Below are 115,343 nucleotides of genomic sequence, written 5' to 3'. Positions count from 1 at the left end.
TTATATGTGATTCAAGGACTTGCTGTTTACTATATCGCCATGACGTATAAAAATCTACTTCATCAACTGTTTTCTTATACGATTTATATACTGAGTGCCACGTATATCTTAGTTACACCAATCGAACAAGTGCTGTCTCTTCCGACATTAAATTGGGTTGTTGTGTTAGCTTCTATTCTAGTATTTGTATGGATCAGTATTCAAAAAACAGAAAAAGATGAGCACGATACGTTCAAAATTGGAGGAAGTATTGTTTTTTCTATTCTTTCTTTAATTTTTGCAACGGAAGTGACGAACGCTGGCACCAATGATCTTTCCGCTAATACGCAAACGCTTATTATGACGGCTGTTTGGCTATGTTTGGCCATTGCTGCATTCGTAATAGGGTCACTTCGAACCTTTAAAACAGCCACGTATATCGGTGTCGGCCTGTTATTTTTAACACTTTTCAAACTTGTTTTATATGATTTACCTTTTATTCCAATGGCTATACGTGCCTTACTATTTATCGTCTTAGGAGCCATCGGTTTAATTATTTCGCGCCTATTTTATAAAAAGAAGTAGCTAGAAGCTGAAGAGAAATTCTTCAGCTTTCTTTATTATAATATGATTATGTAAACTTATCCTTGAAGTCGTACAAAAGGTATACAATCATGTATAATGGAACAAGTGAATTGGAGGTATACATAAAATGAAATCACTTGTATTAGCAGAAAAGCCAAGTGTAGCACGTGATCTTGCGCGCGTACTTGGCAGCACACAAACAAAAAAAGGGTATATTGAAGGGCCAAAGTATGTCGTAACATGGGCACTTGGTCATTTAGTTGAATTACAAACACCAGAGGATTATGATAACCAATATAAAACATGGCGATTAGAAGATCTGCCAATCATGCCTGAGAAAATGAAATTGAAAGTAATTCGTAAAGTGAGCTCTCAGTTTCGCACAGTATCCGATCTAGCAAAAAGAAAGGATATTGGAGAGTTAATTATTGCGACTGATGCAGGGCGTGAAGGAGAGCTTGTAGCACGTTGGATTATGGAAAAGGTACGCTGGAACAAGCCGTTTAAACGCCTTTGGATTTCGTCTCAAACGGATAAAGCAATTCGTGACGGGTTTAAACAGTTAAAACCAGGAAAAGAATTTAATCGCTTATATGATTCAGCGGTTTGCCGTTCAGAAGCCGATTGGCTTATCGGTTTAAACGTAACGAGAGCGTTAACGACTAAATACGAAGAACCGTTATCGGCAGGGCGGGTACAAACACCGACGCTTGCCATGATAATTGAGCGTGAACAAGTAATTAACACATTTAAGCCTAGTGAATATTGGACGCTTACAGCTCAGTTTTCATCTTTTGAAGCAGCTTGGCAAAAAGGCAATGAAAAGCGCATTTTTGATGAAAAACGCGCAAAAGAGCTGCACTCAAAATTATCAGGTGAGGCAGTTGTAAACACAATTAAGCGCAAAATGCATAAAGAAGCGCAGCCGCTTCCTTATGACTTAAATGAACTGCAGCGAGATGCTAATAAACGCTTTAATTTCTCTGCTAAGAAGACATTAAATGTACTTCAAAAGTTATATGAACAGCATAAATTAGTCACGTATCCACGTACAGATTCTCGTTATTTAACAACAGATATGGTTTCCACTATGAAGGAGCGCTTGGAAAGTATCTCTGCTGTATATAAAGAAGAAGTTCGCCCAATTTTAAGAAATGCACAGTTGCCAAAACGAGTGGTGAATAACGAGAAAGTAAGTGATCACCATGCTATTATCGTAACGGATCAGCCTGTGTTTTTACAGGACTTATCAGCTGATGAAAGAAAGCTGTATGACTTAATTGCAAAGCGATTTATTTCGTTATTTTATCCTGCATATGAGTATGAAGTGGTCAAAGCCGAGCTTGAAGTCAATGGGGAACAGTTAGTAGCAAGCGGAAAGCAAGTCGTAAATGCAGGCTTTAAAAAAGTTTCTGGTGGAGAATCAGAAGCAACGGTGAAGCTACCTGATATGAAAGAAGGCAGCAAGCTGAGCATTCAAGATGTAACGATGAAAAGTGCATTTACAGAGCCGCCGCAGCGCTATACAGAAGCAGATCTTCTTGGACAAATGGAAAAACATAATTTAGGCACGCCGGCAACACGTGCAGATATTATTGAAAAGCTTCTGCAAAACGAATCCATTGATCGCCAAAACAATCGTCTGCATGCAACCAAAAAAGGAAAGCAGCTAATTGACCTAGTAGCGGATGAGTTAAAGTCGCCTGAACTCACGGCTAAGTGGGAACGTGAGTTAGAAGCAATTGCTAAAGGAAAAGGAAATGCAAAAGAGTTTTTAACAAATATTCGTGAGCAAACGAAAAAGCTGGTTAAACAAGTAAAAACAAGTAATCAAACGTACAAACCCCATAATTTAACGGGCTCTAAATGCCCAGAATGCGGTTCGTTTTTAAAAGAAAAGAAAACAAAGCAAGGCAGAGTGCTCGTTTGTTCAAGCCTTGAGTGCAGCTATAGACGCGCAAAAGACCCTAAACTATCGAACCGCCGCTGTCCGCAGTGTCATAAACGAATGGAAATTCATTCAGGAAAAGCCGGGACGTACTTCCAATGCCGTTCATGTCAAGTAGTGGAAAAAGCTGAGGACAAAAAGAAAAAGATTTCAAAACGAGAAGAACGAAAGCTTCTTAACAAATATAACGATGACGGAGCATTTGGTTCAAGCTTGGGGGATGCTTTAAAACAAGCTCTTCAAGATAAAAAAGATAAGTAACGATGAAAAGTGCGATACCATGGTATCGCACTTTTTTAGTATAATATGGATTAAGTGATGAGTAAGCAAGGTGGCGTGGAACAATGAAAAGAAAAAACAAGGGAATGGATCGTTTAATTGCGTTCTTTATAGCAGGAGTGATGGTACTAATCATTTTAGCTATCTTAATGGGAAGCTACTTTTTTGGTTTTATAGGCTTCCTTAGAGTGATGGGAGTGGAATATGACTCTTACTGGGCCATATGTTTATTTCTATTTTTTATTTTTGTGTTTGGTTCTATCACAGAGCTTTTTTCAAAGGCACTTATTTTTTTAATGAAGAATGCTATTATGAACAGAGTACTATTTATAACATCTGTAGCTTTTGTGGATATATTTTTTACTTTTCTATCAGTTTATATAGCAGACTTGCTTGTGAGCGGAATCCGTGTATCTATTTTAGCGGTGACTCTTTTATCCGTCTTATTTTTTTGGATGGAGAGTGCATTGGATAGTGAGTTTCTACGTAAAAAAACAAGCTGATGAAGTTTTTCATCAGCAGGGCATCAACAAAAAAAAGCATCATATCAAGCTTCAACGCTATTTAAAGAACCCTGTAACATATTCTTTTAAAAAAGTATGTGATTTTTTTCACATATCTCTTGAAAAAGGACAAACATGTTTGTATAATAAGAATTGTAAAAGATATGTGAAACATTTCACAATATATGTGAATAACTTCACAATATCATATTTTCTATAATCCTAAGGGGGATATCATCTATGAAAATTGCAGTAGTAGGGTGTACACATGCAGGAACAGCAGCAGTAAAAAATATGGCAGAACTTTATCCAGAAGCTAAAATTACAGTTTATGAGCGAAATGATAATGTTTCATTTTTGTCTTGTGGAATTGCGCTCTATGTAGGCGGGGTCGTAAAAGATGCAAATGGTTTATTTTACTCTTCACCGTCTGAATTGCAAGAGATGGGTGTAAATATGAAAATGAAACATGAAGTTACGAATATTGATACAGAAGACAAAAAAATAGCAGTGCGAAATTTAGAAACCAACGAAGAATTTGAAGATACATTTGATAAATTAGTGATGACAACTGGATCATGGCCGATTATTCCAAACCTTGAAGGCATCGATTTAAATAATGTTGTGCTTTGTAAAAATTATCAGCATGCTAATCACATTATTGAAAAAGCAAAACAAGCAAAAAAAATCGCCGTAATTGGTGCTGGTTATATCGGTGCAGAATTAGTAGAAGCATTTGAAGTATATGGAAAAGAAGTCACATTTATTGATAGTGCTGATCGTATTTTAAATAAATATCTTGATCCAGAGTTTACAAGCTTGATGGAAACGGAATTTAAAAAACGCGGAGTTACATTAGCATTAAACCAAGCGGTTACTAAATTTGTAGGCAGCGATGGATCGGTTGAAAAAGTAGTGACAACTGAAGGTGAATACGAAGCGGATCTTGTGATTTTGTGTGTTGGCTTCCGTCCAAACACAGACTTAGTAAAAGGGCAGATAGAAATGCTTCCAAACGGGGCAATTGTGGTCGATGAATATATGCAAACAAGCAAAAAAGATATATTTGCTGCCGGAGATAGCTGTGCCATTTACTACAATCCGATTAAGAAACATGCCTATATTCCGCTTGCTACAAATGCGGTTAGAATGGGAACATTAGTTGCTCAAAACCTTGTTAAACCGACGATTAAGTATATGGGAACACAAGGAACATCAGGCTTGCATATTTATGATTACAATGTTGCATCTACCGGCATAACTGAAACAGCGGCTTCTCTTTTTGATATGAATGTGAAAAGTATCACAATATCAGAAAATAACCGACCTGAATTCATGCCAACGTACGAAAATATTACGTTAAAAGTAGTATATGAAGAAGAAACAAGACGAATTGTAGGGGCACAGGTTATTTCTAAAATTGATGCTACTCAAGCAATCAATACATTGTCCGTATGCGTACAGCAGGAAATGACGATCGATGAGCTTGGCTTTATGGACTTTTTCTTTCAACCCCACTTTAATAAGCCTTGGCATTTCTTAAACCAAGCAGGGCTTCAAGCGCTTCAAGCATAAGAAAGCAGGTGACTACCTGCTTTTTTTATGTGGATTTTATTATCTTTTTTATTTTAGCAGGTTTAAAGCGGATCCATCCTATGATAAGAAGAATAAAAGGATATAAAGCTCCCATCAAAAAACTATAGGGAATCCACGTTTCGGCTAACCATGTTTTTTGATAGGTAATGGTTGGGTACACAATAATGGAAAAAGTCGTAACAATTAATCCCATCGGTAACGTTAGAAATCGAGTTTCATTGATGTTAAAAATATGACAAAGTCCAGCGATGGAAGCATGAAAATAAAGAGAAACTTTAAAGAAAAGAGTAAGAAACCATATAATGGCAATAATTACCTCGATTCCTTGCAAAAAATTTCCCACCTCAATTCGCTTAGCCATTTCATATACGGGAAACATGGTAGTTGAAGAATGATAAGAACCAATAACGATTATACAAGAAAAAATAACAATTACCATAATAAATCCACCTAGCAGGCTGCCGCTCATTAAAGCTTTAGCTCCTTTTTCAGGTTTTCTTAAATGAAGGGGGAAAATCATCATCAAAGGAGCAAAAGTAAAATAAGTAATGCTAAGAAAGATAAGAACCGAATGAGTCAGCGGCTTTAAGTGAATGTCCATTAAAGGCATAAGATTTTCAAGTTTCATTTGAGGAGTTAGTGAAAAAATAAAAATCCCGAGAAGGCCAACAAACCACGGGAAAAAGATTTCACAGCAGCGTGCAATTGTTTCTAGCCCGAGTCTTGCCCCGAAAACAACCACAAGCATAAAAATAATGTGAATAGCAAGCAGCGGCGTTTCCATCATAATATGGGTATTTAAAAAACTTCCGACGTAGTATACAATGCGGCTGCACGTTATGACAGTAGATAGGACAAATAAACAAGATACACCTTTTCCTAGATATTTTCCAAATACTACATCATTGATTTCTACCAGATTTTTATCTTTAAATAAAAGTCCGAGAGCTATATATACTTTCACTAATACAAATCCGCATGCTACTCCAAGGATAGCCGGAATCCAAGCGGTTTGCTTAGAATCAACAGTCATAGCCGCTGGAGCAATAACAATTGTGCTTCCAATTGTATAAAGCATGACGAGCATGCGAAATTGAATCGTTGAAATTTTAACTACAGGTTTCACGGTATTCACTTCCTCGTCTTACGTATTAAGATAATAAATGAAGTAAAAATATGCTGATTGGTCTAAAGATAGCAGCTGATAAATCAGAAGGATTTGGAACATACAAACCCAGTGCTTTACAGATGCTTACGGACGTTCCAATTACAAGAACTGTGTAGAATAGCCATAATTCTTTCTTCGCTTTTTTTTGCCGTAAGTTAGGTACTTCAAACCAAATGACGAGCGTGCAAACAATAAGTAACCCGAATACCCCTAGCATAGACTAGCTCCTATACATGAATAATTAATGTTATATTTTCCAGAAAAATAACTACTTATACTGAAGGTGCATTCTCTATTAAAGGTTTTTGATTTTTTAGTCGCTGTTAGAAGAATGCTGCTTTTTGTTTTGAATAAATCCTGCAATTAAAAGGAAAAGCGGATATAAGATGCCTACAAGTAAGCTGTAGGGAATCCACGTTTTTGTATCCCAATCTTTTTGATAAGAAACGCTTGGATACACAATAAGGGAAAGTGTAATCATGATGAGTGCGACTGGAAAAGAAAATAGCTTGTAGTCCTTTATATGAAATACATTGGCAAACCCCAAAAGAGTAGCGTAAAAGTAAATGCAAAGCTTAAAAAAGAGAGTAATAAACCACAAAATAGCAATGACTACTTCAATTCCTTGAAGAAAGTTTCCTACATCAATTCTTCTTCCTAATTCATAGCTTGGAAACATGGTGATTTGGGAGTAATAAGGACCAAGCACTAAAATTCCGAGTAAGATTAACGTAACCATCACTAGTCCACCGGCTATATTCCCTATATAAAAAGATTGAGTGGACTTTTTTGTGTCTGGTGTATGGGAAGGGAAAATCATAAGCAGAATCGTATAAGTCAAAGAACTCATGCTTAAAAACGTTAAAACAGCCCGAATAAAAGCTTTTGGATGTATTTCGAACACAGGCTGAATATGCTCTATTTTAATTTGCGGAATCATAGACAAAATCAGAAGTCCGAACAATCCGACAAACCAAGGGAATAAAATCTCGGCACTTCGTGCAATAACTTCTATTCCTAGGCGTACTCCTACGATAACCACACTCATAAACGCAATGTGGATGGCTGTAAGCGGCGTGTAGGGAAGAATTTGTGTAGTGAGAAAATTCCCTACATAGTAAAGAACTTGACTGCTGATAAACAAATTGGATAATACAAAAACAGCAGAAACAATCTTTCCAAACAGTTTACCTAAAATTTTTTCGTTCATTTCCATCAGCGTAAGCGTTGGAAACATTTTTCCTAGTGAGGTAAAAAGCAAAACTAAGCCAATTCCTGATGCTACACCGAAAAGTGCTGCAATCCAGGCGTCTTGATGAGCATCAGCCGTAATAGCAGCAGGCACAACAATAATTGTGCTTCCGATGCTATATAAAGTTACTAGCTTGCGAAATTGCGCAGCCGAAATATTGATTTCATTAAGCAAAATGAGCACATCCTTTTGCCATATACACGAATTAAGTGATCCAACGGAATAATAAGTGACTTAAAGGCTGAAACATTGCTTCTACCCAATCAGAAGGGTTCGGTAGAGGCAGCCGAAAGATTTTTGCAAGAGCGATCATGATACTGATTGTCATGAATACAATAAAAATTTTCCGTTCTTTTTTATGAGAGTGTTGAGGTAATCTTTTTATTTCCATCCATATAATCCCTGCACAAATGATCAAAAAGGAAAGAAACAAGTGCATGCAGTCAACCCCAATATATTTTGACGTTCAAATAGGCTATTCGTATGATGTCCGCTAAAGAAAGTGATTATACATTTATGTAAAATATAGAAAGTATTTCAAGGGATAAAAGATATCATTGGACGCTCTTAAATAATAAAGGAATTTGTTATGCGGAATATTTACGCAGCTTCAACCTATCGAAACGTCGTATGAATAAGTGGAAAAATGCCACACTATAGAGTGAACAAATGGAAAGGAGCACTATGATGAAAAAATTCCCATATAACAAAGATAAACAACAATCATTTCAAGCAGCACAGCAGGGGCATAAAGAAGCAGTAGATGCATATGAACAGGCAAATGAAGCTAAAAATGATGCATCGTATGGACATGAAGCGAAGCAAGCGATAGGTGAAGTGAACGAAGCCTCTCAGCAAATCGAAAATGCGCTTGAAAATGCTTCTGAAACACAGCGTCAGCGTTTAACTGAGTTTCAGCAAGACATAAAAGATATGGAAAACGACCTTAATCAATAAAAGAGTAGCTGTTTTACTTAGACTTACAGCAGGTTCACAATAGAGTATAAATTGCAAAAGCAGAAGATAATGAACTTCTGCTTTTTTTTATTGGCAGAGTGAATGTAGGTTTCGTGTATATAATGGCTTTTAGCAGTTGTTTGGAGGGCAAGGCGAAGGCTCCTATAGGGAAAACAGAATAGGTGAGACCCTGCAGGAGCGGAAGCGAAGGCTTGCACGGAAATCAACAGTAGTGTAACAAATAATCCATCGTTCCATTCTTATTTTAAAAGGTATAGAAGTTAAAAAAGTAAGAATCCTAATAAAAACAGAACGATAAGAATGGAAAGGGATTGTGACAGGAAACATGCTAATAAATATACTAATAATGATTGTCGTATTGTACTTCATATATGTATTCGTAACTGCAGTGGTACTGTTTTATGTCCCTTTGCACAAGGGAAAAGACTTAAAAGTAATGAATACTGAGAATTTTTACGGAAAGAAAGAATCCACAGACCGTGTTATGCTTTTGGAAAACGGTTATTTTTCAGGGCTTGTTCGGATGCAGATGATTCAAGAAGCGAGGCATACAATCGATATTGCGTACTTTTCCATCGGCAAAGGTCGTTCGTCGGATTTACTTATGGGTGCTTTATTCGAAGCTGCGGACCGAGGTATACGTATTCGAGTGCTGTTAGACGGGATCTCTCATGGGCTAAAAGGCAAGAGAAAAAATGTTCTTTATGCTCTAGCTTTCCACAATAATATTGAATTAAAGTACTATGAGCCCTTTACTATTCTTAAACCTTGGACATGGCATAACCGTCTTCACGATAAAATAATAGTAGTCGATGGCCAATTAGGTATTAGTGGAGGACGAAATATCGGAGATAAATACTTGGCCAGTCAACCGGATAAAAATTTTGTCTATGACCGTGATGTGCTGATTTATAATACAAAGCAAGAAAGTAATAGTGTCATTCTCTCAATGGAGAAGTATGTAGAGAAATTATGGAACCACCCGTATACGCGCAAAGCTTTTCCAAAGCTCAAGAAAACTAAACAATTTCGTGGCCTTTCAGGAAAGAAATTGTTAATAGATCAATACGAAGAGGCCAAAAAAGCAAACGAACCCTTTGTCCATCCTTATATTGTATGGAGAGAATCAACGATGCCTACAAGAAAGGTTTCTTTTATTGCAAATCCTATTCAAAGAATGAATAAAAGCCCTTTTATATGGAAAACGTTTATTAAGCTTTCTGAGCAAGCTGAAAAATCCATTGTCGTTCAAAGTCCTTATATTGTACCAACAAAAGAGATGGAACAGTATATAGATAAGTCAGTAAAATCTAAAGTGCAAAGAATTATTTTAACGAATTCTATTACGTCCACTCCGAATGCTATGGCTTTTTCTGCATACTTAGGAGTGAAAAACCGCGTCATAAAAGCGGCTTCAAAGCTTTATGAATATCAACAGCCTTATTCCATTCACGGGAAATCCGTTGTTTACGACCAGCGTTTGAGCGCAGTTGGTTCTTTTAACTTAGATTCACGTTCTGTATTTTTAAATACTGAATCTATGGTTATGATAGATAGTGAAGAATTTGCAGCCGAGCTAACAGGGGCTATTGAAACTAAAATTTCTCACAGTACGCTTGTGGGAAATGAGGGGGAACCTGTGGGTTTTAATACGGATTCTCAAAAAAACGTGCCTCCTGTAAAATCTGCACTCCTCCATATTCTTTCAGTCTTCACGCGATTTTGGAGACATTTTGTATAGTTCTGCACTTTTCCTGAAAAAGTGCTTTTGCAGAAAGCTTATAAAAATAAATGGTAGAGGATAAAAGGTGCTGCAACTGGTGGTGGGAAGTGTGAAAAGCTGTGATATGCCTCACAGTTTTTTTGAAGTCGCCAGTACTAGTCATGATTCATAAAAAGACCTATTGACGAAATTCCATATATGTTTTATTATAATATAGCGTCGTCAATAAACGAGGTTCTTTTGAAGAAATCATTTCTAGGGGCATAGTTTAAAGGTAGAACTACGGTCTCCAAAACCGTCAGTGTGGGTTCGATTCCTACTGCCCCTGCCATTTTGGAGTTATTTTTCAATTCACACGCGGGTGTGGCGGAATTGGCAGACGCGCTAGACTTAGGATCTAGTGTCTTATGACGTGGGGGTTCAAGTCCCTTCACCCGCATCTTTACTTTTATATATTGCGCGGAAGTAGTTCAGTGGTAGAACACCACCTTGCCAAGGTGGGGGTCGCGAGTTCGAACCTCGTCTTCCGCTTCTTTTCAAAAGCAGTTTGCATGTGCAAACTGCTTTTTTTGTTGTAGAAATAAAGATTTTTACTATGCTGTTTTTAATTAGAAATAGTTTATTCAATCAGTGCTGCTTATACGTATTGCTTTCATGAATATACACATATTATTGGGGTTACATTAAAAGCTAATGAACGATACGTGAAGACGTCTAATATGGTTTTTAAGATAGGGGAGAGTCCTATGGAATCTAGTTGGTTTTCAATTATACCGTTTTTAATTGTTATTCCAATAGCTATTTTCACCAAACAAGTGCTGCCAGGGTTGTTTTTAGGCTTATTAGTAGGCGCTTATTTGATTGATCATTCGATTGTCGGAGGTGTTGAAAAGTTACTTCACTACGTTGTACAAGCTCTTAGAAATAAAAGTAATATAGAAATCGTTGTCTTTTTATACGCGTTTTCAGGGCTTATCGGAATGATTAAGATGGCTGGAGGAGTTAAAGGTTTTGTGGAAACAGCTGCAGAAAGAATTGATACAAGAAAAAAAGCTCTTATTTTAACCTATGTTTCAACCATTGGAACATTCAGTGCTCCCACCTTTCGTTTTGTGACGATCGCGCCCATTATGAGAGCGCTGCTGAAAAAAGTGAAAATGACGACAGCAGAGCTAGGGTTTGTTATTGAAACAACTGCTACTCCTGTTATCGTCTTAATTCCCGTGGCAACGGCATTTGTGGGATATATGGTCTCAATCATTCAAATGGCAATTGATCATCAAGGCATAAAACAAGACGCTTATTCTTTGTTTATTCAAAGCATTCCTTATAATTTCTTTTCGATTGTGATTATTTTAGTAGGGATTTATTTCAGCTTTTTTCATCATTCAACGTCTACGGCTCCTATGAAGCTCGAGGAAGAAGACGAAAAAGATTGGCATGATTGTCATCCTTGCGTATCGAAGGATTTGCCTTCTAAGCCTTGGAATTTGTTAGTACCTTTACTTGTTGTGATTTCACTTACCTTACTTTTAACATGGTGGAGTGGACATCGTAAGAGTCACACCTTTTTTGAAGCATTTATTAAAGCAGACGTGTTAGAAGCGATGGTAGTAGCTTTAATTATGACTACGTTAATTACCCTCATTTTTTTCTTGTTTCAGCGCTTTACATTACAGAATTTGCTTAATGGTTTTATCACAGGAGGCAATGACTTGATGTCCGTTATTTTGTTGTTATCGGTAGTATGGGGATTATCCGCTGTGACAGAAGACTTAGGTTTTTCAAATTTCGTGACGGCACATTCTAAGTGGATTCCTCAAATGTTTGTCACTCCGTTCATGTTTATCTTTGGAGCCGCTATTTCTTACTTTATCGGATCTGCTTGGGGAACGTGGGGGATTTTAATGCCGCTTGGCGTATCGCTTGCAAGTTCTGCAGATCTTTCTTTGCCGTTAATTATCGGTGCGGTGTTTGCGAGCGGTTCCTTTGGAGCGTTTTCTTCACCTTTAAGCGATGATACGAATACCATCGCCAAAATATTAGATTTATCTGTTATTGAATATGCCAAATATAAATTAAAGCCAGCTTTAATTGCAGCGGGAATAACAGTTGCTTTCTATCTTGTTGTATCTTTCTTATTTTGAATGAGAAAAATAGCCGTCTAGTATCAATTTTTCATTTTTTTAATTTAAAGTATGCATACAGTCCTAATGACAGGCACACTAGGATGATACAAGTAAGCGGAAATAAGATGGTATTAACAAAATGATCATAAAACCATATATACACGCACATCACCTCAATAATTTTAACGCCATTTTTTTATTTAGTAGAGATACACTATCTGTGCTGCTTCTTCCTATTCTTCAAAAAGGCGATAATCAGAAGCAGTAGGGGTACGATAGAAAATAGCGGCATATGCAAAAGAAATCTCGCTACGTGTAGTCCTTCATAAAGGTGTTCTTGAAAATTACTAGCGATTGTAATCGACAAAAATAACACAATGATGCCTAAAGGATACGCTAGACGTGAAGGAGATTTAATTTTAAATAAAGTAGCTGTACCTATTATAGAAGCATAAAACAAGATGCTAACTTTGAAATAAATCCCAATCACCATAGCGAACATAAAAAATACATCTAGACGCTCTAAAAAATCAGCTACTTGGATCGTTTGGACAGTACTAAGAAGAGGGAACTGTGATCTTGTCGTCAGATCAACTCCAAGCACGCTAATGTTAATGATCATCGTAATAATTAGATTAATTCCGCTTAATCCCGTTGCGCATAGCATGGTGACACTCGCTTTTTTGGGATTGCTCAAATAAGGAAGAAGCATGGTAAATACAATAGCCTCTGTGAAAGGAAAATACAGCGTTTCGGTTAAAGCAATTTTTGCAACAGGGAGCACTCCTTCTTTTAATACCGGCTGTAAGTTCTTAAAATCAATTAATCCTGAGCTAATAATTAAAATGAAGCCTGCAACAGCCAGAAAATACATAAAAATAAACAGAAGCTCTCCTGACCTCGCTATCGCTTCAATTCCTTTTCGTGTTATATAGATAATGACCAGCATTAATAAAGCATTAGCAATAAATAAAGGCGTATCGGGATAAGCAAAAGTAAGAAGCATTTCTCCGAAATCTCTTAGAACTCGTGATGCATCGTATAAAAAATAAACAATATATACGAATGCAAGAAGCGTTCCCAGTACCTTACCTAAAATTTTCTGCATATACTCTGTAGGCAGGAGGTCCGGATAGTAGGAATAGAGCTTATGATAGACTAAGAAGAAAAAAAAGCTGAACAGCATTCCAATTAAAATAGCTAGCCATGCATCTTGCTTCGCTCTCATTGCAAGAGGAACTAATAAAGCGCTCCCCAGTTCGAATAATACCATGAGAATGAATAATTGAGTGGCGCTGATTTTTGCTTTTTCCATATAGCCAGAACCTCCTTACCTCATTGTTGTTTTTCTTTTACGCTAGAGAGAAACGATTTATTGCGCAGACCCGTTCGGCGAATGTAAGCTTCTACTGTAACGTCTACATCTAATTTTGGAAAATAAACGTCATCCCATTCTGATTTGAATTTTTCCCACTGATTGGGGCGCGTGCGTTCCAGTGCTTCTCCAAACCCAAAGATGTCAACTTTGTCTGTCTGAGCTTGTTTAATAGCTGTTTGTAATTCTTTTTTTATTTCTTTACCTGCAGCTTTTTCCATTTTTTTGATTACGGCAGGTTGACGTGTATCAACAGGGACCTCCACTTCTCCAAGATCGCCTTCTACGCGAGTGTGAACGGACACGTAAGGTTTTCCTTTTTTCATTTTTACAGATACATCCGTTTTTTGACGAACTGTTTGATAGGCAAGCGCTTCTTTTTTTCCTTTCCAATCTATATTAATATCCGTTCCTTGTATTTTATCAAGAATCCAAACGCTGCCTCTGGCTGGACTATTGTACAACCAGTCGATTAACTTTCCATTTTTAAAAACAGCAATGCCAGAAGCACGAAGGGTAGCTTCTGGTGCGCTTTGCTGGAGGTTATCTAATTTTTCTGCTTGTTGAGGATTTCCAACTAAACGAAAACCCGAGACTAGTGCTTCTCCTCCGGGAGATTCGAGAGACCTCATCACTTCTTGAAAGGAAACCTTTAGATTTTCTCCCCATTTTCTTTGAGTGAACTCCAGCGTTTTCATAATTTTGTTTGCTGGAATTTTATCGACAGGCGTTAGTGCTTTTACCAAATCAGCAGCACTTGACTGGTTTGCGATGACTAGGGAAGTCGTAATTCGAAATTCAGGATCGCGATCAATAGAATCAATAAGAATGTTAATTCCTTCTTCACGCGCTAGTTTTTCTCCGATCACGACTAAGTTGGTATGGGCATAATAAAGTCTTCGGGAAATTCTAGCTGAAGCGCGTCTGCTTGCTTCAACTAAATTATCGCCAGAAGCAGAATAGATCGTAACAGGCGGACTTTGGGTACCGCCGCCCCCTTGTAAGCCAGCTACGTTTCCCGGGTTAATAATTTGAAAGGTAAGCTCATACCGTCCGTTTTTCGTTTTATCAATGCCCATTGCCGATACAAATGCAAGGTCTGTTAATTCTTTTTTACTCCAGCAGCTCGTAAGCAATACCATCATTATGGTCATTACCAGTAAAAATAAACTTTTACGTTTCATTTTGATCACCTTTTTCAAGTTCCTGGTTAATCATACCTCTTGAAGAAGGAGGCTCAGGCTTTTGATGTTTGCTTTGACGAACTTTGTTATCACTAATTAATTTAGGTCTTCTTCTCATCGTCCACCAAGGTAACCGCAGCAATGTATCTTCATTGCTTGCAGGAATAAAGGGTGCTAATGGGGTCATGTAAGGAACACCAAATGAACGTAAGCTGCATAGGTGTCCAACCCCCATTAAAAGAATAAGGATAATGCCATAGAAACCGAATGTAGCCGCTCCTAGTATAAATAAAAAACGAATTAAACGCGCTGAAATAGCCATATCGAAAGATGGTGTGGCAAAGCTAGCAATGGCTGTAATCGATACAATAATAACCATAGCTGGTGAGACAATCCCTGCTTGAACTGCTGCTTGCCCAATAACAAGAGCTCCAACGATCGATACAGCTGAGCCGATAGCTTTTGGTAAACGAATACCTGCTTCACGCAAAATTTCAAAGGTGACTTCCATAAAAAAAGCTTCCACGAACGCGGGAAATGGAACGGATTCTCGCTGTGCTGCAAGAGCTACAATAAGCGTTGTAGGTACCATCTCTTGATGAAATGTTGTAACCGCTACATACGTAGCAGGCGCGATAAGTGAAATCATAAACATAAACACCCGCAAAAGACGAATGGACGTGGCAATATCAAAGCGTGCGTAGTAATCTTCAGCCGATTGGAAAAATTGAATGAACAACGCTGGAGCAATAAGGACAAAAGGAGTTCCGTCCACAAAAATAGCAATTCTTCCTTCCAAAAGGTTACCCGCCACCACATCGGGTCTTTCTGTGTTGTAAATAGTGGGAAAAGGAGTGACCGTTTGATCTTCAATCAGCTGCTCAACATAACCTGATTCCAAAATACTATCAATATCAATGTTTTTTAATCGCTTTCGAATTTCTTTCACAACTTTATCGTTTGCGATGCCATGAATATACATAAGAGTGACATCCGTTTTAGTTACTCGGCCAATCTTCATCGACTCTAGCCATAAGTCGGGTGTTTTAATAATTCGGCGCACCATGGCTAAGTTTGTGCCAATAGACTCAGTAAAGGCACCTTTTGGTCCCCGCACTACCATTTGGGTAGTAGATTCTGAAATGGCACGCTTTTCACCGCCTTGTGTACTCACGCTGAGTACGCGGTTTATGCCGTCGACAATAAGAAGGCTATCGCCTGACATCAAAGAAGAAAGTAAATCATTCCAGTTGTCTGCAAACGATACGTTGCCGATTGTGACGATGTCTTCGGAGATTAACTCTAATGCATTTTGATCGTTTAGGTCATTTTTTTGATTATCTTTCATCAGAGACTGCAGTAAGTAATCTTGAATAGCCTGATTATCTACAATCCCTTCTATATAGACGATAGCAGCAGCCAAGCTGTTATTGACACCTAGTTTAAAATGACGAATCACAATATCTGAGCTGTTTCCAGTTTTCTTTTTAATTAAGGTAAGGTTCTCCGACAGCAGATTCTTAAGAGAAGAAGCTGTTTGTTCGCTGTTTGTTTGATCTGCCTGAGGTTCAAGCTTATTTTTAAGTTTTTGATTTTTAAAAAACGAAGGCATAAATGAAAGCACCCTTACTATAGTTTTTATTAATTTGACCAAAAACCGTATAATTATGTAATTTTTAACAAAATATCTTTTGCATGACGGTAAATGAAAATGACGACCCTATGAGGTAAGTAACCATTAGGTAAGGAGTGAAAGGAATGAAAATTATTGGAGTTAGCCTGCTGCTATTTGGATCTGTGATTGCTCTTTCTGTAGGAATTGATCTTTTTCAAGGAGCGAACGTACTGCAGGCACTATACAATGCTTTAAGCCCGTTTCGTGTAATGGAAGTGGCCGAATTATTTGTCCTTTTTTCTCTTTTGTTTTTCTTTTTTGCAGAGTCGCTTTACCTTGTTTTAAAGAAGCGTCAACAAAAGCACTAGTAACTTGGTGCAAAGAGGTTTTTATCTCTTCGCTATCGAAACAAGCGTATAGAAAGATAGCTTTGAGATAGGGGAGAACCACATGAACATTGAGACTAGCAGACTACTAATACGCAAATTTAAATATGAAGATTGGCAAGATGTCTACACATATACTTCTGATGCTAATGTCATGAAATACATACCAGAAGGTGTTTTTAGTAAGGATGATGCGAAGAAATTTGTAAATGAAAATATGAAAGAAAACGTTAAAAATTTTCCAGTTTTATTAAAAAACGAAAAAATCCTAATTGGTCATATCGTCTTTTTCAACTATTTTGAGGACCATACTTATGAAATTGGCTGGGTATTTAATTCCCTCTATCATCAGAAAGGATATGCGTCAGAAGCGGCAAAAGCAATCGTGGACTATGGCTTTAATACAATGAAACTGCATCGGGTTATTGCTACTTGTCAACCTGAGAATATTTCTTCTTATCGTGTTATGGAGAAGATCGGGATGAGAAGAGAAGGGTATTTCAAAAAATGTATTCCAACTGAAAAAGGATGGTGGGATGAATATTATTACGCGATTTTAAAGGAAGAGTGGAAATGAGCTTTACTCTTAAGGAATTACATTTTACGAGTTGTAAAGATGAAAACAAGCCCAATTTTTAAAAAATGAGCAGGACAGCAAACCAAAACGTCTAGGCAGACATACAATAACCTATCCATGAGAAACACCCCATGTTTGAACCTTCTTTGTTTTAGCAACAGAAAATTACGTTGAAAGGGAGTGCTTGTATGTCTAATGCTGGATGTGGATTTGGTTCTGGTTTCGCTTTATTAGTTGTATTATTTATTCTATTAGTAATTATCGGATGTAGTTGTTATAGCGGTGGTTACGGTGGCGGCTACGGCTGCTAATTAGATCACTGAATAGCCTAAAGAAATTTCTTTAGGCTTTTTTGTGTTTTAAACGTCCGTTAGCTTTTAAGAGAATTACTTACCCATTAGCGGCTATGATGAACGGTTGAACAATTAAAAACCCTATTACGATCGATATCTGCTATACTTTTAATAAAGATAATAACGCTTACATTTATGAAGAAGCAAACAAAAAAGAGAGGGCATAAGGTGAACTTTCCTATTTCGAAAAGTATTACAACTAAATATCTTCTTTTATTTACGGTTATTTTAATTGTACCGGGCATCATCATTTATTACATCATTACGGGTTATGCAAGCAAAATTATTAAAGAAGATGTAAAGGTTCAAAACATTGCAAGTAAAGATATTATAGCTAAAAGGCTGAATTCAGAAATTGAGCATGTGGCTTCGCAGCTGCAGCTTATTGCAGGAGAGGGGCTAGAGTCAGATCTTAACATAAATAGAATGTATAACCGAGCTAAACAAGCAAATTCACAAAGTTCAGTTATTCATTCCATTTACTATATCAATGAACAAAAACGCGTAAAGTTTGAAACGCCTTTTGCTTCAAGTCAAAACAATTTAATTTATCATCACCCTAATTTTACCCAGGTGTATTGGACACATACGTACGCTTTATCGGATCTTATTCAAAATTATCGTCATCAAAAAGTAGTAACCATTTCTGTACCCGTTCTTACTAAGGATAAAGAATTTAAAGGAATTATTGTTGCAGAACTAAGCCGGGATTATTTATCAGAGGTGTTAAAAAGCGTCAGCCTGTCACGAGGACACTTCGGTTTTTTAGCAGATCGCAAAGGAAATGTCATCGCATCTACAAGCGATAAGCAGCTTAACAAGAAGTTTTCAGTAGACAAAATACCAAACGTTTCTGGCTATACTCAAATAAATCATAATGGACAAGAGAGTTTAGCAGCTTATCAAACGAACCAAGAAGGCTGGAACTTGGTTTATGGTGTACCGACTAACGTAGCCTTTTCTCCTTTACATAAATTATCTCTTTTACTGCGCGTTAGTTTTATTAGTATATTGCTGCTTGCTTTATTTTTTATATGGTTAGGCATCAAAAATATTTTACAGCCAATCGTAAAGCTTACAAGCTATGCAAAAACGTACCGGAATTCTCAAACGTTCGTGCCATTAAATAAAGAAGCGCCGGCAAGGGATGATGAGCTGAGTATATTGACACGTACAATTATTGAAATGGGAAATAGCAATTATGAAAAACAAAAAATGCTTGAGCAAAGTGAGAGATACCTTCACGATGTATTAGAAGGAATTCCTTATGGAATTATTACAATTGACCCGAGGAGTAAAATTACATACGTGAATCAGCAGTTTGAAAGAATGGTTGCTTTTCAGCGTCAGGACATGATTGGTGTTAACTTAGAAGATTTACCAATAAAATCGGAAAGCGTAGATTTTATTTTGCTTCACACATTGGCATCGGGAAAAGACATGGAAGAGGTAGAAAGCTATATTCTCGATTCAGACGGCAGAAAAAGAATTGTTAAAGTTACGACCTCTACTTTTTATACCGACACAAGTGAAGTGATGGGGATTATCGCGGTCATGCAAGATATTACCGAAATAAAGCAGTTACAGCTAAGACTGCAGCAAAGTGATAAGCTGGCGTCTATTGGGCAAATTACGGCAGGAATTGCCCACGAAATAAAGAATCCTCTAGCCATTTTATCAGGATCAGCTGAACTTTTGCTAGATGAAGCGGAAGAAAGCGCCTGCTCAGAAGAAGTAAAAGAGCTTGCTGCGGATGTATTCATCGTTGTAAACCGTCTCAAAGAGATTACAAATAATTTTCTTAATTTTGCAAACATGAGTCAAAAGGAAAAGAAGGAAGTGTCACTTGTACAAGTGTTAGAAGAAGTGTTTCATTTACTGCGTTTAAAGTGTAATGAAGCAAACATTAGCATTGTAAAAGACTTTGAAGAAAAATGTTTGATTGCAGGGGTCTATGATCAATTGATTCAAGTGTTTTTAAATATTGTCTTAAACGCAATGGAAGCAATGGATGAGGGCGGGTATATTATCGCTTCCATTCAAACGATGAATATGAACGAAGAATATGTGGTTGTTCGTATAGAAGATACGGGTTCAGGCATTAACAAGCAGGACTTAGAGTGGCTGTTTAATCCCTTTTACTCAACGAAAGAAACAGGTTCAGGACTAGGGTTAACGATTGCAAGAGATATTGTAAAAGAACATGGAGGAGAATTATTTATTGAAAGTATAGAAGGCAAAGGGACAACCATTACATGTCGTTTTCCCAAACAGAAAAATACAAAAGGAGGCTAAAAAACATGGAGAATAAGTGCAGTGTGTTAATGATTGATGATGAACAGAACCTTTGTAAGCTGGTAGCCAAAAAGCTTCAGAAATCTGGTTTTCATACGCACGCGGCATATACTGGAGGAAAAGGAATCGAAATGGCTAAAACGCTGGATATCGATGTGGTGATACTAGATTATATGCTTCCGGATATGACGGGGATCGATGTGTTAAAGAAGTTAAAAGAGGTAACGCAATCAAAAGTAATCATGCTTACTGCATACGGAAATGTTGAGAGCGCTGTGCAATCTATGAAAATAGGGGCTGCTGATTATTTGAATAAGCCTGTTGAACTTGAAGAACTAAAGAATATTATTGCTTCGCTATGTACGGACAAGCAACCGGATGCCGTGATGGAAAAAGGTAAAGACAAAGACTTTATTTCAAAAAGCTCAGAAATGAACAAGTTAGTGGAAATGGTAGAGTACGTAAAAGATACAGACGCTAGCATTTTAATTCTAGGTGAAAGCGGAGTAGGTAAAACCGCGATGGCTAAATGGATACATGAGCAGAGTCATAGAAAAAACAATCCTTTTGTGGCTATCAACTGCGCAGCCATACCAGAAGCCCTTCTTGAAAGTGAACTGTTTGGCTATAGAAAAGGAGCGTTTACAGGGGCTGCTTCTTCTCAAAAAGGAAAGTTTTCTGCTGCGGACGGCGGTACAATCTTTTTAGATGAAATTGGAGAAATTTCGTTAAGCATGCAGGCAAAGCTATTGCATGTAATCGAAGAAAAAAAAGTAATGCAGCTCGGAAGCAACGAGTATGAATCCTTGGACGTCCGAATTATTTCAGCTACAAATAAACCGCTTCAACAGTTAGTAGAACAAAAGAAATTTCGGGAAGATTTATACTATCGATTAAATTTAATGGAGATCACCATTCCTCCTCTAAGGCACCGAAAAGAAGATATTGAGCCGCTCATTCATCACCACATTATAAAGTTAAATACAAAATACAATAAGACGCTTGCTGTTTCAAACGCGGCACTTCAACAGCTAATTTCTTATGAGTGGCCGGGAAATATTCGTGAGCTGTTAAATGCGATTGAAAGAGTTCATATTTTAAAACGGTATGGGACAATTGAGCTCTCTGATTTAACATATCTTTTTAATAAGCAAGAGTCTCATTCATATAGGAATCAGCAGGTGAAAGCAAAACAAACAAACTTATCACATGCATTAGGTGAAGTAGAGGAAGAAATGATTAAAAACGCTCTTGAAGAAATGAAAGGCAATCAAACGAAAGCAGCTCAAAAACTAGGAATTGCTCGCCATACGTTAATTTATAAAATGAAAAAAATGGGTCTTAAATTTTAGAAAAAGGATATGAAAGAAATGACCTATCGTAAAATATTCAGCTTACTAGTACTGTGTTTTACAGTACTGGGAGCATGTCAGCAGCACAGTACTACCCCTCTTAGGGAAGAAAAGAAGTCTCTCGATTCTGTTAGTATTACAGTTGGGTCGAAATCTATGACAGAGCAATATCTACTAATGAAAATGACCGCGCTTCTATTAAAAGAACAAGGAGCTACTGTACACGAAAGGCGCTTTTTAGACAGCGATTCTATTCGAAAAGCAAGCTTGGCGGGCTATATTGATATGTACTGGGAATATACGAGTACGGCAAGGATTGTGCATCAAAACCAAGAGCCGGTTTATAATGAAAAAAAGTTGTATCAGCTGGTGAAAGAAACGGATGCGAAAAACCACTTAACGTGGCTGAACACTAGCCATTTTAACAGCAGCTGGGGGGTTTTAGTTAACCGTTCTTTTGCAAAGGAGCATCATTTAAACTCTGTTTCTGACTTGATTTCCTACATAAAAAAGCAAAATAAAGAAGTAAAGATAGCTACAAACAATGAATTTCTAAAAAGAAAAGACGGCTTGATGCAATTAGCTAATAACTATGAGTTAAAGTCCGTTTCAACTGAAATCATTGGAATCGATTCAGAAATTATTCCTTTGGCGGTGAAAGAAGGCAGAGTAGACGTAGGGATTGGAATGATATCTGATAGTCGAATTCAAGCATACGGCCTTGTGTTACTAAAGGAAGATCAATCTCTTTTTCCGCCTTATTATGCGGCTCCTGTAGTAAAACAATCATTAGCAAGCCGTTATCCGTCTGTTGTTTCCACTTTAAATGAACTATCAAGTAAACTAACGAATAAAAAGATGGTAGAGCTGAATTACCAAGTTGATATTTTACACAAAGACGTATCAGATGTTGCCTATAAATTTTTACTGGAAAATCACTTGATTACTCGTTGATAGATATAATAAAAAAAGAGGCTGGGACAAAAGTAGTTGAGCCCAAGTAAAAAACGAACCATTCATCAACCTGTTTGATGAGTGGTTCGTTTTTTTTGTGATGGTGCATATAGTTTTATTTGTTTCGTTGCTTCTAGCAGTTGATTTGGAGGGCAAGGCGAAGACTCCTGCGGGAAAAGCGGAACAGGTGAGACCCCGCAGGAGCGAAAGCGACGAGGAGGCTCAGCGGCCGCCCGCGGAAAGCGAAGTCTTGCACGGAAATCAATTGCGGTGTCATAAGCAGTCCAGCTCATGTATCTCATTTGTTCGTCTTTCAATTGGATTTATTTCGTTATGTCTCAACCTCTTTTTTATTGTAGAGTGTAGAAAATTTCTACAGTTAATTGTGTGAATTTTCTACAATTTATTTTTTGTTTTCTATTAAGTATTGATTACATCAATCATTTAAACTTGGCACGCATCTTGCAATAGATATAAGTGAAAGTAAAAATGCTGAAATGTAAGGAGATTAGTATTCAATGAAAATTACGGGAATAGAGATCAAACATTATTTACTGCCTTTAAATCCGCCTTTTAAAGCAGCTTGGGACCCCGAGCCCCGCAAGAAGTTTGCTTCTACCGTTGTCTATGTACATACGGATGAAGGAATAACGGGAGTGGGATCAGGAGATTTAATGATGGGGCTTGAGGGACATGAACATTTGTTTATCGGTCAAGATCCTTTTGCCATTGAACGACATGCACAAGTGATACAAAATATAGATTTTCACTATGGAAGATGCTGGCCGCTTGATTTAGCTCTATGGGATTTGATGGGAAAAGCAACAAAACAGCCCGTCTATAAACTGCTTGGAGCCCGATCTAACAAGCTTCTCGCTTATGCTTCAACGGGAGAAATCGTGACTCCTGAAGAACGTGCGGAACGTGCGGTTCGATTTGTAGAGCAAGGGTTCAAAGCAATGAAAATTCGTTTTCATCACAAAGATGTAAAAGACGATATTCAAGTAGTGGAAGCGGTCAGAAAAGCAGTTGGCGACAAGCTAGAAATTATGGTTGACGCAAATCAAGGATGGAAAATGCCTTGGGACGTTGAACGGACGTGGGATTTAAAAATGGCCTATCAAGTAGCGAAAGAACTCGAAGAGCTGAAAGTTTTTTGGCTTGAAGAACCACTGCCTTCTCATCAGTTTGAACTGATGGCAAAACTTCGGGATTCAGTAGGTATTCGAATCGCAGGGGGAGAGATGAACCGTCATATGCATGACTTTAGAGAGTTGAACAAAGTAAATGCATTAGACGTTTATCAGCCGGATGTAGCATTGTCAGGAGGAATTACGCAAACGAAAAAAGTTGCGGATCTTGTTCAAGGAAGCGGCGCTTGGTTCAGCCCGCATACATGGACAAACGGCATTGGTTTACTGGCAAATTTACATCTAGCAGCGGCGGTCAGCCACTGTCCGTATTTAGAATTTCCTTATGATCCTCCGGCATGGTCTAACGAACGGAGAGATTATATTCAGCAAAAACCACTTATGATCGACAAAGATGGTTACTTAGTAGCTCCAGAACAGCCGGGTTTAGGTATCGATTTGGATGAAGAAGCTTTAAAGCAGTACGAAATTAATCATTTCTACGTGGGTGAAAAAAATACAGTTTCTATTTAACTGATATAAAGGGTGAACACAAAATGAAGAAATATAGTGCTTATATAAACGGAGAATTTGTTCAAAGCAGCAATCAAATGAATGTTACGTACCCAGGAACGGGTGAAGTCGTAGCCCAAGTCTCTTCCTGCAGTATAGAAGAAACAGAGCACGCTGTTTATTGCGCTAAACAAGCTTTTAAAGAGTGGAAGCTTCGTCCTTCATATGACCGGTCTGAACAAATTAAAAAATTTTTAACAAACATGAAAACAGAAGAACATATTGAACGCATTGGAACAGCTATTACACAGGAAATGGGAAAACCTTTAAATGCAGCGAAATCAGAGGTGTTTTACGGAGCGGAGCTTGGCGAATACCAAACTCAGTGGGCAAGACGCATTGAAGGTCACGTAGTAGACAGCGATAACGTAAAAGAAAAGATTATTTCTTATAAAGAGCCTCTTGGCGTAGTCGCGGTGATTGTACCTTGGAATTTTCCAATTTATGTTTTGATGAGAAAAATCGTGCCGGCGCTTGTCGCAGGTAATACGGTTGTAGTCAAGCCAAGCGTAAAATCTTCTTTATCTGCTTTAGCATTAGCGGAGTGCATTCATCAATCCGGCTTTCCAAAAGGTGTTATTAATATCGTAACAGGTATGGATGACATTGTAGGAGAAACGTTAACTTCATCTCCTGATGTGAACATGGTGACATTTACCGGAAGTACTAAAGTAGGCAAAGGCATTATGGAAAAATGCTCTCGTCATATGATCCGGACATCGCTTGAATTAGGCGGAAAAGCTCCTGCTATTGTAATGGAAGATGCCGATATTGATTTAGCGGTTGAAGCAATTAAGGGAGGCAGGTTAGCTAACTCCGGTCAAGTCTGCAATAATACTGAGCGTGTATACGTTCATAAAAGTGTAAAAGAAGCGTTTACTACTAAACTATTGAAAGCGTTTCAAAATGTAGAAGTGAAAGATGGTTTGGCTAATCCAGATGCAGAAATGAGCTGTCTGATTAACAAATCTGAAGCAAATCGCGTTCATCAAATGGTACTTGAGGCCGCAGAAGAAGGAGCCGCTATATTATGCGGAGGCTATTTGCTAGAGGAATTAGGTGACAGCTTTTATCCGCCAACGCTGTTAGATCAGTGCACGCAACAAATGAACATCGTGCAAAAAGAAGTGTTTGGACCCGTTCTTCCAATTATCTCGTTTGAATCTCTTGAAGAAGCAATTGATCTAGCGAACGATTCTGAATACGGCTTAACCGCTAATGTATATACATCCAGCTATCGCTACGTAATGGAGCTGACTACGCAGCTAGAATGCGGTGAAGTATACGTGAACCGCCAGCAGGGCGAGGCGTATCAAGGCTATCACTCCGGCTGGAAGCAGTCGGGAATCGGCGGAGACGATGGCAAGCATGGATTTGAAGAGTTTTTACAGGTAAAAACAGTTTATATGAAATTTTAATTTTAAAAAGCAGGTGAACACAGGTGGAGAAAACGCGTGTGGAAGAAGATAGTGTAGGAAAAGTTGAGCTCCCAGCAGAGGTTTTGTATGGCATTCAGACGGCCCGGACAATTGAAAATTTATCATTTTCTAATAAAAGATTGCATGAATATCCGGACTACGTGTATGCACTGTTAACCGTAAAAAAAGCAGCTGCCTTAACAAATGTAGAAGCTAGCGTAATTCCAAAAGACATTGGAGAATCCATATCAAATGCATGTGACCAATTGCAAAGCACTGCTTATCAACATCATTTTTTGATTGATGTGCTGCACGGCGGAGGCGGTATTGGGACGAATATGAATGTGAACGAAGTAATAGCAGGCTGGATAAACCAGCAGTGGCCACATCATCTTCCCGTTCATCCGATTGAACATGTAAATGCATCTCAATCAACTTCTGATGTTTGTCATACCGCTATTCGAATTGCGATTATTAAAAGCTATCATTTTTTAGAAAAAGAAATGGAGCATCTCCATTCTATTCTTCAAAAAAAGATTGAAGAGTTCCAGCCTGTGATGACAATCGCAAGGACTTGCTTGCAAGATGCGATGAGTATTTCGCTTAGTAATATATTCAGCGGATATGAAGCGGTTTTTTCACGGCGTACGCACTATTTAAAAAGAGCTGCAGAAGAACTGCACGCTGTTAATCTTGGAGGTACGGTTATTGGCTCTGGGACGGGAGCATCAGAAATATACCGAAGTAAAGTCGTTCAGCAGCTGTCTCGTCTATCTGGTATGGGGCTTTACCACCGCGCTAATTTATTTGATGCAGCACAAAATATTGATGATTTAGCTAATGTTTCGAACGAATTAAAACAGCTGGCTACATCTTTTATAAAATTTGCTAAAGATTTAAGACTGCTGTCTTCCGGACCAGAAGCTGGCTTTGGAGAAATTCAATTGCCGTCTGTTCAAGCAGGTTCCTCATTTTTTCCGGGCAAAGTCAACCCGGTTGTACCAGAAACGTTGATTCAATGCTGTTTTCAAGTGTTAGGGTGTGACAGAACCGTTCAAGCTGCCCTTGAACATGGAGAATTGAATTTAAATGTATTTGAAGGAGCTGCTGGAATTAATATTTTAGACAGCATTCAGTTTTTAACAAAAGCTGTAAGGAATTTTGCGACTTTTTGTGTGCAAGATTTATCAGCTAATTCAGAGCGCTGTCAGCAGCTTTCTCAATCGTTTATTCCATTGATTGTAGAAATGAAAGAAAAGCATGGCTACAGCCGCGTTGCAGATCGTTTAAAAAAGACAGGATATGAAGGACTCAAAAAATGGAGGGAACGTGAATATGACAAAACTAAATGAAAAAACCTTATTTAAAGGAATGGAACAACCTGCATTGGTATGGGCAAAAGAGTGGCTGAAAGAGCCTAAAAAACTATACATCAACGGCAAGTGGCAAGAGAGTTCAAGCGGCGAATTAATAGATTCTATTAACCCTGCAAACGGAGAAATTAATGGTCAAATTCAAAGTGCAGCAAAACAAGATATCGATGAAGCAGTAGCCTCAGCTAGACACGCGTTTGACCACGGTCCTTGGCCAAGCGTTACAAGAAAAGAACGCGCGCGAATCTTAAGAGAAATAAGCAGCTTAATTAAAAAACATCAGGCAGAGCTCGCCACATTAGAGTCTCTTGATAACGGCAAGCTTTATACAGAATCATACCATGATGATGTGCAAGAAGCGTCCGATTTATTTGAGTATTACGCTGGCTGGACGGATAAATATTACGGTGAAAATAATCCGGTGGAAGGAGATTTTGTGAGTTATACAACCCGCGATCCGATCGGTGTATGCGGTCAAATTGTACCATTTAACTTTCCAATCGATATGGCCGCATGGAAACTAGCGCCGGCTCTAGCAATGGGGAACACCGTTATTTTAAAGCCGTCTAGCACCACATCTTTTTCTGCGATTCGCTTGGTAGAAATCATCGATGAAGCAAACATCTTACCGCCAGGTGTTTTAAATTTAATTCTAGGAAAAGGATCGATTGGTTCTCATATCAGCCGTCATATGGGAGTTGATAAAGTATCTTTTACTGGAAGCACAGGAGTAGGCAAACAATTGGTTCACGATTCTGCTGACTCTAATTTAAAGCCTGTCACGCTTGAGCTTGGAGGGAAATCACCTAATATTATCTTTAGCGATGCACCGGATTTGAATGAAGCGATTGAACGTTCTTTTTACGGCTTGTTTACACATAAAGGAGAAAAATGCTCAGCGCCTACGCGCTTGTTAGTACAGCGTGACATTTATAAGCAAGTAGTTGATAAGCTAGCAGATTATGCAAATAGCTACAAGTGCGGCAACCCTTTTGATCCTGATTCAAATCAAGGAGCTCAAGTCTCTGAATCTCATATGCAGTCAATCTTGCACTATATCGAGAGTGGCATACGTGAAGGAGCTACGCTAGCAGCGGGCGGCGAGCGCGATATGAGCGGAGATAATAAGCACGGGTATTTTATCCGTCCTACTATTTTTGCAGATGTTGATAATAAGATGACTATTGCACAAGAAGAAATTTTTGGCCCTGTCCTGTGTGTGATTCCATTTGATACAGAAGATGAAGCGGTGCAAATTGCGAATGATACGATTTATGGTTTAGCAGCTGGACTCTGGACAAAAGATGTATCAAGAGCCAATCGTGTAGCAAAAAAGCTAGAAGCAGGCATGGTTTTTATCAATAAATACGGCTGCTATGATTTTGCTAGCCCGTTTGGAGGATGGAAACAAAGCGGATGGGGGAAAGAATATGCGATTCATTCTCTTCAATCTTACACAAAAGTAAAAGCAATATGGATGGCTTATTAAATTAAAAAGCTGGAGGAAAGTATGATGAAGATGAAAGCAGCGGTCATGACGGGCGTTAATGCGCCTCTTGAAATTTTAGCGGTGGATTTAGCAGCACCAAAAGCCAATGAAGTACTTGTGAAAATAGAAGCAACGGGCGTGTGTCATAGTGATTTAAATGCTTTGGAAGATCCTTCTACACCAACGCCTACTATTTTAGGACACGAAGGTGCAGGTATTGTAACGGCAGTCGGTTTGAATGTAAAAACGGTAAAAGTAGGAGATAAAGTAGCGCTTAGCTGGGTTCCTTACTGCGGCACGTGTGAGTTTTGTGTGACGGGGGCCGTACATCTGTGTGATTCAGCTTTTGGTCCGATGTTTAACGGAACGCTGTTAGACGGTACCTCTCGATTAAGCAAAGATGGAGAGCTGGTTTTTCACAACTCGCTGCTTTCCACTTTTGCTGAATATGCGGTGGTGCCGGAAATGTCTTGTATTAAGCTTCCTGATGAGATGCCGATGGCTCAAGCCTCTTTAATTGGATGCGGTGTAGCGACGGGGTACGGAGCAGCTGTAAACGCAGCCAAAGTTACGCCGGGTTCTACCGTAGCCGTCTTTGGCATCGGAGGAGTAGGCATTAACGCCATTCAAGGGGCTCGGATTGCAGGAGCGAGCAAAATTATTGCATGCGATGTAAAACCAGCTAATTTGGAACTTGCTAAAACATTCGGAGCTACTCATACGATAAATGTAGCTTCAGAAGAAGCAAGTGAAGCTTTAAAAGCTTTAACAGGAGGCCACGGCGTCCATTTCGCGATTGACTGCTCGGGTCATACAAAAGCTACTGAATCTGCTTGGAATGGAACGAGAAAAGGAGGCACGGTAGTTGTAGTAGGAGCCTTTAACCCATCCATGTCTATCAGTTTACCAGGCGGAGGGTTTCATCGTGTCGGCAAAATATTGAAAGGAAGCTTTTACGGAGACACGCAGCCGTTTCGTGATTTCCCTAAAATTGCTCAGCTTTATTTAGACGGAAAATTTATGTTAGACGAACTGATTCTTGGGCGCATGCAGCTTGACGATATTAACGAAGCTTTTCAATCATTTCACGATTGTAATTGTGTAAACGTAGGCCGGTCAGTAATCGAATTTCCATCAATTGCATCTCAAGATTCGTTAGAAAACGGAGATGAATTTGACATCGTTTCATAATGTAAATGAGCTAAGAAAGGGGAAAAACAATGAATTCAGTATTTGAATTTACAACAAAAACAAGCATAGCGTATGGAGTAGACCGAGCTTTGCAAATTGGAAAAGATGTTGAAGCAGTGAGCGGGGAAAAAAGAGCCGTGTTAGTGACGGATCCAGGGGTAATAAAAGTTGGTTTAGCAGACATTGTATTGAAAGCGCTTCAAAATAATGGTGTAGAAACGTTCGTTTTTCATGATGTGAAAAGTGATCCTACGGCCGCTTCAATAGATGCTGCTGCACAGCTTATTCGTGAACAACAGATAAAGTGCGTCATTGGTCTTGGAGGCGGTTCAGCTATGGACGTGGCTAAAATGGCTGCGCTAGTTGCAGGTGATCAGTATGAAACGATGCATTATGCTCTCATGGCGAACCCTTTTGCGAAAAAGAAAGTGAAAACGATTATGCTTCCCACTACTTCCGGTACAGGAGCAGAAGTCACGAGCACGGTTGTCTTCTCTACACATAATCAAGTCAAGGTGTGGGCGTGGGATCAAGATATGGCACCGGAACTAGCGATACTAGAACCGCGATTTACTACAAAACTGCCGGATTTCTTGACAGCTGCCACTACGTTAGATGCGCTTGTACATGCAATTGAAGCATGCACAGGCAAGCGTACGAACCCTTTTATTCAAGCGCTGAGCCTTCAAGCGATTTCATTAGTGAGTCAAAATTTAGAAACAGCTCTGCAACAACCTGAAAACTTAGAGGCAAGAGGAAACCTCGCGATAGCGGCAACGCTTGCAGGAATGGCAATCGAACAAGGAGGAACGGGGCTTGCACACTGCATAGGACACGCCTTGGGAACAGTCGGGAAAATCCATCACGGCCGTGCGGTTTCAATTGCCTTGCACGCTGTGTACGACTGGAATACTGAAGGTGCAGTGGAACTGTATGCAGACGTAGCAAGAGCTTTGGGAGTAAAAGAAACATTTTCAACGAAGGAAGAGCTTGCTTATGCAGGGGCAGAAGAATTTAAGCGTCTAGTGGCTGTAAGTGGATTAAACCTTGCGATTGGAGAGGGGCATGAACCGGCTTTGAACATCTCTGACTTTGTGGACGTGATGCTTTCAGTTGAAAATGAACCGATGAGAGTAAATAATGCACGTTTTGCCAGTGAAGATGATTTACAGCAGTTTGCACATGCAATTATGAGCGTAGGAGCGTCGAAAGTTTGATAGAAGCACATACCGTTTCCAAGAAGCGGTATGTACCATCTCATTAATTAGGCAGGAGGAAGCGTAATGAAAAAGATCAGACATGCTGTATTTTGGCCTCCATTTTTATTGTTAATTGGAGCTGCATTACTAAGTTTTACAAACCGTGAAACATTTACTACAGTTACAACTAATGCAAATAATTGGGTTATTTCCAATCTAGGCTGGCTGTTTAGCATTAGCGGGCTGCTGATGGTAATTGCATGCATTGGTGTTTATTTTTCACCGCTTGGCAATGTTAAAATAGGAGGACCTGATGCAAAACCCATTCTTAAATTTGGCAACTGGTTTGCGATTACCTTATGTACAACAATAGCTGCAGGCGTTACGTTTTGGGGGATTGTGGAACCGATTTACCATGTATCTGCACCTCCTGAATCGTTAGGAATTAAACCGAATTCTCCAGAAGCAGCCATTTTCTCTATGTCTTCTATGTATCTTCACTGGACCATTTCGCCATATGCAATTTATTGCGTACCTGCAATTGTATTTGCATTTGCTTATTACAATATGAAAAAACCGTTCAGTCTAGGGTCTACGCTAGCTCCGATTTTAGGGGATAAAATTAACGGGAAAACAGGAAAAGTAATTGATGCAGTATGTTTGTACACTCTTGCTCTTGGAATGGCCTCTTCTCTTGGAACGAGTGTTTTAAATTTAGCAGGAGGCGTTAATCATTTGAGCGGTATTGCCAGCAACCCTTTACTGTGGGCGATTATAACGGCTGCCGTTACCATTACCTTTATTTTATCCGCATCAAGCGGCTTAATGAAAGGAATTAGAATTTTATCAGATATTAATATGAAAGCATTCTATGGAATTGCCATCTTTATCTTTATTGTAGGACCAAGCTCTTATATTTTAAATTTAGGAACGGAATCGGCGGGTAATTATTTTACTCATTTTTTTGAAAAAAGTTTATTTACAGGAGCGGCAGCAGGTGATACGTGGCCGCAGTCATGGACTACTTTTTATTGGGCAAGCTGGTTTTCATGGGCCGCTATCACCGCATTATTTTTAGGAAGAATTGCATATGGATATAAAGTGAAAACGATGATTCTTGTTAACTTTATTTTACCAGCCTTTTTTGGAGGCGTATGGATGACGATATTTGGCGGAACATCGATTCATATGCAAATGACAGGAGGGGAACTCGCAGATATTATGGCACAAAACGGGCCTGAAGCCGTTTTGTATGCAGTATTTGCTGCTTTACCATTTGCGAAATTTGTTATTCCGTTCTACTTGTTTATCGTGTTCATTTCCTTCGTTACAGCCGCGGATTCTAACATGGAAGCGATGGGCGGAATCAGTTCATCGGGGATTTCTCCTCAAAGTCCGTCTCCGGGCATTATGATTAAAGTAGTATGGGGTGTGACCGTAAGTTTGGTAGGATGGGTAATGATTAGTTTTGCAAAGCTAGACGGAATTAAAATGTTAGCCAATCTAGGAGGAGTTCCTGCACTGTTTTTAGGTATAGGTGTTCTTATTGCGTTAGTCAAAATTGCTCAAAATCCAGCCAAATACGATCGAACTACAAAGGTAGATAAAAATGCTGCGATTAAAGAAGCGGATGAAACAAAAGCTGTATAAATAAAAGCAAGGAGAACTTACTCCTTGCTTTTTTATGTTTTAATCAGCAATGTCACTATGAACATGTGATTTAGGTTTTTTCTCTTTTGGCAAGGGTTCATTAGAAGACCAAGGCACGCGGCGAGGCTTATATTCAATCGCATCGGTAGAATAAACGGCTACGCTTACGACTCCGCCTTGCACCTGTGCTCGAATCAACAAAGGATCACTATACGTATTTTTAAAATGAAAGTCAGGTCCATACCAGCTGACGGTAGCGTCTCGCCCAGGAGGTACGTAGGAAACACTGCGGCTGTGGGAGTAGCGCTGCGTAATCGTGACGCCAGCGTTATCGACGGCGTTAAATAAAGTAGAAGAAACTTGGCAAATTCCTCCTCCAACTCCTTCAGAATACTCTCCTTTTACAATGATTGGGGCACGCATATACCCTTTTGCTGCCGTTCTTTTTCCAACGGTTTGATTAAAAGAGAAAACTTCCCCAGGAAATATGACGCTGCTGTCTAGTGATTCAGCTGCAAGAGAAATATTGTGAGAACGATTTTTATTATGGGGGTTAAATACCGTATGATAATGACCGATTTGCTTAATACGAATCGTTGCAAGCAGCTCCTTATCCACGCGAGGCGGAACAGGAAGCGTCGGGATTTCTAAGATTGACGTACCGCCGTTAAAAAAATAAGTATAAAATTTCTCCGCAAAATCTTTATGATATAGTTTGACACCCGCTTGCTCAGGAACAATTTGTCCGCTTTTATCAATGCGGGCATTTATGGGCTCTCTATATGTTTTTTTATCCAATTCTTTTAGAAGAAGATTGTATCGATCATAATCCACCATGGGTACAGGAAGAAGAGGTACTGCCACTTTGTCCCGTTCAATCCGTTCAATTGGTTTACCGTCATGAGTAATAGATAGGTGGTCTTGTGTAGAAAGAGGTTGAATAAGCATTAAAAGTCCAACCATCCAAGTGAAATTCATATCATATACCTCGCTTTCACCTGTTAGTATGAATAAAATGAACCGTTTAATGTATAGGATTCACAAGCTCTTTTTTGTATTATTTTCCATGAGACGAGCGTGTAAAAATTTCTATTTATAATTGTATGTGTACTTTCGCATATTACATAGAGAAACTACAAGGTAATGAGGGTAGACAATGATAAAATTAATGATTTTAGTCTTTATGCTTATTAGTTTTTTTGTGCATCCCCAAAAGATGAAAGCAGAAGAAAACCTTACGTACTTTCCGGTAAGCGACACAGGAAAAGTATTAAAGTGGAAACGTGTAGAAACCTTACTGCCAAAGGGAAAAAAATTTAAAGTAATCGATGTAGAAACCGGTTTTTACTTTTATGTGCAGCGAAGAGCAGGCTCACACCACGCAGATGTTCAGCCGCTTACACGTCAAGATACGAAAGTAATGAAGCACTTATATAATGGAAAATGGAGCTGGAACCGAAGAGCTGTTCTTATTCCATTTAAAGGAAAAATGCTTGCAGCTTCCATGAATGGAATGCCTCATGGAGCCGGTGCGCTTGACAATGGGTTCCCCGGTCATTTTTGCATTCATTTTGCAGGAAGTACGACTCACAAGTCCCAAAATGTAGATCCAGGTCATCAGTTAATGGTATTAAAAGCAGGAGGAAAGCTTGATGAATATGCATTAAAAGCTGAGCCGGCAGAAGTCGTCAATATGTTTTTAACCGGATTAAAGCAAGATGACGATGCCTTAATGCAGCCGGTTTTGCGCGTAAAGCAAGAGCATAAGCTATGGGCAAAGCTGCATAGTATCTCCACCATTTATTATAAAACGGACTTATTTCATGCAAAAAAGTATAAAACAAAAGAGAAAATCTCCGTAGATTGCCTTATTTATTACGAAAATAAAGGGGCTCACAAGACAACGATGGTTTTTACTTTAAAAAGAAATCCGTTAACAAACGGGTGGGAAATTTCTTCTCTTACACTGTAATGAACCATTATTTTTTAAAAACACATCTGACAGAAAACAGATGTGTTTTTAATCATTTGTTTAGCTCTTTAGCCGTTTGCAATGTTATAGTGAAAAACATACTTACATACGATAGAAAAGAATTAAAAAGGGTATAAGTAATAATATTACTCTTTCTACAAAGAACTTTACAGCACGAAAGGAGAGGGTGTTTATTTTTTCATATTGGTTTAGTCGCTTAGTCGCTGCAGATCCTGGACGAAAAAGGCTCAAAACAGCTTCTAAAGCTACAATCAGTGTCATTACAGCGGTCGTTATTATGCTGATTGTATTAAAAGCAGCGGGAAGCTCTCAAATTACCGCTGCTATTTTATCCGGCGTAATCGGCCTGATGGGTATATTGGTTGTAAATGATGAAACAACAAAAGCAAAAAAAGTGACAACCGTCTTAGTAGCACTTTCTAGCGCCGTTTCTCTTGGAATTGGCTCGTTTTTATCACGATATGGACAAGCAGAAAATGTTTTTCTCGTTCTATTGGTGTTTTTGTCTTTTTATTTACAGAAATTTGGTATTCGCTACTTCTCTCTGTCGATGGTAGCATTTATGTCGTTTTATTTTGCTTCTATTTTACACGTTACATTTTCTCAGCTGCCGTGGCTGTTAGCTGGCGTTATAGTAGGAGCCTGCTGTGCATTTATCTATAATTTTGTTATTTTTAAAGACCGGCCTTCCAACGTGCTAAGGTCTTCAATGAAATCCTTTCATATTCAAGTAAATTTGGTGCTTGATTTAATTATTGAGTTAATTCAAAAGAAACAAATTGAACCAGCTCAAATCAAACAGTATAACCGCAATATTAAAAAACTAGCGGAGTATGCCCGTGTAGCATCAGAAGAGCTTGGAAATACAGATCCTCACGACATATGGCCTGGCGTAACAGCTGAGCAAATGCGCCTTTATGTATTTGATACAGTGATGCTGCTGCAGACATATTCTCCGGCGATCCGAAAACTTAGTGAATTAAAGGCATTTAATCATTTTGATATTCAGCAGGTGCTGTTAAAGCTAGTGGAATCGATTCGCGAAGCAGAGGTATTAAATGAAAATCCTACTCATTCCTTAACGGATGCAGCTCAGCATTTGCAAGAGCTGCGCCAAAAATTAAGCGAACTCGAACCTCAAGACGAAAGGTATAAAGACTGGCTTTACTTAATACGCCGTATCGAAACGATATCAAATCATGTCATTGATGAAGCGTATGAGCTGCAGCAAGCAATTGTGAAACAAGAAAAACAGCCTCAAAAAGAAGCGGAAGAACAAGAAGACGAAGAGGATAATGATGAAGAAAAAGGATTAAAACCGTCTACGAAAAAGTCTATTCAAGCGGTCATCACTGCTGTTGCGACATTAATATTTGGCTCGTTTTTATCTCCATCGCATCAATATTGGGCGCTCTTAGCAGGCTATTTAGTGCTTCTCGGTACAGAAACGATAGGAAGTACGTTTGTAAAAGCCGTGCAGCGAAGCGTAGGCACGCTTTTAGGAGCAGCTGTCGGCTTTGTTGTTGCAAGCTACGTTTCCCCTGGAATACTTGAAGTAACGCTGCTTTTTATCTGTGTGTTTATGGCTTTTTATTTCTTTCCCATTACGTATTCGTTTATGAGTTTTTGGATTACGATGATGCTGGCCTTTATGTATGACATGCTTCTTGGCGGAATTTCAGAGAGTTTATTGCTGGCCCGCGTGTTAGATACGGTCGTAGGAGTTGGAATTGGCTTAGCCGTATCTGCTCTTGTGTTTCCTAAAAGAACAAGAGATAAAATAACCGACACTTCAGTAGAATACGTAGCGGCTTTAAAAGAATTTGTTCATACTTATTTACATCGTTTTACGAATCAGTACGCATTTGCCAATTTAGCTGATAAAGGAATGGAATTAGAAAAAAAGCTAAAACAGCTTCATGTCGATTCAGATCCTATTATCAAAGGTTTCGTTGGCCGTTCACGTCTTCAGCAATTTTTAACTGTTTTTACCGCTATTAATTATTACGCTAAGCATTTGGTGGCATCTTCTACTAGAAACGAAGCTTTTTATAAGGAAGCAGAATTTCATGGCGTAGTAAAGGAAGTGGAAGAGAAAGTGGCAAGCAACTTCACTCAGCTTGAAAAAGCATTACGAGGAGAAAGAGGAACGTATGTATACACGCTTGAAGATGTAAGACAAAAGATTGAACAATCTTTAGATTATTTTGATACGTCCGTTCAATCAAGAAACTTACAGCATCTGCAGCTGCTGCATAACATTTATTACGTATGGAAAATCAATCAATCGGTTGTTCACTTAGCCAAAGAGCTAGGAGCAGAAGAAATAAGCAATGAAGAATAAAAAACCAGCGAATACTTCGCTGGTTTTTAGTCTGATGAATAAGGAGACGTATCTTTTCTAATCGTTCTCCACGTTGTTTTAAGACCTGCATAGCTTCCAATTGCGGCGTATCCATAAAAATATCCCATAAACAATCCGGCAATAATATGATGAGGGTGACTGATCAATACTGAAAAAAGCACGCCGACAGCTAAAGCGATAGTCGGAACAAATTGCTTTTTAGGATGAAAAAGCCATTTGATCAGCTGCGTCACGATTAATACGACAGGAACACCAATGACTGCGTCCCAAAAATTTGTATGAATTGTAGGGAAATCCATGTTCAAGCACCTCGTTAAATGTGTTGGATTTAAGATTATCTATGCTGTTTTACCTAAGAACACTTCAATTAGAGTTATGAGGGGCTCCAGGTGGATAATAATAAGGCGGAATTTTGAGCCATCCTTTTTGCTGCATTAGAATTTTTATTTTTGATCCTAATATGACCTTTTCAGTGTGGAATTTCAACCACATTAATCCAATATCGGTTCTAATAGATTGTCCCATATTCGTGCTGCACATGACGATATTAGAGGCAATTTTTATAGATATTAAGTTAGCGATTTCAGAATCCGTGGCTTTTGCTCCTAATGGAATACTGTTAGGGTCGGATTTCGGTTTGGTAGCCGGTATTTCAGGAAGGGGAATTCCTTCTTTAATCATTAATTTTTTTAGTGTATCAATCTGAGATTCAGCCAGGTTTTTTGAGTCTTGAGCAAGCTTAAGCAGTTCACTGTTGGTTGTTGTATTAAGACAAGTTTCTAAGGCAGGTATTTCTTCCGCTAAAGCAGTAAAATACAGCCAGCATCCCATAGTCTCACCGATATGTGGGCGAGGGGGCGGATCATCTGTAGAAGAGTTCTTTATATAATCAAGTAGTGTCTCAATGACGTTAATCATAACTTTTCACCCTTTATATAGTTTATGCATCTTATTACCTTCAGCAGAAAAGGATAAACACAGCTAAGAAATGTTACATATAAAATTGATTATGATGAGTGGAAGAAAAAGCATCCCATTCAGCAATTTATAATAGTGATGGTACAAACATCTAAAGGTATAAAAATTGTTGAAATGCTTAATAAATAGGTTGGTGCTAGAAGATAAAGTCAATAGAAAAAAATCTCCTTGCTCATCAAGGAGATTTTTTATCTTGAGTATTATACAGTTTTTCTCCGATACTCTCTCCATAAAGAAGTTAGCTCTTCTGACCAATATTTATAATCAAATACCGTTATATTTGTACTGGGCATAAAAACGTTTAACAGCCAATTAACCCTTAATTTGTCTCTGACGCCTATCGTTTTATCATTTTTACAGCAGCCTTCATCACAAGGTTTATCGTGTATCTTGTAAGGAATATTTTTAACGACTAATCCATTTTTCACACGCTTTGTGTACTCAATTCCTATAATCAAATATATCACTCCTCACAGTAACTCTTATCTTCATAATAATATGTAGGGATGACTTCTTTAATGAAAGGGGAAAAAGGGCAGAAGACAAAAATAAAAAAGCCCTGCTGTAGGGCTTTTAGATTAAGCAACTTTTGATGCAACCACGATTACTTTGCCGTGATCTAATTCTTCTTCATAGCGTTCAGCTTCCGGCTGTGATAGGCCTAATGAACGCATTTTGGCACGAAGCTCGTCTCCTCGAGAACGAAATACATTCGCAATCGCATCAAAAACACCTTGTTCAGAAAGGCCGATATTGTTTGTATTTGTTGCAGCTGTTAAATCCTCGGAGCGATCTTGATGGTGTGCAAGTAAATAAACTTCGTCTTTTGTAAATCCTTCACGCAAAAATTGTTCGATTGTATCTTTTGCCTGTACGCCATTTTCAACTACTTTTACATTTACCATTTCAAAAAACCTCCTTGTATGATAGACAACTTTCTAGAATATGTTTAGTAATGAAGAGAAGTTTAAGTAACTTATCCTCTTGCTTTGTGTATACACGTTATTGGAAGAGATAAAACCTATTTCATAAAATTGAGTTAAAAAGTCTAACATAGGAGAAGAGGAAACAGCGCGGTTATCTTTGAGGAGAATCTGGCGGACAATAAGCAGAAGAAGGCTTTAGCCAGCCTTTTTCCTGCATCTTTTTTTTGACCTTTTAAGGTACAGTACAAACTGCAAAAAGCCTAGATCTTAAACAGCTAAGATCCAGGCTTTTTGCATACATAAAAATAGAGAAATTTAAGATGAAAGACGTTCTTTTTGTTTTTCATAAACAGAAGTAGACTCGTTCCATGTATATCGACCATCTTGTAATTGAATGGTTGCGCTGAATGGACAGTCTATTGACGTTTCTGCGTCATCTAAACTACTTTCAAGTAAACGTTTTTTAAATCGAAGCAAATCTTCTTTTGAAGCAACTCGAAAAACCATTTCTAACGTAAGATCATCGTCCATCGCATTGTGTAATTGACTAATACTTTTGCGGAATTCTTTATTATATTGAAGCATAATTTGAATATCTGCTACGCAAGCAACACCAAACACATCTTTCACAACAGACTCAACCGTTAACTGAGTTGTGGAAGCATATGTTGAGATATTACGCTGTGGATTTTCTAAATAATAAATCGTTTCTACAGGATGTCTCGTGATAAGCACCTCTTTCCTATTCTTAAGTATACAGGAAAAAAGAATGGAATGGGGAAAGATTTTTAGGAAAGGAGTCCTGACATACATAAAAAGATTGTTTGTGATAGGAAAGAGAGTTATAAATTGATGGCTTTTCGCTTATCATTTTTGCTATATCCTTAAATCAACGAATTCTGTGCAACTTCCTCTAAGATTTGATAAAATAAAATCCTACGTCTCAATTCCTTCTAATGAATCCCTCAACTACTATTTCTACTTATTTTAAAGGAGGACGCTATTTTGCAGTTTGAACAAGCTTTAACACATTTACAGTCCTATTTTGGTTATGATTCGTTTCGAAAAGGACAGGAAGAGTCGATTCGTTATGTTTTAGAAGGGCACAATACCGCTTGTATTATGCCAACAGGAGGAGGGAAATCACTTTGTTATCAAATTCCTTCATTATTATTAGAAGGTACAACACTGGTGATTTCTCCGTTGATTTCCTTGATGAAAGACCAAGTGGACACGCTGAATGCAGCTGGTATTCCGGCCACGTATATTAACAGCTCCCTGACTCACACGGAGGTACAGCAGCGCTTAGAAGAAGTAGCGCTTGGTGAATATAAGTTGCTTTATGTAGCACCGGAACGACTGGAGTCTTCGCAGTTTTTAGAACAGCTTCAAATGCTTCCTATCCCGCTTGTAGCGGTAGATGAAGCGCACTGTATTTCACAGTGGGGGCATGATTTCAGACCGAGCTATTTGCGCATCAGTGACCTAATCAGCAAGCTGTCTAACGCGCCGATTGTGATGGGGCTAACGGCTACTGCGACGCCTCAAGTACGTGAAGATATTTGCCGAGCTCTTCACATTAATGAAGAGTACACGGTGATGACTGGGTTTGAACGTGAAAATTTATCGTTCGCTGTTGTAAAAGGTCAGGATCGAATCAGCTATATCGATCAGTATATCCGTAAAAATGATCAAGAAGCAGGTATCATTTATGCCGCTACGCGTAAAGATGTTGAAGAACTTCATGCTAGATTGCAAAAATCAGGAGTTAACGTATCAAAATACCATGCTGGTATGAACGCAAGCAGCCGTGATGAAGAGCAGAACCGCTTTCTTCAAGATGATGTTCAGGTAATGATAGCCACGTCTGCCTTCGGAATGGGAATCGATAAATCGAATATTCGCTTTGTTCTTCACTATCAGCTTCCAAAAAATATGGAAAGCTATTATCAAGAGGCAGGACGTGCTGGTCGTGACGGACTTCCAAGTGAGTGTATCGTACTTTATTCACCTCAAGATATTCGCGTGCAGCGCTTTTTGATTGAACAGTCAACGTCGAATCCTAAAAAGCAGATTCAAGATCTTGAAAAGCTGCAAAATATGGTGAACTACTGTCATACAGAAGGCTGTTTGCAAGCGTATATTCTTCATTATTTTGGAGAAAGTGAAGCACATGAGTGCGGCCGCTGTAGCAACTGTACGGATGATCGCGTGGAAATAGACGTAACGGTCGATACGCAAAAAGTGTTATCTTGTATGATTCGTATGGGCGAACGTTTCGGTAAAATGATGATTGCTCAAGTGTTAACGGGTTCTCGAAATAAAAAAGTAGTTGATTTTGGTTTTGATAAACTGAAAACGTACGGCGTCATGAGCGACCGGTCGGCTAAAGAAGTGAGCGATTTTATCGAGTATTTGATTTCAGAGCAGTTTATTTTAGTAGGACAAGGGTCATTTCCTACTTTATCCGTAGCGTCCAAAGGAAAAGGGGTGCTTCTTGGTACGGAAAAAGTGATGAGGAAAGAACAAATGGAAGTGAAGCAAATTGTCCAAGATGACGAACTGTTTGCTCATTTGCGCTCCGTTCGAAAGCAGCTAGCAGATGAAGCGGGCGTGCCTCCTTTTGTTATTTTCTCAGACGACACTCTTCATGATATGTGTACAAAACTTCCGGTAACTCTTGAACAGTTCGCCACTGTAAAAGGAGTTGGAGAACAAAAACAAGAGCGATACGGAGAACGATTCACGACTGAAATCAAACAGTTTTGTGAAGAACATCCAGACCGAAAGCGAGAAGTTTCAGCGCCTGCTCCAAAAAAAGCAAGAGCTTCATCAAAAGAAGGCTCTCACTTAATGACGTATGAGCTATTTCAGCAAGGAAAATCTTTAGACGAAATTGCTGAAGAACGTGAGTTGAGCCGCATTACCATTGAAAACCATTTGTTTAAATGCGCGGAAGAAGAAAAAGAAATCGACTGGACGCCTTTTCTTTCGGATGAAGACGAACAGCAAATTTTACAAGCTGCTTCGTCAGTAGGCGATGAAAAGTTAAAGCCAATCAAAGAAGAATTACCTGAAAACATCACTTATTTTATGATAAAAGTAGCACTGTTTAAACAAAAAATGAAGCAGCTATCGTAAACAAAAAGCTCCTATTAAAGGAGCTTTTTGTGTTGAATAAGCGAGTTTACTGATAAAATAATAGATATAAATGTTAGAAAAATCAGATTACATAAAAAGGAGGAGTGAAGGGGAATGATTGAACGAGAGCTTGAAGCGATTTTGCATGCTTCTCACGACAATATCGTGATCACTGATGAAAAAGGACTTGTTTTACGAGCAAGTCAAAACTGCCGTGATATATATGGATACGATGTGTCAGAGTTGGTCGGTCAAACCGTCTACGAACTGCAAAAACGCGGGATCTTTTCACCTTCCGTTACGATTGAAGTGTTAAAGAAAAAGAAAGAAGTACAGCTGATGCAACAAACAGAAACGGGTAAAGTTGTAATGGCAACCGGTATTCCCGTGTATGATGAACATCAGTGTATGAAAAGAGTCATCAGCTTTTCGCATGATTTAACAGAGCTTCAGCGCTTAAAAGAAGATTATCAGCAGCTCGAAGTGAAAATGAAAACATATCAGCTCGAAATGGAAGAACTCCGGGAACAGCAGTCGAATGATATGGTCATACGAAGTGAATCGATGAAAAAGGTATGGTCGATTATTAATCGCGTGGCAGACAGCGATGCAACGGTTGTGCTGCTAGGTGAATCGGGTGTTGGTAAAACGGCTTTTGCTCGTGCTTTACACTGTGGAAGTGAACGAAAAGAAGAGCCGTTTATTGAAATTAACTGCGGAGCCATTCCAGCTAGTTTGTTCGAATCTGAAATGTTTGGATACGAAGCAGGCTCTTTTACAGGTGCCAGTACAAAAGGGAAAATAGGAAAGTTTGAATTAGCTCATAACGGTACGCTTTTTTTAGATGAAATAGGAGAGCTTCCCCTTGATATGCAAGTAAAGCTGTTAAAAGTGCTGCAAGAAAAAACAGTCACCAAAATTGGAAGTGAACGAGCCAAACACGCAAACTTTAGGCTGATTGTAGCCACAAATCAGCGGCTTGAAGAAATGGTCAAAAAAGGAACGTTTCGCGAAGATTTATTTTATCGTTTACACGTTATTCCGATTACCATTCCTCCGCTTCGAGAGCGAAAAGAAGACATTGCGGCACTGCTTTATCACGTGTTACATAAGCAAAATGAAAAATATAGCATGAAGAAATTTTTTCACGCAGAAGCATTAAATCTGCTTCTTGAACATCAGTGGCCTGGAAATGTGCGCGAACTTGAAAATACAATTGAACGCCTTGTGTTAACAACGGATGAAAACAGCATCTCGTCTCAAGACCTCCCGTTTTATTCAGAAAATAGCAGCAGTGAAAAAGAAGAATGGGAGTCTCTTGACACGTTAACCTCTCAGGGAATGACGCTTCAGCAAGCACTTGCAGAAGTGGAGAAAAACTGGCTGATTCGCGCTTATCGTCAGTGTCAAACAACGTATGAAATGGCAAATATATTAGGAATCAGCCAGCCTACGGTCGTAAGACGTTTACGAAAGTACAATATAAAATAATGAGATTTTAATTCAAAATGAATTAGCTGATTCAATACTGAATCAGTTTTTTTGTTTTGATTCTATTATGAATTAAAAATCGTCCATAATTGCGCGGAATAAGATAATAAAAATTGGCATGCATTTTGCATTAATAAAAAGTATCTAAATAAAAAGCGTCAGTATTTAAAATAATGATGCGGCGCTAATGAATGAAACCCACTAGGAGGAATAAATTATGCCAAAATATCAGCCGAAAAATTCATTTGAATCTCCGCGTTTTTGCGGACCACGTACATTTATGAGACTTCCGTATGTAGAACAAGTAAATTCAGAAATGGATTTTATTGTCACAGGTATTCCATTTGATTCAGGTCAATCTTTTCGAACAGGAGCACGTTTTGGACCGGAAGCCATTCGAGATTTCTCCATTTTGCTCCGCCCGTATAACCCAGAACAAAAGATTAATATTTTTGACTACATTTCAGGCGTGGACTACGGTGATTTGTCAGTTGTTCCCGGATATATTTTAGAAACGTATAAAAAAATTGAAGAAGGGTTAACGCCGGTTGTGAATGAAGGAATTATTCCTATTTCACTAGGCGGTGATCATTCGATGACCCTTGGTGAACTTCGTGCGATTGCAAAAAAACACGGACCGGTAGCGCTTATACAGTTTGATGCTCATTCGGATACGTGGGATAGTTATTTTGAACAAAAATACAATCACGGTACGGTATTTAGACGAGCAATTGAAGAAGGGTTAATCGACGTATCGCGTTCGATTCAAATTGGTATGCGAGGCGGTCTGTACGGCATTGAAGATTTAGAAGACGCAAAAAATCTAGGTTTAGCTCTGTATACGACAAATGAATATAAAAAGCTTAGCGTTGAAAGAATGCTAGACATTATTCATGAGCGTGTAGGGGAAGGACCCGTATTTTTATCGTTTGACATTGATTTTTTAGATCCAGTTTACGCGCCGGGAACAGGAACGCCTGAAGTCTCAGGTGCAAGTATTGACGATGCGCTTCAATTCGTTCGAGGCTTAACAAATATTGATTTTGTCGGTTTTGATTTAGTAGAAGTACTGCCAGCTTATGATCATGGCCAAATTACAGCAGCGGCGGCCGCTAATATTGTCTATGAATTTATCACCCTTATTGCGTTAAGAAAAAAAGCAAAAGAAGAAGAAGAAACGCTGTTAGTAAAAGCACGCGACTGAATATAAGCAAGACGGTAAAAGTGGGAAGGTACTATTATCTTCCCATTTTTATATAAGAGTTCTCTATGAGGGGTGTTTGACTATGAAAGGGCAAGTAAATGTAAAAATAGATAAGAAACAAGCAAAACCATGTAAAAGAGAAATAATCAACCCAGCGACCAATAAGATTATAGCGGAAGTGTTTGACTCGTCGCTTCAACAAGTAGAGGAAGCGGTAGGTAAAGCAAAGCAGGCTTTTGAACAAAGTGAATGGAAGAAAAATAAATCACTGCGTGTAGCGGTGCTTACGAAACTAGCAGACTTATTAGAAAAAGAAGCGAGTATATTCGCTGAAACAGAAACATTAAATACTGGCAAACCGATAAAAGAAGCGCAGTTAGATATCGAAGATACAATTAATTGTTTAAGATATTACGCAAATTTAATAGAAGAAAATCAGCCGTGGACAAAGAACATGTTCGACGACACAAACAGTAAAATCATTCAAGAACCTATTGGCGTATGTGCGCTAATCGTTCCTTGGAATTTCCCTTTGCTGCTTGGCATGTGGAAGCTGGCTCCTGCATTAGCAGCTGGAAATACGGTGGTGTTTAAGCCGTCAGAATTAACGCCGCTTTCTTTTTTAAAGTTAGCTTCACTATGTAAAAAAGCTGGTATACCAGAAGGCGTGTTTAATTTACTTACAGGAGACGGTGAAGTGGGAAGTGCCCTTGTTGAACACAAAGACGTAGCCAAAGTCTCTTTTACAGGAGGATCAGAAACAGGCAAACGTATTTATCAGCAGTGCGCAAAAGAGATTAAAAGAGTTTCGCTTGAACTGGGAGGGAAATCTCCGCTTCTTATTTTTGAAGATAGCGAAATTGATGTTGCAGTAGACTGGACAATGTTTGGCTCATTTTTTAACCAAGGACAAGTGTGTGTAGCTTCATCGCGTATACTCGTACATGAGTCTATTTATAAGCCGTTTCTTTCTGCTCTTACGGAGGCTGTTGCTGCTATAAAAATTGGTAACCCCTTAAGAGAAGAAACGGAGATGGGTCCGGTTATTAGCAAGGAGCATCTGAATAAAATACAGAGTTTTATTAAGCTAGGTCAAGAAGAAGGTGCGAATTTATTAACAGGAGGAACGTTAATTGACTGCGAAGGTGGAAACTATATAACGCCAGCGGTGCTCGTTGACGTGGAGCAGCATATGAAAGTCGTCAAAGAAGAAATATTTGGTCCCGTCATTACCGTTCAATCTTTTTCAAGTGAAGAAGAAGCCATAGCACTTGCCAACGGCACGAGATTTGGTTTAGCTGCAGGGGTTTTAACGAATGATTTAATGAAAGCAGAGCGAGTTGCTGAACAGCTTCAAGCGGGAACGATTTGGATCAACGGCTACCATACGCCTCATATTGAAACGGCGTGGGGCGGTTTTAAAGAAAGCGGCATTGGCCGGGAGTTAGGCCCATCAGGATTAGCTGCTTTTACTGAAATAAAACATGTGAATACAAATTCCAAGCTAGCTCGAGCCAATTGGTATCAATAAAAGTGAAAGGTGGAAAAGGGATGACAACAAAAAGTGGTCTCGCCCATGATGATGTGCAGCCGATTGCAATGAATAAAAGAAGTATGGGCTTCTTCTCTACATTTTCCATGTGGATAGGAGCCAATGTGGTAGTAACGACCGTTTTTACCGGAATGCTGTTTGTACCCGATATGACCTTTTTAAAGGCATTATTTGTGATTGTGCTTGGCTCTTTAGTTGGTGCTATGCCGCTCGTGCTGATGGGGAATATCGGAACTCGAACCGGTCTTCCAACCATGGTTTTGATGAGACCTGCTTTTGGGCAAAGAGGAGCTATGCTTCCTGCTGCTGTTAATCTTATTACATTAATAGGATGGGCATGGATTCAAGCCTACATGGCAGGGCTAAGTTTAAATCATGCCGTCACCTTTTTGACCGGTTACAGCAATATCAATCTATTTACAATTCTTACTCAAGTACTAGTAGTAGCTATTTCTATATACGGACACAAAGGTATTGAAGCAACGGAAAAATTAGTAGCTACGCTTATGATCATTTTAGCAACCGTTGTGTTTAGCTATTTGTTTATCGAATTTGATGCAGCAAAATTAATTCAAATGAAAGCAAGTGAAAATCCCGGTATTACAGGAATGTTAGCTTTTGATACTGTAGTAGCTACAGCTTTTACGTGGATTCCTATTGTTTGCGATTATAACCGAAACTGTAAATCTGAAAAAACGGGAATTGCGGGAACGTATTTAGGCTATAACGTTGCGACTTTGATTGCAATGGGATTAGGCGCAACGGTTTCCAGCTTTTCAATTCTCGGAAATATGACGCAAACGTATGACCCAGTAAATTTAATTGGCGCATATAGTCCGCTGTTGGGATTAGTAGCAGCCATCGTCATTTTTTTATCGGTGTTGTCAACCAACGTAATGGTACTGTATAGCGCAACAATGTCTTATTTGTCTATTTTCCCAAAGCAGCGCTTTTGGATACCGGCACTAACGATGGGAGTTGTCACAGTCCTAGGTTCTTTATTAAAAGAGTGGTTAATGACAAATTTTCAAAGCTTTTTGCTTATGATCGGCGTCTTATTTATTCCTATTATTGCGATTGTTCTTGTTGATTACTATATCATTCGCCGAAAACACTATGACATTTCAGCTATTTTAGATAAGGAAAATAAAATATATTGGTATACAAAAGGATTTAACCTTCATGTGTATCTATCATACATAGTGGGGGCTGTATTTGCCTACTACTTTACGTACGTTCACCCCCTAGCCACAGGCGCAACAATCTTAGCTTTTTTATTTACAGGTGTTTTACACGTATCGTTAACCAAGCTTTCACAGCTCTCCATCACTTACTCAAAGGGAATCGACAAAAATGCTTGATAGATATTCAAAAAAGACTGAATTATCTAAAATGTATCGAAAGCTCCTGTTTAAAGGAGCTTTTTGTCTTGAAAATAGGTGAGAAATAAGCAAAAGCATGGGGAAGAGAAGTTCTTAATCCAGCCTCAAATAAAGTAATAACAATGTATTTGATTCTATAAGGGGTCTTTCCTATAATAAATGTAGGAAAACTTTCCAAAGGAGAATTTTATGCTCGAATTAGAGGCTATTCAAAGCAGGGCCATTGAAAAAACTAAGCATACATTGCTACAGGATATAAAAAGCGTATTAGGTGAACAAGACGAATGTCCGGATTTAGAGACGTATTTAACAGACAGGCACTCTTTTATTAAAAAAGCCTGGGGGACTGCGTGGAGAAAAATAGTTGTTTCTTCTGTATCTAAGAAAAACAGAAGATCGTATTTAACAGAAAGAGGCTTTGAGATAAAAGGATATAAACCTCAAGCTATCGATAAGTTATTTGCTAAAGAAACGAGAAAAGGTATAGAATTTGATGCTTTTTCTTGGTTAGAAAAGCAGTACGGAAAGGGCAATAAAGCAGAGTGGCTATCTCTATACGGAGAAGCAAGAGTTGAATTTGCCAAAAAAGAAGAAGAAAGAAAAGAGAAAGAAAGACAGCAAAGTATTAATGATCGAAAAGCCAGATATCAATTACAGTTAAATTTAGAAGCAGCTCCTATTTTGGAAGTAAACAAAGAGCTGTATTACCTACATATAAGAGAACAGCTTTCACATCAGCTATCAAAAGACATTGAAACAAACTCAAAGTATATTGAAAACTATGCGCCGCATACTGAGCTTGAAGATGAATTAATAGAAAACGGCGATTTAACACGTCATGATTATGAAACGGTTCATGACTTTTTTCAAGAGATCACCGGGAACGTAAGCTCAGAATTAGACAGATATTCAACGATTATCTTGTTTGAAACGTATGAAGATGTATACGAGGTATTTATCACCGATAAAATTTATGAAATCATTCCAACTATGATTATGGATGACCTTCCTGCTTCATTTAAAGAAGAGTATAAATCTTATACAAATGATTCGGTAACACGAATGGATATTATAAAAGCACTCAGAAGTGATTTATCGGATTTGGTCTATGAATATAAAAGAATGCTTGTAGAAGAAAAGCTTTCCGATGTACTAGAAGTTTCAGATCACAACTTAACGATCGAAGAGCATAAAAAGCGATATGCACAGCAGCTGGAAGAAAGACGATTACAACAAGAACGTGAACGTGAAGAAAAGAACAAGCTGATTGAAGAAGAACAGCGACAGTTAAATTATATTTTTGGTGCAGAATACGAAATGGACCCAAGAAAAGAAACGGAATACATTCTTCATCTCGGTGATACAAACACAGGAAAAACGTATACAGCATTAAAGTCATTAAAGAAAGCTGCTTCGGGTAGCTACTTAGCGCCGCTTCGCCTGTTAGCTTTAGAAGTTTTTGAAAAGCTGAATAAAGACGGAGTTGCTTGTTCGTTAAAAACAGGTGAAGAAGAAAAGATTGTTGAAGACGCTCAGCACATGGCCGGTACGGTAGAAATGTTTAGTGAATTAGAACATGGCGATGTAACCGTAATTGATGAAGCACAGATGATTCAAGACCGAGATCGGGGGTTTTCATGGTATAAAGCCATAACCCGAGCTAATGCCAAACAAGTTCATGTGATCGGAAGTTTAAGCATTCGAAGTATGTTAGAAGAGATGTTAGACGGTGTGATCTCAGAAATTTATGAGTACGAAAGAGATATACCTTTAAAAGTAGATCTTCGAAATTTCAAAATTGAACAAGTGAAACCCGCAGATGCTTTAATTGTTTTCTCGCGTAAAAAGGTGCTCCAGACAGCAGCTAAGCTAGAAAAAGATGGTCACAAAGTGAGCGTGATTTATGGAAGTATGCCGCCTGAAACAAGAAGAAAACAAATTGAGCAGTTCATTAATAGAGAAACAACTGTCATTGTGTCTACAGATGCAATTGGAATGGGGTTAAACCTTCCAATTAGACGAATTGTGCTTTTAGAAAACATGAAATTTGATGGGCAAAAACGGAGGTTGTTGACTTCTCAAGAGTTAAAGCAAATTGCAGGTCGTGCTGGAAGAAAGGGTCTCTATAATGTGGGAGAAGTTGCATTCGCTAAAGATGCAAAGCAAATGAGAGAACTGTTATTTTCAACAGACGAGCAAATCAGCAAATTTTCAATTGCGCCTACTTCAGATATGCTAAGAAGATTTAAAGAATATCATCATGACCTCGGAACGTTTTTTGACATGTGGGCTAAATTTAAAAATCCAAAAGGTACACAAAAATCAAACCTGGCACAAGAACGTGAGCTTTATGAGGAAGTGAAAGACACGCTGATTGAAGCGAAAATGCCCATTGTTGATTTATATGGTTACTTGCAGCTGCCGTTTTCAGCAAAAGAAAGCTCTTTGAAAAAGCAGTGGGTGGCTAGCATGAATGCAATTGTTAACAGAGAAGAATTACCTGAACCAAGGATAATAGAAGGTTCACTCGAAAAATTAGAGCTGTCTTATAAAGCGATTGGCCTGCATCTTTTATTTCTATATCGAATGGATAGAAGACCCGAAGCTATTTACTGGGAGCGTGTCCGAGAAGAGCTTACAAACAAAATACATGACGTATTAAGAAAAGATATGAAAAAATTTAAAAGAACGTGCAGTGCGTGTTCTAAAGACCTTCCTTGGAATCATGATCATGCGATATGCGATTCGTGTTTTCATAAAAGATTTCGCAGAAGACACGGGGACGACGATTTTAATTACTAAGATGTAGTGATAAAAAAAGAGGCTTGTATGAACGTATGTTAGTTAAAGGAAGATCCGAACGAGTTCGATTCTCGATTGAGAATCCAATTCGTTCGGCTTTTTTTATTGTGAAGGTAGCTTTCATGTGTTTCGTTCCTTCTAGCAGTTGATTGGAGGGCAAGGCAAAGACTCCTGCGGGAGAAGCGGAACAGGTGAGCCCCCCCAGGATCGTAAGCGACGAGGAGGCTCAGCGGCCGCCCGCGGAAAGCGACGTCTTGCACGGAAATCAGCTGCGGGGTCACAAGCTGTTCCGCTCGTGTATCCCATTTGTGCTTCTTTAGATGGCATTGATGTAGTTATGTCTCAATCTCATTTTTTATACAGGCTTTTAATCTTTTTCCTATGAATTTCCGTGTCAAAGCAGATTTTTGTAGAAAAAAGCCGGAAATGTATAAGCGGTCATCTTGTAAAAAGAGCAATAAATTATTATGATATAAGATGGAACTTATATTTTAAAGGATTCCGTGATTTTTTTGTTGGGCGGACGTGTATTGTCTTAGAGTAAGTTTGCTATCATTCATTATGTTAAAAGCAGCACTTTTAAATAGAGATACGGTTCGTAATAGAAGGGAAGAGGATGATGACAAGTCATAACAAAGAAAACAAAGCTGCAGTCGAGCAGTACAGTAAAGGGAAAATTTTGTGGCAATTAACCCGTCCTCATACGTTAACGGCATCGTTTGTACCCGTTTTGATTGGAACAGTTCTAGCTATGTTTTATGGCCATGTGAACGTTTGGATGTTCCTAGCGATGCTTTTTTCATGTTTGTGGATTCAAATTGCGACGAACTTATTTAACGAGTACTATGATTTTAAACGCGGGTTAGACACAGAAGACTCCGTAGGAATTGGAGGAGCCATCGTCAGACACGGAATGAAGCCGAAAACGGTATTAAATTTAGCACTGATTTCTTATGGAATTGCTCTTATTTTAGGCGTATATATATGTGCAAACAGCAGCTGGTGGCTTGCTTTAGTTGGATTAGTCGGTATGGCGATTGGTTATTTGTATACAGGCGGACCGCTTCCGATTGCGTATACGCCGTTTGGAGAGTTATTTTCAGGTCTGTGCATGGGCGCGATGTTCGTGTTGATTTCATTTTTTATTCAAACGAATACCGTAACGTCTGAAAGCATCTTTGTATCACTCCCTATTGCGATTTTAGTAGGCGCGATTAATTTGTCTAACAACATTCGTGATATAGAAGAAGATACAAAAGGGGGACGACGTACGCTAGCTATTTTATTAGGTTCTAAAAATGCGATCAGATTTTTAGCTGCTTTGTTCGGCATTGCGTATATTTGGACCGTTGCATTAGTTGTATTTTTCGATATTAGTCCTTGGATTTTCTTAGTGTTTCTTAGTGCACCTAAGCCAATTCAAGCCGTACAAGCATTTGTACGCGGAGAGCTTATTGCAATGAAAGCAACTGCTCAAACAAATACGTTTTTTGGATTTACTTTATCAATTGGGTTATTAATTGGCTATTTAGTAAGCTGATTGTGTTGAAAAAGCCTGTCTTTTTAAAGACAGGCTTTTTGTTATGCTCCAGTTATTTTTTCTTTTACTGCGCTAAGAAATGCGTTCATATTTTCAGAAGATGAAAAGCTGGCTTGAGCTTGTTTTGGTCCGCCGCCGCCTTTTCCATCGTAAAGCGGAAGCAGCTCTTTATAAAGCTCTCCGCATTTTACCTCACTGCCGCTGTGAGCCAGTAAGACTTTTTGATCACTTGAAAAAGCAAAAAGAAGCGTCGTATCAGGCGTTTGAAGCAGCTGCTTTGTCAAAGCTTGCACATCTTTTAATGTACGGTTTTCAAAGTGATGGTACAGAAATGATCCCTCTTTTTTGGCTTCTAATTCATTTGCTAAAAAAGCTGCATTTTCATTTTTTAATTCTTCTAGTTGTTTTTGCAGCTCTTTTTGTTCAGTCTCCAATTTTTTAATTCGTTCTACAACTAATTCACGGCTTGTGCTGAATTTGTTGCTAAGTTCTGCTACGATTTCTTGAGACTGCTGATAATCAGCTAATGCACGCATACCGCATTTGAAAAAGAGGCGTGTATTGCCGCGCTGCTTTTCTGTTTTTGTAAGTTTAATGAGACCCAGCTCTCCAATTTGGTTCACATGAGTACCGCAGCAGGCAGAAACATCAATGCCTTCAATTTCTACGATGCGTACCACTTCGTCTTCTAGCTCGGGCACTTTGCGAAGCGCAAGAGTATGTAAGTCTTCCTTTTTCACTTCGTACGTTTTAATGGGGCGGTTGCTGTAAATAGCGTCGTTTACAACTTTTTCAATGTGTAATAGCTGCTCATGAGATAACTGAGGCACATTTAAATCAATAGAGACAGCTTCGCTTCCTAAATGAAAGCTAACGGTATGAATATCATATGTATCAATTAATAGAGCTGAAAGTAAGTGCTGTCCGCTATGCTGCTGCATATGATCAAAGCGGCGATTCCAGTCAATTTCACACGTGACGTTCGTTTGTACAGGTAGCGTATCAACGAGGTGATAGACTTCTCCATTTTCTTCGTACACATCTTTTACCTCAATTCCGGCAATAGTACCGTAATCAGAAGGCTGTCCGCCGCCTTCTGGATAAAAAGCAGTTTGTTTTAATGTTAAAGCGTAGCCATTTGAAAGAGCGCGCGTCTCTGTCACTTCTGTTTCCCACGTTTTTGTGTAGGGATTGCTATAATAAAGTCTTTCTGTCATGTTCATCATCCTTTCTACTAAAACCATATCTAACTTTTTCTATAGTATCAGAAATATGTTTCTTCGAACATGGATAAGCTAACTTGTAATAATAAAACTGGGTGGGACATATGAAAAATACTGTTTATATTTATACGCGCGATTTAAAAAGAATTTTCACCAATTGGGCGATGATTATCATTGTGCTGACGCTTATGATTCTGCCGTCTTTTTACGCATGGTTTAATATAAAAGCATCTTGGGATCCATACGGGCGGACTGAAGGTATTGCCATTGCAGTAACGAGCGAAGACGAAGGTTCTACGATAAGAGGGCAGCACGTAAACGTGGGAAAAGATATTATTGCAACATTAAAGAAAAATAAAACGCTTGGATGGACGTTTGTTTCAAAAGAAAAAGCTGATCACGGAGTAAAGCACGGAGACTATTATGCAAGTATTGTTATTCCAAAAGATTTTTCACAAAAGCTTGGTACCGTTCTTCAAGATCGTTTGGAAAAGCCGGTCATTATTTACAAAGTAAACGAAAAAATAAACGCCGTGGCGCCTAAAATTACAAGTAAAGGAGCCAGCAGCTTAACACAACAGATTAGTGAAAAATTCGTCAAAACAGCGAATGGAGCCATTTTTTCTGTTTTTAACGAACTAGGCATTACCCTGCAGCGGGATTTGCCGACTATTCAACAAGTTGAACAACGAATTTTTGAGCTCGAAAATCGTCTTCCTGAAATCAAAACAGTAATTAATGAAGCGAACGACACCACTCAAAAAGCTGGAGCTATTGTATCAAAAGCTCAGGCTGCTCTTCCTGAAGTAGAGAGATTAACAGCTGACGGCGCACAGATGACTCAGCAGCTCAATACGTTTTTAACTAAAAGCGACGAAGTTTTAAAAACCGCTGAGCCGACGATCAACGAAACGCTGCAGCGTGTTCAACAGCGAGCTCTCGGAGTTCAAGAATTGAAGAATCAGCTGATGGAAAAAGATATAGCCCCGGCTGAAGTCAGCGCAGCAGCGGAACAGCTAAAAGTGCAGTTAACAAAACAAGTTGCTGACACAGGAGAGATCCTTACGCTTCTTACGGATTTAAATGCGGTGTCTCAAGGGAACGTTCTTTCACCGGTTATTAATCAAATAAAAAGTGTACATACGCTTTTACAGCAGCAGCTGTCGGATGTAAACGACTTGCAGCAGCAAACAAAAAATGGAGGTGCACCAGATCCAAGTGTGCTTGAGAAATTCAGCTCTCGCACCGACCAAGCTGTTTCTAAATTAAATACGTTAACGAATTCGTATTCTTCTACGATTGTGCCGGCTATTGAACAAGCTATCAAAGAAGCGAAAGATAAAACAGCAAGCGCAAACGCACTGCTTGATGAAGCCAATAAAAGCATGCCGGATGTTTCGAACGTTCTGTCTAAAACAGCGAGTGGCATTTTGCTCGGACAGCAGGAGCTTGCGAAAATAACAAAAGACTTTCCGCGAATTGAACAAAACGTGCACAATATAGCGGATAAAATACGCGAATTTCAGCGAAAAGAAAACATCGAAGATATTATTAATTTGTTAAAAAACGATGTACAAAAAGAAAGTGATTTTTTTGCTAAGCCGGTTCTTTTAAAAGAAGAAAGACTTTATCCTATTCCGAACTACGGCTCGGCTATGTCGCCGTTTTATACAACGCTTTGCTTGTGGGTCGGAGCTTTGCTGTTAGTTTCAATTTTAAGCGTAGAAGTAGCGGATGAAGAGCGGTTCAAAAGCTATGAAGTCTATCTTGGAAGACTTTTAACGTTTTTGTCTATTGCTCTTGTGCAAGCTTTTATTGTGACGCTAGGCGATTTATTTTTAATCAAAACGTACGTCGTAGACAAAGTGCCTTTTATCTTTTTAGGCTTGCTGTGCAGCTTCGTGTTTATGACGATTGTCTATACGCTTGTAGCGATATTTGGCAATGCAGGAAAAGCGATGGCGATTGTTTTGCTTGTACTTCAGCTTTCCGCTGCAGGCGGTACATTTCCGATTCAAGTCGTGCCTGCTTTTTTCCAAGCACTCAATCCGTTTTTGCCATTTACCTACGCAATAAGCATGATGAGAGAAGTTGTAGGAGGCATGTTAGCGGATATTGTAAGAAAAGATGTTACCGTTCTTCTTTGCATTTGGCTTGGCGTGCTGCTGGTGGGTATATTCCTTCATAAGCCTCTTAGTAAAACGAGTGCAAAATTAACAAAAAAAGCGCGTGAAAGTAAATTAATTCATTAAAAAAACGTTTTGGGTTTCCAGACAGAACAAAATGCGGTAGTGTAGATAGAAAGGAGTGATAAGCATGGGTATATTAGATGGACTATTAGGAAATGCATCAGAAGCAGATATAAGAGGAACTGAAAAAGATTTACAAAACATTTTAATTGCCAACGAGCGAGTGGAACAAGCGTATAAAGTCATTCGCGATTTAATGGTGTTTACGACGAAACGTTTAATCATCGTTGATAAACAAGGAGTGACGGGAAAGAAAACAGATTATCATTCCATTCCTTATAAGACGATTACCCATTTTAGCGTAGAAACGGCTGGAACGTTCGATTTAGATGCCGAATTAAATATTTGGGTATCTGGTTCTAGCGCGCCGATTTCAAAAGAATTTCGTAAAGATAAAAGCATTTACGACGTGCAAAAAGTATTAGCATCTTATGTATTGAATTAAAAAGTTGAGCCATGAAAAATTGGCTCGATTTTTTTTGTGTGTAAAGCAAGAAAGCATAGCAGTCTTGCATACAGTCGTTTGAAAATACTCCGGCTGTTGTCCATTCCTATTGCCATTTTACTCATTACCGAAATGCATGAAAACGATTTACATAATGAATTATACAGAATAAAAAAACCGTGATATGCTTTTTTTAGAGAAAAAAGGAAGTGACCAACTGTGAGTTATACCGTAATTGGAACATCGGCTTTTCGCAAAACAAACGTTGCGCTTTTTGCAGCAGGATTCAACACATTTTCAATTTTATATTGTACACAGGCCATTTTACCTGAATTTTCTAGAGAATTTGGGATATCTCCGGCTTTTGCGAGTTTATCTCTTTCGTTAACGACTATCACGCTTGCGGTTAGTATGCTTTTTTTAGGTTCTTTGTCGGAAGTGTGGGGACGAAAGAAACTGATGGGCCTATCGTTAATTTTTGCGTCATTGCTATGTATCATGACAGCATTTAGCTCTACCTTTGAAACGCTGTTAGTTTTTCGCGTTATTCAAGGAATCGTGTTAGCAGGGTTGCCTTCTGTGGCCATGGCTTACTTAGGAGAAGAAATTGAACCCGGAAGTTTAGGAAAAGCGATGGGGATTTATATAAGCGGAAACGCCTTTGGAGGCGTAGCGGGAAGGCTTATGACAGGAGTGCTCACGGAGTATTTTAACTGGTCTGTAGCTCTTGATGTTGTAAGCGCAATCAGCTTATTGGCCACATTTGTTTTTTTTATGAACTTGCCTGATTCACAGAACTTTACTTCCCGGTCTTTTGAACTTCGTCAGCTTACCAGCTCTCTTCGCAGTCATCTTCAAGATAAAGGAATGCTTTGTCTTTTTGCTATTGGTTTTGCACTGCTTGGAAGTAATGTAGCTTTATACAATTATATTGGATACGCTTTATCTTCTCCTCCGTATTCTTGGAATCATACACTTGTAAGTTTTATTTTTGTTATTTTCTTTGTTGGAGTATTCAGCTCAGTCTGGATGGGGACGCTGGCGGATCGATACGGCCGGAAAAAGGTGCTGTTATGTACGATTGCTGTTACGCTTATAGGTTCAATCGTTACGCTGCATCCCGTTTTATGGATAAAAATTACCGGGCTTTTGCTGCTGACGTTTGGCTTTTTCGGAAGTCACTCCATCGCAAGCAGCTGGGTAGGAAGAAGAGCAACGCATGACAAAGCGCAGGCTTCGTCTTTGTATTTGTTTTTTTACTATGCAGGATCGAGCATTGGAGGGACTGCGGCTGGCTTATGCTGGAGCGCGTACGGCTGGAAAGGTGTGATTGCTCTAATTGGTGTGTTTCTTACAACAGCCTTTTTCTTAGCTGTTCGTTTATCAAAAATGCCGGCTCAGCAGACGCATGTTCACTAAGAAAATGTAAAGACATATAGCTATTGATTTAAAAAAAGAGGCCGGTACAAAAGGATTTTAGCCCAAGTGAAAAACGAACCATTGATCAACATGTTTGATTAGTGGTTCGTTTTTTTTTGTTATGGTGAACATAGTTTCATCTGTTTCGTTCCTTCTAGCAGCTGATTGGAGGGCAAGACGGAGACTCCTGCGGGAAAGCGGAACAGGTGAGACCCCGCAGGAGCGGAAGCGACGAGGAGGCTCAACGGACGCCCGCGGAAAGCGAAGTCTTGCACGGAAATCAACTGCGGTGTCGCAAGTAATTTATACTAGCTACTTTAGTCTTTAGATTGAAATAATTTAGTTATGTCTTAATTTCATTCCCTAGTTTAAAAGCTGTATAAAAAGCTCCGCTACTTTTTTATGAGCGCTGTTAGCAGGATAGATATAAGAAAAGCGGCGCTTAAAAGGAGCGGTGTTAACATTGAGAATCGACAGGTGCTTTTGTTCTACATCTTCTTTAATAGCACAAAGCGAGAGTACAGACATTCCTAAATCGTGAACAATCGCTTCTTTAATTCCTTGATTGCTGCTGATCGTTAGCATGCTTTTCATTTTTAAACCGTTGGACATTAGAACGTGATCTAAATATTCTCTTGTTCCAGAGCCTTTTTCACGCGCTACCCACCGCTGATTTTGTAAATCATCAATTTCTACTTTTTTAAGCTGAGCTAAAGGGTGATCCACTGACGCAACGATGGCAAGCTCATCGTCCATAAAGGACTGAATATGTAAATCGGACTCTTCCGTGTGACCTTCAATAAGCCCTACATCCACTTTGAAATGACGAACAAGCTGAGCAATTTCTTTTGTATTACCGATCGTCACTTCTACATCAATATCAGGATATTGTTCACGAAGCTTTGCTAAAAAGGAAGGAAGAATATATTCGCCAATTGTAAAGCTGGCGCCAATCGTTAGCATTCCTTTGACACGGTGATGGTGTTCGTAAATATCTCGTTTCGTATGCTCATATATTTGAATCATTTGTTTAGCACGATCGTATAAAATTTCGCCGCTGGGTGTGATTTTTAACATTTTAGGTGAACGCAGGAACAGGGAAGTTTGAAATTCTTTTTCGAGATTTTTGATGTGTACGCTTACGCTTGGCTGTGAAATCATTAATTTTTCCGCAGCTTTTGTAAAGCTTTGCTCTTCTACAACAGAAACAAACGTCTTTAACGCATCATAGTACATAGAGTATGGCTCCTTTTATATTAAAAAAATTAATTATAAACATTATAAAACATTATTATGGTAATAACTAGAGGCACTTGGTTAAGAAAAGTAAAACAAGGTGCTGACTTAAAGGAGTATGTTAGCTTGCAACGAAGGCAACCTGCGCAATTTGTTTACAGTTATTTTTATTTCATCTATAAAGCTATTAAACACTTTTTTGTCATCTATTTGTAACAAAAGTAAAAAAAATACTTGTTTTTTCCAGAAAACATACTATAATATTAACTGTAATGCGATAAGTAATACAGTTAATACACCTAGTACACACATCATGATTTTGGGTAGATGAAGGGAGGCAGACTATGTTCGATTTAGATATTCGTAGTCGTAAGCCGATATACGAGCAATTAGTAGATAAATTGAAAGAGCTTATTATTCATGAAGTCTTTAAGGCTGATCAAAAGCTTCCATCTGTTCGGCTGTTAGCAAAAGAATTAACGATTAATCCAAATACAATTCAAAAAGCGTATCGTGAACTAGAACATCAAAACTATATTTATTCAGTTCCAGGCAAAGGAAGTTTTGTAACGCCTCAAGTTGATACACTAAATAACGAGAAGGTGAAAAAGATGAAAGAAGAATTAGTAAAGCTGTTGGCAGAAGCTATGTATTTAGGAATGGACAAAGATGAAATTCTATCACTTATTTCACAGGCTGAAAAAGCAGTAAAAGGAGGAAGCGATAGTGATTGAACTGAAGGCGATAAAAAAAGAGTTTGAAGAAATGGAAGCTCTAAGAGACGTCACGCTTTCTATAAAAAAAGGATCTATTTACGGACTGCTTGGCTCCAACGGGGCAGGGAAAACAACGCTATTAAAAATCATTGCAGGTATTTACAAGCAGGATCACGGAAAGATTGCCATAGACGGCGAGGAAGTATTCGAAAACGTTGGTTTAAAAGAACGTATTATTTTTATGCCAGATTCTCTTTATTTTTTCCCTCAAACAACGATTAAGCAATTAGCGTCTTTTTATAGAAGCGTCTATCCGACTTGGAACGAAGAACGGTTCCAAAAATTAAAAGAAGCTTTCCCAATTCAATTACATAAAAAGGTACATAGAATGTCCAAGGGAATGCAGCGTCAAGTAGGTTTTTGGTTAGCGCTGTCTGCTATGCCTGATGTACTTATCTTAGATGAGCCGCTCGACGGTTTAGATGCGGTAATGCGTCAAAAAATCAAAAACCTTCTTGTTCAAGACGTGGCAGAACGGGAAATGACGATTTTAATTTCGTCACATAACCTGCGAGAAGTGGAAGATCTGTGTGATCATGTAGGCATCTTGCATCACGGTCAATTATTAATTGAAAAAGAGCTGGATGATTTAAAGTCTGATGTGCACAAAATTCAAGTTGCATTCGAAGGAGATGTGCCGCTAGCGCTTTATGACACGCTAGACATTTTATATCAAGAAAAACGAGGAAGCGTCTTGCTTTGTATTGTTCGAGGAAAAGAAAATCACTTAGTCAACAAAGTCCGATCGTATAAACCTTTAATTTTTGACATCTTGCCACTTACGCTGGAAGAAATCTTTATTTATGAAATGGGGGATGTGGGTTATGCAATCGAAAACATCATCGTTTAACCGCGGCATGTGGATTCAATCCATGAGAAACGTGGGATGGATTGGGCTTGTATACTTGCTAGTACTGCTGTTCGCTTTACCTTTACAACTGATTTTTACTTTCACAGGAAAGGTAGAGCCTTATATAGAAAAACCAGATACGCTATTTAACGTATTGGATGGGCTGGAATTTGTGTTTATGTTTGTTGTACCAGTGTTACTTGGTATTTTTCTATTTAGATATATCCAAACGAAGATTGCGGCTGACTATATTCATAGTTTACCAATTAAGCGTTCTACGCTGTTTCATCAAAATATGCTTCTGGGCGCGTTGGTTTTAGTTGTTCCTATTTTAATTACGGGAGTCGTTACTTTTGCCGTTAAAGGAGTTTTAACCGTTGAGGATGTTTATACAACAGGAGATGTTCTAAGCTGGGTCGGTTACAGTATTTTAATTAACTTATTTGTGCTGACTGGAACTGTTTTAGCGGGAATGTTCACCGGAATGTCTGTCCTCCAAGGAATCTTTTTATATGTTCTATTTCTTCTACCCGGCGGAATCTCTTATTTAGCTATATCTAATGTAAAGTTTTACTGGTACGGCTATGCGTATGACTATTACGTGAACAAAAATGTTGACAGCCTTGTTCCGTTTTCACACGTAGCGCAAATGGTAGCTCATAAAAGCTTTTCTACTAGTGCATTTGTTTATATTGGACTCATTGTCTTATTTTACATCATTGCTTTAATCACCTACCAAAAAAGAAAAGTAGAAGCTGCTACGCAAACCATTTCAGTTAGCTGGTTAAAACCGGTATTCGTATACGGAGTAACCGCTTGTTCACTCATGTTAGGCGGATTTTACTTTATTAGCATGAAAGGTGAATTTTCATGGATGGTCGTAGGCTATATTATTGGTTCATTAATAGGTTATATAGTTGCTCAAATTATCTTAAATAAAACGTGGCGGATCTTTACGAAATGGAAAGGGTATCTAGGCTTTGTTATAGCCGCAGCTATCGTTGGCTTTATCATTCATTTAGATGTATTTGGCTACTCTACTAAAGTACCGGCAGCTTCAGAGATTGAAAGTGTATATTTCGATGAAGATATATATCCATTGACTGATAAACCTGAAAACTATGCAAATGGAATGAATGGCTATTATGAAGCTCCATATTACTATACAAGTAAAGAAACGATTCAGAGCGTTCGTCAGCTGCAAAAACAAATTACAGCATCTAAAGATAAGAAGCTGGATCCTGATAAACAAAGTGAAATAGAAAGCAGAAACGGTAAAATGGCTGTATTTGCTTATAAATTAAAAAATGGAAAACAAATGGTCCGAGAATACTTTATTCCATTTTCAGACTATAAAGCTTTTTATAAAGAAATTGCAGAAACAAAAGAATACAAAGAAAATTTCCATCCGCTTTTACGAACAAAAAACACGGATAAAATTAAAAGCGTGAGTTTTTCTGTTCAAGGAAAGTCAAATTCAATCAACATTACAAATCCAGATAAAGTACAAGGACTTATACACGTAGTCAAACAGTCGATGATGAACGAAACGTTTGATGAAATGTACAGCACAAAAGAAAGCTGGGCTTCAATTGAGTTTATGGATGGAAAAGGACAGTACGTACAAACTGCATCTTGGGATAAGTCTTATAGCGAAGTAGAAGCATGGCTGAAAAAAGAGGGTTTATATGAACGTGCTCGTCTCATGCCAAAGGACGTAGAAAAAACCGAAGTGTTTAAAAATTCTTCTCATCTTAAAAACGATTATCGTCTTCAAGAAGAGTTTACATCTCTAATGAAGGATGAGAAAGCAATTAAAGTAAAAAACAATCAGCAGGTAGAAACACTTCTTCAACATGCGAACTTACGAGACACGGGAGATTATCTTGTTGCTTTTTATTACAAAGACCAAGTAGATACTCCTCAGATTTATATGTTGAATGAAAATGAATTGCCAGCAGAACTAAAAGAAAAACTAAAATAACAAGGGAGAACTTATTATGTGCGGCGAGGAATTACAAGATTATTTAAATCAGGTGCTGGCTTATTTATTAAAAAATGGTGTGAATAGACAAGACGCCGAAGATATTACGCAAGAAGTAGCATTAAAATATTTAGAAAAACAAGAAATGGTCGATCCTGAAAAAATAAAAGCTTGGATGTTTCGCGTCGCATTAAATAAACGCTGTGACTTAGGAAGGCGTAAAATAGTGAAAGACCGCTATACGTCTTCTTACAAAGAAGAACCCGTTATGTATACGCCTATTCAGCAGGTCCTCAGAAATGAAGAAGCGGCTGAATGTCAGGCGATTTTAAATCAATTGAATCCTAAGTATCGCAATTTACTTCTGTTAAAATATGGATTAGGATTTAAATATGAAGAAATTGCCGAGTTATTAAATATGCAGATGACTACGTTAAAATCAGCTCTTTACCGCGCGCGCAAATACTTTGTGAAGGGATATAATGAAGTCATTTAATATAAATGAAACAGCAGCAGTTTGTGAAAAAGAACTTTTTTACACAAACTACTGCTGTTTTTTTCGTATTTTTCTTCTTTGGACGGCATAGATAATCAAACTGATCGCACAAAAAGCTAAAGTGATCTCAATCACATCAGTATAAGAAGATGTCGTATTAAAAAAGGAACCGAAAATAAATAAAGCCAGCGTCCAAATGAAACCAAAAGAAAATGAGACTTTAATGTAATGACGATGATTCATTCCGCTTGCCCCGAGAAAAAAAGGCATCACATGTCGCATTCCTGGTAAAAAGTAGCTTGCGATGATGGCGTGAGATCCATATTCTTGAATTGTTCGCTCAACTTTCATGACATTCTTTTCCCATCGCGGGCGTTTTAATAGCGCAAGCGCCTGAGCTGAAAAAAGACTGGCTATCAAAAACTTGAGGTATAAGCTAAGCATCATGCCGCTGTAGGTAAGTATAAAAGCTGGAATATACTGAACGGATGGAGACGTAGCCTGGCTGCCTGCAAGCATAATATATACTGGGTCAGGAATAGGAGTAAGGTTGGCTCCGACTAAAATGATAAAAAAGAAATATCCGTAGCCTAATTGGTTAATGGCTCCGATAAGCTGATCAATCACGTTTTCTTCCTCCTTTCTTCATTAGAATACGAGAGAGTGACACACAGTGTTCGCTCAAAATAAAAATAAAGTATAGGTACGCACAACTTAGGAAAAAAGAGTTATAATAAATAAGAATGTACGTTCTTCTTTCGGGGATTAATTATACAGAAAGAGGTGATAGTATGAAAATGATGTACCCTAAAAACGGCAAAGTTATTCTTCATATTGATGCTAATGCTTTTTATGCATCTGTTGAAACCGCACATGATCATACGCTCAAAGATAAGCCTCTTGCTATTGCTGGCAATCCAAAAGAACGAAGAGGAATTGTTGTAACCTGTAACTATATTGCTCGTAAACGCGGAGTGTATGCGCCTATGCCTCTTTGGGAAGCGAAAAGAAAATGCCCCGAGCTGGTTGTTATAAAGCCTAATTTTCCATTATATCGCCAAGTGTCCAAAAACATGTTTGATTATTTAGTAACCATTTCACCTCTTTTAGAGCCCGCTTCAATTGATGAAGGCTATTTGGATATTACAAACTGTGCTGAATTAGGCTCTCCTCTTGACATAGCAAAGTCCATTCAGCAGCATTTAATACAGACGCTGCAAATTCCTGTGTCAATTGGAATCGCACCGAATAAATTTTTAGCCAAAACTGCAAGTGATATGCAAAAACCTTTAGGAATTACCGTTCTTCGAAAAAGAGATGTCCAGACAGTTCTTTGGCCAAAAGCCGTAGAGGAAATGCACGGAATCGGTAAGAAGACAGCTGAAAAGCTAAATGCGATTAAGGTGGTGACGATCGGTGATCTAGCAAATGCCGCTCCCGGTCTTCTTAAACAAACTCTCGGAGTAAAAGGAGAAGTTATGAGAGACCGAGCGTGGGGCCAAGATGATCGACAGGTGAACCCTGATCGCCAATCACAGTTTAAATCAATTGGAAACTCTACGACGCTATCTCAAAATGCAGTAGATGAACATGAAGTTCTGCCTATTTTAAATAAACTATCGCACTCAGTGAGTTCTCGTATGAAAGCGAAAAAAGTTGTAAGCAAAACGATTCAGTTAACGATACGATATAGTGATTTTAAAACCATTACTCGAAGCCAAACTATTTCTAAAGCAATTAGCGAGCCAAACGATCTTTTTCATTACAGTGCGGTATTATTTCAAAAGCATTGGAACGGAGAACCGATTCGTTTATTGGGCGTAGCTGCTCTTCAAGTGAGTCACCAACTCCAAGAAGAAGAACAGTTGGATTTGTTTACATACGGAGAACAAGCAAAAAAAGAGCCTTTATACAAAGCGGTCGAAAGTTTGCGTGAAAAATATGGAGATAACATTATTCAAAGCGGTTTAAAAAAACAAAGAGGAAAAGAAGAGAGGTAACTCTCTTTTTTTGTATAAAATAATAGGTTTACACTCATTATAGAAGGGGAAGTACATTACTATCACGGTAATCAAAGTGATTACAAAATGAATTTGATTGCGACTTTTTTAATTGTCTGCAATGAAATTACATAAAATAATCTATGAGGTGATCTTATGTCAGACGCACTATTTACATCTAAAGCAACAGCGGTTGGAGGCCGAGATGGTCGAGTTAAATCAGATGATGGTATTATTGATTTAACCCTTGTAAATCCTTCTCCAAATAACAAAAAAGAAGGAACAAATCCCGAGCAGCTGTTTGCAGCAGGATATTCTGCTTGTTTTGACGGCGCTTTAAATTTAATCGCTAAGAAACAAAAAAAAGACATTGATTCGTCTATTACTGCAGAAGTAAGTCTACTAAAAGACCACACTGATGATGGATTCAAAATTGGCGTGGTGTTAAACGCTCATATTAAAGGCGTTTCACAAGAAGTAGCTGAGAAGCTAGTAGAAGATGCACATCAATTCTGCCCGTATTCTAAAGCAACGCGCGGAAATGTTAACGTAACGTTAAATACAACGGTTGAGTAAATAAAAAAACGCTTGGATTTTTCTGAAATCCAGGCGTTTTTTTTTATGTGCAATTTTATATGGTCTATTTTTGATTGTACGTATGCAGTGATTGCAGTAACTCCTGCAGCGTTTCTTTCAGCTTTTCTAATTCTCCCTGTGACTTATTTGTCATGCTAAAAACTTCTTCTGGAATATGACAAGCTTTATCACGTAATTTTTTTCCTTTTTCGGTTAAACTAATAAAAACAACGCGTTCATCTTCATGAGAACGCTCACGAATCACTAATTCTTGATCCTGCATTCTTTTTAGCATAGGAGTAAGGGTTCCTGAATCCAAATACAGAAGTTCGCCCATTTTTTTCACGCTGAGTGTTTCATGTTCCCATAAAACAAGAAGGGCTAAATACTGCGGATAGGTTACTCCTAATTTATCGAGCAGCGGCTTGTACACCTTTGTAATTTCTCGAGACGTGGCGTAAATTGAGAAACAAAGCTGGTTTTCTAGCTGCAGCTGCTTATAAAGTTGTTCCATTCATGTTGCCTCCAGTCTATTGCTTTTTATTTAATTATACACAATTAAATAGTGGTGTCCAATAACGCTGGATGAAAAAGTGATCAAGCTGTAAATAAAAAATGGGAATTTTACATATACTAAGAAAAAAAGGGAGCTGTGCACATGTATTTTGCAAAAAAAGCCGTAGAAGAAGAAGTAGATCAAATGATGGATACGACTGTATATGCGTGTCAATCTGAATCATGTAATGGGTGGATGAGAGAAGATTTTGTTACGGTTGATTATAACTGTCCGATGTGCGGAACAGGAATGTCGCAGGAAGTACGCGAGCTGCCGAAAATTAAGTACGACCACCAATTTTATAATAAATAAAAAAGAAGCAGCTGCTTCTTTTTTATTTTTCACTAAAATTTCATTAAGCTGAGCTAGACTAAGAACCAACATATGATGAAGGTGAGGAATATCAGAATGAATCAAGGGAACTTTTTGAAAGGTTTATTTTGGGGAACCTTATTTAGTATTCCTATTTGGATTTCATTGTTTGGCTGGTTCCGCATTTTATCACATCTTGCATAGTTTCGTTTTATAAATCGTCATACGCGCCCTTATCTTTCTATTTCCGCTATAATAAGGGTGATAGAAAAAATAAGGAGCTGTTCTCTATGATTCAATACAAAACGGAGCAAATGACGGTTTTTGAAAGCGCGCTATTTCAAACAACATCTGCAGTGATTGAAACAAAAGACTGTGTGATTGTTGTTGATCCAACATGGCTTCCTCACGAAATTAATGAAATTAAACAGCATGTTCAAGAGATCTTAAATCATCGCAAGCTGTATGTATTTTTTACTCACGGAGATTTTGATCATGTCATTGGGTATGGCGCTTTCTTAGAATTAAATGCCATCTTTATCGGCAGCAAATTTTTAAAAAATCATCCGGACAAAGAAGAAAAGGTTCAAATGATTAAGCAGTTTGATCATGACTATTATATAAAAAGATCTCATGATATTATATTCCCGGAGCTGGATATTGTGGTAACCGAAAATGAACAGCACATTACCTTAGGTGAAACATCTATTACCTGTTATTTTGCAAAAGGTCATACAAACGATGGACTATTTATGATTGTCGATAATTCAATATGGATCGCAGGGGATTATTTATCGGACTTTGAATATCCGTACATATATGAAAGTGTAAACGATTACCGAGACACGCTTGCTACTGCGCGACACATTTTAGCTAAGCACCAAAATCTAACGCTAGTTCCCGGACACGGAAAAACGACACATCACCGAGCTGAAATTCAAAGACGAGTGGAGATGGCCAGCTCTTATTTAGATGAACTGCAAGCTGCAGTGAAAGAAGACAGTAAAGAAGCGCTCGATAAGCTAAACGATAAATTGGCATTTCCATCTGATTTCACGGCACAATGTCATCAGAAAAACGTTGAAATTATGAAAAGAGAATTGCTGTTATAGAAATCGAGTGTACAGTCATCCCGTTGATATTAAAAGTAAGAAACCGCATCTTCTGTTGGAGATGCGGTTTCTTACTTTCCTTTATTTATCAATTTAATGAAACTTTTTCCTTTTATATCCGTTTATATAAATAAGAAGTTATTTTATTTGTAAAGGAGTATGACAATGGGGAAAAACGGTTGTGTAAAATGCGGACATACAGAAGCAAAAACAAAAGAAATTGCTACAACGGGAACGGGGCTGTCTAGATACTTAGACGTTCAGCACAATCAATTTACTGTGGTATATTGCACGAGCTGCGGGTATTCAGAGCTATATAATAAATCATCTTCAAGAGGCAGCAATATTATTGACTTATTTTTTGGAGGATGAAAATGAGTATCGACCTTATTGAAATTGATAAAGACCGGTACGCTTCCTATTTAAACCTGCTATTAATAGGGGATGAAGACGAAAAAGTAGTGAAGTCGTATATAAATGAAGGTTCCTTATTTACCATTGTGTATGAAAAGAAGGAGATAGGAGTTGTGCAGTGCCTCACCGATGAAGAGGAATCGGCAGTAGAAGTAAAGAATATCGGTTTAAAAGAAGCATACAGAGGAAAAGGAATCGGCAGCAAAGTCATTAAAAAGTTAGAAGTACTGTATGAACGTAACCAATATTCTAAAATGATTGTAGGAACAGCGGACTCCAGTCTTGAAAACATAGCATTTTATAAAAAGGCAGGCTTTTATCAAAGCGGTGTCAAAAAGAATTTCTTTTTGCAGTACGTTCCACCGATTTACGAGAATGGCCTGCAAGCTATAGATATGATTATGTTTGAAAAAAAATTAAAAAGCAGCAGCGACTAACACGCTTCTGCTTTTAGTGATTAATCTAAAATTTGAAGTTTTACCGTTTTGCGTCCCCAATTTAAAGCTGAGCTCTGAGATGCCATAAATAAATCAACGCGAGTACCTTTAATGGCACCGCCAGTATCTCCAGCAATTGCTTCTCCGTAACCTTCTACGTATACGCGAGAACCTAATGGAATCACGCGAGGATCAACAGCAATTACTTTTCGATTAGGATTTGACCTTAAGTCGATGCCTGTAGCAGTGATTCCGCTGCAGCCCGCACAGTAAGCAGTATAAGCTGTTGCTTCAACCGTAATCTCTTTCGAAACCGACTTACTTTCTTGCGCTGGAGCAGGTGCCGGTGTTGAAGTCGACGGTGCTGAAGTTGACGGTCTTGAAGGAGCAGCAGGTGATGGCGTTGATGGTTTCGCCTGAGCTGCAGCTTGTCCGCCTACTTGTAGCACTTGATTAATGTAAATCGTATTAGACGATAAGTTATTCCACTGTTTTAATTGAGAAATTGAAATACCGTGTCGCTGTGCTACGCTCCACATTGTATCTCCAGGCTGAACTTTGTAACTTTTACTGTTGCTAGGAGCCGGGGATGCTTGCGTTTCGTTTGTTTTTTCTTGTACAGGTGCTGAAGTTGATGATGAAACAGTTCCTGTTCCGTTTATTTTTAATACTTGATTCACATAAATTAAATGACTAGATAAGTTATTCCACTCTTTTAGCTGCTGTACAGAAGTACCGTTGTTTTTAGCGATACGATAAAGCGTGTCACCTGATTTTACTGTATATGTATGATTTGAAGATGTTGTAGTTGGAGTTGAACTAGATGAAGAGTCAGTAGATGTAGATCCAATTTGTAATGTTTGGTTTGCATAAATTAATGTCGAAGAAAGACCATTCCACTTTTTTAAGTCCTCAACTGTTACATTATGCTGCTGTGAGATGCTGAATAACGTTTCTCCAGCTTTTACTTTATGCGTGTCTGTGTCAGCTGATGCTGCGTCTGCAATTCCAATTGATACTAAAGCTGTAGCCCCTAATGTAAAAATGTGTTTTTTCATCTAATAATTCTCCTTTATTTCCAATAGTTGTCTCTTATTCTATCAGCAATATGTAACAAACTCATGACAAAATGGTAGGTTTTATATTACAAGTTTGTAACAATACGTCTAAAAATATAGAAAAAACGCAGTTTTTTTACGATTATGATGAAAAAAGTCCTAATTTGTCTGGAGAGATAGACTAGTAAAAAAGGTGTTCTCCTTTTATAAAAATGAAGAGGAAAGAAGCTATGCTATATTCAAATGACATGATAGAATAGACAAGTTAGAAATGAACGGATAAAAAGGGAGTTAGACATCTATGGAAAAACGCTCTATCTCTTCATATTTAAAAGCATGGGTGCGCGCACTTTCAATTGAGATTAATTATATGAAGAAACACGGCGGAGAAAAGTATACGGTAGGAAAAGGAGAGTACTTAGGGCAGCAGGGAGATGCGTATCTTTACCGGTTTGAACGCACAGCCGATTTATACCTTTTTGATGGAGCTCAGGTACGCCTTGTCCACCAGCATAAAGAAAGTAAAGGAGAAGTTATCGGAACGGAAGGATTTGATTTGTACCTTAAAATAGATGCGTTTATTGGACAAGAAGTAGACGAACTCGATATATATAACGAACCATGGGAATTATTGCAGGCGCTCATTGATAGACTGACGGAAGCAAAAGACTACAAGCAAAAAATAGTAAGAATCAAACGTCTTATGAGAGGCGATAGTCCTGTTCGTCATAAAGAGTATACGTCTAAGAACGCTCTTCATGAAGTGTTGCTGCGAGCGCGTTATAACCGTACTACTTATATTTGGGGGCCTCCTGGAACAGGGAAAACATATACGCTGTCCAAAATCGCGGCAAGCTATTACCGGAAATCAAAGCGTGTCCTTTTATTATCTCACAGTAATGCAGCGGTGGACGGTTTGCTGCAAGAAACTGCACGTCAGTTAAAAAAGAAAGAAGCTTGGAAAAAAGGAAAACTCATTCGATACGGAGCAACAAAAAGCAGCGGCTTAGAAAATATAAAAGTAGAAGAAGTCATTGGAGAAGATGATCCGGATTTAGCTCAGGAGATGCTTGATTTGCAAGAAGAACGAGTCTACTTAAGCAGATATCCCAATAGAGCTCACCAGCTTCAGCAAGTTAACAAAAAGCTAAACGCCCTTCGTAACAAGTGGATTGAAGCGGAGAAAAATGTTTTTGATCAAGCGTATATTGTAGGCACTACTTTATCAAAAGCGGCTATTGACCGATTATTTTATCAAAGTGAATTTGATATGGTTGTGGTAGACGAAATTAGTATGGCATATGCACCGCAAATTGCTTTTGCAGCTACGTTAGGAAAACGAATTGTCGTATGCGGCGATTTTAAACAGCTTCCCCCGGTATCTCAATCTTCTCATGCTGAAGTGAAGAAGTGGCTGCAGCGAGATTTATTTGAGCAGACGGGTCTTGTAGAGCAAGTAGAAAGCGGTGAGATCCACCCGCATCTTTTTATGTTGAAAAAGCAAAGAAGAATGCATAAAGATATCTCAGCTTTTACAAATCGCTATATTTACAGCAATCGAGTAGGGGATCATCCATCTGTCACAACAAGTCGAGAAGTAGTAGCAAGCAGCCGGCCGTTTTCTCATGAAGCAGCGCTTATGCTTAACATTGGTCAGTTGCACTCTTCCGCTATGCGAGATGTCGCTTCCGGCTCACGATACAATGTGATAACAGCTGTTTTGGCGGTAAGTTTGATGCTGCAGGCACGCAAAGCTTCTTCGGCTACTATTGGCTATGTGACTCCTTATAAGTCTCAAGCTAAATTAATCAATGCATTTCTTCAAGATATTGAACCAGCCAGCGGTATAATCGCAGCAACCGTACACAAATTTCAAGGCGCGGAACGAGATATCATGATTTTTGATACGGTCGATACAAAGCCGCAGTCAAAACCAGGTTTACTTTTAACAAATGAAAATAGCGACCGATTGGTAAATGTAGCGGTGACGCGTTCAAAAGGAAAATTTATGATGTTTTCAGACGGGTCGTTTGTTCAGCAGCGTGTACCAAAGGAGCGAGCATTATGGAAGTTGGTCAACCACTTTAACGAAAATCAAAAAGTATACCAACCTCAGCAATTTTTAAAAGAAGTCATTCAGCATCGGAAATTGATTTGGTACCATCCATCGAACAGCAGTCAGTTAAAAAAAGACTTATATCAAGCTCGGCAGCAGATTTTATTGTGTATTCCTTATGCTTCTCTTGTCCCTCAAGAAATATGGGGTATGTTACATTCATTTAAAGGTGAAGTGACCGTTCTTACTCGTGAACCAAAAGAAGTTCGAATTGACGGCGCTCATGTCATTTCATCTGCTGTTCCGATGTCACTGCTTATCATTGATGAATCCACTATATGGATCAATATGCCTTACGGCGGAAAAACAGAAGCGTTTATGGCAGCTAGAATTGAGTCAAAGCTAGGCGCTAAACAGCTTCTTCGGTCAATTGACTTTACCGAAGATAAAACAAGAAATCAAGAAACAAAAATGTATATAGAAACAAATAAACCACAATATTCTTTGAGTAATTATCTTCGCAGCTGGGATCGCTGTGAATCTTGTAAGCATATGCGAGAAGTAGAGGTAACAAAAAAAGGAAAAGTAAGGTTTATTTGCTATTATTGCGGGAAAACAAGTGGGGCAACACGTTTATTAGTGGAAAAATATTTAAACTACGTACATGCTGTATGTAGAGCATGCAAGCAGCCGATGAACGTAGAGTATGATGAAAATAAAGGCGTCTACGCATGTTGTCCATCGTGCAAAAAAGAAGTTTTGCCTAGAGATCTATTGTAACTTTAGGAAAAGGGCGTGATCTTATCGTTTACTCTCGTAGTGTAGCGGCTTTAGCTGATTGTTTGCTAGAAGGAGACGTTCAAAAAAGCTGGTTGCTCATTGCTATATATATAGAAGAAGGCCATTCTTCAACTGACGTATATACGTTTCTGACAGAAGCGATGTATGAGGTAGGGAAAAGGTGGCAAGAAAATAAAATTTCAGTCGCGGACGAGCATTTGGCTACTGCAGCCTGTGACTATGTGTTAACTCGCTTTCAGCTATCACAGCATCAATTGCTTCAGCGTAATCGAGCACTTCTTTTTTGTATTGAAGGAGAAGAGCATTACTTAGGCATTAAAATGATTGCAGGACTTATGAGCGAACACGGATGGGAAGTTAAAAACTTAGGAGCAAACTTGCCGCTGCCGTTCGCTCTAAAAAGCATTGAAAGATGGGATCCTGATGTAGTATGTTTGTCCGTCTCACAAGTGCATTTGCTGCCTGATTTACAAAAATACATTGCTGAGATTGAAAGCATGTCGCAAAGTCCTCTTGTATTAGTGGGCAGCAGGCTTCTCAGCACGCATGATTTATCGGCTTCAGGATCTTCAAAAACTATATTCATTAATCATATTCAAGCTTTTAAAGACTGGCTTCTAATCAACAATAAAGAAAGTTCGACGCAAGATAAAATGTTAGTAATGGGGGAAGAAATATGATCAGTTTGCCGATTCAACACATTCCGGTTCCAATGTTTTTACTCAATAAAGACAACGAAATAATTGAATTTACACCAAGCGTCACGAAAAATTTCCCGCCTGTTCAGAACTTTTTAGATCTAGTTGATGAAGACAGCCAAGAAAAAGTAAAAAGAGCACTCCAGGGAAAGGAAGAAGTGCAAATCGAAGTAAATATGCGCACGTTTTCCAACCCGGTTGCTCTTTTTGATTTTCATTTTAAGCCTGAAGCGTACCATTCGCTGCATGCTGTTTTCTGCTATCCTATTCATGAGCATATGATGAGTGTTCAATCAACCCTTCAACAGTTTCGCTCTATACTTATGCAAGACTCACCACAAGTGAACCAAGGTTTTTCGGTCAGAGAAACAGATGTAGAAACGGCGAAAAAAATGCAGCTAGTTGATCTTCAGCGTCATTTTCGAGAAATGAAAACAAATGTGCTAACCATTCAAGACCTCCTAAGTATTATCCGCTCCGACGTAATTGAAGCAGGAAAAGGAGAGTATATTGAATTGGTCTCTACACATTTGTTTGACATTCAAGATTTAATTAATCAGGAGCTTGACTGCTTAAGACAGAAGAACAAAGTACATTAAGAAAGCGGCAATCGGATTTCTACCGTTGTTCCTTTGCCTTCTTCACTATCATACGAAATGCTTCCTTTATGATTACTAATGATTTTATGACTCACCATCAATCCTAATCCTGTTCCTTTTTCTTTTGTTGTATAGAAAGGCTCGCCAATTCGTGTTAATCGATCTTTCGGCATGCCTTTTCCTTCATCTATCACTTGGACGACTACTTGATTTGTATCTGGATCAAATTTAGATACCACTAGAATAGACCCGGGGTCATCCATCGCTTCAATAGAATTTTTCACCATGTTGATAAATACTTGTTTCATATCTTTTTCAATACAATGAACAACAGGTAATTTTTCTTCAAAATCCGTTGAAATAGTAATGTTTTTAAGAATGGCCTGTGTATGCAGCAGTGTACATACGTCTTGAAGAATTAAATTTATCTGCTTATTTTCATATTTTACGACTTCGGGTTTGGCTAGAATGAGCAGTTCGCTAATAATCAGCTCTAAGCGGTTAAACTCGGACATCATGACATCCATATATTCTTTTTTATACGTTTCTTCTTGCATCATAAGCTGTAAAAAGCCCTTTAATGATGTAAGAGGGTTTCGTATTTCATGGGCAATGCCGGCAGCCAGCTGTCCAAGTGCTGACAGCATCTCTGAATTTTTGAGCATCATTTCCGACTGTTTGCGCTGTGAAATGTCTTCACTTAAACCAATGTAATGGATGATTTCATCTTGATCATTTTTAACAGGCATTAAGGCTAACTGTTCCCAAACGGTTTCTCCGTCTTCTTGAACGTAGGAAATTTCTCCGTTCCATTTTTCTCCTCTGTATACTTCATTCCAAATTTTAGGGAATCTTTTAACGCCTAGCTTTTTTGTATATAAGTCGTAGAGGTGCAGCCCAAATACTTCTTGCGGCGCATGCTTTTGCTCCATGAATTTTTGATTAATGTACTTAATTTTACCTTGATGATCGGTAATAAAAATGCCCGTAGGACTGTGAGCTACTGCAAATGATGTAATAGCCAATTCTTCATTTGAACGTTTAATTTCTGTAATATTAATAAACGTAATAACTACACCGTTAATTAAATTCTCATTCGTACGATAAGGCATCATTTTCATGCTATACCATTGGTTATCGTAGCTTTGAATTTCTTTTTGAAGGGTGTTATTTGTTCTTAAAACGTGCATTGCGTCCTCAATTAGATGGTCATATCTAAAGTTATGCGAAATATGAAAGAAAGGTCTTCCGATATCTTGATGAAGAACGTTGATTACTGTTTTCGTTTCCGGCGTAAATAATTTAATATTCAGCTGCTCGTCTAAAAAGATGGTAGCAATAGTTGTACTGATTAATAAATTATCAATATCGTTGTTTAAGTCCGTTAATTCTTCAATCTTTCGCTCGTACTGGTTGTTAACACTAATTAACTCTTCATTAACAGACTGCAATTCCTCATTTGTGGACTGCAGCTCTTCGTTGGAAGCAATCAGTTCTTCGTTCGTGGACTTTAGCTCCTCATTTGCTGTTTCTAGCTCTTCAATCGTCGTTTGCAAATGCTGCTGCGTGTAATGAAGCTCTTGCTCTAAATCTACTACAAGCTCACTAATAGAGCTTGTTTGATTAAGAAACATGGGCTCTTCCTTATCAATAATGGCACTATCTGTCTGTTCATCAAACATAAGTAAGTAAAGAGAGTGATTTGTTGGAAGGGCAGATATCGTAATATTAAAACGGCGCTGCACGTTGTTTATGACAAATTCAATGTGCTGACAGCATACGCTCATACCTTGCTCTTTTACGCGTTTAATAGCTGCTCCAATGGCTAAAGAGACGTGAACGGGAACCATTTTGAAAATGGTATAATTAATCTTCCCCACAGGAACGTTAATAAGCTGAGTCGCTTCTTTTGAACAAAATATCACTTCGTTGTATTCATTTAATACAAGACAAGGGCTCATAAAATGATCAATCATTGACTGATACATCTCATCCAATTTAAGCGAAGGAAGAGGCTTATAAAGTTGACTTGGCAGCGGTACGCTAGAAAAATCACCTTCATGCAAGCTGGATTTTGAAAGATTAAAAGCTCCTGTAATTTGTCGGCTGGGCTGCCCCGAACGTTTAAATATTTTCCACTTACTGTTGATAGGGCGGAACAAATCAGACAAATTTCCCGTTGTTTCACTAGGGCCTAAAAAAAGTACGCCTTCTTCTGTCAAAGAAAAATGAAAAAGAGACAGAATGCGCTGCTGCAGTTCAGCTTGGAAGTAAATCATCATATTTCGACAGCTGATTAAATCAACGTTTACAAAAGGCGAGTCTTTTCCTATATTATGCGGGGCAAAAACAATCATTTTACGGATTGTTTTTTTAACTTGATAACCACCGTGTTTTGTTTGCTCAAAATATTCATTAATCTGAGCTGCTGAGAAGGAATGAACTTCCGCTTCTTCATAAATGCCTTGACTCGCTCTTTTGATTGCATGACGATCGATGTCCGTAGCAAAGATTCGGACATCGAAATAACGGTTGATTGTTGATAAATAGTCATGAAGCAAAATAGCTAATGTATATGCTTCTTGACCAGTAGAACAACCTGCTACCCAGATGCGGATTTCATCTTCTTGGCTATGAATCTTTCTTTCAACTAATTGAGGGATGACTTGTTCTTCAATAATAGAGAATGCTTCTTTATCTCTAAGAAATTGCGTCACTCCAATCAGCAGGTCTCGCTGCAGTTCGACGATTTCTTCGGCTTCCTTACATAAATAGTCCCGGTACTCTTCCATCGTTTGAGAGGGCGGATCGAGTAAAGCCATTCTTTTTTCAAGTCGTCGCAGCACCGTGTTTTTTTTGTACATAGAGAAGTCGATGCCTGTTTTCTTCTTTATTAATGAATAAATGTATTGCAGCGTTTCTTCATTATATGTAAATTCAGTTTGGCTGACATGCGTTTGCACAAGGTCAGGCATATCAGCAGGAGAAAGAATATAATCAGCAAGGTGTGCATCAATAGCGCTTAGGGGCATATCTCTGTACTTTGCTGTGCTTTCATCTTGTACAAGTACAGTTCCGCCATACTCTCTTATCGTTTTTGCTCCTCCTGTTCCATCATTTCCTTTTCCCGATAAAATAATGGCTGTGCACCGGTGTTTTTTTGCAGCGGCCAGAGAATGAAAAAAGGCGTCAATCGGATACTTTACCTGATCATTTTCTTCATAAGGACGAAGGCGAAGAGTATGATCCACAACGGTCACATAATGATGGGGAGGATTTAAATAAATTGTGTCTTCTTGTAAAGTCATCCCGTCTTGTGTCAGTTTGATATTCATTCCTGTTTTTTTTGCTAAAAGTTCGGGCATAAAACTTTTATATTTAGAGGAAAGGTGCTGTACAATAATAAACGCCATTCCATTTGGTGAAGGCATATTAGCGAAAAACTGCTCAATAGCTTCTAACCCTCCGGCAGAAGCGCCAATTCCCACAACGTGTAAATCCTGTTTCTCTATTCCTTCTGAAGACGATGGAACTGTAGAAAACGAGTTGTTCTTCATAATAGAACCTCCAATAATGTTTCGACACTTCCTAGATTGTATGTCGTTTTGTTTATTTTAATGTCGACAGCACAGCGTGGTTTACATCAAAAGTAAATTTTTCAAAAAAAACCAAGATGCTGGTACATAGGTTCATTTTAGCAAACCTATTATATTGTTCAAATAACGTTTTCAAAATTCCTCTATTTTTCGCAAAAAAATTTTAAAGTCCAAACTATATAGTATGCCCCGATTTTCCTTATATAAACGTATTTTTATAAAAAAAATCGTTTTTTTTTGCAGAAAAAAATATTTAAAAAAGTTTTGTTTACGCTTACATGCGCATAAGGTTATACGCTCAAGGAGGAAAAAACCGGTTAAATTCAACTTGACACTCTTTTTCAGCATGTTACTATAGGAACCGTTGAAAGAAACGAGAACAAAAATACGAACAAATGACAGGGGAGATTTGATGGATCAAAAACAAAAAGTTGCTTTTTTAGGTGCTGGATCAATGGCAGAAGCGATGATTTCTGGTATGGTCAATGCAAAGAAATTACCTGCTGAAAATATTATCGTAACAAATCGCAGCAATGATGCGCGACTGCACGAACTTGAAAATAGATATGGTATCAAAGCAGTAAAGCGCAGCGAGCTGAAAACAGATGACATTGACGTTTTTATTCTAGCGATGAAGCCAAAAGGCGCTGAAGAGGCATTAAACGAATTAAAGCCTCAAATCAACAAAGACCAGCTTGTCCTATCTGTTCTTGCAGGGATTTCATCTTCTTACATGGAAGAGTTATTGCATGATGAACAGCAGGTCATTCGAGTGATGCCGAATACATCAAGTATGATTCAGCAATCAGCAACGGCTATATCTCCAGGTCAATATGCTGCAATGGATGCTGTGCTAACAGCAAAAGAGCTGCTTTCTGCAATCGGAAAAGTGTACGTGATTGATGAGCCTCAAATGGACATTTTCACAGGAATTGCCGGAAGTGGACCCGCTTATTTTTATTTCCTTATGGAGCATATCGAAAAAGCAGCTAAAGAAGAAGGTCTCGATCCTGAGCTAGCACGTGAAATTGGCGCCCAAACCATTTACGGTGCAGCAAGAATGATGATGGAAAGAGATGAAACGCCGACGGAGCTTCGTGAAAATGTGACGTCTCCAAACGGTACAACAGCAGCTGGTTTAGACGCCTTAGCTAAACACGGCGGCGGAGAAGCAATGATGCAAGCAGTCAAAGGAGCATCAAAGCGTTCAAAAGAAATGAGTGCTCAACTACAAAAAGTGGCAAGTACTAATTAATTCGTCACTTATCTTCTTCGTGAATTCCTCACCACAAAAAATAATCATAAACAAGAAAACATACAGAACACACTAGGAGTGATTTGATGAGTCCCGACAATAAGAAGCGGGTTGTAATTAAAATTGGAAGTAGTTCATTAACAAGTTCACACGGTGAAATCAGCAGACGGAAGCTCGAGCGCCTTGTGGATCAAGTCGTAGACTTAAAAGACAGCGGTCATGAAGTGCTATTGGTTTCATCAGGAGCTGTAGCTGCAGGATACCGCAAGCTTGGCTGCTTAGAGCGACCTAGCTCTTTACCTGAAAAACAAGCAGCTGCCTCAATTGGTCAAGGACTGTTAATGGAGGCTTATTCAGAACTGTTTCTATCACATGGATACGTTGCTTCTCAAATCTTAATTACGAGAGACGATTTTTCAGACGAAAATCGTTACAACAATGCACGAAATACAATTAATGTGCTGTTAGAACGTGGTATCGTACCAATTGTCAATGAAAACGACACGGTAACCATCAATCGATTAAAATTTGGCGACAATGATACACTTTCAGCTAAAGTTGCTGGACTAGTGGATTCCGACCTGCTTATTATTTTATCGGATATCGATGGCTTATACAGCGCAGACCCTCGTCAGGATCCAAATGCAAAATTAGTTCCTCATGTAGGGGAAATCACGCAAGACATCGAAGAATCTGCAGGAGATTCAGGAAGTTCAGTTGGAACAGGCGGTATGCGCTCGAAAATTGACGCGTTCAAAATCGCTATGGCGTCAGGAATTCCAGCATTTTTAGGAAGAGCTGGCGTGCCAAACATTTTAACACAAGCGGTTGACGGGGATGCAACAGGAACGTATTTTGAATCTGAAGATGATTCTGCGAACCTTAATCAGAAAAAGCAGTGGATTGCGTTTAACTCTGGTCCTGAAGGGGAAATAGTAGTCGAAGATGCCGCGAAACGTGCAATTATTGAAGATAAAGAGCCTTTACTTCGCGAGCATGTTAAATATATTAAAGGCCACTTTAGTGAACGAGCAGTTGTACGTATTCTAGATAAAGATGACAATGAGCTGGCTCTTGGCGTGACAAATTATTCATCTGATGAACTTGCACTGAATGAGCCAATTGATCAACCGATTGTTGACAGCGAAGGTCTAGTGTGTCACTTGGAAATTCCAGTACCGGTCGGTTTGTAAGCAAACATGCTGTAAAGAAAAGGAGCCCTTCCTTTTCTTTGCATGATTGCATTTACCTCTTATGCCTCACACTTTAAAATCAAACAAAACTAAAACGAATCCAGGAGTGATTTGGTGTTACAAACAAATGAAACGTATTCAGTAGAAGAACAAGCTATTTCAGCAAAAAAAGCAGCTAAGCAATTAAGTTTACTAACAACAAAGCAAAAGAACGATGCGCTGTTAACGATTGCTTCTACACTTGAAAGCAACACGGAGTATATTTTAAAAGCAAATGAAGTAGACTTAAAAAACGGGAAAGAAAAAGGTTTTGACGAAGCGCTTATGGACCGCCTTGCTCTTTCAGCGGAACGTGTAAAAGAATTTGCAAACGGCCTTCGTGAAGTTGCTGAGCTAGATGATCCAACAGGCGATATTTTATCAAGCTGGACATTGGATAACGGTCTAGATGTAAAGCAAGTACGGGTGCCTCTTGGCGTGATCGGAATGATTTATGAAGCACGTCCAAACGTAACGGTAGATGCAACAGGGCTAGCGTTGAAATCTGGAAATGCTATTGTGTTAAAAGGCGGATCTTCAGCTATTTCATCTAACCAAGCTATCGTGGACATTATTCATAAAGCTCTTGATGAAACGCCAATTCCTAAAGAAGCGGTACAGTTTATTTCAAGTACAGATCGTGCGGCTACGCAAGAATTATTTACAATGAAAGAGCATATTGACGTGCTGATTCCGCGCGGAGGGGCTTCATTGATTCAAGCGGTCGTCAATAACGCAACCGTTCCCGTGTTAGAAACGGGAGTCGGAAACTGCCATATTTACATCGATGAAAAAGCTGACGTTAAGAAGGCCATTCCGATTTTAATTAATGCAAAAACAGATCGACCAGCGGTGTGTAACGCAGCAGAAACGGTTCTTGTACACAAAAACTGGCTCGATTCTCATAAAGATGAATTGATTCAAGCATTCAACGATCATAGTATTGAAGTATATGGTGACAAAGCGACAGTAGGTGAAATTCCTGGAGCAAAACCAGCGGCTGAAAAAGACTGGGCTGAAGAGTATTTACGCTTAGCAATTGCGATGAAAGTAGTAGAGAGTGTGGATGAAGCGATTGACCATATCGAAACATATGGAACAAAACACTCCGAAGCCATCATTTCAGAAGATGAACAAGCCGTTTCACGCTTTATGTCATTAGTTGATGCAGCCGCACTGTATCATAATGCATCTACGCGCTTTACTGACGGAGGAGCTTTAGGATTTGGAGCTGAAATTGGGATTTCAACTCAAAAGCTTCATGCACGTGGTCCAATGGGACTTCCTGCACTTACGACAATTAAATATATTATGAGTGGAAACGGACAAACTCGATAAGAAATCAAAAGCGAGCCTAATCATGTGCTCGCTTTTTTTTTATGAAAAGCAACACAAGTAAATGGAAGCTGATTTGTAAAAAATTATAAACTCTGTTATAATAGTAAAATATATAATTTTTGTGATCTTCATTTTTGTTCTTTTCAGACTATCCCGTTGTTTTAAGAAAAGCAACTGCTATCTGCTTTGTTATAACTTCATTTTTATTTTAGTCTTTCAAGACGCCGTATTATTCCTCAAAGATTGATTTACGGATGTATAGTATCACTTTATCTTGCACCATTTACCGCATTTACACGCTAAGTTAATCTTCATTTATTATCCACTTAAAAAGTACTGTTTAAAGGAGACGATGTGTATGTATAATCGTAAAAATTTAGAGCCGGCTGTTATTGAAGAAACAAAAGTTTGGGAATGTACATCAGATACGTGTAATTGTTGGGTTCGAGATAACTTTAAAAGCGGAGATCAGCCAACTTGTCCAATTTGCAAAAGCGAAATGAAGCAAGCTGTAAAAGAGCTGCAGGTTATTCACAATCCTAGAGTCATTGATTAATAACTTTTAGGAAGACGTTTTTTGAAAGGGGTTTGTGGATGTTTCTGGGAATTGATCATGTTCAGCTTCTTGGTCCAGAAGGATGCGAGCAAGAAGCAAGAAATTTTTATGAAAATCTTTTAGGAATGAAAACTGTTCTTAAGCCGGAAAATTTAAGGCACAGAGGCGGCATATGGTTTCAATGTGGGACTCAAGAAGTGCATATCAGTATTCAAGATGACTACATACCTGCTAAAAAAGCGCATCCAGCTTTTGTCGTGGAAGATATCAAGACGCTTAGACGTAAATTGGCACATTCGGGCTGCGTTCTTTCTGAAGAAGAGCCTATTGCAGGGAGAGAGCGTTTTTTTGTCCATGACCCGTTTGGAAATCGATTAGAATTTTTACAATATGACAAATAAAAGACCTCCAAGCGGAGGTCTTTTATTTTAGGGCTTTATCTAAATAGGTATATACCGTTTCTTTGCTAATTAATACTTCGTTCTCTCGGTCTTTATCTTTTTGCCATTTTTCTCGCGCTTTTGCTAATACTTCTTCGGCTTGCTCCTTGGGAATGACAATCACTCCACCGTCATCACCTGCAATAAAGTCCCCAGGACGGATTTTTACGCCCCCGCAGGAAATGATCTCGTTTACCTTTCCTTTCTCTTTTTTGCTGCTTGCTGCGATTGTAGAGCCCTTACAAAATACGGGGAAATCGAGCTTTTCGATGTCTTCTTGATCTCGTATAACCCCATCTAGTACAATACCGCTTATTCCAACAAGCTTCGCCATGGCTACTACGAAATCTCCTGCTAAGGCACGGTTACAGTAGCTTTTACCATCAATAACGAGCACACTTCCCGGCTCCGCTAGTCGAATCGCTTCAAGCACTGAGTAATTATTGCCAGCAGGCGTATCTACGGTAAGAGCCGGCCCGAATAGTTTGTAATGACGCTGTAATGGCTTAATAGAAAAGTCTAAGTGGTTGGCACCTTCCATTGCATCTGATAAATTTGCTGTTGATAATGGGAGCTGTTCATTCAACATCATATCTCTCCTTTGTAACTTTAGTTTATCTATACATATTCATATAAGAGAAAGCTCTTATTTATGAAAGGGGGAGTAGATAACATTTGACTACGAATCGACTACAAACGTGGAATATTAAAGGTGTTCAGAACCATTTTTCGATGCATTGTACTATACTGAGACGCTGTTTCCTGTATGGTATTCGTCATGTAAACTCATATCTCCTTTATTACCACCAATAGGAGCGAAGGGAGCGTATAAAGGTATTTTTAAAAGAGGGGACTTGCTACAGAACTCTGCGAAAGTAATATGCTGGGCGAAGTGTAAAATAAGCGTTAACGAAGATGAAGAGTCTTTGTTAGTTTTATAAATTTCACTGATGTGTACATAAAAGGGTCTTATATCCATATGAAACGCGTCTAAATGTTTAATCCTGTGAACATTTAATGGAGCTTTATGCATTTTTATATAAAAAAGTGAAACCTTTTGGTATGATGAAACGTAGGAACATATATGGAAATCATATATGAAAAAACATATGTGACGTTAGTCATTTAGTGGAGGGAAAGCAATGGTAAAAAAATTATTGGCCGCATTTATCGCATTAGCGGTTGTGTTTTCACCAGTCGGTGGATCACTTATTCATGACGGTTCAAACGTAGCAAGTGCAAAAGGGTATAAATCAGGAAAGCGCTCTTTTGACAGCGGAAGCAATAACCAATCAAGCTTATTTAAAAACAATAACAGTAATTCGGTTAAGCAAAACAATACGTCTAAAAACTCATCATCTAAAAGTACAGCAGCTGGTTCAAAGCGCGGCGGCTTAATGAAAGGTCTTTTAATGGGAGGAATTGCGGGCTTATTATTTGGAAGCTTATTATCTAGCTTAGGACCATTAGGCCCAATTTTAGGCTTTATGGTAAATATGCTTGTGATTGTAGCTTTAATTCTTCTTGTAGTAAAGTTATTCCAAAGCGTACGTAGCAACAAGCGTAAAAATGAGGAAGTGAAATCTTGGAGACAATAAAAATTTCTGAACAAGATATTATCAATGCGATGTGTTTGTATATCGCAGAAAAAAAACAAGTTCAGCCTCAAGAAGTAGAGATTGAGCTAATGTATGATGATGACTACGGTTTTTCAGCAGAGTCATACGTGCATGATCGTAAACAGGTTCATATTACTTTGAACATTATCGAAGCCCTGCGCTATTGGCTGGATACGGAAATGAACGTAGACCCATACGCAGCAGGACTAGAACTGGAATTAGACGATGAAGAAGGCATTATCGCTTTTGCTAAATTAAGTCGATAAAGAAATCTTCAATGAAAAACCCGCTCACTTGAGCGGGTTTTTTTATCATGATTTTACCTGTTCGTTGGAACTGGACTTATCGCTTTTTTTAGTGAAAAACCACCAGTTGGCATCTCCAAGCAATTTCATAAGAGAAGGGACAAGAAGCATTCTGACAATCGTTGCATCGATAAATATAGCTAAGGCAATTCCTACACCCATTTGTTTAACAGGCGTTACGTCTGTAAAAGCAAAGGCTCCTGTAATGACAATCATGATTAAAGCAGCGCTCGTAATGATTTTACTAGTGGAAGCTAGGCCTTCTACCGTTGCTACATTGTTATCCTTCGTTTGATGATACACTTCGTGAATGCGTGAAATCAAAAAGACTTCGTAGTCCATGCTAAGCCCAAATACAAGGCCGAAAACAAAGACCGGCAGCACTAAAGCGATATTGGATTGGGTAAGACCTAAATGTCCATTTTGAAACAGCCATACAAGTAAACCAAACGTAGCTGTTAAGCTTAAAATATTCATAATGATAGCTTTTAAAGGAATCAGGACGGAACGAAAAGCAATCATTAAAATGACATACGTTGAAAATAAAACAAGAGCCAGGCCATAAGGCGCCTTTTCATAAATTTCATCAAATATTTCCTGTTCGAATTTTGGATAGCCGCCAATATGAACGGTGAAAGGTGAACGTTTCTCTTTCCATTTTCGAACAAAATCTTTTGCTTGATCTGAATTTTGGTCTGTATCTAGCGTAGCTTTTATGAGCATATAATGTTCGTTAATAAACGAATCTACAGCTGGCTTTGTCTGCGCGCTTATCTGCGGGTTGTTCAGCATAGCTTGAAGCTGATCACTGGATTTTACGTTTAAAGCGGTAGAAATAGAATCAACTTGCTTAACTAACGAATCTTCTTTTAATTGTTTTATAAAAGTAAAGGCATTTGTTAAAGGCTTTTCCTTCAGCATATCTTGCTTAGCTTCTAACACAAAATAAACGTCTGCCGTGTTTTTATTTATAAACGTATCGTTATACGTGTCAAAAGCTTGACGAGACTCGTATTTTGTTGGCAGTGCTTCTGAAGACGGTATTTCTAGATGCATGTCTCGAACGGGAATAAGTGCTACTAACAGAATAATAAGAGAAACAATCGTCATAGCTACAGGCTTTTTCATGACAAATGTAGCGAATGAACGCCACCTAGATTGACCGCCTTGTTCACTGATTTTTAAGATGCGTAGACGATTGATGCGTGTACCTAGTATAGCCAGTATGGAAGGAAGCAGCGTAAGAGCTGAAAACACAGCAATAAAAACAACAGCCATTCCTCCAAGAGCGACGTTTTGAAAAATATCAACTTGAATAAACAGCATTCCCGCTAATCCAATAAATACGCATAATCCGGAGAAGATGACTGAGCGTCCCGCTGTTTGAATGGTGATTTTGATTGCTTGTTCTACCGATTTCGTTTGAATTTCTTCTTTAAAGCGATTAATAAATAAAAGGGCAAAGTCAATACTAAGAGCTAATCCAATCATTGGAATCACGTTTAAAATGAAGATGGACAGCTCTGTGTACGGATGAAAGAAATAGACAACGCCCATGGTGGTAACGACAGTTACAATTCCTATCATAAGAGGAATTGCAGCGGCTACCACGCCGCCAAAAGCTAGAAGAAGCACAACTAAAGCAACAGGAATACCAATGGCTTCTGCTTTTGCTAAATCTGCTTGGCTTGCTGTATTCATATCTTTTTCAATAATAGGACCACCGGTTAATTTTACACTCATTTCTTTTTCTTCAGATGAAAGAGTTCTGATTTTTTCCACTCGTTTATCCATCGTTCCATCATCGTGATTAAAGTGGATAATTCCATACGCTGTGCTTCCTTTTATCATCTTGTTAGAAGCCGTTGGCATGTCAACGTTCGACGCGTCTGATTTGTCCTTTGCTTTTTGCATATACTGAGCGATCGTTTGCTGGAATTTCGAGTCAGAAACTCCGTCTTTTTTTTCAAACAAAACGATGATCTGAGCTTCGCTAACATCGAATTTATTAACTAAAAGCTGCTCGGTATCTTTATACATTCCTTTCATTTCAAATCCGTTTCCTCCAAGCACAGAAGGAAGCTTAGCCGCATAAAAGCCAAATCCGACAATTAGGATGACCCACAGCAGTAATAAAATTTTTCTGCCCGCATATAATGCGTTCGCTATTTTATTCATATTTACCTCCAATTTTTTGTACAGTTACTAGACTATTTTATACTAACAGTTATTGTAATTAGAAGAAGTATTGTGTTTTTTTGTTTTTCTTGCCTGAAAAAGCTTTTCAGATAGATGCGCAGGGGTGTTTCCTTAGCAAAATCGTGTTTATGTTTCAGGCGATTTAGGGAACACTGTACATAAATGCACGAAGGGGGATTTAAAAAGATGCAAATGAAACAGCCAGCTAAAATGACGAATCGTTATGGATGTAAAAATGAGTATGATACATTAAAACGTGTGGTCGTTTGTCCACCTACATATATGAAAATTGAAGAAATTATTAATGAAACACAAAAGCACTATGCGGACGAAAACATTGATGAGAGCTTGGCTTCAAAACAGCATCGTCAATTTGTCGAATGCCTTCAAAAAGAAGGAGTGGAAGTCATCGGGCTATCTGCACAAGAGCCATTTCCAGAACAAGTATTTACACGGGATATTGGCTATACGCTCGGAGATACCGTTATTGTCACGAAAATGGGCAGCGAAATTCGAAGCGGAGAAGAACAGGTACTAGCCGATTGGCTGCAGCAGCAAGGTATTCCTTTCCATCAGGTACCGGACCACTCCATTGAAGGTGGAGATGTGCTGATTGATGGACAAGCTATTTTTATTGCACTCAGCGACCGTACAAGTGAAGAAGGCGTGGAGCATATCCAAGAGCTGCTTCCAGCGTATGAGGTTGTTCCGATTCCTATTGATCGGTCTTATCTTCATCTTGATTGTGTGTTAAATATTTTATCATCTACAGAAGCGCTTGTATTTTCACCCGCTTTACATGAAAAAGAATTAAATTTACTTCGCATGAAATATGATTTAATTGAAGTAACAAAAGAAGAGCAGTTTACGATGGGAACCAATGTATTATCCATCGGTAATCAACGGGTGATCAGTCTTCCAATGAATACAGAAGTGAATGAAGAGTTAAGGAAACGAGGCTATAAAGTAATTGAAGTTGATATATCTGAAATTATTAAATCCGGCGGTTCTTTCCGCTGCTGTACAATGCCTCTTGAACGAGTGTAAAAAAGCTTAAAAAGAAAAAAAGATCTCGGCGATAGCCAGAGATCTTTTTTTTGAAGGATATTGTATAAAATTTCAAGTGAAAGGAACATTAACCTATATAAGCTGTTGAAGGAAAGGAGTGATAAACATGGCAAATCGTAATCCTATTTTAGTTCAAGGTGCTGAACAGCTTCTTGATCAGTTAAAAACGGAAATCGCGGGAAGACTTAACGTTCAGCTTGGCGCGGAACAAACGGCTCGCGCAAATGGTTCTGTTGGTGGAGAAATGACGAAGCATCTTGTTGCTATGGCGCAGCAGCAATTAAGCGGTGCACAAGGACACATTCGCTAGTCTGCTCTACATAAACACTTTGATGAAAAGTTCTGGCTCTTTTGAGCCGGAACTTTTTTTGTGTAGGAAACATCATTCTACTTTCTCATGGTCGCTTGATTTGAGATTTTGCTCGAAATTCTCCACTTTCAAGGTTGAAAAGTGCATAAAATGGGAAAAGAACAAAAAAAGAGAAAGTAGAGGTTTATCATGAAAAAGCTATTATCATTTGGAAAAAGTCTTGGTAAAGAAATTCAAGAAGACCAAGCAACGGGACTAGCGGCTGAGCAAGCCTATTATTATATGCTATCATTATTCCCTATGCTTATTTTACTGATATCGATTGTTCCGTATCTATCGATTAAACCGGAAGAGGCAATCGATCTTCTTCAAAGCGTTATGCCGGGAGAAACGGCTGCAATCTTTAAAGATAACGTAGCTCAATTTGTGAGCCAACCAAACGGCGGGTTACTGACTGTAGGGATTTTAGGAACCATTTGGTCCGCTTCAAACGGTATGAACGCCTTTATTCGTGCAATGAACCAAGCCTACGACGTGAAAGAACAGCGCTCGTTTATTAAAGTAAGAGGCTTGTCCATTCTTTTAACAATTGGATTAATTGTAATAATTGTTGTATCGCTTCTTTTACCAGTGTTCGGAGGGGTTTTGTTAAATTGGATAAGCGAATGGTTTTCTCTTCCTTCAGGTACAACAGTGGTTTTAAATATTCTGCGCTGGATTGTTGGTGTCGGCACTATGGTACTTGTTTTATCCGTATTATACAGATTAGCGCCAAATAAAACATTTCCTTTTGCTCACGTATGGCCCGGAGCACTCGCTGCTACGCTGCTATGGCAGCTGACATCTTTAGGGTTCTCATTTTACGTAAGCAACTTTGGCAATTATTCTGCTACTTATGGAAGCTTAGGAGGCGTAATTGTTCTGATGCTTTGGCTATTTTTAACGGGGTTAATTCTCGTCATTGGAGGAGAGATTAATGCTATTTATCAACGAAACAAAACGGCTGCACCTCCTAAAGATACGTCTCAGGCGATGTAATAAAAAAGGAAACCTTTATAAAGGTTTCCTTTTTTAACGTTTAAAGCTATTAACAAGCTGTTTAAATGAGTTGGCTGTATATTTGACCGAATCTTTTTTGTACTGTATATCCGTTTTAATCGCTGCTTGTGTTACTTTTAAATGGTTTGTTTTTTCTTTAATATGATCAGTTTCGTTTTGAAGATGTTGAGAAGTGGCGTTTACAGAGTTCACAGTTGGCTTGATTTTTTTATTAAATGATACGCCTGCGTAAATAAGATACGCAAGTGATGCCAAAACAACAGCTAAGCTTATATAAACAATAATCATCATTGTGCCTCCTTTGTACGTATTTATATTTATATAGGTGAGAATAAAATATATACGAATATCATCCTCTTTATTTAATTGTTATACCCATTTTTAATTAAAACAAACAAAAGCCTGCCGAGAAGACAATATATTGGATTTTTTCTGAAATTTCATTCATCATTACATATAGAGTTACCTTGAAAGGAGAGAGAAGAAAAATGCCGTTAGATCCGCATATTCAAATATTTCTAAATCAATATAACGAAATGCCCCGTCCTTCTTTAGAGGACGTTACACCCCTGCAGCTGAGGGAAATGGAAAAAATGTCTTTAACTCCTTCTAAAGAAGCAGTTAAAAAAGTATATAATGAAGAAATCCAATTAAATGAACGTACCCTCACTATACGAGTGTATGAGCCTGAAGGAACAGGGCCATTTCCCGCTCTTGTTTATTATCACGGAGGAGGCTGGGTATTAGGAAGCCTGGATACTCATGACTCCATATGCAGGTCGTATGCAAATGAAACAAACTGTATTGTAGTGTCTGTTGATTACCGCCTTGCTCCTGAGAGTAAATTTCCCGCTGCGGTGAACGATGCCTATGACGCCTTGGAGTGGATTTCAGCTCACGCGTTTCAATTAAATATTGATTCAAACAAAATTGCCGTTGGAGGAGATAGTGCCGGTGGCAACCTTGCTGCGGTTGCAAGCATTTTAGCAAAACAAAGACAAGGTCCATCCATTGTTCATCAGCTGCTTATTTATCCATCTGTAGGATTTAAAAATCAGCACCCTGCATCTATGAAAGAAAATGCAGAAGGATATCTTCTTTCAAAAGATCTTATGGATTGGTTTCGCCTTCAGTACTTAAATAATAAAGAAGAAGAACAGCATCCCTATAACGCTCCGGTATTACTAGAAGATTTATCGAGCCTGCCGAGCGCTACCATTCTTACAGCACAGTACGACCCTCTAAGAGATAGCGGAAAAGACTACGCGGACGCATTAAAAAATCATGGTGTTCCCGTCACCTACGAAAATTATGAAACAATGATTCACGGGTTTTTAGGGTTTCATGAATTTGTTCCACTCGCTCAGCAGGCGATCAATAAAAGCGCAGCTCAACTGCGTCAAGTATTTGATTCTATTTAAGGATATATAGTGTCATAAATCATATAAACTCGAAAAGAACAGCACATTGATGTGCTGTTCTTTTCTGTATTTGGAGGGAGAAAAGGTTAAAAAGAGTTTCAAAAAAATAGCCTATTATCTCTTTTAAAGTTATTTCAATGTTATAAATAAAGACAATGTTATAGAAGTTATTGAAAATGATGCTTCACAATAAAAGAAAAGATTTCATATCTTAATGAAGGTTTTTTACAAGTTGAAACAAAGTAGGTGATTAAATGTTCTATTCTAATTTTTATACTCCTTTTAACTATGCTTTCTACCCTTATTTCATGCCTTCTTTTGGACGTCCTACTGGATATGTACTGAATTCTAGTGGTGAAGTTGACAGTTGGTGGGGAAATTATCCGTTAGGGTATCCTGCGAAAGCTCCAAAATTTTTGGGTGGGGGGCAGACGCCTATTTCAGGACCTGCAATACCATTCAGTTTCAGGGGTTATTATTGAACTGATTACAAGGGTTACTGCCGTAAAAGGTAAGAAAGATACCTACAAAATTAAAGCAGTATTTAAAGCGACTGAAAGAGATGATATTTAATTCAGTCGAGAAAGTCAATCATAGGGTCGACTTTTTATTTTAGGTAATTAACAAGTTTGATTTGGTTAATGAAGAGAAAATAATAAGTAACTAAAAGGAGGTGGAGTTATGGATTATGAACAAAAAGATTATTATATCAGTGCAAAAGAAAATGAGTATTATAAAGTAATAAATGTAGTAGGTCATATGTTAGAGGAAGCACAAAGTAATAATAAATATCCAGTATGGGGCGAAAAACTAAGAACTGAGCTAAAAGAAAGTGCTGGTAATAACCTTACTCCATGGCATTTTAATATGATAATATCCACACTTTTAGATTATGTACCTGAAGAAGTAAAAAAATAAATCTAATGCTAAGTCACTCTGAAGAGTGGCTTTTTATTATATCTATAGTATGCAAATTAAAATATGTGCTAAATAATAAATGGTAAAAAAGGTGGCTAAACAACATGCCTAAGAAGCCATCTAAGATATGTAACACAGAGGAATGTCGTCAATTAGCTTATGATACATATTGTGACAAGTGCAAAAAAGATAATCATTAAGAGTACAAGGAACAGAGAGTAGATAAGGAAGGGAAAGCCTTTTAATCTAGTAACCCATGAATTAAATTATGCAATAGGAAGAAGAGATTAAATCCTTTAGATGAAGTCTGTCTTGAAGAAGGCAGGTGTACTCCTATTGAAATAGCCTATCACCTTATAGAAGTTAAAGAGGATTGGAGTAAAACTTATAGAGTGATCGTAAAGCACATCACCATAAGGTTCACTTTGGTGTAGATGGTAAGAAGTACACGAAGATTAAGAAGATAAGAGAACCTATTAGAGAATGCTTATTTACAGAAAAGCAAGTAAAAGAATTATTAAAAGCTATAGAAAGTATAGTGATGGATTACATTAATTATAGGAAAGAAAATGCAGAGAATGAGAATGATTCAAAAAGAAAATTATCGAAAAACTGATAAGGGAAATAATTGAATATATAAAAAAATAACCTTTTTCGTGATATTATTTACTCGTTAAGGGGCTGTGTGTTGTGAATGAACAATTAAAACCTGAGGAAATTAGCATAGAAGTTAAACTTGAGCTTCTAAAGATATGTAATGACGTAATGAACAATATAGGGACGCCTAAAGAATTAATTAAGGACTTAGAAAAATTAGTTAGTCAAATCAATTTATCAGTTTAATGTAACACTCCATACAGAGAAAAGTTAAGGGGAGAATGCTGTGAAAAAGTTGTTAGTTGGTAGCATTTTGTTGTCTTTGAGTTTCACTATGGGAGCATGTGACCAAGGGGAAGAGAAGAACGCTGAGAATTCTAAGGAAGAAACTGCTGTAAAGCCAGAAAAAAAGACTAATGAAAGAGAATTAAATAAGAAATCTGAATCTCAACAAATTCAAGATGAACAGAAAGATTTACGTGCCTACGCTACAAAAGTTGAAGTAGAAAGAAAGGCTAAGGAATTAGCAGAACAAAAAGTAAAAGAAGAAGCGGAAGCTAAACGACAAGTAGAAATAGCCGAACAACAAAGACAACAAAAGATTGCCGAAGAACAACGTATAGCAACTGAACAAGCAGAGCAAAAGAAAGAAGGAAGCGGAATCTCCAGTTAGTCAAGAAACAATCGATAATTATGAAGCAAATCAAGCTGAAACATGGGCTGAAGAGGCTGAGATTGAGGAGGAACTGAATAAGGAAGAAGAAGAAAGATTAGCTAAAGAACAGGCAGAACAAGAAGCATATGAAGCTCAAATCATTGCTGAACAAGATGCTAATTTCTCCGATGAAGCAAAGGAACAGATTCAAAAAGAAATTGATGAAGAAGGATATAGTCAAACATCATACTATTGCGATCAAGTTATGACTGCTGTACAAAGAGGGGATATGACTAAAGAAGAAGCTGGAGGTTGTTTGAAATAATTTAATTATAATTTCAAGAATTTCCTTTGGAATTATTTTCTTATTTCTATTGATAAAAAAACCACCTAAATGGTACAATAGACTTATAAAAACATAATGGAATGTTGTTTTCACAGAGTTCATTGACATTAAGTAAGGTGATTTTTTGAATGATAAAAAACAAGTAGGTCAGCTGATTCAAGATCTGCGAAAGATTGCGGAAATGACAACTGTCGAGTTATCAGAAGGAATTTGTACAGAAGAAGAGCTACATCGATTTGAACAAGGTGAAATTCATGCAAGCAGTGAAGTTCTCTATCATTTATCGAAACGCTTAGGGGTTCCGATGAATTATTTCTTTGAAGCAGGAGAGCTAACGCCCAACGATTATTCAAAAGAAATTAAATCGACCATTAGGCATTATATACGAAAACGCGATTATGCAACCGTGTTACATATGGTGGATAAAGAAAAAGATAATCCTATGTTTCAAGATCCTTTTCACGCACAATTTTTCCTATGGCACGAAGCCATATGTGATTATTATATTGGAAATAAATTTGAGCAAGCGCTTCGTAAATTGGAAAAAGCGATTGCGTTCACGCGTACGAGCGAACAGTTTTATTCAGAAAAAGAGATTGCTATTTTAAATAGTATTGCCATTATTTACGAAGAAGAAGGTCATTTAAAAAAAGCGTTCAGTACGTTTATGGAAGGATTGCAGCATATTGCTTTGCTTCCTAAGTTAAAAGATCCTCTTGTCAAAATTCGAATTTTATATGGATTATCACATGCGCTTTTGCAAATGGAACGTTATGAAAAATCGGTTAAATATGCACAAGCAGGACTAGAGCTGTGTATTCAGCATGAGACGCTTTATTTATTAGGAGAACTGCACTATCAAATTGGAGAAGCACTCTGTCAGCTTGGTGAGCTTAAAGAAGGAATAGCTTACCTAGAAAAAGCTATTACTGTTTTTGAAATTGAGCAAAATGAAGCGTTTGTGACCATTATTAAAGAAGAGATGTCTAAATATCAAGAAACAAAAAAGAAGAGCTGACAGCTCTTCTTTTTTATCTCCAATACACTGGGTGTGGGTAAAACGGACGAGGACGAGGGTAAAAGTAAGGGGGGTGGTAATAAATAGGACGTGGGTAAGGGTAAGGATAAAATGGACGTGGGCGAGGATATGGATAATAACCATAAGGGAATCTTTCTTCAGTTTTTTGGGGATTGGAATAATAATCATAGCCATATTGATACTCTTCTAAAGGTTGTTCCGGGTAATATGGGTAATTCACTCTTTTCACCGCCTAAGTTTTTATGCTTTTTACTGTATTCAATATAGAAAGAATTGGAGTATGTACCCATCAAACTTTTAATTTGAAAAAGGCGGGAGACAAGGAGTATTTTGAAAGCAAAAACAAATTAACTTTCCTTCTCGTTTTCTTGTAAGTTATCAGCACCGGGAAGGTTGGGAGGTTCAAAGCTTTTAATAAAAGAAGCGTAAGCAATCGTGTCTTTAATAGGATTTACATAAGATAATGGTTGACCTCGGTAGCTGAAATTAAATGTAATCCAAGCAAAATCTTTATTATTGTTGGAAATTAGTTTTGCATTATGTATAAAAGCAGATGCGGCAATCATCGCATCCGGGCCTTTAATTTTTTTATTTGATTCTATTTTGGCTTTTCTGCGAATTTGAGCTGCTAGCTGTGCAATTTCACTTGTAACGTCTACAATCTTATCGGTCATATCGTAAATATAATGATTTTTTACTGCTTTGACTTGAGGATTTGTTTCTACTTCCCAATGCGACAGAAGTTCCATTTGTACAACGGTAGGCATTAAAAATTCCGTATTATTTGAAATAAGTTCATTAATATATTCCACAACTTCTGGATAATTAAGCGCATGTGAAGCCCAAATGTTTGTATCAATGATTACTTTTTCACCCAACACAAATCGTTCACTCCTCTCTACTAGCCATTCGCACGAGCTCTTCTAACCCAAAAGGTGAGTAAAGAGCCGCGGATTCTGAAAGCTGATTGCTTAATAGAAGCTTTTCGTATTTAGTTAATCTAGTTTTGGCAGATTTTATGAGCCTTTCTTGTGTGCCGTTTACCACTTGATCTTTTTTATCATACGTGCGTAGAACTTTATTTTGAGGTTTATATTTAAGATTTTTTTTATTCACAGGGGGTGAGGAAGGTGGTTGCGGTGAGGGTTTTGTGTAAATTTTTCCATTTATTTTTATTTTGAAGTGCTTCTGAACTTCCTTGCTGTACGTTCCTTTTTTGTCATCTACCAAGCGCTGTGCTTTCATGATATCCCTGCCTTTTATATAAATTTATATAGTATATGTGATGAAGTTTTTTCTTACTATTCCTTTTATATAAAAAGATTAAAAAAGTTAGCTGCCGGGAGTTATTGAATTAATTGATGTTTGCCTGTTGGGTGATGATCTCAGCCAATACCGGACAAAGGTTTAAAAACATGATATCGTGTAAGAGAAATAAATTAGTATAGGTTAGAGAAGGAACTAGGCAACAATACGGTGTTTTATTACCGATTTGGTCCGTCCTCATTTATGAGATTTTGCTAAAATGTAAAAACCTACATATTTCCTTCCGAGATCATCCATACTTTATTGACAAAGGAAAATTAATCATGGTATATTATCTTTAATTAAAGATATTTAAATTAAAGATAAATAACGAATGATAAACTAGACGATTTATCCGGAGGAATGTAGAATGAACCACTTAAAAGGAATACACCACGTAACGGCTATTACGAGCAGCGCAGAAAAGAATTATGAATTTTTCACCTATGTGTTAGGCATGCGCTTAGTAAAAAAAACGGTCAATCAAGATGATATTCAAACGTATCATTTGTTTTTCGCAGATGATAAAGGCAGTGCCGGAACGGACATGACTTTTTTTGATTTTCCAGGAATTCCAAAAGGTTCTCACGGAACAAATGAAATTTCAAAAACATCTTTCCGCGTTCCAAATGATGAGGCTTTAGACTATTGGGTAAAGCGCTTTGATCGCTTAGAAGTGAAGCATACGGGGATTCAAGAGCTATTTGGGAAAAAGACGCTTTCGTTTGTTGATTTTGATGATCAGCAGTATCAGTTAATTTCCGATGAAGGAAATCAAGGAGTTGAATCAGGCACTCCTTGGCAAAAAGGTCCTGTACCTCTTCAATACGCTATTACGGGACTCGGTCCTATCTTTATTCGTATCGCCGAGTTTAATTACTTTAAAGAAATGATGGAAAAAGTCCTTTTATTTAAAGAGATTGCTCAAGAAGGAAATCTCCATCTATTTGAAGTAGGAGAAGGGGGAAACGGTGCGCAAGTAGTAGTCGAACACAACGAAAAACTTCCGCAGGCTCAGCAAGGTTTTGGAACGGTTCATCACGTTGCTTTTCGCGTAGAAAATCGACAGGCTCTTGAAGAATGGATTAACCGAATGCCAAGCTTCGGTTTCCATACGTCTGGTTATGTGAATCGTCACTTCTTTGAATCGTTGTATGCAAGAGTGGCTCCGCAAATTTTATTTGAATTTGCGACAGATGGACCAGGATTTATGGGAGATGAACCTTACGAAACGCTCGGAGAAAAATTATCACTTCCTCCATTTTTAGAGCCAAAACGTGCAGAAATTGAGAAGCTCGTGCGTCCGATTGATACAGTAAGAAGTACAAAAGAGTTTGTGAAAGAATAGTACACAAAAAACGCTCAAATAGCTATTTGAGTGTTTTTTGATGTTTTCTACTTTTACATATATCTGTCGCGAATGTTTACTTGAACAATGCCAATGTTCTACAAGGAAGGAGTAGGAGTGGGTTGTGCATAGCCTTCCTTATATTTTTCATCGATGTCTTTGCGAATATCTTTTATTGATTTGCCTCGGTTATAGTCGAGCATAGCTTTAGCTGCAATTTCTATACACAATCCGCATTTTGTTCCATGATCATCCCAGACAACTGCTCCATTTCTTTTGTTTTTAAAAATAAAGCAGTCATAGCTATTTTTGTGATTCGCTTCCATGCCACATCCACAGTAGCAAGGGATTTTTTCAAGTAGTTCACGATTTTTAGCAACGGATAGATAAACTAGCTTCATGTCTTTAGGCTGGTTCTTCAAAAACTGTGGTAAAACATCTGCTCCTGGAGTCTCTTCGCGAATATCAGCAACTGCAGCTTTATGATGTTCATGACCTGAATGTGCAGAAGAGTTTGTAGCAGAAGAAGTTGTTGTATTGTTTGAGCAAGCTGATAATCCAATACTTGTAGCGAGAAGCCCCAACAAAATAATTGATTTTTTCAATACAATTAACATCCTTTCATGTCAAAATAAATGATAGTTTCATCATACACGGCAGTTTATCTATGTAGATAATCAAATACCTGCTTGTTTATATCTAATTCTCTATAAGTATGCAGAGCGGTTATCGTGTATGATAGAGATGGACGAGGAAAAAACATGAAGCATGAATTTCTCATAAGGTGCGTTTTGTAAGTGATTGTACAGAAGGAGAAAGTGAACGGAGGTTAAACAGTAGTGAGTGAACAAAATCAACGTCTTTTTGAATATATTTTAGAGAATTCAGCCTCTATCAGTGAAGAATGGCTGCACCAAAGAAGTAATATTAAAGGATCGATTTACTCAAAGGACGCAGACGCATCAGTTGAGAAAAAGCTGCGCGAGCAGCATCGTTATACGATCGAAACAATTGCGAGCGGCTTTCTTGACGATCAAGAGATTTTTAAACAACGTATGATGAAATGGACGACGGAAGTAGTAAACAGCAGAATTAAATTTGATACGCCGATTTACGAAGTGGTAGAAGCGCTAAGCAAAACAAGAAAAATTATTTGGACATATGTCAAAACATATAGCCTGATACATTCATCTATTACAAAAGAAGATATACTGTCTTGGAGTGAAGTTTATCATACAACATTTGATAAACTCATTAATGAATTTTCCGAACAGTATTATAAAATCACAAGGCAAAAAATAAGTCTTCAGCAAGAGCTAATCGACGAAACGAGTTTTCCTGTTATTCCAATTGTAGACCACATCGCGGTCTTGCCTTTGGTAGGGCTTATTGATGAAATCAAAGGTGATTCCATTATCGAGGTTGTTCCAAAAAGGTGTGCAGAAAAACATATAAGGCATTTAGTCATTGACTTATCGGGTGTAAATTATGTAGATACGTATGTCGCTCACAAATTTTTTGATTTGATTAACATTTTGCAGCTGCTAGGCATCCATGCGATTATGTCAGGAGTGAGTCCTGACATGGCTCAGACGGCTGTTAATGTAGGAATCAGTTTTAATAAAATTGAAACGTTCGGACATTTAAAACAAGCGCTCTCTTCGCTTGGTGTAAAGAAAAAAGAAGAGGAATAAAGTATAGAAATGCTAGATCGAAACGGAACTGTTTGAGACCTTTACTTTCAGTTCCGTTTTTTTGTTTGTCTATATTCTGTATATGAAAATATGAAATAATATTCTGCTGCATTCAAAATTTTGTAAGCATGTCTTACAAACTCCTTTTCATATGGGGACAAATGGAAGATACTAAGGAGCAAACAAACGGCGGTTTTCTATGACAAACGTCTCGTTTAGCTCAAGAATGGAGGTGTAAAGAGAAGAATAAGAGAAGTACATAATGAGATAGTTAAAGCCTTAGATAAGTACTGATAAGCCGTGTGATTAAGGAGGAGTTCTATGAAAAAAATTTATCTTCTTTGCCTGCTTCCGTTTGTAGGAATATTAGGTTCATTGCCTTTTGTTAACAAAGTGACGCCGTTTATTTTAGGGATGCCTTTTTTTCTTTTTTGGATTGTTATGTGGGTAATCCTTACATCTTTTATTATGGGTATTGTGTACAAGCTCGATCCTGCTGTTAAAGGAGGAGATAAACAATGAATACCGCACTGATTATTATTTTCGGTTTTTTACTTTTAGTTATTTATCTTGGAATTCGAGCTACGCGGGGCAAAAAAATGGATTTAGAACAGTGGAGCGTAGGGGGCAGAGGTTTTGGAACTATTTTTGTCTTCTTTTTGATGGCGGGTGAAATCTATACTACTTTTACGTTTCTAGGTGGAAGCGCTTGGGCATATGGGAAAGGAGGGCCGGCGTTTTATATTTTAGCCTATATTTCTTTAGCGTACGTGTTAGGGTATTGGATTGGTCCGCAAATATGGCGATATGCGAAGCAGCATAAGCTTATGTCTCAGCCGGATTTTTTTGTTTCAAAATACAAAAGTCCGTTTCTTGGTATCGTTGTTTCATGTGCAGGGGTGCTGGCAATTGTTCCTTATATTATTTTACAATTCAAAGGCCTAGGTATTATTGTATCTGAAGCTTCTTATGGCTCTATCTCTTCAACTGCAGCCATTTGGATTGGAGCCATATCATTAACGGTTTACTTAATGATATCAGGCATACATGGTTCTGCTTGGACGGCTATTGTGAAAGATATTATGATTTTTATTGTTGTCTTATTTTTAGGAATATATATGCCGTTTCATTACTACGGAGGCTTACAGCCAATGTTTGAGGCTGTGCATCAAGCAAATCCAACGTTTCTTACTCTTCCCAAGACAGGTCTCAGTATTTCGTGGTTTATTTCTACAGTCATGCTGACCGTATTAGGATTTTACATGTGGCCGCATACGTTTAATGCAACGTATTCAGCTGAAAACGAGAATGTATTTAGAAAGAATTCTATTATAAGTCCTATTTATACGTTAATGCTGCTTTTTGTCTTTTTTGTAGGGTTTACTGCTCTTATGCAGGTACCTGGACTACAAGGCGCAGAAGCGGACTTGTCACTGCTTCGTCTTTCCATTCAAACATTTGACCCGTGGATTGTCGGCTTTATCGGCGCAGCTGGTTTATTAACAGCGCTTGTGCCTGGATCGATGCTCTTGATGGCAGCTTCTACGTCACTATCTAAAAACGTTTACGGCGTGCTTGTTCCCTCAGCGACGGGCAAACAAATTTCGATACTGGCTAAATGCTTCGTACCAGTCATTGCGCTTGTTTCAGTCTATTTTACAATTCATGGAGGGAATACAATTGTAACGCTTTTACTAATGGGCTACAGCATTGTGACGCAGCTGTTTCCTGCTTTTATTTTTAGTTTAATGAAAAACAATATCGTGACTAAATACGGGGCGTGTGCAGGTATTGTTGCCGGCATTGCGTCTGTGATGTATATAACGATTACTGAAACAACGCTTGGCACGTTGTTTCCTGCGTTGCCACAAATCATTAAAGATACAAATGTCGGCGTCATTTCTTTATTTATTAATTTAGTTGTATTAATGGTGGTTAGTTTAGCAACAAAAAAAATCGCCTCACAGCCGCATTTTGAAAGCGGGGCAGTAGATGGCAAACAGATTTTATGAAAATCTTTTTCCAATTGCGTTTTAAGAACATCATGAAGGGTATAAAAGTAGTGCATCACCAAAATGTTCAATATGGCTGCAAGACGTAAGCAGCCTTCTCGATAAAATGTAACGATTGCGTTGTTTTTAAACATAGGTAACGAGTGTGAAAAGCAACAAGACGTATGCCACAAGCGGTGTACGTCTTTTCTATGAAAGATATTCACCTAAAAAAGGAGATGATAACATGACATCTGAAAAAGCATTTGAGCAAAAGAAAGATCTTTTAATGAATCAAATTATTGAATCGGGTTACTTTAAAGCAGAAGACGGGAGACATTTGTACGAATTGAATTTAAGTGAACTAGAACAAACGCATCACGACCTTCAAAGCCAAAAGGTAAGAGAAGTATAATTTGAATCTTCTAGATTATTAGCAATTCAGCTGATTTCGTATATGTCTGTAAACACCAGCTGTTCAGTTTGTTCCTCCGCGATTTTTTGGTTTGAAAGCAGGCACTTTTCTTTTTCTTCCGGTGCGTTTACAACCTCGCTGTTTACAACCATATTCCTCAAACATATAACTCAACACTTAAGAAATAGGCAAATAAAAACAAAAAAAGCGCAGAAGCTGCGCTTTTTTTATTAAGTTAAAAACGAGTGGAAGCCGCTGTTTTTTTAGGTTTGCTCATTGCTTTTTTTAATACTTCAGAAAAATAGGGCTCTCCGCTAGGATTTTGCTGTCTTAGCAAGTCAATAGTTCCTTTCACGTCATCCATAGCTCTGTGAGCGTTCTCTCTCTCAATCTTATGATGGTCAAGAAGTGTTGTTAGTTTTTTGTTAGGAAAGCCGTACTCTTTCCATTTGACAGCACGCATAGAGCAGTGCCATTTTTGGTTAAATAAAGATGGATACCGTTTTAAAAGAAAACTGCGATCGAAAGAAGCATTATGAGCGATGATAGCCGAAACGCTAGTTAACAATGATTCCACTTTTTTATCGTCTAATGTTTTATTTTTGACCATCTCATTTGTAATTCCCGTTAAGTTTGTAATGTACGGGAAAATGGGAGTTGAAGGCATATTAAATTCTTCATATTCTTCTACAATGTCGATTATTTCTCCGGTAGAAGAATCATAAGAAACAACAGCAATTGCCAGTTCGATAATATCGCATGTTTGAGCACTTAATCCCGTTGTTTCAACATCTAAAACGGCTGCTAATTTCACTTGTTCAGTTGACAACTCGTCGCCCTCCCTTTCTATTTATCATTCTATTAGCTTATCATTTTTTAACAGAAAACGTTAGTAAAAAAGATGAGCAAGCATGTACACGGGTTTATTTTATACGCCCACGTGGAAAAGGAATTTACTTTTTTAAAGGAGATGACGATAGCAAAGGAGAATAGTAATATTTACTCATCTAAATTAAGTCTTCATTGAAAATAATGAAATGAAGGAAGAAGGGGATCGTTATCATGCAATTGCTGTATATGGTACTTTTTCTTGTCTTAATTTTTTGGGGAATTACATCTTTTATTCATTACAGGAATCAAACTATTAAAGTTCGTTTGAACAAACATTATACGAATGCAGTAGAATGGATTGAAGCTGTTAAACAAGAGCTGGAAAAGCAAGGGAAATCCGTGAGTTATGAAGGGGATTTCTTGTTTAAAATTGATGAAAAACCTTATGAAATCGCAGCGCGCAATATGTCTATTTGGAGCACGTCGCTCTATCATATCTTGCTGCATCGTCAAAAAGAACATTCTTAAATTTACTTGCATACAAAGGTTATCACTTCTCGTCTATCGAGAAGTGATTTTTTTATCTTTCTGTATCCATAATGGGGAATTTTTTGTTTTTATATAATAGTAATACGGAAAAGGTGGTTCTAATTCCCTAAAAAAATACGCTTCATACAGTTTTAGTTGTGGTTATCGATTTGGCATGGAATTTGCATACGCAAGAAGGGTTTATCAGACATTTTAATTGTCAGGCAAAGAAAACTAGTTACATACTATAAAACTATTTTACATTATCTACTAGAATCAAAAAATTTTAATAATATAGTAAAATGTAGTTGACCTTCCTAGTTTTAGAATATAAAATAAATCTTGCTAATAGTTTGAAAATTCTAAAATGGAGGGGTTTACTTGAAAAGCTGGAAAAAGATTTTGGGGACATCTTTTCTTGCCACAACTGTTACATTAAGCGGAGTGGGACCAGTACTTATGAATGGAAGTACTGCTTCAGCTAAAACCGCACAATCGGAGGAACTTCCGAGTTCACCAATTGATATGAATACAGTACCGGAAGAAAGATTGGCTAACGCACTGAAAAACCAAGGAGTTATTTCTCAAAGTGCAACACCGCAAGAAGTGAAGAAAGCCGTTACTTCTTACATAAACAAAAAAGATGCACATAAAGAGAGCATGAAAGGACATAAAGCTAGCAAAATTGATTTGAAAGCGAAAGAAATGCAAACAAAACAAAAAGAAAAGTTTCAACGAGGCGAATTTGCTAACATTAAGTCTCAAGGAAACAATTCGGGGAACGGGGTAAACGTTAAACCTGCAGCTCAGGCAAAATATAACGGACAAGTGAGAAAAGATAAAGTTCTTGTACTTTTAGTCGAATACGCAGACTTTAAGCACAATAATGTCGTTCAAGAACCTGGTTACATGTATGCAAAAGACTTTAACCGAAATCACTATCAGCAATTAATGTTTGGAAAGAAAGACTTTACGCTATTCAACGGAAAGAAAATTAAAACGTTTAAACAATATTATGAAGAACAGTCTGGAGGTAGTTACACAGTAGATGGAACGGTTTCTGACTGGTTAACCGTACCTGGAAACGCAAAAGAATACGGAGCAGACAATCCAGCGGGAGGAAACGATAATGCGCCTGGATCTAAAGGGCCTCGTAACCTTGTAAAAGAAGCGCTTGCTGCAGCAGCAAAAAGCGGCATTAACCTTTCAGATTATGATCAGTTCGATCAATATGATATCGATGGAGATGGCAACCGCAATGAGCCTGACGGCATAGTGGATCACTTAATGGTCATTCATGCTGGAACTGGGCAAGAAGCAGGTGGAGGTAAACTAGGAAACGATGCTATCTGGTCTCACCGCTCTACTTTGGGACAAGTATATAAAGTTCCTGGAACAAACATGGCTGCTTATGATTATACAATCGAACCAGAAGACGGAGCAGTTGGGGTTTTTGCTCATGAATTTGGCCATGATTTAGGTTTGCCGGATGAGTATGATACACAGTATACGGGTCAAGGTGAGCCGGTAGGCGTTTGGTCAATTATGAGCGGAGGGAGCTGGGCTGGTGAAGTAGCTGGAACAGAACCGACAAGTTTCTCCCCGCAAAATAAAGAGTTTTTCCAAGCAAATATGGGTGGAAACTGGGCAAATATTCAACAAATTGACAGCAAAAACATTACAAAATCGGGCTCTGTGAGCGTGGTTGATCAAAGTGTCACAAAATCTAAACGACCAGGTATTGTAAAGATTAATTTACCTAAAAAAGCTGTTCAAGGGATTAAGCCTGAGTTTGGAAGCAACTATTATTACAGTAAACGCGGAGACGATCTGCATACGACGATGACAACGCCAGAGTTTGATTTAACAACAGCCAACACAGCTAAATTCAATTACAAAGCGTTCTATGAAGTAGAGGCAGAATACGATTACTTATATGTAAATGCGATTCTTCCTGACGGTTCAAAAGTTCTGTTAGATACAATTGGTGATAAAGCGAATAATGCAGATGGTTCTGCTGAAACATCTAACGGAAAATGGGAAGATAAAAGTTATGACTTAACGCAGTTTAAAGGTAAAAAAATCAAGCTTCAATTTGAATACGTCACGGACGGCGGACTTGCTCTTCAAGGATTCGCTCTTGATAATGCTAGTTTAGTAGTAGATGGAAAAACGGTATTCACGGACGATGCTGAAGGAGCTCCAAAAGTAACGTTAGATGGATTTGAAAAGACAAACGGCATCAGCTATAAAGATAACTATTATTACCTTGAGTGGAGAAACTATGCAGGCAGTGATAAAGCACTTCAATTCGCGCGCGGTGCAAAATATAATACAGGCATGCTGCTTTGGTACGCAGATGAAAGCTATCTTGATAACTGGGTAGGACAACATCCGGGTGAAGGATTCCTTGGTGTAATTGATTCACATGCTCATAAAGTTCTTTACTTTAATGTGAATGGTATTAGCACTACAGCAAATTCAAGCCGATATCAAATTGCAGACGCGGCGTTCTCATTTGATAAATCACCTGCTTGGTCATATTCTCATAAAACGTGGGGAACGATTTCATCTAAAGAATCAAATGGTGTTACAAGCTTTAATGATAAAAAATCGTATTTAGATGAAAGAATTAAAGATGCAGGCCGCTTGCTTCCTCAAAACGGATTAAAATTAGACGTAATTGGTGAAGCAAAAGACAATTCAGCTGGTGCTGTATGGATTCATAAGTAAAATTGGACGTATTAAAAAGATCTGAAGAGCGTATTCTTCGGATCTTTTTTTGTATTATAAAATCAAAATAAACTATGAGCTAAATAATCAAATAAGTTAAGCCCGTTTAAAAAATAGAAAAAAGGGAATTTTCAACAATGAATAATTGTTATTATGTCATGAAATTCATCCATATAATCAATACTAATAGGTAAAGAAAATATTGAAAAGGAGTTCTAACTATGAGCTATCGTATCGAAAGAGATTCAATTGGAGAAATCAAAGTGGCAGAAGATAAACTATGGGGAGCGCAAACGCAAAGAAGTAAAGAAAACTTTCCAATAGGGATTGAAAAAATGCCGATTGAAGTAATACGCGCTTTTGCGGTTCTGAAGAAAAGTGCGGCTATTAGCAATCATAAACTAGGCAAACTATCAGCAGGGAAATCGGAAGCCATCGTGCAAGCTGCTAACGAAATTATTGAAGGGAAATGGAATGAACATTTTCCTTTAGTAGTATGGCAGACAGGAAGCGGAACGCAATCAAACATGAATGTAAATGAAGTGATTTCACACCGGGGAAACCAGCTAATAAACGGCGACGAAACGCTCCATCCAAATGATGATGTCAATATGTCACAAAGCTCTAACGATACTTTCCCTACAGCTCTTCATATTGCAGCTGTACTAGAAGTCGAAGATCAATTATTGCCTGCTTTAAAAACATTAAAAGAAACGTTTGCTGCGAAGCAAGAGCAGTTTAAAGATATTATTAAAATAGGAAGAACCCATTTGCAAGATGCTACACCGCTAACACTAGGACAAGAAATTAGCGGATGGCATCATATGCTCGAAAAAAATGAAGAAATGATTAAACAAAGCGTAGAGTATATGAAGGAGCTAGCTATTGGCGGTACAGCTGTTGGGACGGGGATAAATGCACATCCTGACTTCGGCGATGAAGTAGCGAAAGAAATCAGCAGCACGCTTGGAAAAACATTTATCTCAGCACCTAATAAATTTCATGCATTAACAAGTCACGATCAAGTGGTTTATGCCCATGGTGCACTCAAAGCCTTAGCAGCTGACTTAATGAAAATCGCCAATGACGTACGCTGGCTGGCAAGCGGTCCTCGGAGCGGATTAGGTGAAATCACGATTCCTGCTAACGAACCAGGAAGTTCTATTATGCCTGGAAAAGTAAATCCAACTCAAAGTGAAGCTCTAACAATGGTTTCTGCACAAGTGTTAGGGAATGACGTGACGATTGGCATTGCGGCTAGTCAAGGAAACTTTGAATTAAATGTATTTAAGCCGGTTATTATTTATAATTTTTTACAATCAGTCAGACTGCTGACAGATTCCATGCAGGCTTTTAACGATAAATGCGCAGTAGGAATTGAACCCAACAAAGAGAAAATCCAGCATAATCTAGAAAATTCTCTTATGCTTGTAACAGCGTTAAATCCGCACATAGGGTATGAAAATGCGGCTAAAATCGCCAAGCTGGCTCATCAAGAAGGAACGACATTAAAAGAAGCAGCGGTAAAAACAGGCCTTCTGACAGAAGAACAATTTGAGCAATGGGTAAATCCAGCTAATATGATTCATCCATCAAAATAAAACAAGAAGCCAAGCATTCTGAGCTGCTTGGCTTCTTGTTTTATAATAAAATAAACATTGTTCTAAATAAACATATAAAAAGAAAAAGCGGATTAAAAGAATTTTTACACTACCTTGTACTAGATTCAAGTACATACGATTAGGGTATTTACATCTTTATAAAGGAGGGATTCAAGTGACGTACGAAGTGAAGTTTTATTTTGGAAATGAAAAATCAATCAGTACATTGGTTGAATCAGAAAATGTAAAAGAGCTTGAGGAATCTATTATTCATACGCAAGGATGGTATCGTTATTATGACAAAAAACACGAAGCTTATTTAGCTATTCAAATGAGCAACGTTTTACACATCGTTATAAAAGAATATCAAGATCCGGAAAAACAGGGGTTTTAAAATATTCGTCGTATACATAAGGAAGCTAGCAAAAGAGGTGAAAACTATGCAAAGTCGACATTCAAATAATCCTATTATTCTCGATGTTTCTCATCATCAAGGAATCATTAATTGGAAAGAAATAAAAAACACCTCAGTGAAAGGGGTGTATATAAAGTTAACAGAAGGCGGAACTTTTGTAGACCCTAGATCTTATGAAAATTATATAGGTGCTAAAAATGCGGGCTTGAGAGTAGGATTTTATCATTATGCTCACTGTACAAATAGCCCGGAGAAAGAAGCTGCTTTTTTTATTGCTCAGCTTGGACAAATGAAACTAGACCTTCCGCCGTGTTTGGATCTAGAAGAAGACAAGAAAAAATCTAAAGAATTTGTTTCTCGTTTTGCCGTAAGCTGGCTCGAGCATGTTCACAAAACAACAGGTATTAAGCCTATCGTATATACTAACTATCATTTTGCTAAAACTTTTTTTACAACTGAAATAAGTAAGTATCCTTTGTGGGTAGCAAGATATAGTGCAAACAATAGACAAGGCGGTATGCAGCACCCTGGTGAGCTAAGTCAATGGCAGCGATGGGCAATGTTTCAGTATACGGATTCTGGCAGAGTAAAAGGAATTTCTACAAATGTGGATATAAATGAAATGGACTGCTCATTTTTTAAAGAAGTCACAACAAATCTCTCTATGACGAATAATACAAAAGGACCATTTGTCTATTCCAAAGGTGATAGAGGGTTAGGAGTCAAACAAATTCAGCAAAACTTACTTACGCTAGGTTTTTCTCTTCCGAAGTTTGGAGCAGACGGTTCCTATGGAGATGAATTAATCGCTGCAGTGAAAAAATTCCAGAATCAGTATGGCCTTTTTTCAGATGGAATAACAGGAGCGGACACGCTGCAGCGCCTTGTTAAAGAAGTGAATAATCTGAATAATCGGGTTTGAGAGAGTACCTGAGAGGGAAAAGTTATTGTAAGATTCAAAATGGTACAAGGAAGGAGCTATTATGAGAAAACGAAAACAAAAAGCATTGATATCAGGTATTACGCTATCAACGGTAGGAGTCGGCATTACGTCTTATCTATTAAGCGATGCTGCGAAACGCCGAAAAGTAAAAGGACTTGTTCGAAGTGCCAAAGTAAAACTTTCAAGTTTATCCAAAAAACAGCAGGTAAATGCTAGCCTAAATAAAGATGCGCATTCAGATCCTACGTACGTTTCTGAAAGCAATATGATTTCAGAAGGACCTATGTATCAAGATCAGCATAGATAATAAAAAAACTAGTCTTGCCTCGGGCGAGACTAGTTTTTTTTATCAATTTTATAAATAGCAGCGCTTATTCATGTTACACTCTCTATATAAGGGAATTATTTCACGCATATTTACAAGTAAAGGAGGAATAGAAGGAGTGATTAGTAGCGGATTATTTGTTAACTTATGTATTTTTTCGTTTTTTGTCAGCATTATGATTGCGATACGAATATTTTTGCTGCAGCGTCTAGCCCATAAATACAAATGGATGAGTGGTATTTATGCAAGTATTGTTTCTGCTATTCTTATGATATATAGCGTTACGTATCAACAGATTACATATGATTTACGTTTTCTTCCTCTTATTTTGACCGTTCTATACTTTGGTTATAGAGCCGGTGCAGTTGCAGGTATCACTATGGCTGTGTGCAGTATCTATTTAGAAAGTCATTGGTTACTGACTATCTTAATTTTAATCTTTACCTTTTTATTTTCCCTTCCTCTTATTCGATATAGAAAGCAGTTTTCTTTATTAAAACAATCTCTTCTTTGTTTTTTTATTCATTTTATCGTTCATGTCTTACTGACGAATTACTTCTGGAATACACCTATTCAGTCGCCGTTTTATAGCGAAATAGAATATTTAGTGTTCGGAATTCTCGGACTGGGAGTAGCTGTAGCGACGATAGAATTTTATCGTAAATTTTACGCTGTAGCAGAAGAAGCTGCTTATGCTGGATCAGATTCATGTAAGGATGAAGAAGATTCTTTTTTTGTCAGAATAATGAAAAAAGAACTAGAATATACGAAAGAACAGCTGGAGTCTTTTATTAATCATCACATGGATGCGGTGATCATAACTGATTTAGAAGGGCGGATCTTGCGAGTTAATGAAGCCTACGAAAAAGTATATGGCTGGAAAGCCCACGAAGTAGTTGGGAAAACATATTACGAAATAGCAGGGGCTTTTAGTGAGGACGTACATGAGAATATAAAAAAGACGGTTGCTGAAAAAGAGGCAATCAATCGAGTAGAAGTTGTAAGAGCTCGTAAAGACGGAAGTTTAGTAGATCTTCGCATCACTATTTCGCCAATTTTTAATGGGAAAGATGAGTTAATAGGTTTGTCTGGAGTATGTGTGGATATATCTGAGGCTAAAAAAGCGAGAAAAGAGCTTGACTTGCTGCATCGTAAGCTTAAGGAAAGTGAGTTGAAATATCGAACGTTATTTGAATATGCAAACGATGCAATTTATTTACTTGAAATAGGTTCTAATCATTTTCCTTCTCGTTTTATCGAAGTAAATGAAGCTGGATGTAAGCGCTTTGGATATACGAGAGAAGAGCTTTTATCCATGCCATGCCAAGATATTATACCTAGAGATTCTGACATTGTTCGAAAAACGGTTGAAGAAATTCGCCAAGGAAATCTTTCTTTCACGCTGCAATCACAGTTTACATTTAAGTCTGGAGAAGTAAAAAAACTAGAATATAGTGGGAAATTGTTCAATATAGAAAACAAAAAAGTGCTTCTTATTGTTTCAAGAGACAGGACAGAATACCTAGAAACAGAAGAGCTGTTGCAGAAATCTGAGAAATTAGCAGCGGTGGGTCAGCTTGCTACAGCTATTGCTCATGAAATTAGAAATCCTTTAACGGCCATCAAAGGGTTTATGCAGCTATTAACTGAAAAAGCGAGTAAAGAAGAGTTAACCTATATGAACATTATATCCTCTGAAATTGAGCGTATTGAAATGATTACAGATGAATTCATGTCTGTGGCAAAACCACAGGCTGTAACATTTCAGTCGATTGATTTGCAGCTGTTAATTCAACAAGTGATTTTATTGCTGCAGCCTCAAGCAACCATGAAAAACATTTTTATTGAACTTCACTCATATGGAGAATTGCCTCTTGTATATTGTGAAAGCAATCAAATGAAACAGGTGTTTATAAATATTCTTAAAAATGCGATTGAAGCAATGCCTTCCGGAGGCGAAATTAAAGTTGAGCTGAGACAAAAAGACAACAATCACCTTCATATTCAAATTATTGATGAAGGTGTAGGAATTTCAAAAGATCGCATTAAACATTTAGGTGAACCATTTTACAGTATTAAAGAAGACGGTATTGGGTTAGGGTTAATGATCTGCTTTAATATTATCCAGCAGCATAAAGGAACTCTTAGTATTGAAAGTGAAGTAAACAAAGGGACGAATGTGGAAATTTGTTTACCGTTAAAATAAAAGGTAATCAGTTAAAGGCAGAAGAAATTTTGCAACAAGTTGTTTAGTAAAGTTATAATATTCTATGTTGGAGTAAAATAAGCAAAGGAGTGGTTACGATTAAACAGAAAAAGTGGATTAACATATTTCGTATTCTGTATATTATTTTTGCTATTATTGCAATTGGAGCATCTTTTGGAGACTATTCTTTCGGGCTTAATAATCCCCGCATAGTCAGTTTAACGGCTCTCGTTTTGGCGGTTATTTGTATTGTTCCGTATTACATACTTCGCTTTAAAGAACAAGCTTCTAAAAGTAAATAAGTTAATATTTGTTATCTTAAAAGAGGCTGTGACAAAAGCAGTTTAGTTGAAGGAAAATCCGAACGATGAATCGTTCGGATTTTTTCATTGGTAGGGTGAACGTAGGTTTCATCTATTTAGTTGCTTCTAGCTATTGATTGGAGTGATTTCGTTATGTCTCAATTTCTTTTTTATCGTTATAAAAGGGCGATAAATGGGCGAGCATTTTTTCTAGCCTGTACATATGCTATAGAGTAAACAGGCTACGGAGGTGAAGTGAAATGGGATTTTACAACTGGGGTTACGGCGGTGGTTATGGCTACGGCGGCTACGGTAGTTACGGTGGCGGTTTTGCATTAATCGTTGTACTATTTGTTTTATTAGTTATCGTTGGTTGTGTATGCTTGAAATAAACAGAAAAAGCACGGATTTACAAAGATTTTAGTAGATTCGTGCTTTTTTACGTTCATAAGAAGTACAGTACTATAATAAAATAATGTTGTGCACGTACATAAAAAACATATAAAAAATTTAATTAATAGATTAAAAAAATAAAAAAATGAAGAGGAAGAGTATATTTAAGCCGAAAAAATGGTCTGAAATTTATAATTTTCCTTATAAGTAATTTTTGTAAAATGCTTCATAGAACTGACAGTAAGAACGAATAACGCTACCTAGCCTACTAGTTTTTATCAGCTGGCTAGAAGAATTATTTTACTTGTATGAAAATCAACATAAATGATTTTCATATAGTTTAAATAGGTAAAAAAGACTTATTGTAGAGGACTTATTTTTAATTTTCATAATAATAGGAATATTGAAATAATATATAGACGTAGTAATTTTTAGTTGCTATAATGTTGCTAATTATCGCAATTAACAGAAAAATTGAGGTAATTAAATTTACTAGGGATAGGGAGAAAAAAACTATGAAAAAGAAAAAACAGGCTTTAAAGGTATTATTATCAGTTGGTATTCTTTCTTCATCATTTGCTTTTGCACATACGAGCAGTGCTGCGCCAAACAATGTACTTTCAACTGAAAAGTATAACAAAGAAATTAAGTCTACTGAGTTTATTTCCGGAAAGCTCTCAGGCCCGTCATCACAGAAGGCTCAAGACGTCGTATTTCACTATATGAATACAAATAAAGACAAATATAAATTAGGAAACGAAAATGCTCAAAACTCATTTAAAGTGACAGAAGTGGTGAAAGATCCTATTGAACAAGCAACCGTGGTACGCTTGCAGCAAGTATATAATAATATTCCCGTTTGGGGATCTACTCAATTAGCACACGTAGCGAAAGATGGAACCTTAAAAGTTGTATCAGGTACAGTAGCTCCTGATTTAGATAAAAAGGAAAAGCTAAAAGGCCAAAAGCAACTTGACAGCAAAAAGGCGATTCAAGTAGCTGAAAAAGACTTAGGCTTTAAGCCGACGTATGAAAAATCTCCTTCATCTGAACTGTATATTTATCAAAATGGTTCAGACACTACATATGCTTATGTAGTAAATTTAAATTTCTTAAATCCTGAACCAGGCAACTATTATTACTTTGTTGATGCTACTAGCGGTAAAGTACTGGATAAGTACAATACAATTGATTCCGTAGCTGGTCCAAAAGCCGACGTGAAGCAAGTGGCAAAGCCGGCAGCGAAACCTGTAACAGGCACAAATGCTATTGGCTCAGGTAAAGGAGTTCTTGGAGATACTAAATCCTTAAAGACAACGTTATCTAGTTCTACTTACTACTTACAAGATAATACAAGAGGCGCTACAATCTATACGTACGATGCAAAAAATCGTACATCTCTTCCGGGTACGCTATGGGCCGATACCGATAATACGTACAATGCAACTCGCGATGCAGCTGCAGTAGATGCTCACTATTATGCAGGCGTGACATATGATTATTATAAAAACAAATTTAACCGCAACTCCTATGACAATGCAGGAGCTCCGCTAAAATCGACTGTTCATTATAGCAGCGGCTACAACAATGCGTTTTGGAATGGCTCTCAAATGGTATATGGAGATGGAGATGGAACTACTTTTGTTCCGCTATCAGGAGGATTAGATGTTATCGGACATGAATTGACGCATGCGGTGACAGAAAGAAGTTCTAATTTAATCTATCAATATGAATCAGGTGCATTAAACGAAGCGATTTCCGATATTTTCGGAACGTTGGTAGAATACTATGACAACCGAAATCCAGATTGGGAAATTGGAGAGGATATTTATACGCCTGGAACAAGCGGCGATGCACTTCGTTCAATGAGCAACCCAGCGAAATACGGAGATCCGGATCATTATTCAAAGCGCTATACAGGTTCTAGTGACAACGGCGGGGTTCATACAAATAGCGGTATTATCAACAAAGCTGCCTACTTGCTAGCTAACGGAGGAACTCATTACGGAGTTACTGTAACAGGCATCGGCGGAGATAAGCTAGGAAAAATTTATTACCGTGCCAATACGCTATACTTCACTCAGTCTACAACGTTCAGCCAAGCACGTGCAGGTTTAGTACAAGCTGCTGCTGATCTATACGGTTCAGGCTCTCAAGAAGTAATTTCAGTAGGCAAGTCATTTGACGCAGTTGGTGTTCAATAAGCTATAAACCAAAAGTCGCAAGATAAATGAGGTATCTGGCGACTCTCTATACTACCTAACTACCAATAAAGGAGTACTCGTATAAATATATTACAGTACTCCTTTATTTTATGTTAATAAATAAGGAAGATAGATTTCTTCCCAATCCATAAAAATCCGCTTCTTATTCCTCCCTTTTATATCCATTCGAATTATACCGTTGCTTGTTAAATGAAGAGGACCCGTTTTAGTAAACGGTCTTATCATAAAATGTTATAATAAAGAAAAGGCTTGAATACATACATATGAAAAAGGAGTGGAGGAATCAATGGACAAAATTGCTGTTATTTCAGATATCCACGGAAATCTCCCTGCATTAGAAGCAGTTTTAGCTGACATACAACAACGAGATATCCATCGCATCATTTGTCTAGGTGATTTAGTAGGAAAAGGACCGGATTCAAGTAAAGCAATTGATATCATAAAAGAAAAGTGCGAAGTAACAGTAATGGGGAACTGGGATGACTTCATTACAAAGCCTGCGGAATTTGAAGCGTTAAAATGGCATCAAGAGAAGTTAAGTTCAAACCAAGAAGCATACTTAAAGGAACTTCCTTTTTCTGTTGAGTTTATGATGAGCGGGAAATTAATTAGAATGTTTCACGCTTCACCTAGAAGTCTTTATGACCGAATTCAACCCTGGGATTCACTTGAAAAGCGCCTTAGTCTATTTGCTAATACGGAATATACGGAAAATATAAAAGGATCAAGAGAACCGGATGTCATCTGTTACGGAGATGTACATAATGCATTTATTCAACATATTAAAGGGAAAACGCTGTGTAATGTAGGAAGTGTAGGAAACCCGCTTGATTTACCACAAGCTTCCTATCTTATCTTAGAAGGAAAGGATCAAGGCGAAAGTCCTTCAGCATTTTCTATTCAATTTGTGCGTATTCCATACGATATTGAAAAAGCAATCGAATTGGCGAGAGCTGTAGAGATGCCGGACTTTGAACCCTACGTTCAAGAATTAAAAACAGCTCGCTATAGAGGACTAAAAAATTAAGAGTAGAATGTATCTTAACCTTCAGCATAAATGCTGGAGGTTTTTTAGTTGAGTAAATGAGAGGTTTTTTAGTTGAGTAAATGAGAGGTTTTTCAACATCATTAGTATGATACATACAAATAGAAGTTATTCAGGTGAGTTTAAAGAAGGGAAAACTTGGAGAAAAACATACAGCATTTGAAAGGAAATAAATTTTATTTTATGAAGACAATATGAAGAGGGCAATTCCATTTGAACATAAAGTTATGCAAAAATGCCCCTGAAAAGCTGGTTTTAACATAACGAGTGGAGGAATACATGATGAAATTTTTTATTGATACAGCTAACCTGGAAGATATTAAAAAAGCATATAAAATCGGGGTATTATCAGGTGTTACCACAAACCCTTCGCTAGTAGCTAAAGAAGGCGTAAAGTTTGAAGATCGCATCGAAGAAATTTTAAAAACCGTCCCGGAAGTAGAATCCGTTTCAGCAGAAGTCACACCCGACACAGTAACAGCAGAAGACATGATTGCGCAAGCAGAAAAGCTTATAAAAATTAACGGAGGAGACAAAAATATAACAATTAAACTTCCTATGACCATTGCTGGATTGGAAGCAACCCGTTATCTAGCTAAAAAAGGCGTGAAAACAAACGTAACGTTAATTTTTACAGTGAATCAAGCGCTTCTAGCAGCCCGTGCTGGTGCGACATACGTATCGCCATTTTTAGGACGCTTAGATGATATTTCAGAAGACGGTGTGTATCTGGTATCTCGAATTGCCGAGCTATTTCGAATTCAACACATTGACTCACAAATTATAGCAGCGTCAGTCAGACACCCAGATCACGTCACACGAGTAGCTCTTGCTGGGGCTCATATTGCGACTATTCCGTATGCTGTAATTGAACAATTAGTAAAACACCCGTTAACAGAACAAGGAATTGAAAAGTTTGCATCAGACTGGGAAAAAGCTGTGAAAAGTTAAATTCACTTAAGGAGAAGACATCATTTGAGTGTCTTCTCTATTTAAAGGGTATACGAAGATTCTTTTTTTCTATTTTGCAGCAAACAACTTATCATTAATAGGCGAACATCCTATACATATATACAGAGATGACATACGTTAATAGAAACGAAAGAGGTGGTAAAATGGGATGTATTATTAACATTGAGAATATCGTGACTAACGGGTTAAAAGACAATTCAAATGTAAGCGTAGGCTGTGTTGTACAAAATAGTCACACGGCCAATACAAAATCGGTAGGAGCTTGTTTTTCGTTTGGAAATGGCTCTCCTGCTATTGCCTCTATGACAAACAGTAATATCGACTTTTGCAAAGATGAAGAAAATAAAGAGCAACAATCTTAAAAACAATTCCAGAAAGAGTATTTCTGGAATTGTTTTTTGGTAAGTGATAGAGTTTTGTTAACGAGATATTTTATGCTCCAAAAGGAAAATATTCATAAAGAAGGGGAGCTGTGCTATGAGCATTATTTCTATGATTCCTTATACATACGTTGAAAGAAAAATAAAACGAACAAAAAAAGTGACGATTCAGCATTCAAAAGACATGTGCTTATATACTGATAATATTGAAACAGAGAATGAGTCCTTTCACATTAACAGCGTATTTGACATCTCTTACAAATGCGTTTCAAAAGAAAGCGGCTTTTTATACTTACATACAAATCAAGGAATGTTCGCTTATACCATACACACCGATCCTGGTGATTTTATAGCAGCATATAAAGATATAAAAAAGAAGAGGTGAGCAACGTCACCTCTTCTTTTTTTGGTTTATTATTTGATCCACTGTACAACTTGATCCATACTTCTTCTTGTTTTTTCGCGTTTAGGTTCGTGAATACGGTAGCCGAACGCAACCATAACAGAAACATCAAACTTGCCGTCTTCTAGTAATCCTTCTTCTTTTAGAATTTCATGTACTTGGTCATAGTTAAACCCTTCAATTGGGCAAGAATCAATGCCAATTTGAGCAGCTGATGTCATCATATTAGCTAGTGCAATATAAGATTGTTTGCTGGCCCAATCAAATAGTGCTCGCTTGCTTTCGAACAAGTGAAAATCATTTTCTTGGAACTCTTTGTAGCGAGGCATTAATGTCTCTAATACATCCTCCGGCATTTCTTTTACGTTTTTCTGAAGATTTAACACATATTCAGAGTCATATCTTGCGTC

At 38.0% G+C, this 115,343-nt stretch carries 107 protein-coding genes, 3 tRNA genes and 1 pseudogene (2 of these 111 only partly in view); 83 read left to right on the top strand and 28 right to left on the bottom strand.

From position 1 onward, the window contains the following. The 4 genes from ACH6EI_RS13355 to ACH6EI_RS13340 all read left to right on the top strand — a co-directional run. Nucleotides 1-564 carry the 3' portion of a DUF2339 domain-containing protein gene (locus tag ACH6EI_RS13355; RefSeq protein WP_108674699.1) on the top strand. 1,092 nt of this gene lie to the left of the window's left edge, so the window shows 564 of its 1,656 coding nt (coding positions 1,093-1,656); its start codon lies beyond the left edge, outside the window; it ends in the stop codon at nt 562-564. A gap of 127 nt (nt 565-691) precedes the next feature. Further along, nucleotides 692-2,773, top strand: a complete 2,082-nt coding sequence (locus ACH6EI_RS13350; RefSeq protein ID WP_108674700.1) for a DNA topoisomerase III — start codon at nt 692-694, stop codon at nt 2,771-2,773. A gap of 83 nt (nt 2,774-2,856) precedes the next feature. Then, nucleotides 2,857-3,294 carry a YrvL family regulatory protein gene (locus ACH6EI_RS13345; RefSeq protein ID WP_108674701.1) on the top strand — a complete coding sequence of 146 codons (438 nt, stop codon included), beginning with the start codon at nt 2,857-2,859 and terminating at the stop codon, nt 3,292-3,294. 240 nt (nt 3,295-3,534) lie between these two features. Then, complete coding sequence (locus ACH6EI_RS13340; protein ID WP_108674702.1) at nt 3,535-4,869, top strand: FAD-dependent oxidoreductase; 1,335 nt, start codon at nt 3,535-3,537, stop codon at nt 4,867-4,869. A 25-nt stretch (nt 4,870-4,894) separates the two neighbouring features. On the opposite strand, the gene ACH6EI_RS13335 is transcribed toward ACH6EI_RS13340, so the two are convergent. From ACH6EI_RS13335 to ACH6EI_RS13320, 4 genes are all read right to left on the bottom strand, one after another. After that, the gene (locus ACH6EI_RS13335) at nt 4,895-6,016 is read right to left on the bottom strand and encodes a GerAB/ArcD/ProY family transporter (RefSeq protein WP_108674703.1); all 1,122 of its coding nucleotides are present in this window, start codon (nt 6,014-6,016) and stop codon (nt 4,895-4,897) included. Between the two features lie 25 nt (nt 6,017-6,041). Beyond that, a complete protein-coding gene (locus ACH6EI_RS13330; RefSeq protein WP_028413448.1) occupies nt 6,042-6,275 on the bottom strand; it encodes a hypothetical protein in 234 nt (77 codons plus the stop codon). A gap of 96 nt (nt 6,276-6,371) precedes the next feature. After that, entirely contained in the window at nt 6,372-7,493 is a 1,122-nt protein-coding gene (locus ACH6EI_RS13325) for a GerAB/ArcD/ProY family transporter (protein ID WP_224980117.1), read from the bottom strand. Between the two features lie 22 nt (nt 7,494-7,515). After that, complete coding sequence (locus ACH6EI_RS13320) at nt 7,516-7,701, bottom strand: hypothetical protein (RefSeq protein WP_028413446.1); 186 nt, start codon at nt 7,699-7,701, stop codon at nt 7,516-7,518. Between the two features lie 296 nt (nt 7,702-7,997). Between ACH6EI_RS13320 and ACH6EI_RS13315 the strand changes: the two genes are divergently transcribed. The 6 genes from ACH6EI_RS13315 to ACH6EI_RS13290 all read left to right on the top strand — a co-directional run bounded on the left by ACH6EI_RS13315 (nt 7,998) and on the right by ACH6EI_RS13290 (nt 12,158). Beyond that, nucleotides 7,998-8,267, top strand: coding sequence for a hypothetical protein (locus ACH6EI_RS13315; protein ID WP_014460213.1), 270 nt, complete (start codon nt 7,998-8,000; stop codon nt 8,265-8,267). A gap of 367 nt (nt 8,268-8,634) precedes the next feature. Beyond that, nucleotides 8,635-10,029: a phospholipase D-like domain-containing protein gene (locus tag ACH6EI_RS13310; RefSeq protein WP_028413445.1), complete on the top strand. Its 1,395-nt coding sequence runs from the start codon at nt 8,635-8,637 to the stop codon at nt 10,027-10,029. Nucleotides 10,030-10,268: 239 nt separating this feature from the next. Next, nucleotides 10,269-10,342: transfer RNA gene (locus ACH6EI_RS13305), tRNA-Trp, on the top strand. 26 nt (nt 10,343-10,368) lie between these two features. After that, nucleotides 10,369-10,450: transfer RNA gene (locus tag ACH6EI_RS13300), tRNA-Leu, on the top strand. Nucleotides 10,451-10,470: 20 nt separating this feature from the next. After that, a tRNA-Gly gene (locus tag ACH6EI_RS13295) sits at nt 10,471-10,542 on the top strand. A gap of 215 nt (nt 10,543-10,757) precedes the next feature. Beyond that, nucleotides 10,758-12,158: a Na+/H+ antiporter NhaC family protein gene (locus ACH6EI_RS13290; RefSeq protein ID WP_028413444.1), complete on the top strand. Its 1,401-nt coding sequence runs from the start codon at nt 10,758-10,760 to the stop codon at nt 12,156-12,158. A gap of 196 nt (nt 12,159-12,354) precedes the next feature. Here the strand turns inward: ACH6EI_RS13290 and ACH6EI_RS13285 are convergent, their stop codons facing one another. The 3 genes from ACH6EI_RS13285 to ACH6EI_RS13275 are packed head-to-tail and all read right to left on the bottom strand — an operon-like array spanning nt 12,355 to nt 16,311. Further along, nucleotides 12,355-13,455, bottom strand: a complete 1,101-nt coding sequence (locus ACH6EI_RS13285; RefSeq protein WP_028413443.1) for a GerAB/ArcD/ProY family transporter — start codon at nt 13,453-13,455, stop codon at nt 12,355-12,357. A 20-nt stretch (nt 13,456-13,475) separates the two neighbouring features. After that, on the bottom strand, nt 13,476-14,699 hold the full coding sequence (locus tag ACH6EI_RS13280; protein WP_028413442.1) for a Ger(x)C family spore germination protein: 1,224 nt from the start codon (nt 14,697-14,699) through the stop codon (nt 13,476-13,478). Beyond that, entirely contained in the window at nt 14,689-16,311 is a 1,623-nt protein-coding gene (locus tag ACH6EI_RS13275; protein WP_099330957.1) for a spore germination protein, read from the bottom strand. The genes ACH6EI_RS13280 and ACH6EI_RS13275 overlap by 11 nt, the downstream gene beginning before the upstream one ends. Before the next feature lie 146 nt (nt 16,312-16,457). Between ACH6EI_RS13275 and ACH6EI_RS13270 the strand changes: the two genes are divergently transcribed. The 6 genes from ACH6EI_RS13270 (at nt 16,458) to ACH6EI_RS13245 (ending at nt 22,231) form a co-directional block, all read left to right on the top strand. Further along, nucleotides 16,458-16,682: a YczF family membrane protein gene (locus ACH6EI_RS13270; RefSeq protein ID WP_028413440.1), complete on the top strand. Its 225-nt coding sequence runs from the start codon at nt 16,458-16,460 to the stop codon at nt 16,680-16,682. Nucleotides 16,683-16,764: 82 nt separating this feature from the next. Then, nucleotides 16,765-17,277 (top strand): GNAT family N-acetyltransferase, encoded by a 513-nt coding sequence (locus tag ACH6EI_RS13265; protein ID WP_028413439.1) that lies wholly within the window; start codon nt 16,765-16,767, stop codon nt 17,275-17,277. A gap of 188 nt (nt 17,278-17,465) precedes the next feature. Further along, complete coding sequence (locus ACH6EI_RS13260) at nt 17,466-17,588, top strand: YjcZ family sporulation protein (protein ID WP_013056948.1); 123 nt, start codon at nt 17,466-17,468, stop codon at nt 17,586-17,588. Between the two features lie 210 nt (nt 17,589-17,798). Beyond that, the gene (locus ACH6EI_RS13255; protein WP_028413438.1) at nt 17,799-19,925 is read left to right on the top strand and encodes a sensor histidine kinase; all 2,127 of its coding nucleotides are present in this window, start codon (nt 17,799-17,801) and stop codon (nt 19,923-19,925) included. Nucleotides 19,926-19,930: 5 nt separating this feature from the next. Continuing rightward, entirely contained in the window at nt 19,931-21,277 is a 1,347-nt protein-coding gene (locus ACH6EI_RS13250) for a sigma-54-dependent transcriptional regulator (RefSeq protein WP_028413437.1), read from the top strand. A gap of 18 nt (nt 21,278-21,295) precedes the next feature. Next, nucleotides 21,296-22,231, top strand: a complete 936-nt coding sequence (locus ACH6EI_RS13245) for an ABC transporter substrate-binding protein (protein WP_157774330.1) — start codon at nt 21,296-21,298, stop codon at nt 22,229-22,231. A 65-nt stretch (nt 22,232-22,296) separates the two neighbouring features. Here the strand turns inward: ACH6EI_RS13245 and ACH6EI_RS13240 are convergent, their stop codons facing one another. Then, nucleotides 22,297-22,548, bottom strand: a complete 252-nt coding sequence (locus tag ACH6EI_RS13240) for a hypothetical protein (RefSeq protein WP_028413435.1) — start codon at nt 22,546-22,548, stop codon at nt 22,297-22,299. A 201-nt stretch (nt 22,549-22,749) separates the two neighbouring features. Between ACH6EI_RS13240 and ACH6EI_RS13235 the strand changes: the two genes are divergently transcribed. The 7 genes from ACH6EI_RS13235 (at nt 22,750) to ACH6EI_RS13205 (ending at nt 32,254) form a co-directional block, all read left to right on the top strand. Then, nucleotides 22,750-23,895, top strand: a complete 1,146-nt coding sequence (locus ACH6EI_RS13235; protein WP_033578916.1) for a mandelate racemase/muconate lactonizing enzyme family protein — start codon at nt 22,750-22,752, stop codon at nt 23,893-23,895. Between the two features lie 23 nt (nt 23,896-23,918). Beyond that, a complete protein-coding gene (aldA, locus tag ACH6EI_RS13230; RefSeq protein WP_028413433.1) occupies nt 23,919-25,352 on the top strand; it encodes an aldehyde dehydrogenase in 1,434 nt (477 codons plus the stop codon). A 23-nt stretch (nt 25,353-25,375) separates the two neighbouring features. After that, the gene (locus tag ACH6EI_RS13225; protein WP_028413432.1) at nt 25,376-26,704 is read left to right on the top strand and encodes a lyase family protein; all 1,329 of its coding nucleotides are present in this window, start codon (nt 25,376-25,378) and stop codon (nt 26,702-26,704) included. Further along, entirely contained in the window at nt 26,688-28,214 is a 1,527-nt protein-coding gene (locus tag ACH6EI_RS13220; protein WP_028413431.1) for an aldehyde dehydrogenase family protein, read from the top strand. Before ACH6EI_RS13225 ends, ACH6EI_RS13220 begins: the two co-directional genes overlap by 17 nt. Nucleotides 28,215-28,235: 21 nt before the next feature. Then, nucleotides 28,236-29,405 (top strand): Zn-dependent alcohol dehydrogenase, encoded by a 1,170-nt coding sequence (locus ACH6EI_RS13215; RefSeq protein ID WP_223546581.1) that lies wholly within the window; start codon nt 28,236-28,238, stop codon nt 29,403-29,405. 29 nt (nt 29,406-29,434) lie between these two features. After that, complete coding sequence (locus ACH6EI_RS13210; protein ID WP_108674705.1) at nt 29,435-30,622, top strand: iron-containing alcohol dehydrogenase; 1,188 nt, start codon at nt 29,435-29,437, stop codon at nt 30,620-30,622. 66 nt (nt 30,623-30,688) lie between these two features. Continuing rightward, on the top strand, nt 30,689-32,254 hold the full coding sequence (locus tag ACH6EI_RS13205) for a BCCT family transporter (RefSeq protein WP_034327768.1): 1,566 nt from the start codon (nt 30,689-30,691) through the stop codon (nt 32,252-32,254). Between the two features lie 39 nt (nt 32,255-32,293). Here the strand turns inward: ACH6EI_RS13205 and ACH6EI_RS13200 are convergent, their stop codons facing one another. Further along, nucleotides 32,294-33,232 (bottom strand): VanW family protein, encoded by a 939-nt coding sequence (locus tag ACH6EI_RS13200; RefSeq protein ID WP_028413428.1) that lies wholly within the window; start codon nt 33,230-33,232, stop codon nt 32,294-32,296. A 178-nt stretch (nt 33,233-33,410) separates the two neighbouring features. On the opposite strand from ACH6EI_RS13200, the gene ACH6EI_RS13195 reads away from it, so the two are divergent. Both ACH6EI_RS13195 and ACH6EI_RS13190 read left to right on the top strand, forming a co-directional pair. After that, the gene (locus tag ACH6EI_RS13195) at nt 33,411-34,226 is read left to right on the top strand and encodes a hypothetical protein (protein ID WP_028413427.1); all 816 of its coding nucleotides are present in this window, start codon (nt 33,411-33,413) and stop codon (nt 34,224-34,226) included. Nucleotides 34,227-34,413: 187 nt separating this feature from the next. After that, nucleotides 34,414-36,591, top strand: coding sequence for an FUSC family protein (locus tag ACH6EI_RS13190; RefSeq protein WP_098112575.1), 2,178 nt, complete (start codon nt 34,414-34,416; stop codon nt 36,589-36,591). Between the two features lie 26 nt (nt 36,592-36,617). On the opposite strand, the gene ACH6EI_RS13185 is transcribed toward ACH6EI_RS13190, so the two are convergent. The 5 genes from ACH6EI_RS13185 to ACH6EI_RS13165 all read right to left on the bottom strand — a co-directional run bounded on the left by ACH6EI_RS13185 (nt 36,618) and on the right by ACH6EI_RS13165 (nt 39,251). After that, nucleotides 36,618-36,911, bottom strand: coding sequence for a hypothetical protein (locus tag ACH6EI_RS13185; protein ID WP_028413425.1), 294 nt, complete (start codon nt 36,909-36,911; stop codon nt 36,618-36,620). Nucleotides 36,912-36,975: 64 nt separating this feature from the next. Beyond that, nucleotides 36,976-37,530, bottom strand: coding sequence for a DUF3231 family protein (locus tag ACH6EI_RS13180; RefSeq protein ID WP_033578924.1), 555 nt, complete (start codon nt 37,528-37,530; stop codon nt 36,976-36,978). A gap of 260 nt (nt 37,531-37,790) precedes the next feature. Beyond that, entirely contained in the window at nt 37,791-38,057 is a 267-nt protein-coding gene (locus ACH6EI_RS13175; RefSeq protein WP_247807160.1) for a hypothetical protein, read from the bottom strand. 111 nt (nt 38,058-38,168) lie between these two features. Continuing rightward, nucleotides 38,169-38,495 (bottom strand): YflT domain-containing protein, encoded by a 327-nt coding sequence (locus ACH6EI_RS13170; RefSeq protein ID WP_013056955.1) that lies wholly within the window; start codon nt 38,493-38,495, stop codon nt 38,169-38,171. Between the two features lie 336 nt (nt 38,496-38,831). Beyond that, complete coding sequence (locus ACH6EI_RS13165) at nt 38,832-39,251, bottom strand: hypothetical protein (protein ID WP_028413423.1); 420 nt, start codon at nt 39,249-39,251, stop codon at nt 38,832-38,834. Nucleotides 39,252-39,521: 270 nt separating this feature from the next. On the opposite strand from ACH6EI_RS13165, the gene recQ reads away from it, so the two are divergent. The 8 genes from recQ (at nt 39,522) to ACH6EI_RS13125 (ending at nt 51,628) form a co-directional block, all read left to right on the top strand. Continuing rightward, nucleotides 39,522-41,657 (top strand): DNA helicase RecQ, encoded by a 2,136-nt coding sequence (gene recQ, locus ACH6EI_RS13160; protein WP_108674707.1) that lies wholly within the window; start codon nt 39,522-39,524, stop codon nt 41,655-41,657. 114 nt (nt 41,658-41,771) lie between these two features. Then, complete coding sequence (locus ACH6EI_RS13155) at nt 41,772-43,148, top strand: sigma-54 interaction domain-containing protein (RefSeq protein ID WP_028413421.1); 1,377 nt, start codon at nt 41,772-41,774, stop codon at nt 43,146-43,148. 217 nt (nt 43,149-43,365) lie between these two features. Beyond that, nucleotides 43,366-44,352, top strand: a complete 987-nt coding sequence (gene speB / locus ACH6EI_RS13150; RefSeq protein ID WP_098112576.1) for an agmatinase — start codon at nt 43,366-43,368, stop codon at nt 44,350-44,352. Nucleotides 44,353-44,434: 82 nt separating this feature from the next. Beyond that, on the top strand, nt 44,435-45,883 hold the full coding sequence (locus tag ACH6EI_RS13145; protein ID WP_108674708.1) for an aldehyde dehydrogenase family protein: 1,449 nt from the start codon (nt 44,435-44,437) through the stop codon (nt 45,881-45,883). A gap of 20 nt (nt 45,884-45,903) precedes the next feature. After that, a complete protein-coding gene (locus ACH6EI_RS13140; RefSeq protein ID WP_108674709.1) occupies nt 45,904-47,265 on the top strand; it encodes a purine-cytosine permease family protein in 1,362 nt (453 codons plus the stop codon). A gap of 210 nt (nt 47,266-47,475) precedes the next feature. Continuing rightward, on the top strand, nt 47,476-50,088 hold the full coding sequence (locus ACH6EI_RS13135) for a helicase-related protein (RefSeq protein ID WP_098112579.1): 2,613 nt from the start codon (nt 47,476-47,478) through the stop codon (nt 50,086-50,088). 145 nt (nt 50,089-50,233) lie between these two features. Beyond that, a complete protein-coding gene (locus ACH6EI_RS13130; RefSeq protein WP_108674710.1) occupies nt 50,234-50,473 on the top strand; it encodes a hypothetical protein in 240 nt (79 codons plus the stop codon). 234 nt (nt 50,474-50,707) lie between these two features. Further along, nucleotides 50,708-51,628: a 1,4-dihydroxy-2-naphthoate polyprenyltransferase gene (locus tag ACH6EI_RS13125; protein ID WP_025752322.1), complete on the top strand. Its 921-nt coding sequence runs from the start codon at nt 50,708-50,710 to the stop codon at nt 51,626-51,628. 41 nt (nt 51,629-51,669) lie between these two features. Here the strand turns inward: ACH6EI_RS13125 and ACH6EI_RS13120 are convergent, their stop codons facing one another. Further along, entirely contained in the window at nt 51,670-52,845 is a 1,176-nt protein-coding gene (locus ACH6EI_RS13120; protein ID WP_028413415.1) for an alanyl-tRNA editing protein, read from the bottom strand. Nucleotides 52,846-52,955: 110 nt separating this feature from the next. Between ACH6EI_RS13120 and ACH6EI_RS13115 the strand changes: the two genes are divergently transcribed. The 4 genes from ACH6EI_RS13115 (at nt 52,956) to ACH6EI_RS13100 (ending at nt 57,292) form a co-directional block, all read left to right on the top strand. Then, a complete protein-coding gene (locus tag ACH6EI_RS13115; RefSeq protein WP_394530690.1) occupies nt 52,956-55,103 on the top strand; it encodes a YhgE/Pip family protein in 2,148 nt (715 codons plus the stop codon). Nucleotides 55,104-55,167: 64 nt separating this feature from the next. Then, nucleotides 55,168-55,545, top strand: a complete 378-nt coding sequence (locus ACH6EI_RS13110; protein WP_028413413.1) for a PH domain-containing protein — start codon at nt 55,168-55,170, stop codon at nt 55,543-55,545. Between the two features lie 219 nt (nt 55,546-55,764). Next, nucleotides 55,765-56,964, top strand: a complete 1,200-nt coding sequence (locus tag ACH6EI_RS13105; RefSeq protein ID WP_028413412.1) for an MFS transporter — start codon at nt 55,765-55,767, stop codon at nt 56,962-56,964. Nucleotides 56,965-57,085: 121 nt separating this feature from the next. Further along, the gene (locus ACH6EI_RS13100) at nt 57,086-57,292 is read left to right on the top strand and encodes a hypothetical protein (RefSeq protein WP_162200721.1); all 207 of its coding nucleotides are present in this window, start codon (nt 57,086-57,088) and stop codon (nt 57,290-57,292) included. Between the two features lie 35 nt (nt 57,293-57,327). Here ACH6EI_RS13100 and ACH6EI_RS13095 read toward each other — a convergent pair whose 3' ends face one another. Further along, a complete protein-coding gene (locus ACH6EI_RS13095) occupies nt 57,328-58,200 on the bottom strand; it encodes a selenium metabolism-associated LysR family transcriptional regulator (protein WP_013083080.1) in 873 nt (290 codons plus the stop codon). A gap of 344 nt (nt 58,201-58,544) precedes the next feature. On the opposite strand from ACH6EI_RS13095, the gene ACH6EI_RS13090 reads away from it, so the two are divergent. From ACH6EI_RS13090 to ACH6EI_RS13075, 4 genes are read left to right on the top strand one after another with little or no spacing between them, the layout of a single operon-like run. Beyond that, the gene (locus ACH6EI_RS13090; RefSeq protein ID WP_013083081.1) at nt 58,545-58,934 is read left to right on the top strand and encodes a GntR family transcriptional regulator; all 390 of its coding nucleotides are present in this window, start codon (nt 58,545-58,547) and stop codon (nt 58,932-58,934) included. Continuing rightward, complete coding sequence (locus tag ACH6EI_RS13085) at nt 58,927-59,826, top strand: ABC transporter ATP-binding protein (protein ID WP_028413411.1); 900 nt, start codon at nt 58,927-58,929, stop codon at nt 59,824-59,826. Before ACH6EI_RS13090 ends, ACH6EI_RS13085 begins: the two co-directional genes overlap by 8 nt. Further along, nucleotides 59,801-61,810 (top strand): DUF6449 domain-containing protein, encoded by a 2,010-nt coding sequence (locus tag ACH6EI_RS13080; RefSeq protein WP_028413410.1) that lies wholly within the window; start codon nt 59,801-59,803, stop codon nt 61,808-61,810. Before ACH6EI_RS13085 ends, ACH6EI_RS13080 begins: the two co-directional genes overlap by 26 nt. A gap of 16 nt (nt 61,811-61,826) precedes the next feature. Next, the gene (locus ACH6EI_RS13075; RefSeq protein ID WP_028413409.1) at nt 61,827-62,306 is read left to right on the top strand and encodes an RNA polymerase sigma factor; all 480 of its coding nucleotides are present in this window, start codon (nt 61,827-61,829) and stop codon (nt 62,304-62,306) included. 48 nt (nt 62,307-62,354) lie between these two features. Here the strand turns inward: ACH6EI_RS13075 and ACH6EI_RS13070 are convergent, their stop codons facing one another. Beyond that, complete coding sequence (locus ACH6EI_RS13070; RefSeq protein ID WP_028413408.1) at nt 62,355-62,933, bottom strand: DedA family protein; 579 nt, start codon at nt 62,931-62,933, stop codon at nt 62,355-62,357. Nucleotides 62,934-63,097: 164 nt separating this feature from the next. On the opposite strand from ACH6EI_RS13070, the gene ACH6EI_RS13065 reads away from it, so the two are divergent. Then, entirely contained in the window at nt 63,098-64,306 is a 1,209-nt protein-coding gene (locus ACH6EI_RS13065) for a DNA polymerase IV (RefSeq protein WP_047751006.1), read from the top strand. Nucleotides 64,307-64,462: 156 nt separating this feature from the next. Beyond that, nucleotides 64,463-64,882, top strand: coding sequence for an organic hydroperoxide resistance protein (locus tag ACH6EI_RS13060; RefSeq protein ID WP_016764045.1), 420 nt, complete (start codon nt 64,463-64,465; stop codon nt 64,880-64,882). 64 nt (nt 64,883-64,946) lie between these two features. Here ACH6EI_RS13060 and ACH6EI_RS13055 read toward each other — a convergent pair whose 3' ends face one another. Further along, nucleotides 64,947-65,396, bottom strand: a complete 450-nt coding sequence (locus ACH6EI_RS13055; RefSeq protein WP_014460175.1) for a MarR family winged helix-turn-helix transcriptional regulator — start codon at nt 65,394-65,396, stop codon at nt 64,947-64,949. Nucleotides 65,397-65,540: 144 nt separating this feature from the next. Here ACH6EI_RS13055 and ACH6EI_RS13050 point away from each other — a divergent pair, with 144 nt between their 5' ends. The 4 genes from ACH6EI_RS13050 to ACH6EI_RS13035 all read left to right on the top strand — a co-directional run bounded on the left by ACH6EI_RS13050 (nt 65,541) and on the right by ACH6EI_RS13035 (nt 67,713). Beyond that, on the top strand, nt 65,541-65,750 hold the full coding sequence (locus tag ACH6EI_RS13050; protein WP_014460174.1) for a cold-inducible protein YdjO-related protein: 210 nt from the start codon (nt 65,541-65,543) through the stop codon (nt 65,748-65,750). Nucleotides 65,751-66,040: 290 nt separating this feature from the next. After that, on the top strand, nt 66,041-66,862 hold the full coding sequence (locus ACH6EI_RS13045) for an MBL fold metallo-hydrolase (protein ID WP_108674711.1): 822 nt from the start codon (nt 66,041-66,043) through the stop codon (nt 66,860-66,862). Nucleotides 66,863-67,027: 165 nt separating this feature from the next. Beyond that, nucleotides 67,028-67,234 (top strand): zinc ribbon domain-containing protein, encoded by a 207-nt coding sequence (locus ACH6EI_RS13040; RefSeq protein ID WP_016764047.1) that lies wholly within the window; start codon nt 67,028-67,030, stop codon nt 67,232-67,234. A gap of 2 nt (nt 67,235-67,236) precedes the next feature. Beyond that, nucleotides 67,237-67,713, top strand: coding sequence for a GNAT family N-acetyltransferase (locus ACH6EI_RS13035; protein WP_108674712.1), 477 nt, complete (start codon nt 67,237-67,239; stop codon nt 67,711-67,713). A 20-nt stretch (nt 67,714-67,733) separates the two neighbouring features. On the opposite strand, the gene ACH6EI_RS13030 is transcribed toward ACH6EI_RS13035, so the two are convergent. Continuing rightward, complete coding sequence (locus ACH6EI_RS13030; RefSeq protein ID WP_328102576.1) at nt 67,734-68,771, bottom strand: LysM peptidoglycan-binding and 3D domain-containing protein; 1,038 nt, start codon at nt 68,769-68,771, stop codon at nt 67,734-67,736. Nucleotides 68,772-69,072: 301 nt separating this feature from the next. On the opposite strand from ACH6EI_RS13030, the gene ACH6EI_RS13025 reads away from it, so the two are divergent. The 3 genes from ACH6EI_RS13025 to ACH6EI_RS13015 are packed head-to-tail and all read left to right on the top strand — an operon-like array spanning nt 69,073 to nt 72,925. Next, complete coding sequence (locus ACH6EI_RS13025; RefSeq protein WP_108674714.1) at nt 69,073-71,607, top strand: AAA domain-containing protein; 2,535 nt, start codon at nt 69,073-69,075, stop codon at nt 71,605-71,607. Beyond that, the gene (locus ACH6EI_RS13020; protein WP_308124273.1) at nt 71,601-72,308 is read left to right on the top strand and encodes a cobalamin B12-binding domain-containing protein; all 708 of its coding nucleotides are present in this window, start codon (nt 71,601-71,603) and stop codon (nt 72,306-72,308) included. Before ACH6EI_RS13025 ends, ACH6EI_RS13020 begins: the two co-directional genes overlap by 7 nt. After that, nucleotides 72,305-72,925, top strand: coding sequence for a hypothetical protein (locus ACH6EI_RS13015; protein WP_033578942.1), 621 nt, complete (start codon nt 72,305-72,307; stop codon nt 72,923-72,925). The genes ACH6EI_RS13020 and ACH6EI_RS13015 overlap by 4 nt, the downstream gene beginning before the upstream one ends. Here the strand turns inward: ACH6EI_RS13015 and ACH6EI_RS13010 are convergent. Next, complete coding sequence (locus ACH6EI_RS13010) at nt 72,922-76,482, bottom strand: CheR family methyltransferase (protein WP_028413400.1); 3,561 nt, start codon at nt 76,480-76,482, stop codon at nt 72,922-72,924. The two genes, ACH6EI_RS13015 and ACH6EI_RS13010, sit on opposite strands and share 4 nt — an antisense overlap. A gap of 451 nt (nt 76,483-76,933) precedes the next feature. Between ACH6EI_RS13010 and proC the strand changes: the two genes are divergently transcribed. From proC to ACH6EI_RS12985, 5 genes are all read left to right on the top strand, one after another. Beyond that, nucleotides 76,934-77,776, top strand: a complete 843-nt coding sequence (gene proC / locus ACH6EI_RS13005; protein ID WP_028413399.1) for a pyrroline-5-carboxylate reductase — start codon at nt 76,934-76,936, stop codon at nt 77,774-77,776. An 86-nt stretch (nt 77,777-77,862) separates the two neighbouring features. Continuing rightward, complete coding sequence (proB, locus tag ACH6EI_RS13000; protein WP_028413398.1) at nt 77,863-78,969, top strand: glutamate 5-kinase; 1,107 nt, start codon at nt 77,863-77,865, stop codon at nt 78,967-78,969. Between the two features lie 114 nt (nt 78,970-79,083). Next, on the top strand, nt 79,084-80,346 hold the full coding sequence (locus ACH6EI_RS12995; RefSeq protein WP_028413397.1) for a glutamate-5-semialdehyde dehydrogenase: 1,263 nt from the start codon (nt 79,084-79,086) through the stop codon (nt 80,344-80,346). Between the two features lie 358 nt (nt 80,347-80,704). Further along, nucleotides 80,705-80,902, top strand: a complete 198-nt coding sequence (locus ACH6EI_RS12990) for a cold-shock protein (protein WP_013056990.1) — start codon at nt 80,705-80,707, stop codon at nt 80,900-80,902. 38 nt (nt 80,903-80,940) lie between these two features. After that, the gene (locus ACH6EI_RS12985) at nt 80,941-81,303 is read left to right on the top strand and encodes a VOC family protein (protein ID WP_013056991.1); all 363 of its coding nucleotides are present in this window, start codon (nt 80,941-80,943) and stop codon (nt 81,301-81,303) included. A 22-nt stretch (nt 81,304-81,325) separates the two neighbouring features. Here the strand turns inward: ACH6EI_RS12985 and ACH6EI_RS12980 are convergent, their stop codons facing one another. Further along, a complete protein-coding gene (locus tag ACH6EI_RS12980) occupies nt 81,326-81,931 on the bottom strand; it encodes an RraA family protein (RefSeq protein WP_034266024.1) in 606 nt (201 codons plus the stop codon). A 553-nt stretch (nt 81,932-82,484) separates the two neighbouring features. Between ACH6EI_RS12980 and ACH6EI_RS12975 the strand changes: the two genes are divergently transcribed. After that, the gene (locus ACH6EI_RS12975) at nt 82,485-82,940 is read left to right on the top strand and encodes a hypothetical protein (protein WP_033578944.1); all 456 of its coding nucleotides are present in this window, start codon (nt 82,485-82,487) and stop codon (nt 82,938-82,940) included. Beyond that, nucleotides 82,928-83,227 (top strand): YxcD family protein, encoded by a 300-nt coding sequence (locus tag ACH6EI_RS12970; RefSeq protein WP_014460159.1) that lies wholly within the window; start codon nt 82,928-82,930, stop codon nt 83,225-83,227. The genes ACH6EI_RS12975 and ACH6EI_RS12970 overlap by 13 nt, the downstream gene beginning before the upstream one ends. A gap of 45 nt (nt 83,228-83,272) precedes the next feature. Here ACH6EI_RS12970 and ACH6EI_RS12965 read toward each other — a convergent pair whose 3' ends face one another. Beyond that, complete coding sequence (locus tag ACH6EI_RS12965; protein WP_108674716.1) at nt 83,273-85,444, bottom strand: MMPL family transporter; 2,172 nt, start codon at nt 85,442-85,444, stop codon at nt 83,273-83,275. Nucleotides 85,445-85,651: 207 nt separating this feature from the next. Between ACH6EI_RS12965 and ACH6EI_RS12960 the strand changes: the two genes are divergently transcribed. From ACH6EI_RS12960 to ACH6EI_RS12950, 3 genes are all read left to right on the top strand, one after another. After that, nucleotides 85,652-86,512 carry a dimethylarginine dimethylaminohydrolase family protein gene (locus ACH6EI_RS12960; protein WP_098999315.1) on the top strand — a complete coding sequence of 287 codons (861 nt, stop codon included), beginning with the start codon at nt 85,652-85,654 and terminating at the stop codon, nt 86,510-86,512. A 127-nt stretch (nt 86,513-86,639) separates the two neighbouring features. Continuing rightward, complete coding sequence (locus ACH6EI_RS12955; protein ID WP_013056997.1) at nt 86,640-86,843, top strand: alpha/beta-type small acid-soluble spore protein; 204 nt, start codon at nt 86,640-86,642, stop codon at nt 86,841-86,843. 189 nt (nt 86,844-87,032) lie between these two features. Beyond that, nucleotides 87,033-87,881 carry a YihY/virulence factor BrkB family protein gene (locus tag ACH6EI_RS12950; protein WP_108674717.1) on the top strand — a complete coding sequence of 283 codons (849 nt, stop codon included), beginning with the start codon at nt 87,033-87,035 and terminating at the stop codon, nt 87,879-87,881. A gap of 33 nt (nt 87,882-87,914) precedes the next feature. Here ACH6EI_RS12950 and ACH6EI_RS12945 read toward each other — a convergent pair whose 3' ends face one another. Further along, a complete protein-coding gene (locus ACH6EI_RS12945; RefSeq protein ID WP_034266052.1) occupies nt 87,915-88,190 on the bottom strand; it encodes a hypothetical protein in 276 nt (91 codons plus the stop codon). Nucleotides 88,191-88,390: 200 nt separating this feature from the next. Here ACH6EI_RS12945 and ACH6EI_RS12940 point away from each other — a divergent pair, with 200 nt between their 5' ends. The 5 genes from ACH6EI_RS12940 (at nt 88,391) to ACH6EI_RS12920 (ending at nt 92,857) form a co-directional block, all read left to right on the top strand. Continuing rightward, nucleotides 88,391-89,323, top strand: coding sequence for an alpha/beta hydrolase (locus tag ACH6EI_RS12940; RefSeq protein ID WP_098112591.1), 933 nt, complete (start codon nt 88,391-88,393; stop codon nt 89,321-89,323). Between the two features lie 681 nt (nt 89,324-90,004). Beyond that, nucleotides 90,005-90,241 carry a hypothetical protein gene (locus ACH6EI_RS12935; RefSeq protein ID WP_223546589.1) on the top strand — a complete coding sequence of 79 codons (237 nt, stop codon included), beginning with the start codon at nt 90,005-90,007 and terminating at the stop codon, nt 90,239-90,241. 690 nt (nt 90,242-90,931) lie between these two features. Further along, nucleotides 90,932-91,084 (top strand): hypothetical protein, encoded by a 153-nt coding sequence (locus ACH6EI_RS12930; RefSeq protein ID WP_155017243.1) that lies wholly within the window; start codon nt 90,932-90,934, stop codon nt 91,082-91,084. 40 nt (nt 91,085-91,124) lie between these two features. Continuing rightward, the gene (locus ACH6EI_RS12925; protein ID WP_394530693.1) at nt 91,125-91,511 is read left to right on the top strand and encodes a hypothetical protein; all 387 of its coding nucleotides are present in this window, start codon (nt 91,125-91,127) and stop codon (nt 91,509-91,511) included. A 452-nt stretch (nt 91,512-91,963) separates the two neighbouring features. Next, entirely contained in the window at nt 91,964-92,857 is an 894-nt protein-coding gene (locus ACH6EI_RS12920; RefSeq protein WP_028413387.1) for a helix-turn-helix domain-containing protein, read from the top strand. 368 nt (nt 92,858-93,225) lie between these two features. On the opposite strand, the gene ACH6EI_RS12915 is transcribed toward ACH6EI_RS12920, so the two are convergent. Both ACH6EI_RS12915 and ACH6EI_RS12910 read right to left on the bottom strand, forming a co-directional pair. Next, on the bottom strand, nt 93,226-93,759 hold the full coding sequence (locus ACH6EI_RS12915) for a PIN domain-containing protein (RefSeq protein ID WP_047750993.1): 534 nt from the start codon (nt 93,757-93,759) through the stop codon (nt 93,226-93,228). Nucleotides 93,760-93,766: 7 nt separating this feature from the next. Continuing rightward, nucleotides 93,767-94,123 carry a hypothetical protein gene (locus tag ACH6EI_RS12910; RefSeq protein WP_028413384.1) on the bottom strand — a complete coding sequence of 119 codons (357 nt, stop codon included), beginning with the start codon at nt 94,121-94,123 and terminating at the stop codon, nt 93,767-93,769. A 430-nt stretch (nt 94,124-94,553) separates the two neighbouring features. On the opposite strand from ACH6EI_RS12910, the gene ACH6EI_RS12905 reads away from it, so the two are divergent. Then, on the top strand, nt 94,554-95,531 hold the full coding sequence (locus ACH6EI_RS12905) for a ring-cleaving dioxygenase (protein WP_028413383.1): 978 nt from the start codon (nt 94,554-94,556) through the stop codon (nt 95,529-95,531). A 98-nt stretch (nt 95,532-95,629) separates the two neighbouring features. Here ACH6EI_RS12905 and ACH6EI_RS12900 read toward each other — a convergent pair whose 3' ends face one another. Then, a complete protein-coding gene (locus ACH6EI_RS12900) occupies nt 95,630-96,136 on the bottom strand; it encodes a PCYCGC motif-containing (lipo)protein (protein ID WP_028413382.1) in 507 nt (168 codons plus the stop codon). 234 nt (nt 96,137-96,370) lie between these two features. Here ACH6EI_RS12900 and ACH6EI_RS12895 point away from each other — a divergent pair, with 234 nt between their 5' ends. From ACH6EI_RS12895 to ACH6EI_RS12880, 4 genes are all read left to right on the top strand, one after another. Next, a complete protein-coding gene (locus tag ACH6EI_RS12895; protein WP_028413381.1) occupies nt 96,371-97,225 on the top strand; it encodes an STAS domain-containing protein in 855 nt (284 codons plus the stop codon). Nucleotides 97,226-97,546: 321 nt separating this feature from the next. Next, a complete protein-coding gene (locus tag ACH6EI_RS12890) occupies nt 97,547-97,747 on the top strand; it encodes a DUF3311 domain-containing protein (protein ID WP_028413380.1) in 201 nt (66 codons plus the stop codon). Further along, nucleotides 97,744-99,237 carry a sodium:solute symporter family protein gene (locus tag ACH6EI_RS12885; protein WP_108674718.1) on the top strand — a complete coding sequence of 498 codons (1,494 nt, stop codon included), beginning with the start codon at nt 97,744-97,746 and terminating at the stop codon, nt 99,235-99,237. Before ACH6EI_RS12890 ends, ACH6EI_RS12885 begins: the two co-directional genes overlap by 4 nt. A gap of 226 nt (nt 99,238-99,463) precedes the next feature. After that, nucleotides 99,464-99,631: a Fur-regulated basic protein FbpA gene (locus tag ACH6EI_RS12880; RefSeq protein ID WP_080754423.1), complete on the top strand. Its 168-nt coding sequence runs from the start codon at nt 99,464-99,466 to the stop codon at nt 99,629-99,631. A gap of 235 nt (nt 99,632-99,866) precedes the next feature. Here the strand turns inward: ACH6EI_RS12880 and ACH6EI_RS12875 are convergent, their stop codons facing one another. Next, nucleotides 99,867-100,460, bottom strand: coding sequence for an exonuclease domain-containing protein (locus ACH6EI_RS12875; protein ID WP_028413378.1), 594 nt, complete (start codon nt 100,458-100,460; stop codon nt 99,867-99,869). 233 nt (nt 100,461-100,693) lie between these two features. Between ACH6EI_RS12875 and ACH6EI_RS12870 the strand changes: the two genes are divergently transcribed. From ACH6EI_RS12870 to ACH6EI_RS12810, 13 genes and pseudogenes are all read left to right on the top strand, one after another. After that, the gene (locus tag ACH6EI_RS12870) at nt 100,694-100,990 is read left to right on the top strand and encodes a hypothetical protein (RefSeq protein ID WP_028413377.1); all 297 of its coding nucleotides are present in this window, start codon (nt 100,694-100,696) and stop codon (nt 100,988-100,990) included. 381 nt (nt 100,991-101,371) lie between these two features. Then, a complete protein-coding gene (locus ACH6EI_RS12865) occupies nt 101,372-103,723 on the top strand; it encodes an immune inhibitor A domain-containing protein (RefSeq protein WP_108674719.1) in 2,352 nt (783 codons plus the stop codon). Nucleotides 103,724-103,944: 221 nt separating this feature from the next. Further along, nucleotides 103,945-105,324: a class II fumarate hydratase gene (fumC, locus tag ACH6EI_RS12860; RefSeq protein WP_034266080.1), complete on the top strand. Its 1,380-nt coding sequence runs from the start codon at nt 103,945-103,947 to the stop codon at nt 105,322-105,324. Nucleotides 105,325-105,499: 175 nt separating this feature from the next. Beyond that, the gene (locus ACH6EI_RS12855) at nt 105,500-105,718 is read left to right on the top strand and encodes a hypothetical protein (protein WP_108674720.1); all 219 of its coding nucleotides are present in this window, start codon (nt 105,500-105,502) and stop codon (nt 105,716-105,718) included. A 46-nt stretch (nt 105,719-105,764) separates the two neighbouring features. Next, entirely contained in the window at nt 105,765-106,661 is an 897-nt protein-coding gene (locus tag ACH6EI_RS12850; RefSeq protein ID WP_098999320.1) for a GH25 family lysozyme, read from the top strand. A gap of 61 nt (nt 106,662-106,722) precedes the next feature. Next, complete coding sequence (locus ACH6EI_RS12845) at nt 106,723-106,989, top strand: hypothetical protein (RefSeq protein ID WP_028413373.1); 267 nt, start codon at nt 106,723-106,725, stop codon at nt 106,987-106,989. 136 nt (nt 106,990-107,125) lie between these two features. Next, nucleotides 107,126-109,213, top strand: a complete 2,088-nt coding sequence (locus ACH6EI_RS12840) for a PAS domain S-box protein (protein ID WP_028413372.1) — start codon at nt 107,126-107,128, stop codon at nt 109,211-109,213. A 562-nt stretch (nt 109,214-109,775) separates the two neighbouring features. Further along, the gene (locus ACH6EI_RS12835; RefSeq protein ID WP_033578960.1) at nt 109,776-109,907 is read left to right on the top strand and encodes a YjcZ family sporulation protein; all 132 of its coding nucleotides are present in this window, start codon (nt 109,776-109,778) and stop codon (nt 109,905-109,907) included. 606 nt (nt 109,908-110,513) lie between these two features. Continuing rightward, a pseudogene (locus ACH6EI_RS12830) lies at nt 110,514-112,112 on the top strand (M4 family metallopeptidase); the annotation flags it as partial. A 307-nt stretch (nt 112,113-112,419) separates the two neighbouring features. Beyond that, nucleotides 112,420-113,160, top strand: a complete 741-nt coding sequence (locus ACH6EI_RS12825) for a metallophosphoesterase family protein (RefSeq protein ID WP_028413369.1) — start codon at nt 112,420-112,422, stop codon at nt 113,158-113,160. 300 nt (nt 113,161-113,460) lie between these two features. Next, complete coding sequence (gene fsa / locus ACH6EI_RS12820; RefSeq protein WP_028413368.1) at nt 113,461-114,129, top strand: fructose-6-phosphate aldolase; 669 nt, start codon at nt 113,461-113,463, stop codon at nt 114,127-114,129. A 164-nt stretch (nt 114,130-114,293) separates the two neighbouring features. Continuing rightward, complete coding sequence (locus tag ACH6EI_RS12815; RefSeq protein ID WP_028413367.1) at nt 114,294-114,512, top strand: spore germination protein; 219 nt, start codon at nt 114,294-114,296, stop codon at nt 114,510-114,512. Nucleotides 114,513-114,627: 115 nt separating this feature from the next. Continuing rightward, complete coding sequence (locus ACH6EI_RS12810) at nt 114,628-114,915, top strand: hypothetical protein (RefSeq protein ID WP_028413366.1); 288 nt, start codon at nt 114,628-114,630, stop codon at nt 114,913-114,915. Nucleotides 114,916-114,944: 29 nt separating this feature from the next. Here the strand turns inward: ACH6EI_RS12810 and ACH6EI_RS12805 are convergent, their stop codons facing one another. After that, nucleotides 114,945-115,343: the 3' portion of an NAD(P)H-dependent oxidoreductase gene (locus ACH6EI_RS12805; RefSeq protein ID WP_028413365.1), read on the bottom strand. The gene runs 273 nt beyond the window's last position; only the last 399 of its 672 coding nucleotides appear in the window; its start codon lies beyond the right edge, outside the window — the gene reads right to left on this strand; the stop codon is at nt 114,945-114,947.

Origin of the sequence: Priestia sp. JSM ZJ58 (assembly GCF_044383985.1) — a bacterium.
GTDB classification, from domain to species: Bacteria; Bacillota; Bacilli; order Bacillales; family Bacillaceae_H; genus Priestia; species Priestia zanthoxyli.
This window is presented reverse-complemented; position numbering and strand designations above follow the sequence as displayed.

What these genes read in the sequence shown, in the direction of transcription:
- ACH6EI_RS13350 (WP_108674700.1), top strand. Translation starts at nt 692, where the DNA reads ATGAAATCACTTGTATTAGCAGAAAAGCCAAGTGTAGCACGTGATCTT.
- ACH6EI_RS13345 (WP_108674701.1), top strand. Translation starts at nt 2,857, where the DNA reads ATGAAAAGAAAAAACAAGGGAATGGATCGTTTAATTGCGTTCTTTATA.
- ACH6EI_RS13340 (WP_108674702.1), top strand. Translation starts at nt 3,535, where the DNA reads ATGAAAATTGCAGTAGTAGGGTGTACACATGCAGGAACAGCAGCAGTA.
- ACH6EI_RS13330 (WP_028413448.1), bottom strand. Translation starts at nt 6,275, where the DNA reads ATGCTAGGGGTATTCGGGTTACTTATTGTTTGCACGCTCGTCATTTGG.
- ACH6EI_RS13320 (WP_028413446.1), bottom strand. Translation starts at nt 7,701, where the DNA reads ATGGAAATAAAAAGATTACCTCAACACTCTCATAAAAAAGAACGGAAA.
- ACH6EI_RS13315 (WP_014460213.1), top strand. Translation starts at nt 7,998, where the DNA reads ATGAAAAAATTCCCATATAACAAAGATAAACAACAATCATTTCAAGCA.
- ACH6EI_RS13310 (WP_028413445.1), top strand. Translation starts at nt 8,635, where the DNA reads ATGATTGTCGTATTGTACTTCATATATGTATTCGTAACTGCAGTGGTA.
- ACH6EI_RS13290 (WP_028413444.1), top strand. Translation starts at nt 10,758, where the DNA reads ATGGAATCTAGTTGGTTTTCAATTATACCGTTTTTAATTGTTATTCCA.
- ACH6EI_RS13285 (WP_028413443.1), bottom strand. Translation starts at nt 13,455, where the DNA reads ATGGAAAAAGCAAAAATCAGCGCCACTCAATTATTCATTCTCATGGTA.
- ACH6EI_RS13280 (WP_028413442.1), bottom strand. Translation starts at nt 14,699, where the DNA reads ATGAAACGTAAAAGTTTATTTTTACTGGTAATGACCATAATGATGGTA.
- ACH6EI_RS13275 (WP_099330957.1), bottom strand. Translation starts at nt 16,311, where the DNA reads ATGCCTTCGTTTTTTAAAAATCAAAAACTTAAAAATAAGCTTGAACCT.
- ACH6EI_RS13270 (WP_028413440.1), top strand. Translation starts at nt 16,458, where the DNA reads ATGAAAATTATTGGAGTTAGCCTGCTGCTATTTGGATCTGTGATTGCT.
- ACH6EI_RS13265 (WP_028413439.1), top strand. Translation starts at nt 16,765, where the DNA reads ATGAACATTGAGACTAGCAGACTACTAATACGCAAATTTAAATATGAA.
- ACH6EI_RS13260 (WP_013056948.1), top strand. Translation starts at nt 17,466, where the DNA reads ATGTCTAATGCTGGATGTGGATTTGGTTCTGGTTTCGCTTTATTAGTT.
- ACH6EI_RS13250 (WP_028413437.1), top strand. Translation starts at nt 19,931, where the DNA reads ATGGAGAATAAGTGCAGTGTGTTAATGATTGATGATGAACAGAACCTT.
- ACH6EI_RS13245 (WP_157774330.1), top strand. Translation starts at nt 21,296, where the DNA reads ATGACCTATCGTAAAATATTCAGCTTACTAGTACTGTGTTTTACAGTA.
- ACH6EI_RS13235 (WP_033578916.1), top strand. Translation starts at nt 22,750, where the DNA reads ATGAAAATTACGGGAATAGAGATCAAACATTATTTACTGCCTTTAAAT.
- aldA (WP_028413433.1), top strand. Translation starts at nt 23,919, where the DNA reads ATGAAGAAATATAGTGCTTATATAAACGGAGAATTTGTTCAAAGCAGC.
- ACH6EI_RS13220 (WP_028413431.1), top strand. Translation starts at nt 26,688, where the DNA reads ATGACAAAACTAAATGAAAAAACCTTATTTAAAGGAATGGAACAACCT.
- ACH6EI_RS13215 (WP_223546581.1), top strand. Translation starts at nt 28,236, where the DNA reads ATGATGAAGATGAAAGCAGCGGTCATGACGGGCGTTAATGCGCCTCTT.
- ACH6EI_RS13210 (WP_108674705.1), top strand. Translation starts at nt 29,435, where the DNA reads ATGAATTCAGTATTTGAATTTACAACAAAAACAAGCATAGCGTATGGA.
- ACH6EI_RS13205 (WP_034327768.1), top strand. Translation starts at nt 30,689, where the DNA reads ATGAAAAAGATCAGACATGCTGTATTTTGGCCTCCATTTTTATTGTTA.
- ACH6EI_RS13200 (WP_028413428.1), bottom strand. Translation starts at nt 33,232, where the DNA reads ATGAATTTCACTTGGATGGTTGGACTTTTAATGCTTATTCAACCTCTT.
- ACH6EI_RS13195 (WP_028413427.1), top strand. Translation starts at nt 33,411, where the DNA reads ATGATAAAATTAATGATTTTAGTCTTTATGCTTATTAGTTTTTTTGTG.
- ACH6EI_RS13185 (WP_028413425.1), bottom strand. Translation starts at nt 36,911, where the DNA reads ATGGATTTCCCTACAATTCATACAAATTTTTGGGACGCAGTCATTGGT.
- ACH6EI_RS13180 (WP_033578924.1), bottom strand. Translation starts at nt 37,530, where the DNA reads ATGATTAACGTCATTGAGACACTACTTGATTATATAAAGAACTCTTCT.
- ACH6EI_RS13170 (WP_013056955.1), bottom strand. Translation starts at nt 38,495, where the DNA reads ATGGTAAATGTAAAAGTAGTTGAAAATGGCGTACAGGCAAAAGATACA.
- ACH6EI_RS13155 (WP_028413421.1), top strand. Translation starts at nt 41,772, where the DNA reads ATGATTGAACGAGAGCTTGAAGCGATTTTGCATGCTTCTCACGACAAT.
- speB (WP_098112576.1), top strand. Translation starts at nt 43,366, where the DNA reads ATGCCAAAATATCAGCCGAAAAATTCATTTGAATCTCCGCGTTTTTGC.
- ACH6EI_RS13145 (WP_108674708.1), top strand. Translation starts at nt 44,435, where the DNA reads ATGAAAGGGCAAGTAAATGTAAAAATAGATAAGAAACAAGCAAAACCA.
- ACH6EI_RS13140 (WP_108674709.1), top strand. Translation starts at nt 45,904, where the DNA reads ATGACAACAAAAAGTGGTCTCGCCCATGATGATGTGCAGCCGATTGCA.
- ACH6EI_RS13135 (WP_098112579.1), top strand. Translation starts at nt 47,476, where the DNA reads ATGCTCGAATTAGAGGCTATTCAAAGCAGGGCCATTGAAAAAACTAAG.
- ACH6EI_RS13125 (WP_025752322.1), top strand. Translation starts at nt 50,708, where the DNA reads ATGACAAGTCATAACAAAGAAAACAAAGCTGCAGTCGAGCAGTACAGT.
- ACH6EI_RS13120 (WP_028413415.1), bottom strand. Translation starts at nt 52,845, where the DNA reads ATGACAGAAAGACTTTATTATAGCAATCCCTACACAAAAACGTGGGAA.
- ACH6EI_RS13115 (WP_394530690.1), top strand. Translation starts at nt 52,956, where the DNA reads ATGAAAAATACTGTTTATATTTATACGCGCGATTTAAAAAGAATTTTC.
- ACH6EI_RS13110 (WP_028413413.1), top strand. Translation starts at nt 55,168, where the DNA reads ATGGGTATATTAGATGGACTATTAGGAAATGCATCAGAAGCAGATATA.
- ACH6EI_RS13100 (WP_162200721.1), top strand. Translation starts at nt 57,086, where the DNA reads ATGGTGAACATAGTTTCATCTGTTTCGTTCCTTCTAGCAGCTGATTGG.
- ACH6EI_RS13095 (WP_013083080.1), bottom strand. Translation starts at nt 58,200, where the DNA reads ATGTACTATGATGCGTTAAAGACGTTTGTTTCTGTTGTAGAAGAGCAA.
- ACH6EI_RS13090 (WP_013083081.1), top strand. Translation starts at nt 58,545, where the DNA reads ATGTTCGATTTAGATATTCGTAGTCGTAAGCCGATATACGAGCAATTA.
- ACH6EI_RS13080 (WP_028413410.1), top strand. Translation starts at nt 59,801, where the DNA reads ATGCAATCGAAAACATCATCGTTTAACCGCGGCATGTGGATTCAATCC.
- ACH6EI_RS13075 (WP_028413409.1), top strand. Translation starts at nt 61,827, where the DNA reads ATGTGCGGCGAGGAATTACAAGATTATTTAAATCAGGTGCTGGCTTAT.
- ACH6EI_RS13065 (WP_047751006.1), top strand. Translation starts at nt 63,098, where the DNA reads ATGAAAATGATGTACCCTAAAAACGGCAAAGTTATTCTTCATATTGAT.
- ACH6EI_RS13060 (WP_016764045.1), top strand. Translation starts at nt 64,463, where the DNA reads ATGTCAGACGCACTATTTACATCTAAAGCAACAGCGGTTGGAGGCCGA.
- ACH6EI_RS13055 (WP_014460175.1), bottom strand. Translation starts at nt 65,396, where the DNA reads ATGGAACAACTTTATAAGCAGCTGCAGCTAGAAAACCAGCTTTGTTTC.
- ACH6EI_RS13050 (WP_014460174.1), top strand. Translation starts at nt 65,541, where the DNA reads ATGTATTTTGCAAAAAAAGCCGTAGAAGAAGAAGTAGATCAAATGATG.
- ACH6EI_RS13045 (WP_108674711.1), top strand. Translation starts at nt 66,041, where the DNA reads ATGATTCAATACAAAACGGAGCAAATGACGGTTTTTGAAAGCGCGCTA.
- ACH6EI_RS13040 (WP_016764047.1), top strand. Translation starts at nt 67,028, where the DNA reads ATGGGGAAAAACGGTTGTGTAAAATGCGGACATACAGAAGCAAAAACA.
- ACH6EI_RS13035 (WP_108674712.1), top strand. Translation starts at nt 67,237, where the DNA reads ATGAGTATCGACCTTATTGAAATTGATAAAGACCGGTACGCTTCCTAT.
- ACH6EI_RS13030 (WP_328102576.1), bottom strand. Translation starts at nt 68,771, where the DNA reads ATGAAAAAACACATTTTTACATTAGGGGCTACAGCTTTAGTATCAATT.
- ACH6EI_RS13025 (WP_108674714.1), top strand. Translation starts at nt 69,073, where the DNA reads ATGGAAAAACGCTCTATCTCTTCATATTTAAAAGCATGGGTGCGCGCA.
- ACH6EI_RS13015 (WP_033578942.1), top strand. Translation starts at nt 72,305, where the DNA reads ATGATCAGTTTGCCGATTCAACACATTCCGGTTCCAATGTTTTTACTC.
- ACH6EI_RS13010 (WP_028413400.1), bottom strand. Translation starts at nt 76,482, where the DNA reads ATGAAGAACAACTCGTTTTCTACAGTTCCATCGTCTTCAGAAGGAATA.
- proC (WP_028413399.1), top strand. Translation starts at nt 76,934, where the DNA reads ATGGATCAAAAACAAAAAGTTGCTTTTTTAGGTGCTGGATCAATGGCA.
- proB (WP_028413398.1), top strand. Translation starts at nt 77,863, where the DNA reads ATGAGTCCCGACAATAAGAAGCGGGTTGTAATTAAAATTGGAAGTAGT.
- ACH6EI_RS12990 (WP_013056990.1), top strand. Translation starts at nt 80,705, where the DNA reads ATGTATAATCGTAAAAATTTAGAGCCGGCTGTTATTGAAGAAACAAAA.
- ACH6EI_RS12985 (WP_013056991.1), top strand. Translation starts at nt 80,941, where the DNA reads ATGTTTCTGGGAATTGATCATGTTCAGCTTCTTGGTCCAGAAGGATGC.
- ACH6EI_RS12980 (WP_034266024.1), bottom strand. Translation starts at nt 81,931, where the DNA reads ATGTTGAATGAACAGCTCCCATTATCAACAGCAAATTTATCAGATGCA.
- ACH6EI_RS12975 (WP_033578944.1), top strand. Translation starts at nt 82,485, where the DNA reads ATGGTAAAAAAATTATTGGCCGCATTTATCGCATTAGCGGTTGTGTTT.
- ACH6EI_RS12965 (WP_108674716.1), bottom strand. Translation starts at nt 85,444, where the DNA reads ATGAATAAAATAGCGAACGCATTATATGCGGGCAGAAAAATTTTATTA.
- ACH6EI_RS12960 (WP_098999315.1), top strand. Translation starts at nt 85,652, where the DNA reads ATGCAAATGAAACAGCCAGCTAAAATGACGAATCGTTATGGATGTAAA.
- ACH6EI_RS12955 (WP_013056997.1), top strand. Translation starts at nt 86,640, where the DNA reads ATGGCAAATCGTAATCCTATTTTAGTTCAAGGTGCTGAACAGCTTCTT.
- ACH6EI_RS12950 (WP_108674717.1), top strand. Translation starts at nt 87,033, where the DNA reads ATGAAAAAGCTATTATCATTTGGAAAAAGTCTTGGTAAAGAAATTCAA.
- ACH6EI_RS12945 (WP_034266052.1), bottom strand. Translation starts at nt 88,190, where the DNA reads ATGATTATTGTTTATATAAGCTTAGCTGTTGTTTTGGCATCACTTGCG.
- ACH6EI_RS12940 (WP_098112591.1), top strand. Translation starts at nt 88,391, where the DNA reads ATGCCGTTAGATCCGCATATTCAAATATTTCTAAATCAATATAACGAA.
- ACH6EI_RS12935 (WP_223546589.1), top strand. Translation starts at nt 90,005, where the DNA reads ATGGATTATGAACAAAAAGATTATTATATCAGTGCAAAAGAAAATGAG.
- ACH6EI_RS12910 (WP_028413384.1), bottom strand. Translation starts at nt 94,123, where the DNA reads ATGAAAGCACAGCGCTTGGTAGATGACAAAAAAGGAACGTACAGCAAG.
- ACH6EI_RS12905 (WP_028413383.1), top strand. Translation starts at nt 94,554, where the DNA reads ATGAACCACTTAAAAGGAATACACCACGTAACGGCTATTACGAGCAGC.
- ACH6EI_RS12890 (WP_028413380.1), top strand. Translation starts at nt 97,547, where the DNA reads ATGAAAAAAATTTATCTTCTTTGCCTGCTTCCGTTTGTAGGAATATTA.
- ACH6EI_RS12885 (WP_108674718.1), top strand. Translation starts at nt 97,744, where the DNA reads ATGAATACCGCACTGATTATTATTTTCGGTTTTTTACTTTTAGTTATT.
- ACH6EI_RS12880 (WP_080754423.1), top strand. Translation starts at nt 99,464, where the DNA reads ATGACATCTGAAAAAGCATTTGAGCAAAAGAAAGATCTTTTAATGAAT.
- ACH6EI_RS12870 (WP_028413377.1), top strand. Translation starts at nt 100,694, where the DNA reads ATGCAATTGCTGTATATGGTACTTTTTCTTGTCTTAATTTTTTGGGGA.
- fumC (WP_034266080.1), top strand. Translation starts at nt 103,945, where the DNA reads ATGAGCTATCGTATCGAAAGAGATTCAATTGGAGAAATCAAAGTGGCA.
- ACH6EI_RS12850 (WP_098999320.1), top strand. Translation starts at nt 105,765, where the DNA reads ATGCAAAGTCGACATTCAAATAATCCTATTATTCTCGATGTTTCTCAT.
- ACH6EI_RS12845 (WP_028413373.1), top strand. Translation starts at nt 106,723, where the DNA reads ATGAGAAAACGAAAACAAAAAGCATTGATATCAGGTATTACGCTATCA.
- ACH6EI_RS12835 (WP_033578960.1), top strand. Translation starts at nt 109,776, where the DNA reads ATGGGATTTTACAACTGGGGTTACGGCGGTGGTTATGGCTACGGCGGC.
- ACH6EI_RS12825 (WP_028413369.1), top strand. Translation starts at nt 112,420, where the DNA reads ATGGACAAAATTGCTGTTATTTCAGATATCCACGGAAATCTCCCTGCA.
- fsa (WP_028413368.1), top strand. Translation starts at nt 113,461, where the DNA reads ATGAAATTTTTTATTGATACAGCTAACCTGGAAGATATTAAAAAAGCA.
- ACH6EI_RS12815 (WP_028413367.1), top strand. Translation starts at nt 114,294, where the DNA reads ATGGGATGTATTATTAACATTGAGAATATCGTGACTAACGGGTTAAAA.
- ACH6EI_RS12810 (WP_028413366.1), top strand. Translation starts at nt 114,628, where the DNA reads ATGAGCATTATTTCTATGATTCCTTATACATACGTTGAAAGAAAAATA.